Origin of the sequence: Algoriphagus aurantiacus, from assembly GCF_035156405.1 — a bacterium.
GTDB classification, from domain to species: domain Bacteria; phylum Bacteroidota; class Bacteroidia; order Cytophagales; family Cyclobacteriaceae; genus Algoriphagus; species Algoriphagus aurantiacus.
Map to the genome: position 1 here is coordinate 115,344 of NZ_JAXRUT010000001.1, position 115,343 is coordinate 230,686.

Below are 115,343 nucleotides of genomic sequence, written 5' to 3' on the forward strand. Positions count from 1 at the left end.
CGAAAACCGAAGATTTTAATTTAATGGAAGTGTGCCTTCACGACTGTGATTGCCCATGTGAGCAGGATATCTACTCATTCAGGATTTCTGTCGTATTGCCGCATTGGCCTAAGCATTTTGACAATATGGCTTTTCGCCAATACTTCGAAAAGAAAATCCGGGAAGAAGCACCAGCACATATACAGTTAAAGGTCTGCTGGGTCAGTAATGAAAAACTTCGGGAATTTGAATCCAGCTATAAATCCTGGACTGAAGAACTCGCAAAATTCACAAGCGATGGAAATAATCCCATTGCGTATCAGGAGGCCAATGATAGAATACTGGCACTATTGGCAAAACTCAATTCTGTGTATCCAAAGGCCACACTTCACGATTGCGAAGAAAGTGATGCCGACAACAACCCTGTCATGCTGGGTAAAACAATTTTAGGAACTCAAAAATTATAATCATGCAGCCTTTACAATCATACCCCGTTTTTGAAGCTGATCAGGTATTGTCCAACGGACACTTGAACAACTTGTTGAACTACCTAGAACAACAGGAAAGGCTGACGCGCATCAAGCTCCTAGGTAGAGGCATAGTATGTGGCTTGGAAATCAGTACCTCCAATACTGCCATCAGCATCAGTAAAGGCTGTGGACTAACTTCTCAAGGATATCTCGTGCATCTCTGCGAAACTAATTTCACTCATTATACTGAATACGTTCCTCCAGTTCTTCCCAATGACCTATATTTTTTGACTCAGTGCAGCACTGAAAACAGGGAAAACATCCCCTACTATGGAGAAAAAGGCATTTTTGAATTGATCCCAGATAATGATAAAGAAACGGAAAATAAAAAATCGCTGAGTACGCTCAACTTAGCCGATTATGCAGTGGTTTTGTTTCTGGAGACAGAGCAAATAGATCTCAAAAACTGTGATACTCAAGACTGTAATGACAAAGGGAGCAGAATGGATTTTGCTCTGAAAACCTTACTTGTCAATAAGAAGCTAATGTCATGGGAGAAATGGATTTCTTTCAATTCCATCTTTCTCAAAAGGTATAATGTCCCTGTAGGAGATCTTAAAACCAGTGAAGATATTCTTCAAGGTTTTTTGACTATCACCGATGATCAAACCCTGAAAAGTCTTTCTGAAAATTTGATCCGCAGCTGGGATAGATATGCAGGACTTCTTGGACTACCTGAAGAGAACCCACTCAAAGAATTAAACCTGATTGATTTCAAAAAGAAACTATCCGGCAATACGGGACAAAGAATCTATTTGCAGTATTTCTATGATTTTATAGACGATCTGGTCAAAGCCTACCTCGAATTCAGATCCGAAGTCAGAAATGTTTTTGGAGAATGCTGTCCAAATGAAATGGATTTCCCACTACATCTCATCTTGGGAATGGCCTCTGAAAATACGTCGTTGGGAAAAAGAAACATCCATCGTCACTATTTTGAGCCATCACCTATTCAAGAGGGTCAGGCAAAAAATAAAGAGGAAGCCGCTTCCCTTTTAGAACGGCTAGTAGCGATGGTCAATGGATTTAGTGGTGAAAGATTGTCCGAATCTGAGCCGATCATCATCACGCCAAATACTTTAGGGGCTGGGCATATCAGCCACCGGGCCATCCCTTATTATTATGACTGGAAAGCTGTCAACCCACTATGGTATTTCTGCAAAAGCTACAACGGCAATGAGCGATATAATTTGGGTTACCAAGCTTCGCAACAAATCGATGCTCCGGAACCAGTAAAAAACCCGCTACTCTATGATATCGAAAGGTATAACGCCTTTAGAATTGAAGGGCATGTCGGAAAAAACTACCGGACTGCCCTGACAGAAATTATACGCAAAAAGCAGGAATTCAACCTACCCTTTGAAGTTTTAGCGCTCAATGCTATAGACTTTTCAGCCATTTTGAATGGTAAAGGTATCCAATGCCATGTAGAAGATCTTGCCTCTGATTACCGGGTGATGATTACCGGAATCGTATGTCAACTACAGCAGATTATAGCTTACGTGGGAAACCTCAGGCCAAAAAGAACAATTGAAGCCAACACGAATCTGAGGACGGAGGCTATAAAAAAAGACTTTTACATATCCAAAAATATAGTGGATATGCAAAAAATAATAAAATCGGATCTTTCAATAAATAAGCCGATCAGTATTTCAAATGCAGATATCATCAATAAGCTCGCACTTCGGGATGTCGAGGAAGGAGAAAAACTGGCTGACTTTGTTGCCAAAGACGTTAGCTCATTCATAGTGAGTGATAAAGCATTTTTCGACTACATCATCAAGCAACCAGATCTCTTATTGATCTTTTTGCAACAATTGGCAGAAATAGTAAAATACTTGCTTTCCTTCGATCTAGGCCAATTTGATGAAGAAGCTTACAATAAACTATGGACACCATATTCCAAAACTGTAGCAAGCCTAATCAAGGAGGCAGCTAGCTCAGAAAACGAAGAAATCAAACACTACTTTTCAGAAGGCAACACTCAACTACTCTTCAAATGTGCCAATGAAAAACTGTTTGCACTGAAAGACGAATATCTAAAAAGAGTTGAACAGTATGCTGCAGCGGTCAATTTCAATGAATATTTCAAAAAGCATCCTGGCATGGAGCACAAAGCCGGAGTTCCAAAAGGCGGTACTTTTATTTTGGTGTACAATGGCGAAACGCAAAGGCTACTGACCTTACCAGATTTAACTCTGGCGGCTTTAAACACTGAATTCATCGCTAGGGATACTTTTACAAATTTGACCTCAAGAGCCACTGAAACCAGAGTAGCAGATACGAAAACCTCGGCCGCTGAAGCAATAATCAGTAAGCCAGAAAGTCTGACCAGGCTAAGTGCTTCCAAAAGAACAGAGTTTGAATTTGCCTCTGATCTCATCAAAAATCTGAATCTAGGTGAGGCTGCTAAAAGTGTTTTGGACGAGCTCAATATCAGGGATAAGGCAATTCGGGAGACCGCAACTCCGATAACCAAAGGCACGGTGATCGCAGATTTCTATCTTCCTTACCTCTGCTGCAGCGATTGTCCACCTATTGCTTATGTCATTCCTGAAGTCGAGGAACCAGAAAACAGAGGTCCGATAGCAAATGCTGGTGAGGATCAAACTATTACTCTTAGGCCTGATCAGCCAATTTCTATCACTTTAGATGGATCAGCTTCCAAAGATGAAGACGGAACAATCAAAACCTTTGCATGGAGTCAGCTGAGCGGTACTCCAGTTACTTTGAAAACACCAAACAAGCCAAAGGCAACAGCTGAACTCAAAGCTGACGGGGTTTATGTTTTTACTTTGAAAGTCACTGATGATAAAGGAGCCGTTGGCGAAGACACTGTATCCATCAATGTTGTTTCAGAACCAGAAAATCGAGGTCCTCAGGCCGATGCAGGAAGGGATCAATCTCTTACCCTTGTACCTGGTCAGCCAATTTCTGCCACTTTGGATGGATCAGCCTCCAAAGATGAAGATGGAACTATCAAAACCTTTGCATGGAGCCAGGTAAGTGGCTCAACAGCCACACTCAAAACACCGGAAAAAGTCAAGACTGCTGTAGAGTTAAAAGAAGCTGGGGAGTATGTCTTTGCGTTGAAAGTGACCGATGATAAAGGTGCTTCCAGTCAAGATGAGTTGACTATCAACGTAGTAGCCGCTCAGAGCAATCCTCCAATTGCAGAGGCAGGTGATGACATTTCTCTCACAATCGCCAATCCTAACAGTCCAGGTAGGACTACTTTAGATGGAACAAAATCTGTGAATCCGGATAACGGTGAGTTGACTTTTAACTGGACTTTGGCAAGCGGTCCTACCAATCCAAGTTTCCAGACACCAAACCAAGCAAAAACCAATGTCACTGGCCTTTTGGAAGGGGATTATAAATTCCGCTTGGAGGTTAAGAATAGCTCAGGTAAAAGCTCCAGTGATTCTGTTTTAGTCAAGGTTACCAGTGCCCCGATAGTTGAAGAGCCTAGAACAAAAACTTGTGGTTCTTTGGCAGATATTCTCGAAGCATTTGCAGCTTTCGACAAAACAGAACCGACCACCAATTTCAAAAAATTCCTAGAAACTTTAGGTTCATATGGTGAAATGAAAGAATTCTTCACCAGCATGAAAACTATCTCCAGTTCAAATACTACAAAACAAATAGACTTCTTCGCCTCCGCATTTGGTCGAGCCGGTCTGGTTTCAAAATTGAGGGATTGGCTGGTAAGCATCCAAAATATCATGCTGGAAATAAAGGAATTCAGAGGATTTGGACTCCAACTTTATCAAATCCTAACCCTGCTAATAAACTATATTGTCTGCATTCAAAAAGAAGATTACGATGCCGCTAAAATACCGATGGAAAAGGTATTCGATGTTATAGAGGAACATGCCAAAAATTGGGCAGAATTGAGGGAAGGTGGAGAATTTGGCAGAGTTGAAGTAGCCTTAATAGCTAAAATAGAAGCGGGCTTCACAGCAGCTTCCACCCAGACCACAGCGAATGGGGAAGCCACTGCAAAACCAAAATATCTGAGAAGAATTAAAATTATCGAAGGAATTCTATAAAGGAAAACAATGAGTCTGACCCAAAACCATAAAGTCCATACAGCTTCCTTTCAGGTAAATTTTGAGGGGATTGAGGAAGGATTAGGCTTGCAGGATAACCTGGCTCTTATTTTCTACGAAAAAGTGATCCCCGCATTAGAAAAAGAATTTGACGAATTTGCTGACCCAAGTAGCACTTTGGTAATCAACGAATTGGAATTAGACTGCGGGCTCCTAACGAGTGAAAACTGGGAAGAAGAGCTACTTCAAAAAGTCATCCAGCAAGTTCGGAAAGAACTGGTCTCATCCCAAACGGAAAAACCAACAGTACTCACTCGAAAAGAAAAAGCAACAGAGGTGTTTTTCTATTTTTTAGAAAAAGGTTTTTTCCCATGGAACAGTCCTTTTTCCACTCCAATTGAATTGGAAAGAGAAGTAATCTTGGACAATGCTTTTTGGGGTAAACTTTCCGCTTCATTCCAAAAAACTGTAATAAACAGAGATAGATTTAACAGGTCTTTTACCCAAAAATTCATAATCCGAATCTTCGAAAAACTAGCCGAAAAATCCAATCCCCTATTATTGGAAGTGGTCAATCATTTTCTGAAGCAAAGCAAGGAAAAGAACCTAAAAGAATTGCTGGATCGGGTTTTGTCTTCATCACTTTATCAAAAAGAAATATCAGCTAGAGAGCTTCTTAAAACACTTATTTTCAGTTCTAACGAAGAGAATTATCTACTTATCGCAAACTTCTTGGGGTATAAATTAAAGAAGGATATTGGATTTCGAGAGGAATTCTTGGCCATGCTCTCGGATATCCAAAAACCTGAACTTTTACCAAGGACCAGGCAGCTATTGCAAACTATTCAAAACGACCATCCCGATATTATGGAAGAGCTAGGGGTTTCATCCACGGAATTTAGATCCGTATCACCTATTAGTGATTCTCGAAAAAGTACGGATAAGGGTATAATCCTGAAAAGTAAAGAAATGGAATATCCGCTTAATAGCGATAGTTCTAATTCTTCAGAGCCGAAGATGGATAAATCAAATCCAGAAAAACCTGTAATTGATGAAGATATATATGTAGAAAATGCGGGTCTTATCCTTCTACATCCATTTTTAGGAGGATTATTCAGCAATCTTCAGTTGACGGAAAATGGGAAATTTGTTGCAAACCGAGAGATTTACCTGGCAGCCAAAGTGCTCCAATTTTTGGTTTATGGCGAAAACGAACTGACAGAAAACTACTTCGTACTCAATAAAATTTTATGTGGATTGGGAGTGTCTCAGGTGTTGAACTTGGACAGTAGGCTCAATTCCGAAATTAAAGATGAATGTATAGAGCTCCTACAGGAGGTCATCGGACATTGGGCAATTTTGAAAAATACCAGTGTAGATGGTTTAAGAGAGACATTCTTAAAAAGATCCGGCAAATTAAGCCAGGTGGAAAAGGGTTGGAAGCTCACCGTAGAACGCAAAACAGTAGATGTGCTTTTGGACAAACTACCATGGGGGCTAGGAATTATCAAGCTGCCTTGGATGAATGAAATGTTGTATGTGGATTGGAATTGACTCAAGAAAATGGCGTTGAAAGAACCTCAAGAAAATATTGATCGGAAAAAAATTCTCCCTCAAAGAAGGGCTTTTTTCCAAAAAAAACTAGCTATCAACAGTCCAGGAGATAAGTATGAGCAGGAAGCAGATAGGGTTGCAACCGAAGTTGTCAATTCCGAAAAATTTTTTAAGCCTCAAATATCCCCGATCCTTAATAGAAGTGCACAAAAAGATAAGCTAGAAGTTCCAAAATCACTGGAAAATAATCTTCAACAAAATACACAGACAGGAAGTGTATTACCCCAAGGTATAAGAGCAAGTATGGAATCAGAGTTTGGAGTGGATTTCAGTGGTGTGAAAATCCATCATGATTCCGAAGCTGAGCAAGCAAGCAAAATTCTAAACGCCAACGCCTTTACCTATGGAAACCATATTTACTTTAATCCCAAAAAATTCAATCCCAACTCCAAAGCAGGAAAAGAATTAGTAGCACACGAGCTTACACATGTGGTGCAGCAGGGTGCAGCACCAAAGATGGAAATTCAGCGTGATGATGACGAAACTGTAAGTCCGGGCCCGGAAGAAGAAACCGAATTTGAGTTCGATTATGACTTATTACCTCCTTCAATTCAATTTTCTTTGGGCCAATGGATGTTGGAAGCAAATACCAGTCAGGTTGCCCTTCAGTTTACCCAAGGATTGATGAGAACAAGATTTGGTTACAATTATGGTGGAAATTTAACCTTAGGTACAGGTTCTCCTTCCGGAAGTACAGAACTAGGATTTAACCCTCACTCCCCGGCGATGTCGTTTGGTCTAACTCAAGACAGGTTCAGGTTTGGGGCAAATGCAGACTTTACAACTGGAGGGTTTGGATTCAATTTAGGTTATGGTTCAAGGTTATTACCTATGCCGTTTGATTTGGCTGGACCTGTCAATGCAGGTTGGGCTGGGGCTAGCGGTATTTTGGGAGATATTGGCAATATGCAAGACCCAATAAGTTTCTATCAAAACCATGGAGACAATATTGATGAAATCATGGGAGCAGTAAAAGCCCTACAGCCTCTTGCAAATGAAGAAAATCAGGGTTTTGGTGTTGGATTACGCTTTACTTATAACCCACAAACTGGAGCATTGTTTCATGCAGGAGCTCAATGGATGTTTTAAGAAATAATGGGGAAAGAAATTCTTCATATTGTATCCTATCTTCAAGCAATCACTTCTCAAAGATTGGAGTCATACTTTGGAGAAAAAGGTATCTCTTCTTTTCCGGATTTTGAATTATCTGGGAGTTCTCCATTATCAAACTTTCTTAATCATTACAATCTAAGTAAGTCGGAAATTGTCCTTCTCATCTCTGCATTGACTCCCCACATTCTTCCGGGATTTTTTGACAAAATAATTCAAAAATTTCTCCCCAATGGAGGGGATTTTCCAGAATTCGGAGGAGTCAAACTTGACCACCACCGGGGAATGATCCCAACAGGAGAAACAGTCCTATTCCTATTGGCTGGAATGGATATACAGGAGCGCCTGAGCTATTTCTCCCTCTTTGACCAAAGCAACCCGCTGATAAAACACCACATTATTTCCCTGAACCCAGTCAAAACCGGCGAACCTAGGCTAGGTGGAACGCTGGTGATGGATTCCGAATATGTGGAGGTGTTCACATCAGGTAAAATCAGCCTCCCAACTCTCAGCATCAATTTCCCTGCTGAGCATCTTCAGACCGAAATGACCTGGGAGGATCTAGTACTACCCGAGCAAGTCTGGAATCAGATCAATGAGCTGCAGATTTGGCTTAAACACAAGGAATCTCTACTTACTGAATTTGATTTGGGAAGGAAAATCAAACCTGGATATAGAGCATTGTTTTATGGCCCACCAGGAACGGGAAAAACTGTGACTGCTACGCTTTTGGGAAAATATACGGGCAGGGAAGTTTTTAGAATAGATTTATCAATGATCGTTTCCAAATACATCGGCGAGACAGAAAAAAATCTTTCGGCACTTTTTGACAAAGCAGAAAACAAAGACTGGATCCTGTTTTTTGATGAAGCAGATGCAATTTTTGGAAAGCGGACTGGAGTCAGGGATGCCCATGACAAATACGCCAATCAGGAAGTCTCTTATCTACTACAAAGAATTGAAAGCTACAATGGTCTAGTGATCCTGGCTTCCAATTTCCGCAACAATATCGATAGTGCCTTTGTCAGAAGGTTCAATTCCATGGTGTACTTCCCTTCTCCGAGAGCTGAGGACAGGCTTTTGATATGGGAGAAATCTTTGCCAAAGCAATTTACACTGGCAAAAGATGTTGCGATGAAAGAACTCGCCGAAACTTATGATCTGACAGGTTCTCATATCATCAATATCATACAGTATATCTCTTTGGCCTCAATGGAAACCCAAGATTTCGTCCTTAAAAAGGAACTTCTCATTAAAGGAATAAAGAGAGAAATGGAAAAAGAAGGGAAATGACCTTATAAATTTTTAAATCTATGAAAGATTCACAAGAACAAAGAAAGTCGAGTTCTTCACCTAGAGGAAAAACCAAAGGTTCATTCTTTGCACCTCCATTCATTCAATCTAAACTTACTGTCAATAAGCCAGGTGATAAATATGAACTAGAAGCGGATGCTGTAGCTGACCGAGTGGTGAGTAACCTTTCTTCGCAATCCTCAGTTTTTACCCAAAACCGCCTTTCTAATGAAAATCCTGCTATTGGGGCTTCCAAATCTTCATACCAAACCAACATCTCCCACATCCAAACTAAATGTGCTGAATGTGAAGCTGAAGAAAATAATGAACTTGAGGAAAAAATTCAGAAAAAGCCATCGGCTGAGTTTACACTACAAGCTAAAGAAGGACCATCTTCCCAACCAGAAGTATCAAATACTATTTCAAATGAGTTAAGAAACTCTTCAAACCAAGGCAATCCAATCCCCAAAAAGGTCAAAACCGAAATGGAAGATGGATTTGGTAAGGATTTCAGTCAAGTCAGAATACATACGGATCATTCCGCCCAAAGTATGAGTAAGAACCTGGGAGCTCAAGCTTTTACTTATGGCTCAAATATTTATTTCAATACCGGGAAATTCGAAACCCAGAGTCAAAATGGCAAAAAATTATTAGCCCATGAATTAACCCATGTGGTTCAGCAAAGAGAAATTAGCAATCTCAATATTCAAAGAGCCATTGGAGATGGGCATGATTTAAGCTCCCCTAGATTTGCTAGAGACACAGAACTCGAAGAAGTGTTTGATGGAAATAAAGTCCTTGATAGAGGAGAAAGAGGAGGACATGTGAATAAAATCCAGCACGCTATACAAGATAAAGGCCATTTTCTTCTCCATTTTGGGATTGATGGAGAATACGAAGGGGAAACCGAACGAGGGGTTACTGCCTATCAGCTTGACAAAAGCATAACCACCGATCCAAGAGGAAAAGTTGGGACAGATACCATGGCTGCTTTAGATTCCGATTTCCCAGCTGTTGCTGATAATTCAAGTACCTTAACCCAAAACCCTGCTGACATTGCATGTATTCAAGAAATCCTTTGTCCGTGGAATGAAGCTATTATCAATGACCTTAGAACTGGATCCAGAGTAGTGATTTTTGTGGATAATTTGTTTTGGGCAGATGAAATTTTCCAAGGTGGGTCTTGGCAACCTCATCCAATGCCAGGGGCTGGAGAGACTTCCGGTAATACGATCAGACTGAACATTTCCGATGATTGTGAAGCTGTGGCTCAGACACTTTATCATGAATATCAGCACGCACGTTCTCCAAGAAGATTACGTTCTCAAACTTGGGCAGATGAAGAAAATTATGCCTACTCTTTAGAAACTAACTGGAGCATTTCAAGAGGCCTCAGTCCCGACCCTAGTTTGGTAACAACAGATCCTGTATCAGGAGATACAGTTTTAGACCAAACAGGAGTGGATGCACAGGTAGCTACTTATCCCGGTATGGCGACCAATGAAGAAGTCATTGAAAAAGTGGGCTCAACGAGAGTAAGAGTAAGGAGAGATAATGGTACTGTCTATGTAAGGAATGCTGCAAATGGTGATACAGTCCCTGGACCAAGACAAATTGTAAACCCAAGGACTATTAGGCCTGCAGATTGGCCAACTTGTCCATAAATGATAAAAGATGAAAGTTGAGTTTAATGGAATACCAGTAAGCAAAGTGTATTATTTGGGGCAAACACCTCAAATTACGAACGGGTGTTTCGAAGTCATAAATAATAGCAAAAAACCTTTCTCTTTCATTGTGATGGAGGCCGTTATCACTGATGGAAAAAAAGAACTGCCAATAAACGAATTTCACTTATATAAGCTCCCTGATTACGTTGAAATAGATCAAAAATCAATACATGTGGGAGAGGATGAAGGTTTTAAATTCGATTTGAGTTTTCCATTCATTTCAGTCAATGGATTTAATAAAGAGGATATCAAAGTTTGTGTAAGTATTAAAGTAAATGATGAAATCCTAAGGGCTAACTCTCTTTTGATTTTTGATCTGAGGGCGCCTAAATGATATTTAAAGCTATAGAGTTATTTGATTCAACACTTATGCGGAGAAATGAGCTCATAAATTTTTATGTCTATGAAAGAGTCGAAAGAACAAAGTAAGTCCAGTTCCTCACTTAAAGAAAAAATGAAATTTTCTTTTTTTTCACCTACTCAAGTTCAAGCCAAACTTAAGGTCAATACACCAGGTGACCCTTATGAGCAAGAAGCTGATGCTATTGCCAACCAAGTAGTTTCTCCACAAGGATCAATTGATTCCATTTCGCGAAAAGAGAATTTATCCGGGATACAGACAACGCAAAATAATCCTTTGCAAGGACAAAAAAATAGAACTCCTTCACCAGTAAATAATTCTATTAGAACTACTGGAAAACCTATAGAAAATGAAGTAAGAGAATCTATGGAAACCTCTTTTGGCCAAGACTTCAGTAATGTCAGAATTCACAGGGATGGTCCCGCCAATAAAAGTGCTGATGAGATCAATGCCAAAGCATACACTTTTCAAAATGACATTGTATTTGGAAAGGGTCAATACCAGCCCCAATCTTTTGAAGGGAAAAAGCTTCTTGCCCATGAATTAACTCATGTAGCGCAGGGAACAAAACAAATTCAAAGGGATCCAGATGAAGACGCAGAAAAAGTAGAGCAAGATAAAATCGCAAAGCTAAAGTCCTCGATAAAAGCTGCTTTTTCCCTTAAATCAGTAGAGGATGGTTCTTCTAATTGGACTTCTGAAGAATTGCGGATAACTAAAGAAGGACTCGAAATGATTCCAAAAGCTGATATCTCCGCCCTTAAAGACGTAGTCCTGAAGCGAGTTAATAGTTTGGGTGGTGAAACAGCAGGTCAATTTGGCTCAGAACAATCGGTAGACGACACCACAGTTACCAATGAGTACGAACTTGAAATAGCAGATTTGAATTTCAGTAGTGGATCTACAGAGGCTGAGCAGAAAAGATTAGTCCAACACGAAGTTGGTCATGCCATAGCAAGCCTACCTAGCAGAAAGGCCAATTTAGCAGCAAACGTGGCTTTAGCAAAACTCAATGAAAAGGTGAACCAACAAAATGACAGCGCTGATCCATTCAATACCGCTAATGATGAATTCAATGACGCAGTCACAGATTACAATAGCAAGGCAGACGAGTATAATAATGAATCCGATGCTTCACTCAAAAAACAATTGAAGTCTGATTTGGATGCGTTGAAAAAAATAGTAGAGCAAAAGAGAAAGGTGAGGACAAAAAAGGAAACGGAGTTTAATTCTGCTGAAGGTGCTGCAAAAAAGGCCAAAACAGGATGGGAGAAAAAAGATAAAGAAGCCAAAAAACATAATATTGACCAATCTGACCTAGATACGATCAAAAAGAACTCAGATTCTGCCAAGACGGATCACGATACAGCTTTGGCTAGTTCCAAAGGAAAAATAACGACAGAGATGACCGATCTCGACGAAGCTAAGCAATACGCTACTTCAGTAGAGTCTCTGAGTACTGAAATCGATTCATTTTACACAGAAACCAAGGATCAGGACAAATCCGAAAGTGAAGTAGAGACTTTGATTGTTGAGATCAATAAACTCATCGAGACGAGAGGCCAAGCATTTGAAGCACTTTCCAAAAAAGATGGAAGCCATCCCTTATTGACAATTTTACCTTCTTTTGAAAAGTATCAGGACACATTTTTTCATATGGCAAAGGCCAATGCTTTAGCACATGAAAGATCCGCACGAGTCCAGAAATTTGTAGAGTTTGTAGAAGCAAACAATATCCAACCAATTTCTGATTATGCCAGAAAAAATTGGCCTCATAAACCAGAAGAGTTTTATGCAGAAGCCTATTCTTTTTGGGTATCAAATAAATTAAATACCATTTCCCCCGAACTCCAAAAATGGTTTGATGGCAAGAAATACAAGTAACTCACGCTTTCAACAATAAATTTTACCATAATGGAAACTGTACAGGAAAGAAAAAAGCTCAATACCTTGTCCAATCGAAAGAGGACAAGTTCTTTTTTTGCTCCTGTGCCGGTACAAGCAAAATTGAAAGTCAATGCACCAGGAGATCAATATGAACAAGAGGCGGATACGGTCGCTGACCAAGTCATAAACAGACTTGCTGAGAATTCTTCACATCCCGAGCCAGCCAAAATTCCTTCGTCTAGCCCAAATGAGGCCAACGCCCAATCTGCAAGCGGTGCTTCAAATCAAATAAATATAAGTAAGTCTTCAGCTTCAACTTTCCCGCCCGTTCAAGCCAAATGCAGTAACTGTGAAGCGGAGGAAAAGGAAAATCTTAAAGAAGAGGAAATCCAAAGGATGCCTGAATCGAAGATTTCCCTTCAGGCAAATGTAGGAGAAGACGAGGAAGAATCAACTCTTATGGCCAAGCACGGGGCTACCTCACAACCGACCGTTTCGGATGAAACTGCCAGCCAGCTCTATTCTTCCAAAGGGAGCGGCGACCCTCTGCCTAAAAACACCAAGTCAGAAATGGAGAAAGGCTTTGGAGTTGATTTTTCGAATGTAAGAATCCATACTAACCCTGGCGCTGAAACCATGAGCAAAAATCTGGGTGCTCAAGCATTCACCCATGGTTCAGACATTTACTTCAATTCGGGGAAATTCGACACTCAAAGTCACGGAGGCAAAAAGCTATTGGCGCATGAGCTGACGCATGTGGTGCAACAAAATGGTGGGGCCAGTCATGGGCCAAAAAAATCCCCAATTCCTTTTGATACCATACAAAGAGATGGTTCATCGGAATTGCAACCTTGCACTGAAATAGGATCATGCTTAGGTCGAATTGCTATGATCGCAGATTCACAGAGACGCAATCCACAACCTGCAACTAGTGTTGCAGATGATTTAATGGCCCAATTACGCGGCCCTCTACTCTCAGATCCAGATGCTCTTAGTGAAATGACACTTGAGGTAAGCGAAAGCTTTTCAGCCAATGTATTTGGATTATTTTTAAATCGTTTAGAAACTGATGCCAGAGCTAGAGGAGAAATGTCTCCTCTAGAACGGATGCGTGCACAAGAAGAGCATCAACGCACGATTCCACAAATGCAAGACTTAACAGCACCACGTAGAGGTCCCTATGGAACTCGCGGTCCCGGGGTTGCTCTTCCGGTTATTGCTGGAGTTTTACACCCTTTGTACAATATGTATAGAAGCGCCAAAGGTTTTATACGAGGTGTGATTGGTGGTTTTAGGCAAACCGCCACGCCTAGGGACTATCAACGTCTAGTAGAAAAACTTGCAGGGAGCGTCATAATTACCTCTGTGTTTCCAGTTGTTTTTCTAGCGGGTGCAATTGTTGGGATAGTACAGGATATAGTTGGAGCTATTGTTGGAATCTATAGAGCAGTCGTGAACTTTGATGAAATTGTAGCTTCAGCCAAGCAAATAATAACAGTTATGTTTTCCGACCAAGGAGAACAAGTTGGTGAAGAGCTTGGGATTCAAACGGGAATAGGCTATGTAAGCCAACTCCGCTCTCTCTTATCCCAAAATGTTTTCTCTTTTACTTATAATTTAGGTCGAATTATTGGGCCTACGATTATCTATACTATTATTTCCCTCTTAGGATTACCAGTATTGCTTGGTGCAGGCGGTTTATCATTACGTGTTATTCGTTCAATTCGTGCAATTTTAGGTAGAGTACCAGGCGCAAGAAGATTACAGGCTTTATTACGTCTTCGCAGGATACAGCGAAGAGGGCTTGCACCTGGAGCTGGAGGTCTTGTTATTCAAGGCGGCAGAGTTAGGTTGACTATAGCAAAATTACTCGAGTGGGAAGGTCTTGGTGGACACATGCTTCAACGTCATGGCCCATTTCATACTCGCCAAACATTACTACGTCGAGTTCTAAATGAAACAAGTTTGGATGGTCCGCCCGCACCTCGGGATCTGCCGGGTGGCGCGAGAACAACGGATTTTCGAGTATGGCAAGGTAATAGTCAGCCACACGCTTCAGTCTGGAGAAGTCAGCAGGAAATGCTTGACGCAGTTGGGGAAGTTATTAGTGATAATATTGGTGATATAGAGCGAGTTACTGCAGGTGGAAGTGAATTAATATTGTCCCGAATACCACTAAATAGACACGTAGGAAACGGTTGGGTTACTGCAATACGAGGAAGCGGTGAACGAGGAATATACTGGGCCGACAATTTACAGCATGCAACTGTGGTAATTCGACCCGTAGCTGGAGGAGGTTGGCGGGTACATACTGCTTATCCAGAGCTCTAAGCAACCTAAGGAGTCGGTGCAGAATGCCTTTAAATTTAGCCCGAAGCATTAATTTATTCTTACAAAGCTGAATTTCGACTAGACTTTTTTTAATGAAATCTGAACCCACCCCCATCCTTATTGCATATTTCCAAATAAATACCCACTTTAATTAGATGGTTTATCAGCATACCGTTGGAAATTTCAATTATACCTTTCCAGACCTCAAGACTGTTTTGGCAAAAGCATCTCCAGAAAAGTCGGGGGATGAAATGGCGGGATTGGCTGCCCGAAATGAACAGGAACGAATTGCCGCTAAACTGGTTTTGGCTGATATCCCCTTAAAGCAATTTCTAAATGAGGAAATAATTCCGTCCGAAACAGATTCCATTTCACGTCTGATTCAAGAAACTCACAATGCTAAATCATTTCAATCCATTTCTCATCTGACTGTCGGAGGATTTCGCGATTGGCTATTAGCATATGAAACTGACGGATTCAAAATAGCTCAAATTTCCACAGGATTGACTCCGGAAATGGTGGCCGCTGTCAGCAAAATCATGGCTAATCAGGATTTGATTCTGGTAGCTTCAAAGATTCGAGTGATTACTAAGTTTCGTAATACTCTTGGCTTGAAAGGCCACTTTTCTACCCGTTTGCAACCCAATAATGCAACCGACGATGCCAAGGGCATCATGGCAAGTACGATAGATGGGCTTTTGTACGGTGTTGGAGACGCCGTCATCGGAATAAATCCCGCCTCAGATTCAGCAGAGACCACCTTGAGATTGTTGGAAATGCTAGACAAGCTTCGACAACAATATGAAATCCCAACTCAAACTTGCATCCTTTCGCATGTGACAACCACGATTGACCTGATCAATAGAAATGCACCAGTTGATTTGATCTTCCAATCTATTGGAGGAACGGAAAAGACAAATTCCAGCTTTGGATTCAATCTGAGCATTTTAGACGAAGCTTACCAGGCTGGTTTAGAGTTAAATCGAGGAACAGTTGGATACAATTTCATGTACTTTGAAACTGGTCAGGGAAGTGCTCACTCCGCCAATGGGCATCATGGCATAGATCAGCAAACATGCGAAGTACGTGCCTATGCTGTCGCCAGGAAATATAAACCACTCTTGATCAACACTGTTGTTGGCTTTATTGGCCCAGAATATCTTTACGATGGCAAGCAGGTAATCCGAGCAGGTTTGGAAGATCATTTTTGTGGCAAACTCATGGGTCTGCCTATGGGCTGCGACATCTGCTACACCAACCATATCAATGCTGATCAAGATGATATGGACAATCTCCTTATTTTACTTGGGGTAGCTGGTTGTAATTTCATCATGGGAGTGCCAGGTGCGGACGACGTGATGCTGAATTATCAGAGCACTTCTTTTCACGATCAGTTGTATATCCGCCAAGTGCTTGGACTCAAAAGAGCGTCTGAGTTTGACGAGTGGCTGGTAAAAATGAACTTATCAGACAAAAGCGGGAAACTACTTGACATCAATCCCGGAAGTAAACTTTTGGAAATATGAGCGGTTCTTCCAATTCCTGGGAAAAGTTAAGGGAATTCACCGATGCCAGAATCGCATTGGGAAGAGCTGGTGGTAGCCTTAAGACAGCTGAACTATTACGTTTTCGAAAAGATCATGCACTGGCAAAAGATGCTGTTTGGACAACGTTGGACTTCCCTTTATTGCAGCATGGGTTAGAGAAATTAAACCTCCCTTACCTTATACTGAGTAGTGAAGCCCAAGACCGGGAAACCTACATCAAACGTCCAGATCTAGGGAGAAAACTCAGTCAGGAATCCATTGATACAATTACGAACTCCAATTCCCCGACCGCAGATATTTCCATCCTTATTGCAGATGGTCTTTCCTCTAATGCCATTTCGCTTCACGCAATCAACTTTCTAAAAGAATTTTTACCCTTGATAACCCAATTTTCACTGGCTCCTATTTGTCTGGTCAGTCAGGCTAGAGTTGCAATCAGTGACGAGGTCGGCGAGTTATTTTCCAGCAAACTAGCAATTATCCTGATCGGAGAAAGGCCCGGTCTAAGCTCTCCCTATAGCATGGGGATTTATTTGACATACAACCCAAAAGCAGGAAATACAGACGAAAAAAGAAACTGTATTTCCAATATTCGAGCCGGTGGATTACCCTATGCCTATGCAGCGGGAAAACTCGCTTTTTTGACCTCAGAAGCTCTTCGATTAAAACTATCCGGTGTTGATCTCAAGGACACCTATGACACACAACTATTAACCAATGACATTGGAAAACAGTGAATTGAAACGAACGCTTGGGCCTTTTATGCTTTGGGGCTTGGGTGTAGGCTATGTGATTTCGGGGATGTATTTCGGTTGGAACCTAGGCCTTGCGGAGGGCGGTACGCTTGGACTAGCAGTGGCTACCTTTTTTATTATCATCATGTATGTCACATTCACCTTCAGCTATACTGAGATGGCTTGTGCTATACCCAAAGCCGGAGGAGCATTTGATTATGCCAGATTGGGATTAGGGAAAAACTGGGGATTCCTGGCAGGAATGGCTCAAAGCATTGAATTTATATTTGCTCCACCCGCGATTGCCGCTGCAATAGGAGCCTATTTCAATGTCTTTTTCCCTGAAATCAGTGTCACCACCATTGCCATAGCAGCTTATCTCATTTTCACAACGATCAATATCAGCGGTGTCAAATTCGCCGCGTATTTTGAATTGGTCATTACGATCATCGCAGTACTTGAGTTACTGCTTTTCTCAGGAGTGAGCTTTACAGCATTTGAGTTTGAAAACTTAACTACCAATGCCCTGCCGAATGGCTGGGGCGGGGCTTTCGCAGCGATTCCCTTTGCGATCTGGTTCTTCTTGGCAATAGAAGGCGTGGCAAATGTAGCCGAAGAAGCCAAGAACCCCCAACGGAATATTCTGATTGGATTTGGCTCGGCTATCTTGACTTTAGTGATTTTATGTATTTTGACGTTTACTTCGGCAGTCGGAGTGGACGGTTGGGAAGCCATCGTTTATCCTCCCGGAAGTACTGAGCCATCAGATTCTCCCTTGCCGCTTGCGCTGGCCAAGATCGTCGGGGAAAGCAATATCCTTTATCATCTATTGATTACGGTTGGTTTGTTTGGATTGGTAGCTTCCTTTCATGGAATCATCTTGGCTGCCGGAAGATCCACTTTAGAACTTGGCAGAGAGCGCTACGTCAGTCCTTTTGTGGGGAAAGTAAACGCTAAAACAAAGACTCCAATCAATGCCTTAATAGTGAATATGGGAATTGGGATTTTGGCATTGCTGACTGGCAAAACCGGGGAAATCATTACCATTGCATGCTTTGGAGCATTGACTTTATACATCGTATCCATGATTGCCTTTTTTGCTTTAAGGAAAAATCATGCAGATTTAGAGAGGCCTTTTCGAGTGCCTCTTTTCCCCTATTTCCCAGCTATTGCCTTGGTGATCGCAGTAGTTGCTATGGTAGCCATGAGCATTTACAATTTGAGTTTGATGGCCATTTTCTGGGCTATAATGGCTTTTGGGTATGTGAGTTTTAGATGGTATCAGAGGGAGGGGTAAATACTTTTAATTCCACACTCATACATTTTCCCACAATATTAAACTCGTTAAAATAATAACTATATATTGGCAGCAAAAACCATTTGATGCCAATATATAGATTCGTACATTTAAAGAATTAAATTCATATCCATCGCACAAAATAAACTACATATTGAAAGCATAAAGGATCAATTTCGATCAAATCGGACACTTTCGAGTTCTGACTTGATGGAGTTCTATCGGACTCTTGAGCCAGATGTGAAAAAGACTGCTGTTAATTGGAGGATTTACACTCTTGTACAAAAAGGTATCTTAAATAGAGTTGGACGAGGAAGGTTTTCCCTGAGTAAAGGTGAGGTATATACCCCTGCACTATCAAGCAAACTTAACTCCGTTTATAAAAAGATAAAGGTAGACTTCCCTTTTTTGTCAGTATGTATTTGGAGTACTTCAGTGCTAAATGAATTCATGCTTCACCAACCAGGGAGATATTACCACCTGATAGAAGTTGATAGGGATGCCTTGGAAAGCATCTTTTTTTACTTAAAGGAAAGAAGCTATTCTGTTTTTTTGGAGCCTTCCGAGCAACTAATTAGGCACTATATGATTGATGAAAAGGAGCCTTGGATAGTTAAGTCTCTGGTTTCTGAAGCCCCTATTCAGGAGGTTAATGGAATTCCTACAGTTACAATAGAGAAGTTGTTGGTTGATATATTCTGCGATCCCGTGATATTTAATGCTCAACAAGGGTCTGAAATGAACCAGATATTTAATGAAGCATTTGAAAAATATACAATTAATGAGAGTAAAATGCTACGCTATGCAAGCAGAAGAAGAAGAAGAGAGGAGCTAGATAATTATTTAAATGAAATATCTATATATCGGCACCATATTTAATTTGCTGCCGTTAATTTGAAATGATACGTAGTGACTCTTTACATATTGATTGGATTACAAAAGTGTCCTCCTCAAATAGACAGGCTGACAAAATACTTGTGGAGAAGGTTATTAGAGCAATGCTTTTGGAGGGATTGGTGAAGCAGAATTTAGATTTTATTTTTAAGGGAGGTACTGCTTTAATGCTACTTCTGGATTCTTCCAAAAGGCTTTCCATTGATATTGACATTATAATTGAACATGAACCTGAAGATCTGAAAGAGACTTTTGAAACATTGCTCCAAGAACAAGGTTTTACAAGATTTGAACTTCAGGAACGTAAAACTTCATTTAATATCCATAAAGCTCACTATAAGTTTTTTTATCAACCCATCCACAAAACCCAAGCCGGTGAGGAAAGTATATTGCTAGATATTTTATTCGAAAAAGTGGAGTACTCTAAAATTATTGAGGTTCCTATTAACTCTAAGTTTCTACTTTCAGATGGAGAACCTATTCGAGTAAAAGTACCTTCTATCGAAGATATTCTGGGTGATAAATTAACAGCCTATGCACCCAATTCTACTGGCATTCCTTACTACAAAGGTGAGATTAGCATGAGTATGGAAATCATGAAGCAGCTTTATGATATTGGAAACCTGGTGGACATTGCGGAAGGTGGAGGTCTTATAAAAAAGACTTTTGAAAAATTCGCTTTAACTGAACTTGAATATAGAAATCAACCAAAACTAACAGTTAATGATGTGCTGGAAGATATCTACCAAACTTCACTTTGCCTAGTGAGTAGGGGCGCAGATGGAAAAGGTGATTTTGATCATCTTCAAACTGGCATTCAGCGAGTTTCCAGATTTATTTTCTCAGAGTCATTTCATATTGATAAAGCAATCATTTTTGCATCAAAGGCAGCATACATTTCTACTCTGATGAAATACAATCACACCAAAATTGAAAAATATGGAAATCCAGCTATCATGAAAGATTGGGCTATTGGAGAGCCGTCTTGGCCAAGATTGAATCGATTGAAAAAGTCTAATCCAGAGGCTTTCTTCTATTGGTACAAAATATTTGAATTAACTACAGTAAAAAATTAATGGGAAGATCGACCGTACATTACTCAGATAACAAAACAAATAATGCACTCAAAAAGCTGCATAACAAGCTACGTCCTGTAGGAACGCCAGTTCAGCGGGTAGAATATATTATTGAATTATTACTTCTCAGAATATTTGAGACCAAGATCAATCAAGATGGTGAGTTCAAACCGCTAGGACAACTACTCAGTGAATCCACTTAAATTAAATCATCTTCCTAATCATCCACTTAAGTAAAACCACGTTTACTTCACCATTTTTAACAGGTAAAATTCCACTCTTTTTCAAACGCTGGCGTTACATTTAACTATGATAAAATCTAAGCTTAAACTATTGGCAGGGCTAAGTATTGGCCTGATGGTAATGGGATGTAACTCCTCTTACTTAATCACAGCTCCTCCAATAACTTATACTAGTTACAGTCCCAAAATAGCTGAATTGACAGATCAAGAGGGCAAACACTGGGGACATTTAGATTTGCAAAAAGATACCATTCCGGGAATGAGTGTGGACCGCGCATATGCCGAACTCCTGAAAAAGAGAAAAGGCAAGCAGGTAATCGTTGCAGTTATTGATTCCGGGATTGACCTAAATCACGAAGACATCAAAGACGTGCTTTGGACCAATCGGGGCGAGAAGCCTGGAGACGGGATAGATAACGATGGCAATGGGTATGTGGATGATATACACGGCTATAACTTCTTGGGAGAATCCTACAATGAGCAATTGGAAATGGCTCGGATCGTACGATTAAAATTTGGAGACGAAGCCTATCAAGAAGCTGCCAAGTCGCAACTAGACAAAGAGCTCAATAAAGCCAAATCATCTCTACCTCAACTTAAGCAGATAGAGCAGTTAATTATGATGGCTGATCAAAACATGCAAAATGCCTTGGGCAAAGAATTCTATTCTCTTGCAGACTTGAAAGGCTATCAACCTAAAAATGCGCATGAAGAAAGATCAGTAGATATGTTAGCGCAGGCAATTAGCTATGGACAAGAGATTCCACTCGCCATAAAGGATCTACAGGAAGGAATCAAGTATTATGGTGATCAGCTCAATTACAATTTGAACGTGGACTTTAATGGACGTACTCCGGTAGGCGATGATCCTTATGATATTGCCGATTCTAACTATGGAAATGGAAATCCAGCAACCAGGGATCCGGAAGAAAGCCATGGTTCACATGTAGCAGGTATCATTGCCGCTACTAGAAACAATAAAAAAGGGGTAGATGGGGTAGCTAAAAATGTCAAAATCATGTCCATTCGGGCTGTGCCAAATGGTGATGAATATGATAAGGATATTGCCCTTGCCATCCGATATGCAGCAGACAATGGAGCTAAAGTGATCAATGCCAGTTTTGGAAAGGAATTTTCTCCTAATTCAGAATGGGTACATGAGGCATTGAAATATGCCGCTTCCAAGGATGTTCTGTTTGTTCATGCTGCAGGGAATGAGTCATTAGATCTTGACAATCCTGAGAATACTAATTTCCCTAACGACCATTCCATTGAATACTCACAGGAAGTGGCCAATAACTACCTTACAGTGGGAGCATTGACATCTGATTATGGATCAGATATGATCGCTGTTTTCTCCAATTATGGAAAAGAGAATGTGGACATCTTTGCCCCTGGGGATAAGATATATTCCACTATGCCTCAAGATTCATATGAATTTCAGGGAGGTACTTCCATGGCAGCTCCGGCAGTCACAGGTTTAGCCGCTATGATAAGATCTTATTTCCCAAGCCTGAGTGCCGCCCAAGTGAAGAAAATCATTATGGAGTCAGGAATCTCATCTACCCTGAAAGTCCAGGTAGGTGGGCCTGAAGGGGAAGTAAAATCCTTTTCGGAAATCTCCAAATCCGGCAAAATCGCCAACTTGTATAATGCCCTGATCTTGGCAAGTGAGGTTGCTAATGGAAATGTAAGCTTGTAAAAGCCTCATTTTGAAATATAAAGTTTCTATAAAAAAGCCCAAACCTGAATTTTCAGGTTTGGGCTTTTTGCATCGGACACCGGACACCCGGTATCCTACAATACTTAGCTACAAGCAATCTTATTCACACGATTCTGATGTCTTCCGCCCTCGAATTCGGTGGTCAGAAAGATCTCAGCCAGCTTTTCTGCCAATTCATAAGTGATAAATCGAGCTGGTAGTGCAATGACGTTCGCGTTGTTATGCTGGCGGCAAAGTGAAGCAAGCTCTTCGTTCCAACAAAGGGCGGCACGGATACCTTGGTGCTTATTAGCGGTAATAGCTACACCATTTCCACTTCCGCAGATCACAATTCCCAATTCATACTCGCTATTTTCAATAGCTGAACTCAACGGGTGAACATAATCAGGGTAATCCACAGAAGCATCCGTAAAGGGACCAAAGTCCTTTACTTCATAGCCTTCAGATTCTAGTTTGCTGATCATTTTAGCTTTGTATTCAAAGCCTGCATGATCTCCGCCTATTGCTATTTTCTTTGCCATATTTTTATAAAAGCCTGAAGACAGTAGACCTCAGTCTCCCATCTTGTCTTACGATTCTTATTCTAAACTCTCTTTTCTTAGTTCTAGTTTGTTGATACTTGGTACCAGCTACTTGATACTTACAATCAATCTCTATTTCCCATTGCATCATTGGCTTCTTCTCTCGCCCGCTTGATTGCTCTCTTTCTCTCCAATCTCTTTGCAATCTGGATTCCAGCCTCATACAAGACTAGGATCGGCATTGCAATCAAAATTTGGCTGATTACATCGGGAGGAGTAATGACAGCGGACAAAACCAAGATTACCACAATGGCATGTCTTCTATAGGACTTAAGCATGCTCGAAGTCACCAAGCCTGACATGGCCAAGAAATATACCACCACTGGAAGCTGAAACATGATCGCCGAGGCCAACACCAGCATGGTCAATGTGGATATATAGGAAGTAATATCAAATTCATTGAGAATCGAAGGATCCAGCTGGTAATTTGATAGGAAGTTGATCGAAAGTGGAGATAGGATAAAGTAGCCAAATGCAGCTCCCATGAAGAATAACAAGCTCACAAAGAAAACGGCTCCTCGTGCTGCATTTTTCTCCTGGTCATACAACCCCGGACTGATAAATCTCCACACTTCCCAGAATACAAAAGGAAATGAAGCAATAAATCCCACCACAAAACTTGATGTCATGTGCATGGTAAACTGCCCTGTCATTTGCCTACTTTGGATAGTAAATGGTAGTTCGTCTATACAAAGTGCCGGCAGTCCTGCATAATCACTAAGCTGACACAGCCACCTGTACGTAACAAAATCAACCTTGGAGGGACCAAGGATTACTACACCGAAAACAAAGCTTTTGGCCAAAAAGGCCGCAACTGATAAAATCAGAATAGCTGCTACAGAGCGAAGCAAGTGCCAACGCAGAGCTTCTAAATGGTCCAAAAAGGACATTCCTCCTTCTTCTTCCTCTTCTTCTTCTTGGTATTGATCTAACGCCACGGGTGGTATCTAAAGTCTAGTATAATGGAAACTGAGTCATCCAAGCATTCACTTCGCTTCGGATGTTGGCCAATTCAGCCTCATTTTCATGATTTGTCAAGGCTCTGTCTATCAGATTGACAATTTTGATCATATCATCTTCCTTCAAACCTCTGGTGGTAACAGCCGCTGTACCTATTCTCATACCTGAAGTAACAAAAGGAGATTTGGTATCAAATGGCACCATGTTTTTATTGATGGTAATATCTACCTTTCCAAGAGTCTGTTCTGCAATTTTGCCAGTAAGGTCTTTATTTCTAAGATCGATAAGCATCATGTGATTGTCCGTTCCTCCTGAGATGATTTGATATCCAAGACTTACGAACTGATCCGCCATTACGGATGCGTTCTTTTTCACTTGAAGTACATAATGCATGTATTCATCTGATAAACATTCCTGAAAAGCAATGGCTTTTGCAGCAATAATATGTTCCAAAGGTCCACCTTGAGTGCCGGGGAATACGCCCATATCAAGTAGAGAGGACATTTTTTTGATTTCTCCTTTAGGAGTAGTCAATCCCCAAGGATTATCAAAATCCTCACGCATCATGATCAAACCACCTCTAGGCCCTCTAAGGGTCTTGTGGGTAGTAGTAGTAACAATATGACAATGATCCAGTGGATCATTCAAAAGTCCTTTAGCGATAAGCCCAGACGGGTGAGAGATGTCTGCTAACAGAATAGCTCCAACTTCATCAGCAATTTCTCTTAATCTAGCATAATCCCAATCTCTGGAGTAAGCTGAAGCACCACAGATAATCAATTTTGGAGAAACTTCAAGTGCTTTTTCTTGTAGCTTATCATAATCGATCCTTCCTGTCTCTTCCTCTACTCCGTAGAAATGTGGGTCATAAAGTTTACCCGAGAAATTCACAGGAGAACCGTGGGTCAAGTGACCGCCATGAGAAAGATCAAATCCTAAAATCGGGTCGCCAGCTTTCAAGCATGCCAATAACACTGCTGCATTGGCCTGTGCGCCTGAATGAGGCTGAACATTGGCCCAAGTAGCGCCGAAAAGCTCTTTTGCTCTGTCGATTGCTAATTGCTCGATCTTATCCACTACTTCACAACCACCATAGTAGCGCTTGCCTGGAAGACCTTCCGCATATTTGTTGGTCAGCACGCTTCCTGCCGCCTCCATCACTTGTTTGCTAGTGAAGTTTTCGGAAGCAATCAGTTCGATGCCTCTCTTTTGTCTGTCCTCTTCTTCGTTGATTAGGTCGAAAACAAGCGAATCTCTTTTCATAATCAGGGGTTTGAAAGCCAAATTTTATGGATCGGTAGCCAAATGGCATACCTGCAAATGTGCCCAAAAATAGTCCGAAAGTCCCGATTATCCAATCCAAAATTGGGATTGGGATTCTCAATCCTACGGATTTGCTATTTTTGACGGATGATTGATTTCAAATTCCACCCTAAAAGCTATTTTACCAATGAAACTACATCTGTTTTATTAGTAAAACTGAATTATCCAGAAAGTCAATGGGGAGAGCAAATCAGCATTTATGCACACTGGTTGGAAGGGAAAATCCAGTTTGAAGCGGTGGACTTCTATGGAAATGACTACATGCTCTATCCTTCATCGAGCTATGAAGTCTTAAGCATGGAAGATATGGTGTATCTAATAGAAGGTATGCAGGTAAATACAGATTTGATGGAAGGTAATATGGAATTAATTTTGGACGGGATTCCAGAAGTTGAAAGTGACTTCTACCCGGAGCTAAGTAAATATTTCGAGGAGAAGAGAAAAAATTTCGGATTGGATTAGAAGTCCAGCAAGGCTTGCTTTTGCTCAGAAACTTGATGAGTGCGAAACCAATACTCGTACGTTTCGAAATCTAGGCAATCGCTGAATTCATTTCCTTGAAACATAACTTTCTTCAAACAGCTAATGGGTAGCCAGGACTTCAAGTTTGTGGATTGCTCTTTAGACAGCTGTGAAAGTTGAATCCATTTACCCCCGTTGATAAAAATTGGTATAAGTTTAGTCATAGACTTACGGTTATTTGTCTCAAAAATATACTGATAATCAACAACGTACAATTATATACAATTAATTCTATGTTAATAAAAACTACATTTTACAGAAAAGCAGCATGACCGGAGCTTTCATTGCATTTTTATGCCTACTGCTGGGCCTTTTTTTACAAAAACAATCCAATCTCCCGTTGGAAACAATAACTAAGTGGGTCAATGCTTATCTATTAAACATTGTTCTGCCTGCCTTGGCACTTCTATACATCCCACAAATAGCCCCTGGATGGGAATTGCTCTTACCCATATCCTCGGCCTGGTTCACCTTCCTTTTATCTTGGCTGATTTTTGGGATGCTCGGTAAAATTTTAAAGTGGGATAGACAGACCACTGGTTGTTTGGTAATCGTGGCAGGATTAGCGAATACTTCGTTTTTGGGATTTCCAGTGGTAGAAGGATTATATGGCAAAGAAGGTTTGCCAATAGCACTCTTGATAGATCAAGGGGGCTCATTTTTACTGGTTTCATCCCTTGCGATTTTGGTGGGATCAATCTATTCCCATAAAGAAGGAAATTTGAGAGAAATCCCCCTCAAAATACTTCGCTTTCCACCTTTCGGATTTTTGTTGGTGACTATTGCCATGAGTATTCTGGGATGGAAAACCCCCGAGTTTCTTATTCCAATAGTTTCCTTGATTGGGAAAACAATGGCTCCGGTTGCCATTTTCGCTATCGGCCTGAAGTTCTCAATAGATTTCGACTCCCTTAACTCCAAGTTTTATTGGCTTGGCATGGGTTATCGGCTTTTGCTTGCACCTCTGATGGTCTGGTTGATTTATAGAAATTTCCTGCCGGAAAACAGCCTTGAATTCAAAGTCACCGTACTCGAAAGTGGGATGGCTCCCATGATCACCGGATCAATAGTCGCCATTCAATATGACCTTAAGCCAAAACTCGCAACGCTACTTGCCGGATTGGGAATCCCGATTTCTATCTTAAGTATATTGGTTTGGTATTATTTCTTAGGCTAATTAAGCCCACGCTTCTTTCAAAACCGTGAGGATTTCCTCATGAATTCTTTTATTAGAAGCTAATATTTGTCTTCCAAATATAAAATCTCTTCCATCTGAGAAATCTGTGACTTTGCCACCTGCCTCTTCTACAATCAACGTACCGGCAGCGACGTCATAGGAATTCAGATTATATTCGAAAAATCCCTCAACGCGCCCAGTGGCAACATAGCATAAGTCAACAGCCGCACTTCCAAATCGACGGGCACCATGCGAAGATTTCATTAACGATTTTAACGCAGCCAGATATTTATCAATCAAATCGAAACTGTTATAGGGGAATCCTGTGGCTATCAGCGATTCAGAAAGCGCCATAGCCGCACTTACTTTGATGGGTGTGTCATTACAAAATGCTCCTCCACCCTTCATGGCATAGAAACATTCATGATGATTCACCTCGTAAACCACTCCCAAAATCACTTCCTCGCGCTCCATTAAAGCGATACTCACAGAAAAAATCGGCACACCATGAACAAAATTAGTCGTGCCATCCAGTGGATCGATCACCCAATTAAATACTTCAGCTTGGGTAGAATTAGTGCCTTCCTCAGTGATAAAACCAGCCTCTGGCAAGATTTGAGAAAGTTTATTCACAATTATCCTTTCAGCTTCCTTATCCACATAGGATACCAGATCATTAAATCCTTTGTGCTCTACACGAGCCAGATTGAAATGCTGTCTTTCCCTGCGGATAAAAGCTCCAGCTTCCTTGGCTATTTCTTGAGTTTTTTCTAAAAGCAGTGTAAGTTTTTCAGTTGAGATCATAAAAGTTGTTTGCATAAAATTCAGGCTTTGGGATTTTTACCTGCCACTGTAAGGACGATTTCGCCTTTTAAGGTATTGGTCTGATAATATTCTATTAACTCCGCTAGGGTGCCTCTTACGTTCTCCTCATGGAGCTTGGTGAGTTCTCTGGATACACACGCTTGTCTGTCCGCTCCAAAAGATTCAGAAAGCTGTCCAAGAGTTTTGAGCAGACGATGTGGAGACTCATAAAAAATAATAGTCCTTACCTCTTCGATAAGCCCGTCTATTCTTGTCTTCCTTCCTTTTTTGTGTGGCAAAAATCCTTCGAAAACGAATCTATCATTTGGCAACCCACTATTTACTAAAGCAGGAACAAAGGCCGTAGCCCCAGGAAGGCATTGCACGTCTAATCCTGCTGCAAGTACTTCCCTTACCAAGAGAAAACCTGGATCTGAAATAGCAGGGGTGCCAGCATCGCTGATTAAGGCAAATACTTCTCCCTTATTCATGCGCTCGACTAGTTTTTCTACCGTCTTGTGCTCATTGAAAATATGGTAGCTCTGAAGCGGCCGGGAGATTTCCAGATGTTTTAGCAGTTGGCCACTGGTACGCGTATCTTCAGCCAGTATGACATCGGCACTTTTCAGTACCTCAATAGCTCGAAGCGTAATATCCTTGAGATTACCAATAGGAGTGGGGACCAGAAATAGGTTTGGGGAATTTTCACTCATGCAAACAACTCATCAATAGCTTTGGCCAGGGCATGATCTTTTTTGGTCACGGTATTCCCGGAATCATGGGTAGTCAATTCGATTTCCACCATATTATATACATTACTCCAATTAGGATGATGTTGCATGCCCTCAGCCAAAAATGCCACACGGGTCATAAAAGCAAAAGCTTCCTGAAAATCCTTGAACTTGAATGTTTTCTTGAGTTTGTTATCTTCTTCTTTCCACATAAGTCAATGAGTTTAAAGTGAGATTAACCCTTCTATTTCGGCAGCCTGCTCATAGATTTTGATAATCTGATCTGGGTCTTTCATCATTGCCTGAATAGTAACGCTAACGTATTTTCCTCCAGAACTCTCTTTTGTACCAATTTCATGTTTTGGAAGTAGAGCAGCTACCTCGCTTTCCTTTCCATTCGGAACTATAAACTTAAACATATAAAGCTGGGGAAACTCACCACTGGCTTCTAATTTTTCTTTGAAGTTCTCTTTATCAAATTCCTTTTTGTCCATAACAGGTTGTGATTGGCAAATTATGTTTCGAATATAAACAGAGAACCCATGCTGTATGGCATGGGTTCCGAATCTAGTTTCTATTAAAAGAATTTATATCGATAGTCCTTTACGCCTGCCAGGTCTTGCAGAGCCATCATGACCGAATACGTCGTTCGCTGTGAAGCATTTTGAGTCAATTGACCTTGGTAAGCAGAATAGTCACCAATTTCTGCTGCTGGAGTCAATGCATTCAATTTACCCACGATCACACCTACATCTTCGCGAATAGGCTGAGTGATCTCGCCTTGCTGCACTCCGAATATAGTGCCGATAGCACGTGGAGCGAATCCAACACCGGGAATCACATTTGCACTTAGCTTCAAATCAGGAATTTCATTCAGAGAAGCTTCGTTTGGATAGACAGCTTTCATATCTTCAAGAGAAGTCTTACCAGCAAGCTTAGATTTGATCACCTCTGCTTTTTTCTCATTTCTCACCTGAGCTTCCACTTGCTCCTTCACATCAACCAACTTCAAATCACCTTCGTCTCTCTTGCTGACGAGAGTAGCTACCACGTAAGCATTGTCAAGTTCAAAAACTGTAGAAACTTCTCCTGTGGAAGTACCATCATCAAATGCCCAGCGAATTACTTCTCTAGCATTTTGAAGATTATTGATATTTCTAGCGTTAGCATCTACATTGTTTGCTTGTAGAATTCTATAATTGTCGGTTGTTGCGTTTTCAGTAAACTCATTTCTATTTCCAGCGTTTGCTGCAAAAGAATCAGCATTTCTGAAAGCTTCATTTCTAGTCACATCACTTGCTACTAATTCCAATTCTAATGTTGCCACTTTGGTATAAGTGGTTTTAGGCATTTCAGTCACGTTTATGATATGGAAGCCATATTCTGTTTCTACCAAATTTGCTAGCAAGCCAGTAGATTTTGCAGCATAAGCAGCTTCTGCGAATTCAGTAACAAAATCTTCCTTAGCAAACCAACCCAAATCTCCACCAGTCTGAGCAGTACCGTCTTGACCATATTGTCTAGCGGCTACCTCAAAGTTTCCATCAGCCTTCACCTCAGCAAGAACTGTTTCTGCCTGCTCTTTTACAGCAGCTTTTGCAGCTTCATCCATTCCTTCAGTGCTGAAAAGTATATGTGATGCTCTTAATCTAGGTGTTCCCTCATATTGATCAGTAATCTTATATGACACATAGGTAGAGTTGGGAGTGATGAATGGGCCATAAGTTTCTCCAGCTTGAATGTCTGACACATTATTCGCCAAATTAGCAGGAAGTGCATCGCCTGGTCTTACTGTCAAATAAGGAGTTGGGCCTTCAGAATTTCTCAATACAAAAAGGGAATCGTTCTCAGCAGTTTTTAGCTCATTGGTCAATTCATTGATCTGAGAAATAACTTCCGCGGAATCTGTTCCGCTTGGCTGGATGCTAAAGCTTACATATTCCAGGCTAGCAGCATTGCCAGACTTGAATTTACTTTTGTTCTTATCCAAATACGCTTGCATTTCACTTTCCGTAACCTCTACATCAGCGTCAGCTACTGCATAGAAAGGAACGAATAGAATAGAAGCATCTGCGATTGTATTCGCTGCTTTGTATTCTTCCTTAGCCTCAGCTTGGGTAGCAAACTCAGAGGTCGCTAGCATATTATCATATTTGATTCTCAGTCTAGAGTTTGCAAAAAGCTGCTCTTGCTGATTCCAATATGCCTGCTGTGCAGGATCTGCTGTTTCTAGTGATTGTAGGAAAGTAACCAACTGACTTTTGTCAAACTGGCCAGTCTCTGGATTTACCAATTGCTGACGTAATTCTGGAACAATGTTTTTGCCCTGAACCATATCAACCAATTCCGCATCGGAAATAGTTAAACCCAATTTCTCATATTCTTCTTTGAACACACGCTCCACTATCATGGATTGCCAAGCTTGCTCTCTGATCGAATACATTTCTACTTCAGAAGGGACTCTACCTGTTCGTTGCTGATTCGATAATTTGAATTCTTCAACTCGGGCGATATATTCTTCGTAAGTGATATCTTCACCTGCGATCTCGCCTACGATATTTTGATTGGAATTTAGGAGTGTGGAATTTGGACTTAATAAATCTCCTCCCAGGAGGAATAAAATCAATCCGCCGGCAATTACACCGATCATAAGACCTGTCCTTTGTCTAATTTGTTTAATTAACGCCATTATTGTTACTACGCTTTTTTAGAGTGTCGCAAAATAATAGCATTACTAACGAAATTCAAAATATATTCTGAATCAAACGCTTAACTAGAAAATTCCAGAGGTGTTTATTTTCAGGCGAACAGTCTCAATTCTATGCTCTTGCTTGGTGACCACAGTAAAATTATACGCTTCATAAGTAACCGATTCTCCCTTCTTTGGAAGATTCTCAGTAAGGGAAAGAATCAGTCCGGATAGGGTCTCAAAGTCCCCTATCGGCAATTCCCAACCATATTTATCATTGAGGTAGTCAATTTCATGACGCGCACTCAGCAAATATTCCTGCTCAGAAATTTGCTGCTCGATCAAATGATCACTATCGTATTCATCCTCGATTTCCCCAAAAATCTCTTCAATAATATCTTCCATAGAAACTATTCCGGAAGTCCCTCCAAACTCATCTACTACCAAAGCCAGGCTTTTTCGCTCCTGAATAAATTGGATCAGTAACTCATTAGCCAGAGCTGATTCTGGAGCAATAAGAATCGGAGTAAGAATTTCTTCTATGGTTTTGGGCTTCTTAAATAGCTCTAATTGGTGGCAATAGCCGATGACATCATCGATAGATTCCCGATAGACAATCACCTTAGAATGCCCACTTTCTTCAAATACCTTCTTTAGTTCTTCGATGGGGTCATCTACCTCTACAGATATGATGTCTGTTCGAGGCACCATGCATTCTCGCACCCGCACAGTTTTAAACTCCACCGCATTGTCAAAAATTTTTGTGTCTATTTCCACATGTCCATCTTCTTTTCCTTTATGCATATGATTTTGGACAAAGCTATTGAGGTCAGTTACCGTGAAAACTGGCTTATCTTCACTGTATTCCAAACGGAGAACCTTGGTGATGAAAAATCTCGAAAGCCCTACCACTGCCCATACTACCGGGTAAAAAAATATGTAAATGATGTAAAACGGTAGCGTAAAGAAATTCAACATGCTGTTTGGATTCAGCATAAATAGACTTTTCGGCAAAAATTCAGCTGTGATCAAAACCACAATAGTGGAAATTAAGGTCTGTGAAACCAAAATAATCGCGTCATTATTAAGTCCAAGCCACATTTTCAGAGGATCTTCCATTAGGTATGCCATGAATATCCCGTAGAGCACCAGCGATATAGTGTTGCCCAAAAGTGTAGTACCTATAAATTGTCCAGGCCGCTGCACAAAAACACTAAGAATTCTACCTGTAAGATCGCCTTGCTTATTTTGAAGCTCTATCTGAAGCTTATTGGCTGAGATAAATGCAATCTCCATCCCTGAAAAAAACGCTGAAAAAACCAGCGTGATGATCACATAAATCAAATCATAACTTAATTCCATGCTTAGCGTTTTTTGCCGGGTTTATTCTTTCTCTTAGGGGTCGGTGGTTCTTGGGGTTTTTGCATTTTTCGGTACTGAAACCAAAATAGCAAGGCTACCGCAAACATAAAAATGGCGTACGATGCTTCCACTCCTTGAGTGACAGTCTGATGAATGCCAACAATCATGAGAGCAAGTGATAGCGATAATAATAATGCGTCAACTAATTTCATTCTGAATAATATGGGAATAACGGGAATGCATAACGTTCAATATTATTTATCAAAACCTTCTTTAAATAGATTCATCTAATCTTCAGATATTTCAATCTGACCATCCCGAGGGTCTTTAAGGGAATAGTTAGTGAAAGTTTCATCTGCTTCGAAGCCTGATCCATAAGAAAAGGCGCCTCCATTTTGTATCCTTACAAATTTCTCAGTATATATTATTTTCTTAATCTGATCCCAAAAGAGCTCTTCAGATTGAAGTTTTTGATCCTTGATCAGATTATGAACTTGCACATCACCTTCTCCCTTGAAAGTACTTTCCGCTTTTAAAAAATAGCCTCGATCTGCTCTGATTGTTGTGCTCAATTGGCCATCTTTCTCAAAAATCTGAATCTCTATTCCATCAGGAAACTCCAGATTGCCGTTTGCAAACTCCAATTGCTTAGGAGCTTTAATCTCTGACCGAACTATGGCTGAGTCACTTTGTATTAAATGTATGTTGAGAGTTGATTTCATTGGTCCTTTATAAACCTCAATGGCCGATGCATCCACATCCTCCCTGCAGGAGCTTGTCAGCGCAATGATGCAAATCAATACAAACGAAAATAAACTAGTCTTCACAGCTCAAAGATACTTGAAAATTGCTTTACGCATATAAATGAAAAAAGGCAGCCCGAAGACTGCCTTTTTGTATCAGTAGTATGATTAATCTCTAGTTGCCAAAGTGACCGTCTCACCTATCCAGCAGCCAGTGCTTAGTGACTGACCTACTTGCATTCCTTCAGTAAAGACTTCTTCTTTAGAAGGGAACTGAGCTCTTGCCTGTGCCATTCCGTTGGAATCACCAGCTCGCTGATAGGCATTGTATGCCGCTATATAAATAGCTCTATCCTTTATGACACTTACTCCGCCTTTGCAATCATTAAACGAATTCATATACATACCCGCAATCATTGAGTAAATATCTGAAGTTCTGGAAGTGTCCAAATTAGCAACTTCCTTAGCGGCAGCTCTAGCAGCAGATTTCTTACCTTGCTTTGCATAAATCTTAGCAAGTTCCATCTGTGCATCTGCTTTCTGAGTATCATTCTCGGCAAGTGTTAAAGCTTGATTCCACATTTCCTCAGCTTTAGGAGCATTATCTTCCTGCATATATCTCATAGCAATCACCTGAGAAGTAGAGAACGATGGATCTTTAGCATGCTTCATTTCTAGTGCTTGCAAGAATGCCTTCGACGAGAAACATTTGTATTGAACTGAATACTTGAAGATTTGATCAGCTAGTGCTTCATTAGTAGGGTCAGCAGTCAATTTAGGACCCATGGTATTTTCGATGAAATCACAATCGATTAACTCCATAGCAACCAACAATTGCTCAAGTGTACCTTTTTGGCTAGAAACATCTGTTCCATCAGCAGCAGCCTCGTCAAGCATTTTATTGATTTTGTCATGAATAGCCAATATTTCCTCTCCAGTATAAGCTTGGTGATGAGCATAATTTCTATAGACTAGATCGAAATAAGCCGCTGTTAATTGATAATTTATTTTGCCATTAAGCTCCATAGCTTTTTCAAAATCAGCAATTGGACCTTTCAGCATATCTTTGTCCCCTTTATAATATTGGTAGCCGTAATAAGCTTTATTTTCTATCCACTCTTTCTCATTATTATAGATCTCGCCTCTTTTATTGTAAAGCGTGATAACTGAATCTTGATAAACTCTCTTTTGAGCTTCGTCAGCAGTAGCTTTGGCAGCTTCATCATATATTTTGACTCCATTCTGATAAATAGACTCATTGAGCTCAGGCACATTGACAAGCAACCAGTGCAGTGGATGAGTAGCTTCAATATCCTGATCAGAATTCATGAAGTCAGTGTAAGCTGCGTTTAGTTCTCTAGCTTTAGCTTCTAGAGCTGGATCAGAGGGGAAGTTCCATCCTTCTTGAGCTTGGACCATCCCACCGATAAGCAGGGCTGCTAGTCCTAGGATTGTAGATTTAATTTTCATTTTCATAATGGTTTAATTCGGCACAATTTAATCTTCATGTCTAAATCCAGGTATTGAAAATTGGACTTAACCATTTTGATCGTTTGGTTTGGTTAATTATTAATCAAAAACTCTTTTGTAGAACCAACTGTTATCATTCAATGACAAACCTAAGGTAAAGTTCACATAATTCTCTCGAATCAGGCCCTTATCAGTGGTTCCCCTCTGTCCTACCTTCACTGCGAAATTCAGTAGCGAAAGTTGGTTTACAGGAAGTGAAGCTCCAAAGTTAATGCCAAGGTCATTAATATTAGTCTCGTTCAAATAATATGGCGTCTGTTGGTATTCAAATCCTACACGATAAGTACCTCTCTTTAGGGCATTATCTACATCAAGATAATCAGGTGTAACCTGAAATCCCAATCCTACTTTGATAGCTTCCTTTAATTGCACAGGATCATCTAGCAAAGATCTATATTTTTTAAAGTCTTGATATTGGCCTTCCAGTCCAATCACATATTTATTGTTTTTCTCATAAGAAACCCCGAATCCGTACCGATTAGGGATATAAATGCTTCCCGGTTCATCATTGGCAATCAAGTCTCCATCTGAATCCGGATCGCTAGCTTGGCCAATTGATGCGAGCTTGGCAAAAGCTTTTCCACTAACATCTCCTAAATGCTGATAAATGGCACCTAAATGCAACCTGCTCTTTGTATTCAAAGGTAGGAAGTAATATGCACCTGCTTTTAGGCCCACATCACTTACTGTTAATCTTTCATAATATTCTGAAGTACTCCCTACTTGGCCTCCTTCATCATCAAAAAGTGCCAATTGATTAGTTCGTATTGTTGACCCAAATAAGTAAGAACCTTGTACACCCAGACTCAAATTTTTGGCTACTACCATCCCATAGCTTAAATAAGCTTCTGAAATACCGCCATCCCCTTCGATAGAATTCAATGCCTGCACATCTGCATTGCTAACGGGGCTTTGAATAAGCAATCTATAATTCACACTGGTGATTTGATTCAATCCTAATCCGACAGTCGCCTTGTTTACTTTCACAGGAAGTGAAAATGCAATGTAGGATAATCCACCACCATCAACATCTGAAGTCTCAGTGCCGTTATTAGCAGCTATCTTTTTATAATTCAGCGCGGCCTCAAAGTTAAAAATCGTGTTTTTAGTAGAAAGTGCCGGATTAACGAAATTGGGATTCCAGGCAGTACCATAACTGATGCCAAGTCCTCCCATAGCTTGATTATTGGTAAGACCGGAATAATTAAATTCACCGATACCGAGCGCACTATAAGTAGAAGCACTGGACTGAGCCTGAGCTTCTGTAAATAAGAAAAGGGTGCATAGTACACCCAGCAATTGCAATTTGATTTTACTCAACATTGTGGTTTAGAATAGAATTCAATCCATAAAGGACCAAATTTGGGACTACAAATATGAGGTCTTTTGCCAATGAATCAAAAGATTGGGCATCTCCGCCACTAACAAAGACCTCGATTTCTGGAAATTTTTTGGTGTATGCCTCTATTTGCCCTAGCAATTCGAGCTCAACTCCGTGCCAAATACCGATCTGCATACAAGTGATCGTGTTGTTTCCAATCAGGTCAGTGGGTTTCACTTTCAGATCAACCAGTGGCAATCTTGCTGTTTGATCATGCATCGCTTTAGCGCGCATCCCAAGCCCAGGGCTAATCGCTCCACCTAAATAGGAGTTTCCTTCATCGATAAGATCAAAAGTAATACAAGTTCCCAAGTCTATCGCGAGAATTGGGCCTTTTCCTCGCATAGCCCAGGCGCCGATCGCTCCTGCAATCCGATCTAAACCCAAGCTTGCTGGTGTTCCGTAAGCATTGGTAATAGGTACCTTAGTCTCTGGGCTGAGATAAGTAAACTGGAATGGCAAAACATCTTGTAGCTCGGGTTCGCTCCATTTCACAGAACTCACCAAACAATGATCAAATGATACTGAATTCCAATAGTTTAATGCTTCCTCAAGACCTTCAAATGCTTCTTCCTTAAGTAGCTTTTCTCCTTCAAAGAGAGCTGTTTTAATTCTAGTATTACCAATATCTATTATCAGGTTTGTCATCCAGTTTAATTAATATTCCGCAAAATAGCCATTCAAAAAAAGTAGTGCCTTTTATCCGTGTTAAATTATCTTTGGCTTAGTCACCACTTAACATACTTTAACCCATGAGTCCAACGAACTACACCATGATCGGATTGATGTCTGGAACCTCAGGAGACGGCCTAGACATTGCCTATTGCAACTATGAGCTTCATAATCAGTGGTCTTACGAGATTTTAGATGCAGTTACCATTCCTTTTCCGAAAGAACTGGGAACCCAACTTATGAACAGCCATAGGCTTTCTGCCTTGGAACTAGCCCTCCTAGATGTAGAATTTGGTAAGTGGATGGGGGAAAAGGTCAGAGAATACTGTAGCGAAAAGCAGATCAAACCAATGGCTGTTTGCTCTCACGGACATACAGTTTTTCACCAGCCATCTCGTGGGCTTAGCCTTCAGATAGGAAATGGCTGGGCACTGCATCAAGCTTCCGGACAAAAAGTAATCAATGATTTCAGAATGCAGGATGTGCAGCTTGGAGGCCAAGGCGCACCTTTGGTGCCCATAGGTGATCGCTTACTTTTTCCTACTATCGATTTTTGTATCAACTTAGGCGGTATTGCAAATATTAGCATGGAATCAGCGGGTAAGCGAATTGCTTTTGACACCTGCCCTTTTAACCTGTTGCTGAATGCCCAAGCGAATGTACTGGGTGCTGAATACGATAGAGATGGGGCTTGGGCAAAAGAGGGCCTTCTAAACGAAACGTTATTGAGAGCACTGAATGAGTTGCCTTATTATAGCAAATCAGATGCAAAGTCTTTGGGAAGAGAGGATTTGGAAAATGACTTTATTCCTTTGATAAGTTCGAGTGGTCTTGCCGAAAAAGACATTCTAAGAACGCTAGTGGAACATTATGCATTTCAGATCGCCAAAATCATAAAGCAGTACCAACTCACTGAAAAGCCTTCCATCTTGATCACGGGAGGCGGCACATACAACTTTTTCTTTGTTGAGCAGTTGGATAGGCAGCTTGACAACAAATGGATCCATACTTTCGCTACTCCCGAACTGATAGAATTTAAAGAAGCATTGGTTTTTGGATTTTTGGGGGTATTGCGTCTCCGCAATGAGAGCAACTGCTTAGCTTCTGTCACTGGAGCAAGTAAGGACTCATCCGGTGGAGTAATTTATGGCTGACCACCCATCAGACTTCATGCTGTGGGAGAGGTTTATTTTTCTATTTTTGCCTAGCTATAAACCCAAGTTACATGCAGGAATTACTTAAAAAGTTTGAAAATAAACAACCCGAAATCACTTTTGAATGGAGCGACAGCGAATCTGAAGCAGAAGGCTGGGTAGTGATAAATTCCCTTAGAGGTGGAGCCGCAGGCGGTGGTACCCGTATGAGAAAAGGACTGGACAAGCGTGAAGTGGAATCTCTTGCCAAAACCATGGAAGTAAAGTTCACCGTTTCCGGTCCGGCGATTGGCGGAGCGAAGTCAGGTATCAACTTCGATCCAAATGATCCCCGTAAAGATGAAGTCCTTCGGCGCTGGTACAAAGCAGTGATCCCTTTATTGAAAAGTTATTACGGCACTGGCGGAGACTTAAATGTGGACGAAATCCATGAAGTAATTCCGATCACAGAATCCTATGGTCTATGGCATCCACAGGAAGGTGTAGTAAATGGTCACTATCATGCTGCTGAGCCTGAAAAAATCAGAAAAATCGGCCAACTCAGACAAGGCGTTTCCAAAGTTCTAGAAGATCCACTTTTCACTCCTAATGGCCCTAAAAAATATACCGTAGCCGACATGATTACTGGTTTTGGAGTAGCAGAAGCTATAAGGCATTATTATCAAATCTGGGGTGGAAACATCAAGGGTAAACGTGCAGTGATTCAAGGTTGGGGAAATGTAGGAGCTGCTGCTGCCTGTTTTCTTGCTGTAGAAGGAGTGAAAATAGTTGGTATCATCGACCGAGAAGGTGGAGTGATTAATGAGGAAGGTTACTCACTTGATGAGATTCGTGAGCTTTTCCTTAATAGAAATGGAAATAAACTCGTAGCCGAAAATCAACTTTCATTTGAAGAGATTAATCAAAAAATATGGGATTTAGAGAGTGAAATTTTCATCCCTGCAGCTTCCTCTAGACTGATCACTCAGGATCAAGCAGAGCGAATGGTCAATTCTGGCTTAGAAGTTATTTCTTGTGGTGCCAATGTACCCTTCGCTGACCCAGAGATTTTCTTTGGATCAATTGGCGTTTGGACTGATCAGCGGGTTTCTGTTATTCCTGATTTTATCGCAAACTGTGGTATGGCCCGAGTATTCGCTTATTTAATGAGTGATAACGTTGAAGTTACTGATATGGCGATATTCACAGATGTCAGCAGGACAATTGAAAAGGCGCTAAAAAATGTTCATTCTGCCAATCCACAAAAAATTAAACTAGCAGAAAGCTCCTTTAGCATAGCGCTAGCACAACTCGTGTAAAAGTATACTTGGTCTTTGATCAGACGGAGTTAATTTTTGATTAAATCCAATAAGATGGTAAGTTTTGATTGCGCTGTATCAGGCAAAAGCTGTAGTTTAGCAGAAGCCACTGTTGGATACCAACAATCAATAATTTGCTTAAATTAACCGAAAAGAACCCCCAGTATACCTATTTAGCCTAATGAAGAATTTTGTCTTTAGTTTCTCTATTCTTTTCGGAATATTATTCTTTGGTGGATTAGACACGCAATATGCTACTGCCCAAAACTCTGAAAGTGAGCAGCTATACCTAGCTCAAGTAGATCATGGAAATCCCGACCAAGTTGCCCCTCATGAGGATTTGGTGGAAGAAGCCATAGATGAGGAGCATCATACTGCCCCTCTTTGGCTGGTCATCCCATTTGTAGCCTTATTGCTCATGATTGCAACCGGCCCCCTATTTTATGAGCATTTTTGGCACAAAAACTATCCGAAAATCGCCATCGGATTCGCATTGCTGGTCGTTTTCTATTATTTATTTATTCTTGGAAATGTCCATGCGCCAGTCCATGCAATGGCAGAATACATCCAGTTTATAGCACTTCTGGCATCCTTATACATTGCTTCCGGAGGCATACTTATAGAGATAGATAAGAAAGCAACCCCATTCGCAAACGTTACCTTATTAATTATCGGTGCACTGATTTCTAATCTGATCGGTACGACAGGAGCTTCCATGCTTTTGATTCGTCCATTTATCCGATTGAACAAAGGAAACATTCAGGCCTACCACATCATATTCTTCATATTTATGGTGAGTAATATTGGTGGCTCTTTGACACCAATAGGGGATCCTCCACTATTCTTAGGTTTCTTGAAAGGCATTCCTTTCTTCTGGACTTTGGAACATAACTGGCCGGCGTGGGTATTTGCATTAATTGCCCTAGCTGTTATTTTTTACTTTGTTGACAAAAAATTTGGAAGAGCAAATGATGACAGCGAATTGGAAGAAACTACTTATTCCAATAAGCTTTCCTTAATTGGAATCAAGAATTTTGGCTGGTTATTTATTATCATTTGCTCAGTATTTCTCGATCCAAATGTAATAGAAGGAGTGCCAGCCATCGTTTATGACGGCCAGAAATTCTCCTATATCCGAGAGATCATTATGCTGACTGTAGCTTTCTTGTCTTACAGATTCGCAGATCAGAAAGCCATCAAAGGTAATGAGTTCAACTTCGAGCCTATTCGAGAAGTTGCATTTATATTCATTGGAATATTTGGGACTATGATGCCGGCCTTAGAGCTCGTAGGTGCATTTGCTAAATCACCCGATGGCGCTGCGATGATCACGCACAACACGCTCTATTGGGGTACAGGCATCCTTTCAGGATTTTTGGACAATGCACCAACCTACCTGAACTTCCTTGCAGCCGCTATGGCTTCCAAAGGTGCTTCCATCAATAACATTGAAGAAGTTCGTCAGTTTGCAGCTGACGGATATCATGACTCCGCATTTGAATTGATGGCCATCGCCATTGCATCGGTATTCTTCGGCGCGATGACTTATATTGGAAATGGGCCAAACTTCATGGTGAAGTCTATAGCTGAGCAAAATGGCATCAAAATGCCATCCTTCTTTGGCTATATGATCCGATTCTCCTTACCAATCCTGTTACCTCTTTTATTCTTAGTGTGGCTTGTATTCTTTGCTTTCGTATAAGAGCATACCTTGTTTCCAAATAATCCCTAGACTTGGATATATTCCCTTTTCATTCATAAACTCCTCTCCATGCAAGGATTAGAAACGGTGGTTTAAAATTTTTTTTAGTTTATCTATGCAATAACCCTAACTCTAAAGCAAAACTAGTAACTTAGATTCATCTGAAAATGAATGAATTACTTGAGTTATGAAAGCTGGTACAAACTTTACCCTGATTCTTTTACTTTTCCTATTGATTTCCTGTAGCAGTGAGGAAGACTACCTACCAAAAGGAAGTCAGCTGCTCTTAAACCCCAATTTATCCCTGTATCCAGATAACGTTTTGCCTTGGGCTCCGATGACCCCCAATACAATTCAGTATGGAGTAAGTCGGGAAGTTTTCCTGACTGGAAATCGATCCATTTTTATCGAAAATAAAGAAAGATCCACTGCCAATTCTGCCACTTGGACTCAAACATACACAGGGCCTATGCCATCACCGGGAAGCACAGTGGAGCTAATGGCTTTTGTGAAAGGAGAAGATGTCGTAGACTTGACTGCAGGAGGTAGAGTTTACATTATGATGAAGGTCTTTTCTAATGAAACTAGCGAAAATAGAAGTGTTGCCGCCACAAATGAACAGCTTTTTCAAGGTGATTTTGATTGGTTCAAGTTGAAGGCCACTTTAGAAAATTTTCCGAAAGATGCAGAAAGCATCCAGGTCAGTTTGTTTGTACCCGACTTGACTTTGGGGAAAGTTTATTTTGATGACATTAATCTTTTTGCCAGGTGAATTCCTTGATTCAGCAGGTAGACTAATTTTCCATATGTAATTTTATTAGACATAAAGTTTCCAAAATACTGAAGTGGACTGTAGACAGTAGACTACTATATTTTCACTTCTTTATACCGAAAACAATCTACCAAATGGTCATTGAATAGCCCGGTTGCCTGCATGTGTGCGTAAACAGTGGTGCTTCCAAGGAATTTGAATCCACGTTTCTTTAGATCTTTGGCAAGCAAATCAGATTCTTTGGTGGTGGCCTGAGCTTCGCTCATGGATGATAAGCAATTTTGAATTGGCTTACCTCCTACAAATCCCCAGATGTATTTTGAAAAAGAGCCAAATTCTTTCTGAACCTCTATAAAGCATTTTGCATTATTGATTGCTGCTCGGATTTTCAACACATTTCTGATGATGCCAGGCTCATGAAGCAACTCCTGAACATAACTTTCGGGGAATTCTGCGACTACTTTATAATCAAAGTCTGCAAAAGCTTTGCGATAGCCGGCTCTCTTTTTCAAAATTGTAGCCCAACTCAATCCTGCTTGGGCAGACTCTAAAATTAAAAATTCAAAGTGCACGCGATCATCCCATACTGGTACTCCCCACTCAGTATCATGATAGGTTACATATTCTTCAAAACCAAGACACCAAGGACAGCGAGGTTTTTGATCAGAAACTTGGAAAGCATTTTTCATCGGTTTATAACTTGTTTTTTAAGCGTTCATATGGAATCTCGCATGATAATAATCATACCCCTGTGTTACTCCTGAGTCATGCTCGATTTCATAAAAGTCGAATTAATGAATAAAATTAATCAAGAATTGGGATAAGGATGTAGAGTGCATTACTTTCTCGATCGAATTAAAATATTAATATGATTGCCACCTCCACCCTTGAAATCAGTGCCAAAGCTTATCGACAAAATATACGCTATATACGCTCAGAAATTGGCCCAAAGCCTTTAATATCTGCTGTAGTGAAAGGTAATGCATACGGTCATGGTATCTCGCAAATGGTCGAAATAGCTGAAAAAGCAGGAATCCGACATTTCAGCACCTTCAGTTCAGATGAAGCTTGGGAAGTTTGGGGGAAAGCAAAAAAAGGATCTGAAATCATGATCTTGGGCATGCTCCATTTAGAAGAGCTCCAAGAGCTTATCCGAAAAGGAATCAGTTTTTACGTTTTTGATTTTGAAAGACTGGGAAAAGCTATTTCGATTTCAAAGGAAATCGGAATTCCTGCAAAAGTCCATATTGAGGTGGAAACCGGTTTTCATCGAACAGGATTTGATTGGAATCAGCGAGAAAAGCTGGCTGAAATGCTCCAGGAGAATTATAATTTCATATCTATTGAGGGACTTTGCACGCATTATGCCGGAGCCGAATCAGTAAGTAATTACGTCAGAGTAAAAAATCAAATTGCCCGATATCAGGAGTTCAAGGACTTTTTCAAAACTCAAGACATTGCATTCAAAACCTATCACACTGCCTGCTCTGCAGCTACCCTTATTTTCCCAGAAACTATCATGGACATGGTGAGAATAGGTATAGCTGGCTATGGTTTTTGGCCTACCAAGGAGACTTTTTTTGCGAAGCTAAATTCACTCCCTAAAGGAAATAAAAACCCTCTCAAAAGACTGATAACCTGGAAGAGCACTATTATGAGTTTGAAAGGAGTAAAAACCGGAGAGTTTGTAGGGTATGGCAATAGCTATATGGCTTTGGAAAATACTCGTCTGGCAATCGTGCCTGTGGGTTATGGAGATGGTTACAGCCGACTATTGAGTAACCAAGGAGTGGTGTTAATTAAAGGCTGCTATTGCCATGTGGTGGGTACTGTCACGATGAATACCATCGCTGTGAATGTAAGCAAGATCAAAGATTTAAAAGTAGGTGATGAAGTAATTCTAATCGGAAAACAAGGAGGAAAAGAAATCACTGTAGCATCATTTTCCGAATCCACACAGCAGGTGAATTACGAAATGCTTACCCGGTTACCAAAAGACATTCCTAGAAAGATTATTCCTTAATAGAAAATCACTGTTTTGTTTTTGATCGGCATCACCTTGCGATCTACATGATATTTGATGGCTTTGGACAGCACTACCTTTTCAACATCTTGACCGATTTGTACTAATTCGGATACAGTATTGTGATGCCTCACTCGTGCTACTTCCTGCTCGATGATAGGACCAGCATCCAATTCTTCGGTAACGTAATGAGCCGTTGCACCAATGATTTTCACACCACGCTCGAATGCTGCATGATAGGGTTTAGCCCCTACAAATGCCGGCAAAAATGAATGATGAATATTGATAATCCGATTGGGAAAATGCTGAATAAATTCCGCAGATAAGATCTGCATATATCTTCCCAGCACCACAAAATCAATTTGATTAGCCTTCATCAATTCTAGCTGATTGGCCTCGGCAGCGGCTTTGGTCTCAGCAGTGACTGGTATATAGTGATAGGGAATTCCAAATGCCTCCACCACCTGCTTCAAGTCTGGATGATTAGACACGACCAATGGAATATCCACCTCCAGCTGCCCGGCGTAATGTCTTCCCAAAATATCAAATAAACAATGAGAAAGCTTGCTGACGAAAATCGCCATTCTAGGCTTCGGAAAATTAAAATGAAGCTTAAATTCCATTTGAAATCGCTCTCCAACTTCTGATTTGAAGCGAGACTCGATCTCATCTTTAGCTAAAGAAAAAGAATCCAATTCCCAAGCCGCTCGCATGAAAAACATCCCCATTTCCTCATCCACATGCTGATCCACTTCTAATATATTCCCTTCATAGGCATAGAGAAATCTGGAAACTTCTGCTACAATACCTTTCTGGTCGAGACACTGAATGATTAAGATGGCTTTTTTCATTTTTTAATAAAAGTGGCTTATATGGCAAACGATTACTGTTAAATGCGATTTAATGCATTTTTACAGTGTGTTAGGTGCTTTTTCAATTTTTTCTTGATTCCCTTTTGACTTCCATTGCCAATTCCCATAGTTGAGTTCTAAGTATGGAAAAATTTTCATTGTTGCGAGTAATTTTCGTTAAGTATGTGTCATTAAATGAACCCATACCACCATATGCTCTAAGAATCTTCGAAACGGAGCTTTCTATATCTTCGCTTAATAAGTTTTTTGCCTCAAGAAACCATTCTGCCCAGTTTTTCTGATTGTCTTCATTCAACAAGGTTATTAGTTTATCTAATATTCTTTCTATCTCGCTTATTTCTGTCACTTTCTTTCAGTTAATTGCACTTAACGCTTTTATTTACGCTACTTCGGTCATCCGTCTTCGAGCTTCTGACCGGGTCAGCAAAGAAATTTTGGCTACTGGCAAGATTGAGGATAATCAGATTAACATTTATGAATTCCAAATCTCCCAAGCTGCTTCAGCTTGTAGGATCAACATTTCATGTCCATTTTTTGCTTTTCCACCCTTGTCCAAGCAGGCTTTCATCAGGGCCGTTTCTGAAGGATTATATACTAAATCATATACCAAATGAGTTGATGTCAGCTGCTCCAGAGGAATAGCTGGAATCCCTTCCACCTTCGGAAAAGTGCCTAACGGCGTAGTATTGACAATCAATTGATGAGTCCTCATTATTTCAGGCTCGGCAGCCAGGTCTTCATAGGTGATTTGATCCTCATCTTGAGATCGGGAAACAGATATAAATTCAATAGCTAAATCCTTCAATGCCTGTTTGACAGCTTTCGATGCTCCTCCTGTTCCTAAAACCAAAGCTTTTGGTTTTACAGAACCAAGCCAGGGAGAAAGTGAATTTTTAAACCCTATATAATCTGTATTGTATCCAGTGAGCATTCCATCTTGAATGTGAATACAATTTACAGCTCCGATTTCCTCGCAGGCTTCATCCAAGTCATCCATCAATGCTATCACATCTTCCTTGTGTGGTATAGTGACATTGATTCCTTCGATCTCAGGATCTTCACTTAGAATTCCCTCCAAGTCCCGAGCATTCGGAATGTCATACAGCTCATAAGAACAGCCTACAATTCCTTCTTTTTCAAATTTCTCTGTGAAATATTTCTTCGAGAAAGAATGCGTAAGTGGATGTCCTATCAATCCAAATTTTCTCATGATTTCTTTAAATATGCTGCCAGCCTATCTATCCCAACGACCAAAATAATCCCAAAAGCAAAAGCGGCAATTGCTACCATCAGTTTTGGTTCGAAGCCTGTCTGCTCCAGATACTCTCCGGGGAAGATATTATCGGTCAAAAAAGGCTTTTCCTCACCACTGGATGAAGTTCGATATGCAGTGACAATTTTCCACGGCCAAAGTTTATTGATGGAACCAAGCATAAAGCCAGAAAGCAGCCCAATAGTAATGGAATAATATCGCTTCAGCAACCAGGATATCACCCGGCTAAAAGATAAAAGCCCGACAATACATCCCAGCGCAAAGACAGCCAATGTAGCAAAATCCCGCTCCGTAACGGACTGTAAAATAGCCTCGTATTTACCCAAAATAAGTAGAATAAAACTTCCGCTGATCCCAGGCAGTATCATGGCACAAATAGCTATAGCACCAGCTACGAAAGTAAACCAAAGTGCATCGGGACTGGATGTAGGCGGCAAATCTGTAATAATATAAGCGGCAATTGTACCGATGATCAACGCAATCACTACTCCCAGGCTCCATTTTTTGATATCCTTCAAAATAAGAAAAGCACTTACTAGGATCAATCCACAGAAAAAAGACCAGAGTGGAATTGGATGCTCCACCATCAAAAAGGTAATGAGCTTCGAAAGAGAGAAAATACTGGTGAGAATCCCCAGTAGCAAACTCAGTAAAAAGCTACCATTGACCGCCCGGAAGAATGCTTTGAATTCAAATTTCAGCAATAATCCCAGACTGTCACCCGTAAAGGAATTGATACTACGGAGCAATTCCTCGTATATGCCGGTGATCAGGGCAATAGAGCCGCCTGAGACACCTGGAACAATGTCTGCTGCTCCCATCGCCATTCCCTTCAGGTAGGTGAGTATGTGTTTTCTGATAAAATCCATGATCAAAAATAAAGGCTGATCGGAGTATTCCAATCAGCCTGTAATTAGTTGAGTTATATTACAATTTGATTTCTCCCAGAAAGTGATCGAAAGTATCTCCCCTAAGTCCTAGTCTAATAGTTTCCAAAGGAATGATTTCAGAGGGGCTGATATTTCCAAGGTTCACATTTGCGCCAATCAGTTTGATAAACCAAACCTGTTGAGATTTGATAGGAGCTTCCCAGATGATCCGCTCTTCAGGGATCTGGGTAAGAATTTCTTCCACTAGTCCTTGCCTTACCTCTCCCGAATCTCTGAAAAGGCCTACGTTTCCTCCTTCTCTAGCTTCTCCGATTACTTTCCAAGCCCCAGCATCCAATTCTGTCTGCATCTGCTCAATCCACTTATATGGAGGAATAATCTTCGCAGCATCCTTAGACCCAACTTCAGAAAGTACAGTTACTTGCTTTGCCAGGGTTGCGATAAATTCGCACTTCTTGTCATGATTAAGGGATATAGATCCATCTGATACCTCAGCAAAAGTAAGATCATATTTGTCCAAAACTTTTCTGTAATCGTCAAATTGGCCTCTAACTATAAAAGCTTCAAAAAGAGTACCTCCTAGGTAAACAGGAATTCCTGCTTCCTTATAGATGGCAAGTTTTTCATTTAGGTTTTTGGTCACATAAGATGTCGCCCAGCCAAGTTTTACTATATCTACAAAATCGGAACAACTTTCTACAAAATCTTCTGTGGCACGTAGGCTTAGGCCTTTGTCCATGGCCATGGTAAATCCTTTGGTTCGTGGCTTTTCAGTCCGAACAGGGATATTATTCAGCTCATAATTCATTAGCGAGGTTTTAATGTTAAGACTCGAGATTTTCCTCTCGATATTGGGCAATAATCTTGTATAACGCCTTCTGTTGTTTAAGCTCCGGCATCAAATCATACATGATGGTATGCTTTTCGAAGTCCAAAGTTAACCCATTTTCCAAAAATGAAAACGCCTCTTTGTAATTGCCCATTTTGATTAAGTACACTACCAAGCGATAATATAGTTCTGCCTCCTCTGGCATTTCCTCAATTCCTTCACGAGTCACATCAATTGCCTCTTCAAAGCGATTTTGCTCAAAATATATAAGTGCCAGATTTACATAGGTTTCCAAAACACCCGGCTCCAAATTGATTGCTTCTTCATAGGCTTCCGAACTAGCTTGCATGTTTCCCAAATTAAATTCAGCATCTGCCAGACCTACCCAATAATTAGAATTTTCTTTTGTAAGATTTAAGGCTTTTTTGAAATAATGTATGGCTTCAAAGAATTTCTCCTTCTTCAGCATGCACATTCCTAGACCAAACCAAGCGTCGTCGTATTCCTCATCAAACTTGGCTGACTTCTTAAAATATTTGAAAGCCTCGTCAATTTTTTCGAGCTTTTCATAGGCAGCACCCATGTAGCAACAATTCTCAGCATTTGCCCCTTCACAATTGATTGTGTTTTGATAAGCTTCTAATGCAAGTTCATACTGCTGAGTATTCATCAGCGCATTACCGAGATTGAAATAAGCTGAAGCAAAAGCGTCATCGATCAAGATGGCATAGTCATATGCTTTGATCGCATCTTCAAATCTGCCCAGACGATTATAGACGACTCCCAAGTTGTACCAAGCGCCAGCACTATAAGGATCCTGGTCGATGAATTCCTGATAAAAGTCCAGAATCTCATCAAAGGAGCCCTCTTCCTCAGTAATCATCGCCAGCTGGAAAAGCGCATCTTCGTGATTAATGCGGTTTTTTACTGCTTCTTTGAAATAGTAACTTGCTTTTTCATTGTTGTTTTGCACACGATAAAGATTTCCTAAGGAATAAAATATCTCGGCTTTATCTTCAGCTAAAGGCAGGAAATTCTCCAATAGTTCTATTCCTTCCTTGGGCGTCCCACCCAGAATATAGGCATTAGCCAAAGCAAGAATTATTTCTTCGTTGTTGGGAGAAATATTATTTATATTTTCCAAGATATCCAGACCTTCTTCCAATTCATCATTGAAAATCAAGCATTGGGCCTTCAAGAGCTTGATTTCCACAGAAAAAGGAAATCTTTCCAACGAAAATTCAGCTGCGCGTAGAGCTTTGAGAAACTTCTGTTGATCAAAGTAAAATCGGATAATATCTTCCAATTCCTCCTCTTCGAAATAAAGGTCCAGATTGGATTGTAGGGAATTTTCAAATCGCTCTACCAGCTTCTTGTCATTTTCCCAATCGTGATCGTGATCTCCGGTCATTAGGATACGTTATAGTTTATTTAAGTTACCAATTAAATTGGTCTCTCAAAATCTCGATTTGTTAAATTTTATTTTACGCTTTTAGAGAAATGTTGTTGTTTACCGTTCAAGCTTTGGGAAGAAACGATTGGGATCAAATATAAGTTTACTTTGACCAGATAAATGTGTCTTCCAAGCTATGGTAGTTGCTTTGAAGCAACTTGTTCACTTTAGCATTATCGAAAAATACTTTTTGCTGTGAAATCATAGCTGTTTTCTTATTCAATGGGCTTTTGCTAAGACCTATTTTTCTGAAAATTGTATTGAAAAACACAACGGTTCTCAACATTAATGTGCTTACTGACTTCGATGGAGCTTTTCTCCCAAGAACAGCAGCCATTTTCTCAAAGAATTCCTTGTAAGAAATCCGTTCTTTATTTAAGATAAATCGCTCGCCCCAAACTTCTTTTTCTACCAATTCTTTGACTTGCTTAGCCGCATCACGCACATCGATATAGTTAAGATCGCCCGTTGGATAATAGGAATTCTCTTCCAGTACATAGTGGTATATGTCTGTTGAACTACGATCATCACTAATTTTACCCAATAGAATTGAGGGATTTACAACGATCAAATCTATTCCTTCTTGTTCACCCCTCCAAGCCTCCAGCTCAGCTAGATATTTAGAAATTCCATAGTCGGTATTCAATGGAGATTCTACCCATTTGAAATTCTCGTTGAGTTGCATCAGTTCAGGACTTCTTCCTATCGCAGCTACGGAGCTGACATGCACAAGTTTTTTCACCCCAGTATTTAGCATGGCATTAACAAGGTTCGTCGTTCCACCCACATTTATACGATGCAAACTCTCCTCGTCATTAGTATCAAAAGAGACTTTCCCCGCAGCATGCAACACCAAATCCATGCCATCGAGTGCTTCTTCAAGAGAGTCTATATCTGAAAGTTCTCCTTCATGCCAACTAATCTGGAAATCAATTCCCTCCAGCAGCCTAAGAGAGGAGTTTGGCCTTCGGAAACCATGAATCTCACCAAGCACAGCAAATTCTTTTGCCAAATAGCTCCCAAATAATCCTGTAATACCTGTAATGAGAATTTTCATTGACTTATCTGCAAATCAAAGAGAGGAATTGAGCAGGTCGAGTTGCTTGATTTTACTATATAATTTAGATTTTGGCAACGTCTCCATCATGTCTAAATAGCGTGGATTGTGACAGTCAGTTCCAAAAAACCGAACCTGTCCTGTCTCTACCAGCATTTCACCGAAATCTTTCACCTGCTTGGAGTAAAAACCTGTGAGCGAAAGTAAGTTTACCTGAAAGAGGATTTTTCTGTCTGCTAAATCCTGAAGCAGCCCTTTGTCAGTAATTAGGTATTGATAGCGCTCTGGGTGGGCTAGAATAGGTTTGTAACCTGCCATTTCCAGCTGAAAAATAATTTCCAGAAGCATTTGAGGCTTATTGATAAAGCCAGTTTCCACTAGAATATAATTATCGCCAAAAGTGAGAATCTCATCTCCATTTTGGATTTTCTCAAGGAAAATCTCATCTATGTAATATTCCGCAGCAGCCTCAATTTCGATGGAAATACCTTCATTTTTTACCGCTCTTTGTAAATCCTCAAGCGCCATACTAATGATTTCAGGCGTGTTGCGATAGTACTCCGACATAATATGTGGAGTAGTAATTATTTTACGCAAGCCGTAGCCAGAAAGTCGCTTGATCAAATGAAGGGATTCCTCCATGGTTTTGGATCCGTCATCGATTCCCGGTATCAAATGCGAATGCATGTCCACCTCCAACCAACTTAGGTCAAAGTCTTCCACTACTTCCGGATTTCTCTTAAATAAATCTAAAAAACCCATTACAATCCTCCTTCACTAATTTTGAATTCTTCTAACGTGGGCCAATCTGCATCTTTATCAGAAGTGATCGGGCCTGCTATTTGCCAATCAATACCCAACGCAGGATCATTCCAAAGAATTCCGCCTTCGCTCTCTTTGTTATAATAATTGGAACACTTATACGCAAAAATAGAATCCTCCAGCACAGAAAATCCATGTGCAAATCCCGCAGGTACGTACATTAAATTATTCCGGCTTTCGTCGAGGATAGTAGCGTATTTTTCCCCGAAAGTGGGTGAGCCTTTTCTCAAATCCACAATCACATCAAGAACTTTCCCCTGAACCACTCGCACCAATTTCGCCTGAGCGAATTCTCCACGCTGGAAATGCAATCCACGTACAGTTCCTTTCTGAGAAAAGCTCTGATTGTCCTGAACCCATCCATGATTCACCCCTTCGGATTTTAGCCAATCTGCTCGATAAGATTCAAAGAAATAACCTCTTTGATCTTCGAAAACTCTCGGGAAAATCTCTAGCACACCCGCTAAAGATGCTTTTATTATTTGAGCCATTTAGGTATATATTGGTTCCAGAATTAAAGGGCAAAATAACTACCAGTCAGAAGACTATCCTAATCAATTCTAAGGAAATATGTTGAACTTTGTGTCATCTCTTCCCTTAATTCCAAAAAACATAGCTACGAATCGTGATTTCTAAAGAATTAGGAAACTAATTCCCAGCCTTTCGCATTCTTTTAGCTATATCAATTAACTTATGAGTAAACATTCCAGAAAACTTCAAAAACTTCACGAAACGGCTCCGAAGGAGGAAACGGCTATTTTAGTAAGTGTAGTCCGACAATATCAAACCGAGCAACAGACTGAAGAATATTTGGATGAATTGGCATTTTTGACGGAGACTTTAGGGGCAAAGACAGTATATCGCTTTACCCAGAAAATGGAAAAGCCAGATATTAAGACCTTCGTAGGTACTGGTAAGCTTGAAGAGATCGACGCATATATCAAGCATTTTGAGGTGAATATGGTCATTTTCGACGATGATCTCTCTCCTTCTCAGATGAGAAATCTTGAGAATGAACTGAAGGTAACCATCTATGATAGATCTTTGCTAATCCTAGACATTTTCCTGAAAAGAGCACAAACAGCCCAAGCTAAAACACAGGTTGAACTTGCCCGCTTCCAATATTTACTACCGCGTTTGACCAATCTTTGGACTCACTTGGAACGTCAAAGAGGTGGCACGACCACTCGTGGGGGAGCAGGTGAAAAGGAAATTGAAACTGATAAACGAGATATCCGAAATCGAATCACCCTTCTCAAAGAGAAACTTCGTGAGATAGAAAAGCAAGGTGAAACCCAACGTAAAGGCAGAAAAGGAATAGTTCGTGTGGCAGTAGTTGGTTATACCAACGTGGGTAAAAGCACCCTGATGAACCTGATCACCAAGACCAATATTCTGGCAGAAAATAAGCTTTTCGCCACGGTAGATTCCACCGTCCGAAAAGTAGTACTTGAAAATGTACCATTCTTGCTTTCCGATACAGTTGGGTTCATCAGAAAACTCCCTACCCACCTAATCGCAGCTTTTAAATCAACCTTGGATGAAATTCGTGAGGCTGATTTACTTGTGCATGTGGTGGATATTTCACACCCTCATTTCGAGGATCACATTGCTGTCGTTACGCAGACATTGAGTGAGATCAAAGCAGGAGATAAGCCAATTTTACTTGTCTTTAACAAGATTGATCTAGTGGAAACCATGCCTAGCGAGGAGGAAAGTATGAAAATGACAGAATTAGAATTGGAAGAAGCTAACTTTCTAGATTTCGATGCTTTGGAAGAGGCTTACGAAAAGAAAACGGGAATTTCACCGGTATTTATGGCTGCAGCAAGTGGGCAGAATGTGGATGGTTTTCGCCAAGCTTTGATAGCAGAAGTAAAAAAACAACATCGTAAAATATATCCAAATTACCTGGAGGATGAGACTTTCACACTAGAAGGATAATTCCTTTCATTGGCTGTCAATTTTTTTGATGGCCAATCTTTTTGTTAAACGAAGCATCTTTTTCATGTTTTAATTTTTTTTTGTCTATCCTAGCTTAAGTTTTTAAGCTTAATCCTCTTCTAATAGCAGTAAATGAATTCGGAATTTTCACAGTATGATATTTTTTTTGAAGTAACGGCAGACTTAATCTGTATCGCAGGATTTGATGGATATTTCAAAAAAGTAAATCCTGCAGTCAAGCAGGTTTTAGGCTATACTTATGAAGAGTTGTATTCAAATCCAATTAGCCATTTCATTTATAAAGAAGATAAAGAAACGACAGCAAGTGTAAGAAAAGCATTGATAAAATCCGTTCCTCTGGTTGATTTTGAAAACAGGTATGTTACCAAATCTGGAGAAATAGTATGGCTTTCTTGGACTTCCCAGCCAATTGAACAAGCAAAAATAGTGTTTGCAATAGCAAAGAATATCACTCAAAAAAAAGAAATTGAAGCAGACAGAAATGTACTTTTAGCTAACCTAACCAAAATAAACAAAGACCTTCGACACATTGGTCACATGACCTCGCATGACCTCAGGTCCCCTGTAAATAATCTATTGTCTATTTATGAATTAATCGACCGATCAAAAATCACCGATCAAGAGACCTTGGAGCTCATGGAGGTTTTTAAATTATGCTGTGAAGATTTACGGGAAAAACTTAACGTCTATTCCAGAGAACTTCGGGATAAACAATCTCTATACATTCCGTTTCAAGAAATTGAGCTAAAAAAAGTGACTAAAAAAGTGACTAAGTCTATCGGATCTCTTATCAAAAATGCGGACGCTACCATAATAGATGATTTTGCAGAACTACCTATTGTCACCTCTAACGCCACTTATCTAGAAAGTATTTTTCTTAATCTAATCACCAATTCCATAAAGTATAAGAAGCCTGGGGTACCTCCTGTCATAACTATTTCCACCAAATGTTTAAAAGGAAAATTTCAACTTATCTTTTCTGATAATGGGCTAGGGTTTAATATGGACAAAGTCGGAGATAAAATTTTTGGATTCAAGCAAACCTTTCATAAACATGAAGATAGTAGAGGGATCGGTCTTTATCTGGTTTACAATCATGTGCAAAGCATAGAGGGAACTATAGAAGTTGAGAGCAAGCTTGGAGAGGGGACTACATTTCGAATTACCCTCAATTCATAAACATGTACCTTCTATTGCAAGTCTGCAAGAAACCCAAGACATCACAGGACAGCTCGTCGAATTATAATATATTGTTTGGTGTAATTAAGTAAAACCCACAACTTAGCACCAATGAACAAATCGGTATTTCTTATTTTTATTGCCACCCTTACCCTTTTTTCCTGCTCGCAGAAAAATGAATTTGGAAGTAATATCAGCACTGAAAAAGAACAAATTCAGACAGGAAAAGTGCTTTTTGAGAACAATTGTAGCACCTGTCACAGTTTTGATCAAAACGGAATCGGACCCAATTTAAGTGGCATTACCCATTCTGTAGAGTCTTCATGGATTAAGAAATTTATTAAAGACGCATCGTCTATAATTGAAGCAAAAGATCCAAGGGCTATAAAACTTTTTGAAAAGTATAGATCTTACATGCCTCCATTTCCAGGATTGGAAGAAAAGGAATTGGATGCTTTGTTAGCCTATCTACACACCTACGAACATCTACCGGACACATTACCGCAGTTAGGACTAAAAGATCCTATTCCTGACACTGTTCCCGACTCCGGAATTCGAATTGAACTGGAATTATTCAGCCAGTTACCAGCTTCTGATACAGCTCATCCTCTGGCAAAAATGACCAAAATGCAAGCTGCTCCAGGATCAAAGCGTCTTTTTGTAAATGATCAGCGGGTAGGGCTATATGAGCTCGTAGATAAGAAGCCAAACTTATATCTACCCATTAATAAATTGAAACCTGCTTTAGTTAGTAGCCCAGGTTGGGCTACAGGTATGGCCAGCTTTACTTTTCACCCGGAATTCAGTGACAACGGGTTATTTTATACTGCTCATACAGAACCAGGCGGCACTCAGCAATCTGACTATGGTTATTCAGATAGTATTAGGGTATTTATGCAGTGGATAGTCACTGAGTGGAAAGCTGAAGATCCATCTGCCCCTACTTTTAATGGATCTTCCAGAGAATTAGTTAGAATAGATATTCCATCCCAGGCTCATGGAATGCAAGAGCTAACTTTTAATCCCAATGCCATTCCTGGAGATGAGGATTATGGTTTGCTATTTATAGGTTTTGGAGATGGTGGATTGACGGAGCAAAGATTTGCTTATGTATCAGACAATAAAGCTACTCGGGTTTACAGCAGTATTCTGCGCATCGATCCTTTAGGAAATGATAGTCCTAATGGCAACTATGGAATACCACCTACGAACCCATATGCTGGGGTGCCTGGCAAAGCAGGTGAAGTTTATGCTTATGGTTTTCGCAATCCCAACCGGATTTTTTGGGATAATGATGGAAACATGTTTGCTACTGATATCGGGCAACATAGCATAGAAGAACTTAATAAGATAGAGAAGGGTAAGTTCTACGGATGGCCGATCAGAGAAGGACGATTTATCATCAATCCTTATGGCAAGTTCAATGAAATCTTTGCGTTGCAGGAAAATGATGAAAACTTTGGGGTGACTTATCCAATCATTCAGCTAGATCATGATGAGCTTGCGGCAATATTTGCAGGCTATATAATGCCTTATGGTCCACTTAAAGAGAAATTTGTCTTTGGGGATATACTTTCAGGCAGACTGTTTTTCGCGGACTTAGATGATTTAGAAAATTCTGGAGTAAAGAGTTGGGGAGTGATTTTTGAAGGCAAGGAAATAAGCCTGCTTGAGCTTTGCGGAGGACAAAGAGTCGATCTTAAATTTGGCCAAGATGCGGATGGAAATGTCTATATAATGAGCAAAACAGAAGGGAAAATATATAAGATCATAGATTAGATATTGTTGAAAGAATCGCTTTCTTTCAAAAAATGAGGTGAATGCAAATCTTCGCATTCACCTCATTTTATTAATTCCCAGAGATATTCATCGTTCCTACATAATAGTTTTCATCCACACTGATTTTTGCATCTTTCTCCGAAAGATCTACCGGTTGCCATTGCTGGGTTGGGGTTAAATTCATTTCCTTTCCATTCGCGTAGATTTTTACTGGCATTTTGAAACCATCGACGACATTTTCCCATCGATAAATCAACTCTCCTTCTATGAGATTATAACTGAAAATCGGAATACGAATATCTCTCAGGTATTGATCAAAAACCGACTTCAAATCGATTCCCGCTTTCTGGCTAATATAATTTTCGACTTGTCGTGTGGAAACAGTTTTATGATAAAACTCAGAGTTCAATCCCCTCAAAATTGATCTCCATTTCTCGTCGTCATTTACAATCTGACGAATGGTGTGAAGCATATTTGCGCCTTTGTAGTACATATCGCCAGAACCTTCAGCGTTCACATTATAAGTGCCAATGATTGGACTGTCATTGTTGATCGCCATTCTGGTTCCCAGTACATATTCTTTGCTGGCTTCCTTTCCATAGAAATAATCTAGAAAAAGATTCTCTGAATAGGCTGTGAAACTCTCGTGAATCCACATATCTGCAACATCACGGTAGGTGATATTATTGGCAAACCACTCATGACCCGACTCGTGGATGATGATAAAATCAAATTTCAATCCCCAACCCGTGCCGCTCAGATCACGGCCCAAATATCCATTTTCATATTCATTACCATAAGTCACTGAGCTCTGGTGCTCCATGCCCAAGTAAGGTGCTTCGACCAGTTTGTAGCTATCCTCATAGAATGGATATGGGCCAAACCAATGCTCAAAGGCTTCCATCATTCTCTTTGCATCTTTAAATTGCTTTTTGGCTTTATTCAAATTCTCCCGAAGCACATAATAATCCATATCCAATTCTCCCTTCTCTCCAGCGTATTTTTCACCGAAGTAAACATAATCACCTACGTTAATATTGATCCCGTAATTGTTGATCGGATTTTTCACTTCCCAATGATAGGTTTTGGTCTTGGCAACTTTATCATGATCTGTTCCGATCAATCGTCCATTGGAGACATCCATTAGGTTTTCAGGGACAGTAACGCTGATCAATACGCCTTGATCAGGCTCATCATAGCCATGATCCTTATTTGGCCACCAGATACTCGCGCCGATTCCCTGATTGGAATTTGCAATGAAAGGCAAGCCATTACTATCCTTTTTCCAAGTCAATCCACCATCCCAAGGTGGACGAATCGCTTCAACTGGTGTACCAGAAAAAGTCAAAACCACTTCTTTTTCTTCTCCCACATTTTGCGCTGCTTTTAATGTGATAAAATGTGCATTCCCATCGTGTGCTATATCCAGTTCATCTCCATTCTGCTCAGCTTTCGTCAGCTGCATTGGCGCTTGTAAATCGATTTGCATACGTTTCAGCGGCTCCAATACTTTGTATCGGACGGTGTTTTTACCCGAAAGCGACTTGGTTCCAGGATCTACTTTTACTTCCAAATGATAATACTGCAAGTCCCACCAAGCCCGCTCGGGAGTAATTGTTCCACGAAGAGTGTCCTGTCTTGTGAATTTCTCTCCATGAGGAAACATTTGGGCTTGGGCACTAAGACAAAAGATTAGACAAAAACTTAAAAGAAGAATTCTCATAGGGAATTTGGAATTTGATGTTACAAGATACTGGGAAGGATTAATTGAAAAGCCATAATTTTCCACGAAAGGACTTAATTTTAGTCAAAAGAATAACTTCAACTCATGAAAAAACCAGATGAATCGACGCTGATCAATTATAATAACCGTTCTTTCCGCGCCGTTCAGAACACCGAAAATGGAGAAACTTCTGTAGAGACTATTTTTCGCTATCAACAGGATACGAAAATTCTGACTGCGGAATATGAAGGCGGAAAAATCCTAAAAGGGCATCTAATCGGTTTGGTGGACGAGTCCGGAAACATCAACATGCGCTATCATCAAGTGAATAACAAAGGGGAATTGATGACGGGAATTTGCCTATCTAAGCCTGAAATCTTGGAAAACGGGAAAATTCGCCTCCATGAAACTTGGGAATGGACTTCGGGTGATCGTTCAAAAGGAGAGTCTGTTATTGAGGAGATTTGATTCATAAGTAGGAAGACCGATAACCGAAGACGAATTGTTAACCAGCGTTCTCTGCAAAATCCTCCGTGTTCACAGCGGTCATAGCTTAGGGAAAAAACGCCCAACGGAATCTTAATCCGCCAGGCAACTTATTCTTAGCTCACTGGCTCAGTCACCGCTTCGCGCAGTTTCTTCGCAGCAGCCACCATTTCGATCAGCGCTTTTCTGGTTTCTTCCCAGTGGCGGGTTTTCAAGCCACAATCCGGGTTTACCCATAGATTTGCTGCCGGGATTACCGCTTTTGCTTTCTCCATTAATGCAATCATTTCGGCTTTAGACGGCACCCTTGGTGAGTGAATATCATATACTCCCGGGCCGATTTCATTTGGATAGTTAAACTCTGCAAAAGCATCCAACAACTCCATCTGGGATCTGGAGCATTCTATTGTAATCACATCCGCATCCATGTCAGCAATGTTCTGAATGATGTCATTGAACTCTGAATAGCACATGTGTGTGTGTATCTGCGTTTCGTCTTTCACACCGCTGGCGGAAATCCTAAATGCACGAACCGCCCATTCCAAATATGTCTGCCAGTCAGCTTTGCGAAGTGGAAGCCCTTCTCTGATGGCAGGCTCATCGATCTGGATTACACCTATTCCAGCCTTCTCTAAATCCACTACTTCGTCACGGATAGCCAAAGCAATCTGTGTACATGTTTGAGACCTAGGCTGATCATTACGCACAAAGCTCCATTGCAAAATCGTCACCGGCCCTGTGAGCATTCCTTTTACAGGCTTGTCGGTAAGTGACTGCGCAAAAGCTGACCAACGCACCGTCATCGGCTCAGGTCTGTACACGTCTCCATAAATAATCGGTGGCTTCACGCATCTACTGCCATAGCTCTGCACCCAGCCAAACTTGGTAAAAGCAAACCCAGCCAATTGCTCGCCAAAATACTCGACCATATCATTACGCTCAAACTCCCCGTGAACGAGCACGTCCATGCCTATCTCCTCCTGCCAGATGATTGACTCCTTGGTCTCTTCTTCAAGCAATTTTTCGTAGGCTTCTTTGGTCAAGTCGCCATTCTTAAATCTCGCTCTCCAAGACCGTACTTCTTTAGTCTGCGGAAAAGAGCCAATCGTAGTAGTGGGAAAAAGTGGGAGATTTAATGCTGCTTTTTGCTTGGCTTGGCGAATAGAAAACCCACTTTTGCGCTGATCATCAGCTTCAGAGATCAAATTCACCCGATCTTTCACTTCTGTATTGTGGATCAGAGTTGAGGATTTTCTGCTGGCGATTGCTACCACATTTAGTGAAAAACTCTCCAAAACCTCTAAATCTTTATCGTTTTCTACCAACTTTTTCAAGGTCACTACCTCTGCGATTTTCTGCTTTGCAAAAGCCAACCATTGCTTTACTTCATCCGGAAGAGTTGTTTCATTTGTCTCCAAATCCAAATCACATGGAGAATGGATCAACGAACAAGAAGGCGCTATCCAAACACGGCCTGCACCGATTCTGTGAACAACTTTATCGATCAGCGAAAAGGATTTTTGAAAGTCATTCTTCCATATATTTCTACCGTCTACTACTCCCAAAGACAAGTTGACATTGGCTTTCAATTTCCCCGAATCCAAAATATCATCCAGTTGTGACGGGCAACGTACCAAATCCAAGTGTAGGGTATGAACAGGAAGTGAAAGTGCTATTTCGAGATTTTCTCCGAAGCAGTCGAAATAATTGGCAAGGATAATTTTGAGAGAAGGATAAGCTTTTTTTATCTCCTCATAGACATAAGAAAATGCTTTTTTCTCCTTTTCTGTAAGATCCATTGCCAAAAATGGCTCGTCAAACTGCACATATTCTACATGAAGTGCATCAAGCTTTTTCAATATTTCCAAGTAAACAGGAAGCAGGTTTTTGATCAGATCAATCCGCTCAAAACCTTCCTCTTTTTCTTTACCCAAAAGCAGATAAGAAACCGGTCCTATCAGAATAGGCTTGGTCAAAATTCCAAGTTGTTTTGCCTCGGAAAATTCCTTGATGACTTTGGTGGAGAAGAGTTTAAACTCCTGATTTTTGGTAAACTCAGGAACAATGTAATGGTAATTGGTATCAAACCATTTGGTCATTTCCATGGCAGTGATGTCCAAACCATTTTGCTGATAACCACGAGCCATCGCAAAATACAAGTCCAGTTCATTTCCACCTTTTTGCAAAATCACCTCATGATAGCGCTCCGGAATGGCGCCGACCATGAGGGACATATCCAAGACTTGGTCATAGAAGGAAAAATCATTGGAAGGAATCAAATCAATTCCTGAATTCTTTTGAAGAATCCAATTGTCCTTGCGGATACTTTCTCCTGCAGAGAGCAGGTCAGAAAGCGCGATTTTGCCTGACCAATACTGTTCACAGGCTTTTTTGAGTTCTCGGTGGCTACCAATTCGCGGATAGCCAAGATTATGCGTTTGCATCTCTTTTAACTGTTAATGATGAATAATTAGTTAAAAGCTCTTTGGCTAGATTTCACCATGCAGGAGAATTGGGCAATCGGAAAAGTGAAATACGCGCATAGCAGGTTAAGTCTGAGCCGCATGACACAGAAAACAGTACTATAAGAAAACGTATCAAACTTGACTAAAAGGCCTCATTTCGCGGAAGCATCGTCAAAACGGAATAGGCAGGTCTCCTGACTCGTAGCGACTTTCATCGTCCTTCCCGTCTCCTTTGTGTTGGCTACAGTGGACATGCGAGGATGATCGTCTTTGGTGTGCTACTTACAGTTGCGCGACAGTTCGTGATTTTCACACGATTCCCTATTAATCTACAGCTAAGTAAAACCCCTTCCGGTTGATTAAGAAATAAAGTTAAGAACTATTTCAGTGGTGAAAGTAGTGAATTTTATTGAATGAAATTTTTGTTTGATGATTCTCCAACAATATGGCTAGCACATTATAGGTAGTCAGATGATCGGTGATAGATGCCTGAGGTGATCTTATCCCAGAAACTAAGTTTCATCTGATGTTCTGAAAAAGTCTTGATACTTGATACCAAATACTAGCTACTAGCTACTCACTAAAATCACATCCTAATTCTCCATTCCTTTGGATAATAGTTATTCACACGGTTGCCGAGGTTTTTGATCCAACCGAGTGGTAAATTTTTGTAAGTTATCAACACCCAGCCGATCGGCAGATCACCAACTTCGAAGTCATTTTTTCTAAGAAATTCAATTGCTTCTCTTTCCGAAAGTTCATGTGTCGGAAAATTGTTTTTAGGTAAAACTGAGACGGCCCATTCATGAGTTGGAATCCAGTCATTTTTCTGCTTTTTACCCAGCTCCACGCCAAAATATTTCAAACTCAAATGCTGCGAAACCTTCTGAAAATGCAAGTTCCAGTCTTTTGAAATCCTGAAATAAGAATCATTCAGCGTATAGTATTTCCCACTGCCATCAAATCCTAATTCTTCATCCAGATCGGAGGATTCTCTATTCCAGACTTCCTTCAAGTAAGGGTGCTTGAAGTCTTTCACCCGCTTCGGCTCTTGGATGTATGCTTCTGATGATCTCTTCAAAGCCGTGATAAAAAACCCTTCTCCTTCCACCAAATGAGGAAAAAAGCGATATCCATAATAAGTTTTCCCTTCAGCTTCTACCTCAGTTTCCTTGATATTCCAACTCGCATCTAGCGGAATTCGAACAGGCTCGTAGGAAAACTCTTCAGTTAAAAACCTGATCATATCCTCATTTTCCTGTTCATTGAAAGTACAAGTGCTGTACACCAAAAAACCATCTGCTTTCACCAATGCACCAGCCTTATCCATAATACGCTTCTGCCGGGCGGAGCAAAGTTGTACATTGTCAATAGACCATTCTTCCCTTGCCTGAGGATCCTTACGAAACATCCCTTCTCCAGAACATGGAGCGTCCACCAAAACCAGATCAAAAAATCCTTCCAACGGTTCAAAATGCTCTGGATCGTTGTTGGTCACCACGGTGTTCCCAAGTCCCCATTTGATGATGTTTTCCTTTAGAATCTGGGCTCTCGGCTGTATAACTTCATTGGCAACCAGCATGCCTTCATCTCCCAAATATCCAGAGAGCAAGGTAGATTTTCCACCAGGGGCAGCCGCCAAATCAAGGTAAACTCCCTTTGGTATTTCAAGAGTATTCAGGATATGCTCTATAAAAATAGATGAGGCTTCCTGCACATAGTATGCACCTGCATGAATGGCAGGATCAAGAGTGAAAGAAGGTCGTTCATCCAAGAAAAATCCGCTTTTTGACCATAGAATTGGAGATTTCGGCCAGGATATAGAAAAAGTTTTCGCTGAATTTAACCTTATGGAAGTGCGGGAAGGGTTGTTGATTGCTTTTTTAAATTGCTCAAATTCGGCTATACCGAGTAATTCGAGCATCTGAGACTCGAAGTCGGTAGGAAGATTGGTTTCTGGCATAAAGCAAAGATAGTGATCAGCTTGCAGTGATCAGTCCCAGTAATAGATTAAACCAACCGGATTAATTGGGATTTGATCTAATCTGATTTATTCAAAGTTCTGGCTACTGAGACTGTACACTGAATACTAATGCTTATCTTATTCAGAAAATTTGACATTATGGAACTACTTGCTGATATTCTGATTGGTACGATTGCCGCTCTCCATCTTTATTTTCTCTACTTCGAAATGTTTGCTTGGGAAACTATCGGCAGAAAAACTTTCAAACAACTACCCGCTGAATTATTTCCTAAAACCAAAGGTTTGGCTGCCAATCAAGGCTTATACAATGGGTTCTTGGTTGCTGGATTGATCTGGTCACTACTGATTGAAGATCAACATTGGTCCACGTATGTTGCTATTTTCTTTTTGGGCTGTGTGCTTGTCGCCGGCATTTTCGGAGCCTTGACGGCAAGTAAAAAAATCTTCTGGATTCAGGGATTACCGGCGCTAATAGCGTTGATTTTGGTGCATTTGAAGTGATTTACCGCAGAGGAACGGAGAACGCAAGAGAGCTAAGAGATTTTTCCAAAACATCTTAATTTCATAACTCTTTATTTATAAAAGTTTTATAATTTTTTATCATGATCGAAAATGAAATTTCTTCCAAAATTATAGGTGCTGCAATTGAGGTTCATAAACAACTTGGTCCTGGTTTATTGGAAAGCAGCTACGAAAAATGCTTAGCTTTTGAATTGTCTCAGATCGGCTTAACTATTCAAACTCAAGTTCCTGTTCCTGTTTTGTATAAAGGAATTAAGCTCGATGTATGCTATAGACTGAACATTCTAGTTGAGGAAAAAGTTATTATAGAAGTCAAGACCGTATCTGAATTGGCAGCTATTCACAAAGCTCAATTGCTGACATATTTAAAGCTCATGGAAATTAAACTTGGATTACTGATCAACTTCAATTCCATCAAATTGATCGATGGAGTAAAAAGAGTTGCCAATAAATTGTAAAAAGATCCAGTTTCACTAACACAAAAGGCGCAAAGTTATGGTAATTAAATTCTGCGCCCTCTGCGCCTCTGCGGTGATCAACCCTACAAATCATCCTCCTCGAAACCATCTTCATCACTCGGCCTCATATCAAACATGGAGCTAAACAAATCCTTAAACTGTAAACCTGTATCCAGTACTTTTTTGCTGAGTTGGGAGAATTCTGCCAACCCATGAAGCGCAAATTCCATAAAAAACTCCTTCTCATTTTCAGGGAGATTTTTCACCAGTTGCGTCACCACGTCTTCCAATCCCGGAACGGAATGCAGTGCAGATTTATAGTCTTTGTCTCCCTGAGAAGCTAGAATATCCAGCTCATTTCCCTCACCAAACCAAGCCAAAGGCAACACATAGGGGTTTCCCTGCTTTTCTTTTTTCTTCTGTTCGGGCGACGGGAAATAGTTTACAAACTGCGTACGAATGGCTTTACCGATCAGATTGTAAGCTACCAGACCTGCACCTTCCTGCTCTCCTTCGTAGACCAACTCCACTTTTCCGGTGATTGCAGGGATTACTCCGATCAGATCAGCGATACGGACTATGGTATCGCTTTCACCATTCATATACATTCGACGCTCAGCCGCTGAGATCAAATTCTCATATGCCGAAATCGTCAATCTAGCAGAAACCCCACTTTTCTCATCTACATATTCGGATCCCCTGGCTTCGATTGCAATTTGCTCAATCAAGTCCTTCATCAATTCCGGCACATAAATATTGTCTACTGGTCTTCCTTTCAGCTTGGCTTCCTGAGCAGTAATTTTTCTGCCGATCCCAATGGATTTAGGATAGTGTGTTATGATCTGGCTTTCAATTCGATCTTTAAGCGGGGTAACTATACTACCGCGGTTAGTATAATCTTCGGGGTTTGCAGTAAAGACAAACTGAATATCCAGTGGCAATCTCAATTTGAATCCCCGTATCTGAATGTCTCCTTCTTGCAAAATATTGAATAGCGCAACTTGAATTCTAGCCTGTAAATCAGGTAATTCATTGATCACAAAAATGGAGCGATGCGACCTTGGCACCAATCCATAATGAATTACCCGCTCATCATTATAACTCAGCTTCATCGTAGCCGCCTTGATCGGATCCACATCCCCGATCAAATCGGCCACTGATACATCCGGCGTAGCTAACTTCTCAGTGTAGCGATCATCCCTGTGCCACCAAATGATTGGTGTATGATCACCTTTTTCTTCAATCAAATCCTTCGCAAAAGAGGTCAAAGGCTGCAAGGGATCATCATTCAATTCCGAACCAAATACTACCGGAACATATTCATCAAGAAGATGAGTCATCATTCTGGCAATCCGCGTTTTTGCCTGACCTCTGAGGCCCAGCAAATTGATATTGTGTCTGGAAAGAATCGCCCGCTCAATGTCTGGAATCACCGTGTCCTCGTATCCCCAAATTCCTTCAAATACATTTTCTTTTCGCTTGATCTTTAAAATCAAGTTGTCACGAAGTTCTTCTTTGATGGATTTTGGCTGGTAGCCGGCAGCTTTGAGTTGACCTAGGGTTTTTATCTGCGTGAGTTCTTTTGGTGTCAGTTTTTGGTAGTCCATATTGCTTAAAAGCGTTTCGTTCTATTTCGTCTATAATCTTCAAAAATCAGGTCGCCAAGCCCCTTCAGGCTACTGTAATAGGCATTCCCGTTATTTACTTTGGTGAATTCCTTCACAAACTCCTTCAGATACGGATCCGAAGCAATCATAAATGTAGTCACCGGGATTTTCAATTTTCGGCATTGCGCAGCAAGTTTCAGCGTCTCGCTGAGGATTTTACTATCAATCCCAAAAGCGTTTTTGTAATATTTGATCCCCACTTTCAGACAAGTTGGTTTACCATCAGTAATCATGAAAATCTGCTTGTTTGGGTTCTTTCTTCTTCGAAGTAAATCCATCGCCAATTCTAATCCGGCAACTGTATTGGTATGATATGGCCCAACTTGCAAGTACGGCAAATCCTTAATCTCAATCTGCCAAGCATCATTTCCAAAGACAATGATATCCAGCGTATCCTTTGGATAGCGGGTTTTGATAAGCTCTGCCAAAGCCATTGCTACTTTCTTAGCAGGAGTAATTCTATCCTCTCCATAGAGAATCATGGAATGGGAAATGTCGATCATCAAAACGGTGGAAGTTTGGGATCGAAATTCATTTTCCACCACTTCCAAATCATCTTCGGTGAGCAGATAATCTCCCGAAAATCCATGGTTGGCCTGCGCATTCCGCAGGGAATCCGTCAATGCTATCTGATCCATATTATCCCCAAATTCATAGGCTCTACGGTCAGTCCCGCGCTCTTCGCCTTGACCGGAATGCGTGGTTTTATGCTGTCCTGACTTCCCCCGCTTGAGTTTGCCGAAAATCTCTTCCAAAGCTGATTTTCGAATAGTTTGTTCAGCTTTTCCAGTAATCTTGAATTCACCTTTTTTATTTTCCTCGGTCAGATAACCTTTGGTTTTCAAATCCTCTATAAAGTCCCCTATTCCATAATTGGGATTGGTCATATTATAGCGATTGTCCAGGTTGGTCAGCCAACTCAGAGCTTCCGCCACATCCCCACCAGTCATGGTGACGAGCTGCAAAAATATATTCAGCAGATTCTCAAACGTATTCTTTTCAGGATCCTGAGTGGGTACGAACTGAGTAAATCGAAATCCTTTCATTGTTAGATTTTAGTAGCAAGATTCAAGACACAAGACTGGCTTTATATCTACCAATTGCTCTCATACTTAATCAAAATTAAGTCGGAAACTATTGAAACTCAATGAATGCCTAATTGATAAACCTCCGACAAAGCTCATAACACACAGATGGGTATGGGAGTTTAATAAACAGAACAAAAAGCCAAAAAAGATAACGCAAATGACTAGCACACCTTGACAGTCAATCAATGGCAGCATTTAATTTTTAAAACAGTCTAAAAAATTACTTAGGGAAACTCTTTCGGAAGTCTGTTAAAAAATTTTAAATTTTGAGCAAAATATATTAAATCGCTGAGAATGTGGATAACTTTGTGGAAAAACCCTTGGTTAATGTTAATAAAATATATTTATTTGATTTAAATCTCTGAATTTATGATGTACGCACACAACCAGGAAAGCAATAAAGTTAGCTCAATCATACTTTTCCTTAATTTTATTCTGGACGGAGACAACAAATACAAAGAATATTTGGACTCAATAATTACAGAAGCAGTTGATTTAGTTAAAGGGGATAAAACGATTTTTGATATTAGTAAAGATAATTTTTTAGTAATTACTAGGCTGAAAGAGTATGGAGAAGAATCAATTAAGTCGATAAATAAAGCAAATATAGAAAACTCGGACTATCAGAAAATCAAAAAGCTTTTGGAGAAATCCTCTCACGAATTGGCATGATTCGTTTTATGAATAGTAAACTTTTACAGCTTAATTTTAGCCAGTTGGAGTCAGCTTGGAAAAAAACTAAAAACAATCATTATTCTGACTCAAAGAAAAATAGATATCAAAACAAATTAAACGAACTTTTTAATAAACTAGATTCAGAAGATTTTTCCACATTAACAGCTGGCGAGGCTTATGAAAGAAGCTTAGTTATTGACTTTTTCTTCTATAGCATTACTTTTCTTAACGGCAGCACTTTAACTCAGATACCTTTCGAAATTATCAAATGTCTAGAAGTGGCTCTAAAGGACTGGGTAGATAAAAATGAAGATTTCATTATTGTAACTTCTCTAGTGAAGGGAATAAGTGACTTTAGTTTTGATTTTACACTTACATTTAGGGATGAGTTTTATGAGATAATCGAAAGGAATTTTGATATAAAATTTCAGTCTAAATTAATCCAAATCAACTTGCCAGAATCTTTGACTGGCGATTATTTGGCAAATGTCGTTTTGTATCATGAATTGGGTCACTTTATTGATAGGAGATATAGAATTTCAGAATTGTTAACAAAAATCATTATCTACAAAGAAAAAGAAGGTTTACTGGAGCCGGATTTTTTAAAGATTCTTAAAAAATTTCTTCCTGTTTTGGAGGATAATAAAAGTAGCGATTGTGCTCAGATATTATACAATCATTTTTCCGAGTATTTCTGCGATTTGTTTGCTTCTCAATATGTAGAGGGGACTTTAGGCCCCTATTTAAATTATTTAACTAAGGAAAGTAAAGATTGGCATTACAGTCATCCATCAACGGTTAGCAGAGTGGAATTAGTCAACGATTTTTTAAATAAAGACAAAAATGTTTTCCTTGATTTCATTTTGGAAGTTGTATCAAAGGCTTCAAAAAATGAATTAAAAATAAGATTCAAGAAATTTTCAACAAATGATTTTGAAAATTTAATCCCAGTTGAAATAGATTCTTCCAGTGAATTACACTATCTATTTGTTTATGGATGGAATTTATGGCTTTCCGACTGGTCAGTATTTGAGAAAATTAATAATATGGACTATTCTCTTACTTCAACTCAAGTTTATGAAATTATTAATAACCTGATTGAGAAGTCTATAGGAAATTATATTATTAAGGCCAATTGGGAAAAGCATAAATAAATATGTACCTACAATCTGAGGAAATTCGCGGCTTAATTGATAAAAATGAGCTAATAATTAGACCATTACTTGATGTTGACGCTCAACTTGGGGAACTGACTTTTGATTTCAGACTAGGATATGATTTTTTAGTATCAATACAAGGCAGAGAAGCATTTATTGATACATCCTTGAATAATGGTGAGAACTCCAGAATTTTTAAAAATTTTTTCCACAAAACCAGACGAAGGCCAGGTGAAACAATTTTACTTCATCCCAACCAAACAGTTCTTGCAACTAGTCTAGAATACATTAAACTTCCCAAGGATATTTGCTTGATTTTAAACACTAGGAGTTCCTATTCAAGGCTAGGATTAAATCTTTCCACCTTAGTTCAACCTGGTTATTGTGGAAGTTTGTCTTTTGAATTTACAAATACTAACAAAGTTCCTATAAACCTTACTATTGGCTCAAGAATAGTTCAAGGTAGGTTTGCCAAATTAAATTCAGAAAGTAACTACTTCAAAAATAAAAGAAAATACCTATGTCAAGTACGACCAATATTGTCTGCTATAACTGAAGATAATGATCTCCAAATATTAAACTCATATTGGAAAGATCTAAATCACCAAATTTAACGACAAGATCTACTTTTAATAAAAAAACGAAATTATCATCTGCTTTTAGAAACCTACCAACCTACTTTAATCAGACAGGGTAAAATTATATCTATTGTATCTTTACCCCATGACTCCCTCCGAGAAAAACGCTATCCTTATCAAATCCACCGCCAAGCGGCTGGGGTTTGACTTTTGTGGAATAGCAAAAGCTGGTTTTCTGGAGGAGGAAGCGCCCAGACTGGAAGACTGGCTTAACCGTAATTACCACGGTCAAATGGGCTATCTGGCGAATCACTTTGACAAACGCCTCGATCCTACTAAACTTGTGGAAGGCGCCAAAACCGTGGTATCTCTTGTTTACAATTACTATCCTGAGGAAAAGCTGCCGGAAAGAAAATCGGATATAAAGCTTGCTAAATACGCCTACGGGGAGGATTATCATTTTGTGATCCGCGACAAACTCAATCAATTTCTCGAAATCCTCAGAGACGAAATCGGTGAAATCGATGGTCGTGGATTTGTGGATTCCGCCCCGGTGATGGAGCGTCAGTGGGCACAGAAAGCGGGTTTGGGTTGGCTGGGGAAGAACAGCCTGCTACTTAATAGGGAAATGGGCAGTTTCTTTTTTCTCGCAGAACTCATCATCGATCTAGAAGTAGCTCCGGATAGTCCACTCACCAAAGATTACTGTGGTACCTGCACAGCCTGCATCGATGCCTGCCCCACAGATGCCATTATAGATAATGGCGTGATTGACGGTTCCCGCTGTGTTTCTTACCTGACCATTGAACTGAAAGATGCCATCCCTGACGAATTTAAAGGCAAAATGGAAAACTGGGCTTTTGGCTGTGATATCTGCCAGGATGTATGTCCCTGGAACCGCTTTTCCAAACCTCACCAAGAAACACAATTCACACCGAACGAGGAACTTAAGTATTTGTCAAAATCCGACTGGAAGGAAATTACGGAGGAAACTTTCCGTAAGGTTTTCAAGAAATCTGCAGTAAAACGCACTAAACTTGCTGGACTAAAAAGAAATGTCGACTTTCTTACCTCTAAATAACCTCATCTGAGATCTATATGAGCCCACAAACTCCAAGTCTTAAATCTGTACAGAAACTTTTCAAATCCAAAAAGAAGAAAAAAACTAAGACACATAAAATTGGTCTGCCTCCTGGCGCTTTGGTTTTTACAGGTGACAAAAAGCTTGAGAAAGTTTTAATTAACCTGATCACCTATGATGAAGTTGATTTCTACGAAGAATCTATTGAACTAGATCAGTTAGAAGAGCACCTGAAACTGAAAAAAAATGTACTCTGGATAGATGTCATAGGATTGCATGATGTAGAGTTATTTGAGCAAATTGGTTTGCTTTTCGGTATCCACAAACTCACCTTGGAGGATATTCTGAGTGTAGATCAGCGTCCTAAAATGGAAGCTTTTGATGACTACCTTTTTGCGGCGATGAAGATGATCCAATGCCCCACTCCTGAGTCACCTATAGATGAAGAGCAGATCAGCTTTGTGTTAAAAGATGGAATTCTTTTGACTTTTCAAGAAAAGAAAGGAGATGTATTTGATTTCGTAAGAAGTCGCCTAACAGATCCAAAGCGAGCCATACGTCAGCGAAAAGCAGACTATTTACTCTATGCACTTCTCGACGCCGTAATTGACAATTATTTTATCGTGATGGAAAATATCGGCGAAAGAATTGAGAATCTCGAATCTCAGGCAATGATGGCTCCAGGTAATGAAACGCTCAGTGCACTTTACCTTCTAAGACGGGAAATGATGGATCTACGCAGAACTGTATATCCGCTTCGTGAAGTAATTGGTTCATTTGATAAATATGCTGACGATAAGATCAGTGCTGAGACCAGACCTTTCATCCGCGATCTCTACGAAAACACCATTCAGGTCATTGAGACTATGGAAGTATTCCGCGATATGTCATCTGGTGTACTGGATCTTTACATGAACAGCCTTTCCAATCGCATGAATAACATCATGAAGGTGTTGACTATTATCTCCACCATCTTTATTCCTTTGAGCTTTGTTGCAGGAGTTTATGGGATGAACTTTGACAATATGCCTGAACTTCATTATAAATATGGCTATTTCTATGTAGTAGGAGGTATGGGGATTGCAGTTCTAGGTATGTTATATTATTTCCATAGGAAACAGTGGTTGTGAATCTACTGAAGCTTAAGAATAACTTCTTTTCTTCCGTTCTTTAATAGCATCAGGTCTCCTTCAGTATCATAAAACCGGACTTGATCTAGCAATTCCAAAAATCTAGTTTCAAAAGTCTGGTTTTGACAGGTCATACGGGTAGCTCCCACGTCGGAGAATCTCAAGGATTTTCTATTATCCAACAAGAAATCCCCATAGATCCTATTACATCCACCACTGCCATTGATTAGCCCATTTTCTGAGTTGAATATTAAATGGGCATCATTTGGTGATCCGGACGTTTGAACCGGGGTACTCATCATCTCTACTACTGTCAAGTGTCTGCCATACCAATTTTTTCCGGGGAAGGAACTGGAACTGCAAGACGCCAGAATAAAAATGAAAAGAATGTACAATGGTTTTCTCATAGTTGGTTAGTTTAAGTTGAGCTGATCTTTCAAGAGTCAAAACCAGCCTAAATCAACAACTATAAGACAAAAATCCTGCTAGAAAGCTTAATCAAACGCTTTCAGACTGATATCCAGACTCTTCACGGAATGGGTAAGTGCACCCATGGAAATAAAATCAACCCCGCATTCTGCTACTGACACTAGGGTTTCTTCCGTAATTCCTCCAGAGGCTTCAGTTTTATAGTTGTCCCCCACCATCTCTACAGCTCTTCGCATGGTGGCATAATCCATATTGTCGAGCATAATAAAATCTATCCCACCAACTTCTATTACTTCAGCTACCTCGTCCAGTGTTCTTGTTTCCACCTCGATTTTGAGATGAAGGTCATGTGCTGCCAAATAAACTTTAGTACGCTCAATTGCCTGACGTATGCCGCCGGCAAAATCCACGTGATTATCCTTCAGCATCACCATATCATACAGTGCAAAGCGGTGATTGACTCCGCCTCCGATATGAACAGCCCACTTTTCCATCAATCGGAAATTTGGTGTTGTCTTCCTTGTATCCATCAGCCGAGCCTTGGTATGAAGAATCTTCTCAGTCAGTCGATGCGTCAACGTAGCAATACCGCTCATTCGCTGCATACAATTTAGCACCAGTCTTTCTGAAGAGAGAATGGATGCAGATAAACCTTTTACTATCAGCCCAATATCTCCATACTTCACTTCATCACCATCTTTCACGAGTAATTCTACTTCAAGATCTGGGTCAAAAGTCTTAAAAATCTTCTCTGCCAATTCTACTCCCGCTATGATTCCATCGTCTTTGATAAGCAGTTTTGCCTGACCGGTTTTTCCTTCTGGAATCGAGGAAAGAGAAGAATAATCGCCAGGACCGATATCTTCTGCAAAAGCTGCTGCAATAAAGGTGGAGATGGCTTCTTCGTTGAGATAGGATGGTTTCATGCCCAAAAATAGACATTAGGAACTCCCGCAAAGGCGCTAAGGCCCAATTTTATTTTAGCAACTGATGGTTTTAGTGTCAATTTTCTGACTTGCGGTTGGAAAAGTTTCAAAGTTCAAAATCAATAAGAAACAGCGCGTACTTTGTGCTTTCTTTGTGTTCCTAGTAGAAAAAAACTATCAGGAAAATGCTTTAGCCTTTGACAAATTCAAGACTGTAAATTTTGAAATCTTGGGCTTGCTGAAAAACTTTGATAAACACTTTAAATAATCCCTGACTTGTCTGATAATCACCTATATAAGAACTCAAGCTTGGGTTATTTTCACTACGAAAAACCAAGCTGAATCCCATAGAAGGGTTTTTCTTAAAAAAATCTTTTAGGACAAGTTCTGCCTGATTTTTAGAATAATCTCCCTGCAATCCGTTAACATTTAAGGAAATGCTGGAATCGAAAAATTTGGCTAAGTCGCTGCTTGAACCACTATCAATGGCAGAAATAACTGTTTCAATGGAATTCAAGGTCTCAATTTCCCTTTTAGGAGTTTGAATAAACAAGAATATTGAAACGATTAAACTTAATACTGAGGTCATTGCCCATGCTAGGCAAATACTAAGCCAAAAAAAGAATCATGTTCTGCATTTTTAAGTTTACCAAGTGCATGCTCTCGAAGGTTTGTCTAATCGGGATTTCGGGACTACTTTGCCTTGAAATATAATATATTTGCGGTATGGATAAGAAAGTACTTTTAATGATTTTGGATGGCTGGGGAATAGCCACCAATCCTTCTGTTTCTGCTATTGACAAGGCAAAAACCCCTTTTGTCGACAGCCTTTACACCAAATATCCACATGCTACGCTGGAAGCTTCTGGTCTTGCAGTAGGTTTGCCAGTTGGGCAGATGGGCAATTCCGAAGTCGGCCACATGAACATTGGCGCCGGTCGAGTAGTCTATCAGGATTTGGTAAAAATCAATCTTGCCGTTGAAAATAAAGAGCTGGATTCTCATCCGGTTTTAGTAAAAGCATTCGCGAAAGCTAAAGCTGCTAAAAAGAAAGTCCACTTTATGGGTTTACTTTCGGATGGTGGAGTTCATGCGCATATCACGCATCTAAAAGGTCTTTGTGATGCAGCAAAATTCAATGGAATGCAGGATGTATTTATCCATGCTTTCACCGATGGAAGGGATACAGATCCAAAAGGAGGGATTGGCTATTTAGAAGATCTTAAAGCGCATTTGACTCATTCCGTAGGTCAGGTTGCCTCGGTTGTCGGAAGATATTATGCAATGGATAGAGACAATCGCTGGGAGCGCGTGAAGCTAGCTTACGATGCTTTAGTGAAAGGCGAAGGAGAAAAGTCCAAAGACATCATAGCTGCTATGCGCAAATCCTATGAAAATGGCGTAACTGATGAATTTATACGCCCAATCATCCGTATTGGAGCTGATAATAAACCTTTGGCAACAATACAGGAGGGTGACTTGGTGATATGCTTCAATTTCAGAACTGACCGAGGCAGAGAAATCTCCCAAGCATTAACACAACGCGATTACGAAGATTTCAACATGAAGAAGTTGAATGTAGATTACATCACCTTTACTAATTATGATGCTACATTTAAGGAAGTTGAAGTTCTGTTCGAGAAAGACAATCTAAACAATACTCTCGGGGAAGTACTGGAAAGAGCGAATAAAAAGCAGATTCGAATAGCTGAGACTGAGAAATATCCACACGTTACGTTCTTCTTTTCCGGAGGAAGAGAGGAAGAATTTATGGGAGAGAGCAGATTGCTTTGTCCTTCTCCAAAGGTGGCTACTTATGATCTCAAACCTGAGATGAGTGCATTTGAGATTGCCTCCAAAATCAATGGAGAACTAAAAAAGAAAAGTGCTGATTTCATTTGCCTAAACTTTGCAAATGCAGACATGGTCGGTCATACTGGTGATTTCGATGCCGCAGTGAAGGCTTGCGAAGCTGTAGATGCTTGTGCTGAAAGCGTGGTCACTACTGCTTTGGCAAATGATTATACCATCATCGTCATCGCCGATCATGGTAATAGCGACATGATGATCAACGAAGACGGCACCCCAAATACAGCCCATACTACCAATCTCGTACCGTGCATAATGGTAGATAAAAATAACAAGCTTACTATCAAAGACGGGAAATTAGGTGATTTGGCTCCAACTATTCTTAAGCTGATGGGCGTAGAGAAGCCAGATGATATGACCGGAAATATTCTATTAACTTAATGAAGCATCACAAAAGTCTTTCCTTAGGGATTTTCTTTCTAGTTGTTTTCGGGCTGATTTCTTGTGTAAATGAATCAACAAAGGCACTTGAAAAAGAGCCTTATTTTGACCTTGAAGGATTTATCAAGGAGAAAATTCAAGAAATCGATAGCATGGAAGTAATCAAAGTATCCGAAATTCAAGGAGAAGAAAAACAGACCAATGTAGTCTATTCTACTAAGGACTGGGAGGAGGAATTTGGTATATTCAAAGAAGCTGATATCAATAAATCTTCTTTGCTTACATCCTATGAGACTAAGTCTTCCAATGATTCGCTGACCCATGAGCTATACCCTAAGTCTGAAGCAAAAGTGAAATTCATTAAAGTCACTTATGATAATGAGGAAGTAAGTAGCGTTGCTATCAAAATAGCAGATGATAACCTGTTCTACTCTTCTACAACCTTGGCGAATATATATATCGACAATGCTACTAAGTTGATTGATCATTATTCCATCGAGACCACTCAGAAGATATGGTTTCTGGACTCAAATAATATGAAAATCAAAGGAACGATAGTGCCAAAACGCTAAGGGCTTTTCACATTAAAAATAAAGGCAAGGACAGGAGAAGATCTTCAGTCCTTGTCTTTTTTTGTTGGTTACTTGTCAAACATCGGAGGCCGTTTCGCTTGCCAGTCACTAGTTGATTGAATTAAATTTCCCAGCATTATCAATTTCTCCTCTTCAAAAAGATTTGCTAATAAGGTGATCGAAGTCGGTCCGCCTTGCTCGTTGAATCCATTTGGAAGACAAAGGGCTGGATGGCCAGTCAGATTGGTAATCTGTAGCTGGGCACCTCCATAACTCGGCGTAATTATGACATCATAATCCTTCATAATTTCATGCATTTCCTGGATCAGTATAGTTCTTTGTCTGGCTGCCTGCACATATTCCACAGCAGGTATAAACCTCGCTGAGCGAAAAGCATTTGGCCAGGCATTTTTATGCTGTGCGACGAGTTGATCATCCCAACCTAATCTTGTAAGTTCATCAAATGCTGCGGCTGCTTCTACAGATAGCATGATTTGAATAGCTCTGGGATTTACTGAGGTTTTCAACTCCACTGGATGAAGCTCAAAGCCCTGATTTCTCAGTAAGTCAAGCACATCTTTATTATTTTGCATGCTGGGATTATCGCCTTCGAAAAATTCATTGAAGTAGCCTACTTTTATTTTTTTGACATCATTTTTGGAGGAGAAATTAAAGGCTGATTTGATGGTACTGGCATCCATGGTGTCTTCTCCATTTATTACCGACAAAATGATTCCATCGTCCAAAGCGGATCTGGATATTGGCCCGATTTTATCCATGGACCAACTCAGAGCCATTGCTCCATTCTTACTTACCCGACCAAAAGTTGGTCTAAGGCCTGTCACGCCATTTCTAGTGGAAGGAGATACGATTGAACCCAACGTTTCTGTTCCAATAGCGAAAGGAACTAACCCAGCACTTACAGCTGATGCGGAACCTGCTGAGGAACCACTTGATCCCTGCTCTAGATTCCAGGGGTTTTTGGTCACTCCTCCATACCAAACATCTCCCATAGCCAAAGCCCCAAGTGTGAATTTTCCAACCAAAACGCCTCCGGCATCATTCAACTTATTCACCACGGTCGCAGTCATATCGATCTCTTGATCCTTGTATGGCATCGCTCCCCAAGTAGTTTTGGTGCCCTGCACCGCCAAAAGATCCTTGATACCATATGGAATGCCGTGAAGAGGGCCTCGGTATTTTCCGGCAGCCAACTCAGCATCCATTACTTTTGCTTTTTCCAAAGCAGAATCCTCAAGCAAAGTAATCAGGCATTGCAGCGTATCAGAATAAGTCTTTATGCGATCCAGGTAGATTACAGTCAATCGCTCACTGGATAGTTTCTTTGATTTAATCAAAACTGCAAGCTTGTTTACTGGCATGTAGGCAATATCAGAGTCCTTTTCAGGGAGTGAAATTTCTGTAGCCAAACCCCAGTCTAGCTCTTTCTGATTTTGATCAGGGTGAAATCCTGTTGGAAGTGGATTGAAAACCAATGCTGGCGCCACAGAGTTATCCAGCTTTATTTCCCGCAGTGACTCGTATTTACTTCGCTGATTTTCTAAGGAGCCTATCATGCTATCTGTTTCTGCTGGCGTAAAAGACAAGCCAAAAATGTCAGAAGCTCCCTCGATGGAAATAGGTGTGATTTCTCCTGTATTTCTGCCAAGTGTAAAACCAAGTAATATGCATCCCGCTGAAGCGATAAGTATAAAAGCAAAGTAAGAAACTGTGTTTTTTGATTCCATTGAATAGTTTTGTTATAATGTAACCTCAGAATGCTGAATGCAATTTCAACTACCCAATATAATCAACCAATGAATCAAAGTCCTTCCTTTCCTGTATTCCCGATGTATTTTCGTGGAATTCTCCTTCTAGCTGGGATGTACACAATTGCCTGGTCTGCTATTTTCAGGCTAATGGGAGGATCTATTCTAGACTGGCTCGCTGACGGAAATATGATCGATGCTACCTTACCAGTGACCTATTATGGAGGATTTGGAATTTTGGTTGGCTTGCTGATTTTTTTTAGCGCATTTTATCCCGTTAGTTGGGTTTACCTTATTATTGCAGGCATTACTGGAAAAATAATTCTAGCTATCTGGTTTGCCTTGGGCTTCATACCCGATTTAGGATGGAACAAACGAATCGCTTTTCAGTTGATTTTTAATGAGATACTATGGCTAATACCTTTGATCGTTATTTTTCTCAGAGGCATACAAGTAAAAAACTATCTTGCCGAAAACCCTGAATGATTTATTCGCCAATCCAGAACTAGCCTTAAAGTGGAATTATATAAAAAAAGGCTGACAATTCACTGTCAGCCTTTTTGGGTTACTCAGGTTAATTTTACTTAGGTCAGCAAAATCAAAAGCAGTAGAATAATAATAATTGCCCCTACTGAGATATAAACTCCACCACCAGCTCGCTTGGCTTCCTCTTTCATATCTTTCAACTCCATACGCACGTCCTTTTTTTCTTCTCTGCTCATGTTGCTAAAGTCCATGGCTTTGATTTCATCTACTCTAACCTGAATCTCTGCTAATCGCTCTTTTTGAGCTTCCGTCAATTCAGTTTTTTCTTTTTTAGAGTTTTCGTCATTTGCTGGCGCGGCTACCAGCATATGCGTAGAGAAAACCAATGCGAGAATTGCGAATAATTTTTTCATAAGTTGTTTGTTTGTGTTCAGGTGATCTAAATCCCCAAATTTACCGCCAAACTCTGTCAGAGGGACAGGATATAGCCAGATTTTAGGCTTCCACCAGAGGAAAATTTGTAACTTAGGCGGCTATAATACGATTGGTGTTTTACCAAAAAAATTGTCCTGAAATGTCCCAAAAACAGCCCTGTAAGCTTTTTTTACTTGATGCCATGGCGCTCATCTATCGAGCGCACTTTGCCTTCAGCAAAAACCCTAGAATAAACTCCAAAGGACTGAATACCGGCGTAATGCTAGGCTTCACGAATACGTTGCTCGAAATTGTCGATAAGGAAAAACCTACTCACATTGGGGTAGCCTTCGATACTCATGCCCCAACATTTCGACATGTTCAGTATGAGCAATACAAAGCTAATCGGCAGGAGCAGCCCGAAGATATCGCTACTGCTATTCCCTGGGTAAAAGAAATAGTGAAGGCCTTCAATATTCCTATTTTGGAATTGGATGGATATGAGGCTGATGATATAATCGGAACCTTGGCAAAACAGGCTGAAAAGCAGAATTTCACTGTCTATATGATGACTCCCGACAAGGATTATGGTCAGTTGGTAGATGATCATATTTTCCTGTACAAGCCTTCTTTTATGGGAAATGGCGTGGATGTCATGGGGCCAAAGGAAATTTGTGCCAAATGGGATATCGAGCGAGTAGATCAGGTACGGGATATTCTTGGGCTTATGGGTGATGCAGTGGATAACATTCCAGGAATCCCCGGCATTGGACAAAAAACAGCCGTGAAACTCCTTAAAATCTACGGAACAGTAGAAGAATTGGTAAAAAATACAGCTGATCTCAAGGGCAAGCAAAGAGAAAATGTGGAAAACTTTGCTACACAAGGAATTCTCTCAAAGGAACTGGCAACTATCAAGTGTGATGTTCCGATTACCTATATAAAAGAGGATTTAAAATACGAGGGAATTAATGAGGAGAAAGTCCGTACAATCTTTACAGAACTTGAATTTCGCACATTGGCATCCCGCGTATTCAAGGGCACTGATAAGATCGCAGCAGTCCAGAAAAATGACCAACTAGGCCTTTTTGGCGAAGCTCCCGCTCCTACGGCTTCCGTTTCAGTAGAAATAGAATTCGAAGAGGAATCAGTAAATGTAGCTGAGCAGAAGGCACCGGATACCATTCATAGTAATATCCAGAATTACCATAAAATTAAAGGCAAGGCTGAAATCCTTGAATTAGTCGAATTTTTAGAAATTCAGAAAGAGCTTTGCTTTGATACCGAGACAACATCTGTCAATCCAATGGAAGCAGAGCTCGTCGGGATTTCCTTTGCCTATGTCACTGGCGAAGCTTATTATTTGCCATGTCCCGAGGATAGAAATGATACTTTGGCTATCCTGGAATTGCTCAAACCGGTCTTTGAAAATGAAGCTATTCTGAAAATCGGTCAGAACATCAAGTACGATATTCTGGTCTTGAAGAATTACGGCATCGATGTCAAAGGAGTACTTTATGACACCATGCTTGCGCATTACCTGATCGATGCAGACGGTAAGCATTCTATGGATTGGCTGGCCAAGCAATACCTGAATTATGAGCCTGTTTCTATTACAGAATTAATTGGAAAAAAAGGCAAGAATCAAGGCAATATGCGGGATGTGGATGAAGATGACGTCACTGCTTACGCTTCAGAAGATGCAGATATTACCCTGCGTCTCAAAGCTCAGTTTGATCCTTTGCTGAAAGAAAATAACTTGATTAAACTTTTTGATGAGGTAGAAAATCCGCTTATCAATGTGCTCGCGGACATGGAATTTGAAGGTGTTCGTATTGATATGGGAAGTCTGGCAGAAATGTCAATTTTGCTAGAAAAAGAAAGTAAGGAAATCGAAAATAAGGTCTATGAAATGGCCGGAGTTCGCTTCAATCTAGCTTCCCCAAAGCAACTCGGTGAAGTACTTTTTGATAAATTGCAACTGGATCCAAAAGCCAAAAAGACCAAAACAGGGCAATATGCTACCGGTGAAGAAGTCTTAAGTAAACTTGCCCATGAGCATGAAATCATCCAGAATATTTTGGACTTCCGACAGATGGTGAAGTTGAAATCTACCTATGTGGATGCTTTGCCGACGATGATTAATTCCAAAACGGGAAGAGTCCATACGACTTACAATCAATTTGTTGCAGCAACCGGACGTCTTTCTTCTATTAATCCCAACCTGCAAAACATTCCAATAAGAACCGACCGAGGGCGAGAGATTCGAAAGGCATTTGTGCCGAGAGATGAAGATCATATTTTGCTGGCCGCGGATTACTCGCAGATTGAGCTTCGGATTATGGCCTCATTCTCTGGCGATGAATCCATGATAGAAGCTTTCCGGACAGGTCGCGATATTCACGCTACTACAGCAGCCAAGATTTTTCAGGTTCCACTGGAAGAAGTGACTTCAGATATGCGTAGAAAAGCCAAAACAGCCAATTTTGGGATTATTTATGGTATTTCCGCATTTGGGCTTTCTCAGCGTTTATCCATTCCACGGGGAGAAGCCAAGGAGATAATCGATTCATATTTCAAGGAATTCCCGGCTGTAAAAGAGTACATGGATGGAGCCATAGAAAAAGCTAAAACCCATGAATACGTCGAAACTATCCTAGGTCGCCGTAGATATCTCCGGGATATCAATAGTCGGAATGCTACCATGCGTGGCTTCGCTGAGCGAAATGCAATCAACGCACCGATTCAAGGTTCTGCTGCCGATCTGATCAAAGTAGCGATGATTAATGTGCATAAGTGGATGAAAAAAGAAAATCTTAAGTCCAAAATGATCCTTCAGGTTCATGATGAATTGGTTTTTGATGCGCACATAGATGAAGTGGAAATTCTAAAAGCTAATGTTCCCGACTTGATGTCAAATGCCATCAAAATGGCTGTTCCGGTAGAAGTGGAAGTTGGAATTGGTACAGATTGGTTGCAAGCCCACTAGTTAGTATCAAGATGTTAGACATAAGTATCTAGACCTTAGACATTAATTATTCTTAGAGGGACTAGAATCAAGATCCTAGAATCAAGAAAATGGGTTTTAGTGGTAGGATGATTGTTTCTAGTGCTTAGGGATTCCATACTCATTATTAACAAATCATTCAAATAAATACCAGGGTTGAAGGTTCTCTGAATCTCGTAAATCGTACTTCATAATTCGTAAATCCAAAAATGGCCAAAATAAAAACCACGTTCTTCTGTCAAAACTGCGGTGCACAAAGTCCAAAATGGCTGGGAAAGTGCTCTGCCTGCGGGGAATGGAATACTTATGTGGAAGAGGTAGTTCAGAAGGAAGAATCCGGCAAGGGAACGTGGAAGACACCAACTTCTGGCAATAAAAAAGCGAGTGTTCCTAAGAAAATCCAAGAAGTCAATTACGAGGAGTCACCAAGATATGTAACGGGAGATAATGAACTCGATAGAGTTTTGGGAGGTGGGATCGTCCCAGGCTCACTTGTACTGATCGGTGGAGAACCTGGAATAGGCAAGTCCACCCTGATGCTTCAGATTGCTTTAATTTTAACAGGAAAGAAAATTCTTTATGTCTCTGGAGAGGAAAGTGAAGCTCAAATAAAAATGCGCGCTGACCGGATGACAGCAAAGAATCCTGATTGCTATGTACTATCTGAGACAAACACTCAGCAGATTTTTCAGCAGATTGAAGCGCTGAAGCCTGATCTACTGATCATAGATTCCATCCAGACACTGACTTCCCAATATGTAGAATCTGCCGCAGGATCTGTTTCGCAGGTGCGGGAGTGCACCGCCGAACTTATGAAATTTGCCAAAGAAACCGGAACACCGGTTTTCTTGATAGGACATATCACCAAAGACGGATCCATAGCCGGACCAAAAGTATTAGAGCATATGGTGGATACAGTTTTACAGTTTGAAGGTGACAGGCATATGAGTTATAGAATCCTAAGAACTTCCAAAAACCGCTTTGGATCCACTCACGAACTTGGAATCTATGAGATGCGGGTGGAAGGTCTTCGTCCAGTCGCAAATCCATCAGAAATTTTATTAACTCAAAGAGAAGAAGTACTTAACGGAGTTGCTATCGGAGCGATGATGGAAGGAAATCGACCACTTCTAATCGAAATCCAATCCCTAGTAAGTCCGGCAACCTACGGTACACCACAGCGAAGCAGCACAGGACACGATGCCAAGCGATTGAATATGCTTTTGGCAGTCTTGGAAAAGCGAGGTGGAATGAGACTTGGTCAGCAAGATGTATTTTTAAATGTGGCAGGTGGACTACGGGTGGATGATCCAGCACTGGATCTTGCAGTTTGTGCTTCTTTGATTTCCAGCTATGAAGATACTCCTGTTTCAGAACAGATTTGCTTTGCGGCGGAGGTTGGCTTGGGCGGAGAAATACGTGCTGTACATCGGATTGAAAACCGCATTGCTGAAGCTGAGAAATTAGGCTTCAAAAAAATAATCGTATCCAAATACGCTGTAAAAGGACTAGACCTTGATAAGTATAAAATCGAAGTGATGCCAGTTAGTAAGTTGGAGGAGGTTTATCAGAAGATTTTTTAGAGGAGCTTTTTAGTGAATCAAGTGGTAAACTATAGCACATCTAGCGCAAGTCTCATGACTTGTGCTGCCTAAATTGCAGTCTGAAGACTGCATTTCTGTAAGTCCAAGTCTGAAGACTTGAACGACTTATCTAAATGGTCTGTGCGGGCACAGACCATGGTGAGCAATTCCTACTTTATCGTCAGCTTCTTAAACTCCCGAGTCAAATTCGTCAAAGACTCTTCCACACCCATTCTTTCGAGCGAAGAAGCACCAACGAATCCATGCACATTTGCCTTTTCCAAAATTATCCGAACGTCTTCCGGAGTGTTAATTGGACCGCCATGCGCTAGAAAGAATAAATCAGGATTTACCGCTTTGGCTGCAGCTACGATTTCATTTGTACGATCAATGGCTTCATCCATGCTACAACTGGCTCCAGTGACACCGATAGATCCACCCACTGTCGTTCCTACATGTGAGATAATTGCATCCGCTCCTGCCTCAGCCATTTGTCTAGCTTCTTCGGGTGTTGCCACATAGACAATGGAGAATAAATCCATTTTATCAGCGATTCTCACCATTTCCACTTCTTTGTCAAAGCCCATCCCTGTCTCTTCCAAAACCTGTCTGAAATGCCCATCAACTATGGAATGTGTCGGGAAATTGTTGATTCCGGAGAATCCCATTTCCTTCACTTTCAGCAAATGATGCCATATCCGTCTGCGCGGATCAGAACCGTGTACTCCGCAGATAACAGGTATTTCCTCCACCACAGGGAGCACTTCGAACTCTCCGATTTCCATCGCTACCGCATTGGCATCACCATACGCCATTAGTCCCGCTGTAGAGCCATGTCCAGACATTCTGAATCTTCCTGAGTTGTAAATGATCAATAGATCAGCTCCTCCTTTTTCTATGAATTTAGCAGAGATGCCTGTCCCAGCACCCGCAGCAATGATCGCTTTCTTTTGGGTTAATGTATTTTTAAGTCGATCTCTTACTTCTTGTCTTGTGTATGGATTTCCCTTCCCAGTCCATGGATTTGGCATAATTTCTACTATTAAATGAATTTGCTTATTTAACCGCGGAGATCGCAAAGAATACCGCGGAGAGCACAGTTTTTCAAAATTTATTTTCAAGTTGTCCCGCTTCTCCAGAAGCTGAACTTTTTCTTATTGGTTTTTGGCTTGATCCCATATTTTATCAAAACCAAAGCCTCGGTCTGTATCTCTACAGACCGAAATTAAAACGTCAACCGATCATCTCTAGCAATTTCTCTACGGCTACCTTGGCAAAAGCCTGATCGTTGATATGTAAAGGCAAGTTGATAAAAGGAATTTCCGATTTCAAGTTTTCCTGAATGGATTTTGAAAGTGCCTCGTTTGATTCATGATTATAAAATACATTTCCTTCTGAATCAATTTGCGAAAGGCCTTTTTCAGGGAAAAGAACAACGGTGAGTCCATCAGACTGATTTAGCTTACTTACCAAAATTCTTCCCAGCTCTTCATTTTCTTGCTTATTTGTTCTCATCAAGGTCACGGTAGGAACCCAACTATACAATTGCCGATTTTTATATCTCTCCGGCACAGAATCTTTGGTTCCAAAGTTTACCATATCCATGCAGCCGGGAACAACGACTTGGGGTATTCTCATCTTTGCGGCAGCTTCCAATCTATTCGGCCCTGCACTGCAAATTCCAACGCAAAGTTCATCTGCCAATTCGGTCGTTGTAATATCCAAAATACCCACAAAACATCCTTCCAATGTCAAACTTTCCATCGCTTTGCCACCTACCCCATTTGCATGGAACGTCATTACTTCAAAACCTTTCGCCTCTAGCAGTTGTGTACAATAATCCACGCAGGTACTGGTATTTCCAAACATACTGATTGCAATCCGCTTCCTATTGGATGTTCCTGGTGGAATTTGAACGCTGCTCATGGCAACCAGCGCAGCGGCGGCTTGCTGAATAATGGGTTTGATAATGCTATTCAGTGCGGCTACATCTACGACTGATGGCATCAATAGAATATCCTTAACTCCGATCAGGTCAGAGAGATCTTTACTTGCCAGTGTAGAGATGCAGATTTTAGGTAAGCCTAAAGGCAAAAATTGCATGGATTTTAGGGTTACGTAAGTTCCGCTGCCTCCGCCCATCCCGATTACCGCATCAACATTCTTTTGCTCATGTAATTTGGCTAAAACTTTTGCTGCACCGAGACCCATAATTTCCATCGCATAGCCACGGTCATTTTTCCCTCGGAGCGAAGCCAAGTTTTCACCGGCTGCTTCACAGATTTCCTCTGATTCAATAGTTACAGGGAAAAGCTCTGTTGTGCCCAAAACTCCCACATTCACCGCCAATACTTCAGCTCCTTGCGCCAGAAGACAGTCTCGCAGGAAAGCGAAAATTTCGCCTTTCGTGTCGAAACAGCCAAGCATTAGGATTTGTGGTTTTTGGGTCATATTTTAAATAGTTCCTCGGTCTGTGTCCTCACAGACCGAAACATTAGTGGTCTGTGGAGACACAGACCACGGCAGCTCGTATATAAATGGTCAATGGGGACACAGGTCATGGTCCAAACTTAGTTCAACTCAAGAAATTTAAAGCTCCCTTTCTTCACTTCCAAAACATCGGCTTCATTTCCGTTTGATTTAAATTCCAGTTCGATCAGCGCAGTTTTTCTCGGTTCGACCTCCTCGTCAGAGTTGTGTGTATGAAGTACATAACGCAATTTCCCTTTGGCATCCACAAAGAAATCCCCGTGACCGGAACCGTTGATTCCCGCATCAGCTTTGTCGAAAATCGGGTTAGTAGGGCTTTTAGTCCATGGACCCATCGGGCTTTCACTCACAGCGTATCCCACAGCATAGTCAGGATTTCGGAAATCATTGGCTGAATAGATAAAGTAATACAACCCTTCGTGTTTGATAATAGCAGGTCCTTCAGACACCGTCCAGTCCACATTCTGAGTGTTTTCCCAAGTTTCTTCTGCATGGAAACAATAGGTCAAGGTCTCTTCTTTAATGCCTAAGAAATCATCTTTCAGTTCCGCTACAAACAATCTATTTCCTTCTGTGAGTCGAACATGATACAAGTACTTTTTCCCATCCGGATCTATAAAAACGTAGGGGTCAATCTGCTTGACTGGAGCCTCCAAATCTTTGATTTCGGTCTGGGTAAATGGTCCCAATGGACTATCGGAAGTTGCGATAGCAATATGTTCATTGGCAGTGTAAGCCATGTAGAATTTGCCTTCAAACTCAAAAACCTGTGGTGCCCAGAAACCTTTGTCACCATAGGATTCCCCCTTTTTGAGCGCATAACCATCATTTTTATCTGACTTTTTCCAGGATTTTAGATTCTTGGAAATATAAACCTCAAAGCCTTGATTGCTGTCTTTTCCATTTGTGCCATACAAATAGTAGATATTATCATGAAAGAAAATCGTTGGATCGGCAAGGAGGATTGGTTCTTTTTCAGGAGCTGAAAAGAAGCTTAGGCTAAGCCAAAATGTTGTGATAAGGATGTGGGTTAAGTTCATCTTTTAGTAGATAATGATGTATTTATAAGCTTAACTTGTTTCGTTAATTACCGAACTGTTTCTTATAAAAAGCCAATCCATTGCTTGCTAATTCGTCAGCGCTATTTGCCAAAGGTCTCCAAATGCAGGTGGCTTTTGCCATTTCCTTGGATACGGCACCGAAGGTCTCGATTACTATCGCCCCTTTGTAGCCGATTTCCTCCAAGGCTTCCTTGATCTCGTCCCAAGCAAGATTTCCAGTTCCCGGAGTGCCCCGATCACTTTCATTTCCCTGTACATGGCAAAGCAAATCCTTGCCGACTTTTCGAATCGACGCAGCAATATTTTTCTCCTCAATATTATTGTGAAAAGTGTCTAGCTGGATTTTTAGAAATGGAGAATCAACGGCTTTTATAATCTCCAACGCCTGATCCACGGTATTGACCATATCACTTTCAAAGCGGTTGAGTGGCTCCAATCCTAAGATAATCCCATGTTCCTCTGCTGTTTTGCAGGCTTTTTTCAGGTTATCCACACACCAGTCAAATTCCTGTTTCTTTTGATCAGCAGAAACTGAGCGAAGTTTTCCTACAGCGGAATACAACGGCCCTCCAAATAATGGACTTCCCATTTTGGCAGCGATTTTAATGGAATCCTCAATGTATTGCAACCCATTTGCACGGATAGCTGGATCCTCACTGGAGATATCACGATCTGCTCCAAATGCACCGCTGATACTGACTTTCAATCCCAATTCGTCAGTGAGCTTTTTCAAAGCGTCCCAATCCACCAGATCTTTATCCTCCACTGGCACTTCGATGATATCAAAACCCATCTCCTTCACCTTGTGTACAAGATCAAAAGAATGGGTATCGAAAGGCGATACCCATAAAAATGTACTTACTCCAAATTTCATTTTTGATCAATCAAATGTTGGAACCTGAATTCTCTCTCCGCCTTTCATGGCTGACTCATGCGCACAAATTCCCGCACAGGTATAGTTAGCAGCGACGGCCGCATCCACAGCGGAATCACGACCTACTACGATGGCCGCAACGAATTCCTGCACCAAATGTGGATGTGAACCTCCATGTCCAGCACCTTGTAAAAATGACACATGGTTAGGATCATCGATAGTCTGTCTTTTGGTGAAATGCTTGATGGGCTCGATCAGCAATTCGTCCGTGTCTGGCACATCGATTCTTCGCGCATTTTCTCCACCATCAAAAATCACATGACTTTCATCTTCCAATTGCTCCCACTCAAAGGACATTTTGGTACCATACACGTCATAAGACTCACGATACTGGCGCACCACATCAAAAAGTGAACGTGTTGCTTCTGCAATTACATCTGAGTTTTTCAGTGTAAAAGTGGCTGTTTCCATTGCAAATGGTGAGCCGTATCGGCTAGCCAAATCTTCACTCAATCTACCGGATCCGTGACAAACCACCGTTTCAGCTTTAGTATTATTGATTCTTAAAAGTGGAGAAATCGCGTGTGTCCCGTTCAACATTGGCGGGAAACCTTTCCAATACTCATCCCAGCCTGGCATGCTCATGTCCTGAATGTGAGATCCTCTCACCATCTGGATTCTGCCCAGTTGTCCTGTCTCTGCCAAATTCAAACCATACAAAAATTCACGGGTATAAAGAGCCGTTTCCATCATCATGTAGACTTTTCCCGATTTCCTCTTCGCATCTACAATTGCTGCGCAATCTTCCTTCGTCATCGCCATAGGAATAGTGCAAGCCGTATGCTTATTCGCATTAAGCGAAGCCAAAGTCATTCTTGCATGATCTGGTACAGGCGTTACAATATGAATAGCATCTACATCATCACGCTTTGGCACATCTTCCCAATTGGTAAAGCAAAGATTCCTGTCCAAGTTGAATTTGCTGGCCAACTCATCGATAGTCTTCGGATTTCTGGTACAGATACCAACTGCCTTGATGTTTGGATGTGCTTGATAGATTGGAATAAACTCCTTGCCGAAACCCAGTCCGACTATAACTACGGTGATTTGTTTTTGACTCATTTGTGTATGCTTTAGGTTTTGATTTTACTGTTGAAAAAGATCGTTTAAATCCGTTGAGAGTTCTTTTTCTACTCGATTTTGGTGATTCCGGTCTGTGGAGATACTCCACGGCGCACAGGCACAGACCGGGGTTTCATATCTGTTGAGAAGTCTATTTAGCTGCCCACTTTACAGCATTGCGGATAAGGGTTTGGTATGCTTCCAACTCGTGGGAAGCTGCATCATGACCCAGTGCGATGCCCACGATTTTGGCTTTTGGATGCTTCACGATGAAAACAGATGGGAAAGGCTCTTTTCCCTCCGTACTGGCTTGTGCAAGAACTTCAATTCCTGGGCCTTCAGAATCTATTTTCTGATAGTACAATTCATCCTTCAGAGAGAAATGAGAAGGAACTCCCTTGGTTACGGCGTGCTTGACATTGGTCAGATTTACATCGAACTCTCCATAGCGGTCATGTCCCCTGGAGCCCCCGCTTACAAGATCCCTATTATACTCTGGCCAGTCATTCCAGCTATACCACATTCCCGCATGAGCGATTATAATCCCTTTTCCGGAATTTGCGAAAGCAAAGATTGCCTCCCTAGTAGCAGGATCAGGGATTGCTTTATTATTGGCGAGAAAAAGTACATCAATATCAGGTAGATAATCATTGATAATATCTGTGTCATCGGTATAAATAACTTCAGCCAATCCTTGTTTTTCCAGAGTAGCCGCATCCACTTCTTTGTACCATTTATCAAAATCATGTGAAGCGTCACCACCCACCAATAAGACTTTGATCGGCTTTTTTTTCGGACTTGGTTTTTCATTAGTTTCTGCTACCAGATTGTATGTCATTCCTAAAGTCAGCAATAGACTAAAACAGAAATGTAAAAGTCTTTTAAGGTTAATTTTTTGGGTTGTTTTCATAATTAAAAGGTTTGAGTATTATTAAAACTAATTTACATCTCAATATCAGTTCAACTCTCCACTTTCATAATACCATTCATCATTCGCCAGTGACCTGGGAAAGTGCAGACAAATGGATAATTGCCAGGCTCGGTGGGAGCCGTGAAAGTCAAGGTGTACAATTCCTGAGGCCCGATCATCTTTGTAGAAAAAAGAACCTCAGGGATTTCTGGGATATAGAATTTTTCTGAAGCCTTGGGATCACGTAGCATCGCATCAGCGGCCGCACCAACTTTGTCCAGAGTTCCTGGCTTTGCAATCAACAGGTTGTGCTGCATGCCATCAAGATTGTCGATCTCTAAGATGATTTTGTCCCCGGCTTTCACTTTGAATGAATCCAAATCAAACTTCATCATTTCCGGTACAATCTCAATCAAAATTGTCGTTACCCGTTCGTCCTCATTCCGCTCTATTCGGATGTTGTTTCCTTGTTGGTTTAGGTTTTCATTCCTTGGTTGTGCTTCGCAAAGAGCAATAGCTTTAGGAGCTATTGCCTCTTTGGGAGTATCAAACCGGCTTCCCAGAATTAGCATTGCTGCTAATGGAAATAAAGTTACTTTGATCATGGTATGCTTATTTTAACTCTATTACTACGTTTCTCAGGTTGCCTTCAAAGCTAAATTCGTCTTTGTAAGAACCTACATTTTTATCTCCGCCAAAATCACGGCCAGATCTTACACTTGGCGCAAGTTTACCTGTGAATGCACCAGTTGCTTTCGCAGTTGCTACAGATTTGCCATCAATCAGGATTTCCATTTTTCCGTCTTGAGCAAGAGAAACCTGCACTTCATAATTTTCTGGTAGTGCTTCGCTACTTACGGCTTCGAAAGTTTTTCCATTTTGCTTTACTACCCAGTGCAGTTTGTCTTCTTCTAAATAGAAAGTATAGCCGTTGTTGGAATCTCCATGTGCCGTGATCACACCAAATGGTTCTTCATCTCCTCTTTGGGATATCTCTGTGGATATGGAAATAGCTTTGTCTTTGACATCTGGAGAATACTGAAGCGTGCTCCTTCTTCCCAGTTCATATTTTTCATTGGCAACAGCGGTCACTAGTCTATTGGTCAAATCAGTTTTGTCCGTACCAATAGCATCGGTAAAGAATTCTCCTTGCTCGGCAGCTGCCGCAAAAATCGCCTTCTGCAACCAGTCATCTTTTGCATTTTGCTCTTGCAAACTTGCCTGATAGAGCATTTCGCCAGCTTCACCATTTCCAGGCACTTCGGCTAGTTTTAGGATGGCATGCATTCTAACATTCAGATCTTTGTCCTGCGTAAGTCCAGCAGACTTGATCGCTTGGGTTGTTGCTTCATCATTTGGCAAAACGGCTATAGCTGCTTTTCTTACGCCTGCAGCAGGTTGAGACAAAGCCTCAGTTGCTACATTGATAGCTTCCGTATTATTTCCTACGAAAGCTCCCAAGCCATGCAGTGTCCATAAGGCATGCACAGCAGGACTATTCAGCCCGATTTCGTCTACCGATTTATCATTGATGATTTTATAGAGATAGGTAAATACTTTCTGATTTCCAGATTCAACCAGCAATCGCTGAGCGGTCATTCTCCAAAACATATTGTCATTTTTCAAAGCAGCGATCAATCCTTTCGAATCATCCTTTGACAGTTTCATGGGTTTGTCGTTGCTTCCGTCTTTGTAAACGACACGGTAGATTCTTCCATGATTCGTATCTCGAAGTTTACTTTGAAAAGCATTACCCTGCCCATGAGGCTGATCTTCAAATGGCAAAACCATTCTCGAAGGTGCCTGACGCTCCACAAAGACGTTGTGCTGAATAATGAAATTGTACCAATCCGCTACCCATACGGCGCCATCAGGCCCAACTTCTGCCTGAACAGGCCCGAACCACTCGTCCGAACTTGCGAGCAAATTCCAACCGTCTTTCTCTGTAAATCCAGCTCCATTCGGTTCGATGACCGCATTATGCGTCAGACGAATAGTGGGCTCACTCACAAAGGCAATTCTGTTCCAATATTCCTTCGGAAAATCTCTTGCAGTGTATAATTTAAAACCGGCGGCTGAAGTAAATCCACCTACTACATCCACCTGTCTTAGGTTTGGAGTCATCGCATGCGCATCGTAGTGTCCGTCAATTTTCTGGATTGGCTGAATCTCAAATTCTGGAGAGACTTCACCTTCTGCTGCTTTGGGGAAAGCACGTTGCAAATATTTAGCAGGAATGGAATAATATCCTGCATGAGTATTATTTGCAGTGGACATGAAGACATTATTATCTTCGGAGAATCCCAAACCCCAGGTATTATTGCTGGAACTGGCTAAGTATTCGAAGTCTTTTCCGTCAGGATCAAATCGGTATATCCCCTGCGGAAAACTCATTTGCTCGCCATTGATGGTTCCGTTAAATCCGGAATAACCGGTCACTCCCCAGATTTTATTATCAAAACCATATTGAAGGTTTGAAGGCCCTGCGTGAGTATCATTTTTGCCCCAGCCGGTTATGATGACTTCTTTAACATCTGCCACATCGTCGCCATCAGTATCCTTCATAAAGACAAAATCTGGAGCCATGGATACGATAATTCCTCCATTTGCGAATACCATGCTGGTAGGAATATTCAATCCGTCTGCGAAAACAGTGAATTTATCAGCTTTACCATCACCGTCGGTATCTTCACAGATTTTGATGCGGTCATTGGCTTGGCCGTCAGTCTCTTTAAACGTATTCGGATAATCCACTGACTCCACGATCCACAATCTCCCTCTCTCATCCCATGCCATGGCGATAGGATTCTGAATGTCCGGTTCTGAAGCAAAAAGTTCTATGGAAAAATCAACAGGTTTCTGAATCAGTTTTTTGGACTCCTCGGGGGTCAAAGCTTCTTGCATCTTTGGCACTTCATATCTTTTGGTGAAATCAGAGATTGTCTCCTCATAGATCGATACATCAGGAATATTCAACGCAGTGACATTGGCTTTGATATCATCTCCCATTGCCCAGAAAATACCATTTTTCACTAAAGCCAAGAAACCCGCATTTTTCCATGTTCTCTCGTCGTGACCATAGGCGGTATAGAATACACGGCCTTTGCCCACATTTCTCACCCAAGTGTATGGCTCTTTATGCTCACCATCTACTCGCTCTGTGAGTACCGTCATATCATGATTAACCCGCTGATGCACGTAGGTTTCGTCCCAAGTGGTGAATGCTTTCAGGCCTTGCATGATTTCATGATCTGGCGCAACGATCTCAGCAGTGAACTCCCCCTCTCCATGGGAGGCAAACTGCCCTCCGATAGTCTCAATATACCAATCGGAATTTTTGAAGCAACCTGTAGCAGAATGTAAAGGAATGAGCCCTTTACCACTTTCCACAAAGCTTTTCAAAGCTGCTTCCTGCTCTTTGGAAAGAACATCGTGATTGGCATAGATCACCAAGCCGTCATATTTAGCTAGATTATCCTTATTCAGATCTTCCACTGTCTCTGTATAAGTAATGTTGATACCACTTTCGAAGAGGGCTGTGGCGAGCCATGGTGCATACAATCGGGAATTATGATGCTCGCTGGCATGTCCAAAGAAAAGTACCTCTGCCCGTCTCGGCTCTTGCAAGCCCGCAAAATCGGAAGCTAGGGAGAGGGAATTGTGACTAAGAAAAATAGTCGCAATCAGCAAGAAGAGAACATTGATGTTTTTATTTAATCGCATGATTAATTCGGTTTATCAGGGTTTATCAGTAATACGTCGAATCAAAATACAAACTTTGATTCAAGTTAGGTTGTAAAACTAGCTATTGACATACTTTTCAATTAGTCCCAAATCTTCAAAAAATAGCAAATTCCCTTCTTTTTGAAAGCTTGGATTTTGATAATGCGCTGATTTACACTTGTGAGGTTTTTATGGATGAATTTTAACCGAAGTGTGTGGTCTATGCGACATTGAGTTTAGGAATCCAATACATCCGCCTTCTTGCCAAAATCTTTTGGAAGCTCTCCAAAATGTTTATGGTAGCATTTGGTAAAATAGGATGGACTGTTGAAGCCGACCATTTCGCTGATTTCGGCAATGCTATGGAGTCCATCACCAAGTAATTCTGCAGATTTTTTTAAGCGGACCAGGCGGATATAGCCATTAGGAGTGAGTTCGGAGATTCCTTTGATTTTGCGTAGCAAGCTTGACTGACTCATGTGCAGTTGATCGGCAAGTTCAGAGACGCCAAAGAGTTCATTTTCAATATTTGCTAAAATTGCTTCATTGATTTTGTTCAAAAATTCCTCATCCGCTTTGGTATAGGCGATGGTGTCTGAATTTACAAGAGGGAGGCTGGCGAACGCCTTTTTGATTTGATCTCTATGCTGAAGCAGGTTTTTGATTTGTAGATACAGAAATTCCAAAGAAAAAGGTTTCTCTAAGTAGACATCAGCCCCCATTTCAAGTCCGGTGATTTTTGCATTGATGTTATTTTTGGCAGTAAGAAGTACCACTGGAATATGACTGGTTTCCAGGTCTGACTTGATATGTTCGCAGAGTTTATAGCCATCCATCTCTGGCATCATTACGTCTGAGATCACTAGATCGATTGGTTCTTTTTTCAATACTTCTAAAGCCAAAAGACCATTTTCCGCTTTGTGAATAACATATTTTCCTTTTAGTTTTTCACCCAGAAACTGGAGCAATTCCTTATTGTCCTCAACCAATAAAATAGCCGGAAGACTACTTTTTTTCTTTGGTTTCACAGACCCTGTAGCCGATTCCTCCCGTTCTTCACTGATTTCTAATTCAATCAGAGGGGGATGTTCTTCATGGAATTGAATTGCTTCTTTTTGTTTGATTGGGAGCTCTAGGACGAATTTGTTCAACGCAGGGTCATTTGCCAATGAAAGCGATCCATGGTGCATTTCCGCGAGAGATTGTGCCAGTGGCAACCCCAGTCCCGTGCCTTGCTTAGCTTTTGATGCATTGGTATCCTCGATTTGAAAGAAGGGCTCAAAGATTTTCTTCGCCATTTCCCTAGGAATAAGATCTCCGTCATTGGAAATTTCGATTTGGAACACGGAAGGACTGGCAGGATTATAGTCCATCCGGATATGAATCATGCTCTCAGCGTTTTTCAGTGCATTGATTAGAAGATTGCTGAGAATCTTAATAACTGCCTCTTTATCCACATCCGCAAAAAGTGTAGCCGTGGATTTTTCTAATGTAAAATTTAACCCAGACTGACCTGCGGTAACTTTGAACCTCATATAAAGCTCATCCAGAATTCCACAGATTTCAGTTTTGAGAAAGCTCAATTTAAATCCCCGCTGCTCGGTCTTGCGGAAGTCAAGCAGCTGATTGCTGAGATCAATGAGTCGATTAGTGTTTTTCTCAATGATCAGTAAGTCATTTTTCACTTCTGCATCGCAATTGCGATCCTTACTTAGAATATCTTCTAAAGGCCCTTTGATCAAGGTCAGAGGCGTCCTGATTTCGTGTGTGATATTAGTGAAAAACTCGATTTTAGCTTCATATAACTCCTTTTCCTTCTCAGCTTCAAGAAGTTTGATCTGTACTTGGTGGCGGTTGTTTACCCGGTTTTTATATAGGGTAATCAACCAGTAAACTATCAAAATCGTCAGAATTACGTAGAACGCATAAGCCGTCGGGGTTTCGTAGAATGGTGGGAGAATTTCGATTTGTAGCTCTGCTTCCTGATAGGTATCGGAATCTTGGTTTTGTGGTGACCTAATTTGAAGCGAGTAATTACCTGGAGGCAAATAAGAGTAAGAAATCGTATGAGAATCGGCCATCTGTGTCCAGTCATCTTCCAAACCTTTCATTCGGTAAGTGAAATTCCAATTTTGAGAATTGGTGTACCCTAAGGATGCTACTTCAAAAGTCAGTGAATTTTGATGCGACATCAATGATATTTTGTCTGTATTAATGATGGATTTTTTAAGAATTCCATCGACCGAATCGATTGGGATTTCTTGGTTGAACAACTCTATCCCTGTGAAAATAAGTTTGGGCTTGAAATTACTAGCCTCTATTTTTTCAGGATGAAAGGAAATAAATCCTCCCTGCGATCCAAAGTACATAGTGCCATCCTCAGCTTTGTAACCTGAGCGGTAATTAAATGGACTCGGGATTAGACCGCTTTTCTCATCATATAGCCGCATTACTTTAGTTTCTGGGTCAAACTGGATTAGTCCTTTATTACTGCTGAGCCAAAGTGATCCAAAGTTGTCCTCCAGAATCTTGAAATACGTGTTGGCTGGAAACCCCTTATCGATAGTATAGGATGTGAAGATTTGATCGGCTTCATTAAATTTGGCAAATCCCCCACCAGTAGTAGCCACCCAAATCGTAAGTGCTGAATCCTCATAGACATCGATTACCGTCTGATGAGGTATGTTGTCAGGTTTGGATGGATCTGGCATGAATTGCCTTGTTTCTTCTGTCTCGGGATTATAACGCATCAAACCGTCATTGTAAGTGCCAGCCCAGATTATCCCAGAATGGTCCTCGAGAAGATCATAGACAAAGTAATTACCAAACTGATCTATTTTTCTAAACTTATCCTTTTCCTTCTCATATAGAAATAGTCCAGAGGGAGTTCCCACCCACATTCTACCCTTGCTGTCGCTTAGAATAGAGAAAGGATCATCATTGGTCAGTCCTGACCCTTTGGTATTAGAAGTGATTTTTTTGATTTTCCCAGTTTTGGTATTGAGAATATTGACACCTGTATTGAATGTTCCGATCCAAAGCTTATCCCCTTGTTTAGCCAGACCGTGGACATTTCTATAGGGTAATTCATGGTCTAAGTCGCCTGTCGGCAGCTGCTCAAATTTTCCAGTCTTTGGATCAAAAAGATTCAGACCAGCATCTTCGGTTCCGATCCATATTCTGCCATCACCATTTCCTACCATCTCCCGGACACGCTTTCCACTTATGGTATTGGCATTCGTAATGGGATAGTATTTCTCAAATTTTATTGACTGGTTAGGCAGGTAATTTATCCCACCAAAATAGCTGCCAACCCAGATACCCCCTTCACTATCCTTCCAAAGTGAATAGATGGCATTATTGGCAAGTGAGTATGGATCATCCGCATTTTCTTTGAGATTTTGATAGGTATTGGTGACGAAATCATAAATGAACAGTCCTGATTCGGTACCTATTCCTAGTTCATTTTGGCTGAATTGAAACATCGCACGGACATAAATTGGATTGCCATTTTCGTCCATTGTGAGTAGATCCGAAATCCTGCCACTGCTTTTTTCAAGTTTTTTCACTCCGGCATTTTTGGTACCGATCAGCATAAAATCCCCCCAGTCATGCAAACCCAAAACTTGATCCTGAGAAAGCTTGCCTTCCTCGTCCATATAAAAAGAAAAAGTATCACTGTCTTCAAGGTACCGTCCCACTCCTTTGTCAATCACTCCGATCCAAACCACATTTTGATCATCAACTTCTACTGATGAAATATGACCTGATGGTATACTGCCCTTTTTAGAAGAATCATGTGCTAGTAGTACCAATTCTTTTTTCTGATAATCAAATCTAAAGAGCCCATGGTTATTACCTGCAATCCAGATGTTACCAGACTTATCCTCAGCTATGGAAGAAATAATGTCTGTAGGAAATTTTCCATCTGCGGTTTTATATGGAAAAGGTGTGAATGTTTCCAGAGCTTTATCATATAGGTAAATCCCTTCGTCTGTTCCCAACCACAAAATTCCGTCACGGTCTTCATGGATCGCATGCACATAGTCATTGCCCAGGATAGTTGCCGGATCACCTTTGGAGTCTGAATTATAGTTTTTCCATCGTTGCCCATCGAATCTATTGAGACCGTATTTGGTGCCAAACCACATGAATCCCTGACTGTCCTGAAAAATGGAAAAAACAGAATTGTGTGAAAGTCCTGAATTGATGTCATAATGCCGGAAATAGTAGCGCTTATCTTGCGCTAGTCCAAGGCTTATAATCGATAGGAAGAGACTGAGGCTTAAGAAACCTGCCACTACACTTTTTGACAAGGTCATAGGATTTGGGTTATATACTTGAAATTATTAAAATCCACTCAGCTGGCTCATTTTCCTGTTAATATTTACAGACTCTGATGCATAATTGGAGAATTCTTTTCATTTGCTGACTGAAAAGTTACAAACCATCCGAAATCGATTCCGCTCTCCGAAATCGATTGCAAAGCATTTTTTCTAAGATTGTACCTATTCAGAATAATTTAGAAGCAAGCATCTGCTATGAGCCTATACCATAAAATTTATTGTTACATTTTATATACAATTCAAAATTATATTTCTACAAATGAGATTTAAACAGTTATTAATAAAATGAATAGCGGTAATTCTTTCATTTTTTGAAGCATTTTTAATATAAGCTCGCTGGGGTAAAATTTACATTTATACAATCGGTAGAAATGCTATTCATCAAGTGAATTTGCTAAACACCGGAGACTAATATTTTACATTAAACCCACAATTAATCTATGATAGAAAGTATAACTCCGACCTAGCCAAATCCTTTGGCAGTACACCTAGTCATCCTTGGCTAGCGCAGTATTTATCCCCTTTCTCTAGTTCTTGAAAACTGCCTTTTTCTAAGGCAGCAGGGAAAATATTGCCAAAACCGAAGACCTATTTATTACATAATTTCTAACCCAAAATGAAATCATATGAAAAGACTTCTTCTCATGAAATCTAGCCTGATGCTCCTCATAGGAATGCTAGCGATACTACCGCTAATGGGGCAGACAGGCACCACCATCCACGGAACCGTCCTGGAGGAATCCTCCGGAGAGCCATTACCTGGAGTTAGTATCCTGGAGCAAGGGACTACCAATGGTACCGTCACCGATCTTGACGGTAAATTTGCGATCACACTTAAAAGTGATAATGCTACACTAAGACTCTCTTTTATTGGCTACAAAACCCAAGAAATACTGATAGACAATCAAACCAACCTTGACATTTCTTTAGTCAGTGATCTTGGTAGCCTCGATGAGGTGATTGTAGTAGGCTATGGTGAGCAGCAGAAAGAAACTATCACCGGTGCCATTGCCAATGTGACGAGCCGGGATATAGACAAAGTGCCTTCAGCTACAGTTTCAGGGGCTTTGGCGGGTAAAATGGCCGGTCTTTCTTTCCGACAGCCTGATGGACGCCCGGGAGCAGGAGCATGGCTTCAGATCAGAAATATGGGAACGCCACTTTTCGTAATCGACGGAATTCAGAAGGATGAAGGACAATTTAACAACCTGGCTCCCGGAGATATAGAAAGTATCACAATTCTGAAAGATGCATCGGCGGCAGTGTATGGATCCCGCGCAGCAAACGGCGTAGTAGTGGTAAAAACCAAGCAAGGCCAACGTGGCGAAACACCAACAATTAATATCAACGGATATTATGGGGTGCAAAACTGGTCAAGATTTCCAGATGGGGTAGATGCCTATGAATGGATGTTGGGTAAGGCTGATGCAGATATCAACCAATTTGGAAATACAAACATTACTGCGGAGGAACTGGAAAAGTGGAATCAGGGCACTGAGTACGGCTACAGGTCATTCAACTGGAGAGATTTTATAATCCAGGGAAACGCGCCTCAAAGTAATTTCAATGCGTCGGTTTCTGGTGGATCTGAACGTACCAACTACTATTTATCGGTAACAAGATTTGATCAGAAATCAGTATTCTCTGACGAATTTGAATTCAATAGAACAAACATTCAATCCAACATCAATACAAATGTTACTGACAAGTTAAAAGTAGGTATGCAGATCAATGGTAGGATTGAAAATAGGGAAAACCCTGGTGTTCCTGGAGGTGATGACTATTGGCAGCCTAGGTTTGCGCTCTTTAGAAATAGACCTACTGAACGTCCGTACGCTAATGACAATCCAGACTACCCTGCCAACATCAACAACATCGAGACCAACTGGGCGCTGTTGAACTATGATCGTACAGGCTTCTATGAAAATAAATGGCAGGTGCTACAGACAAACTTTACCGCTGAATATGAGATCGTTCCAGATCTGGTGGTGAAGGGAATGTACTCCTACTATTTGGCAGACAATATGTTCAACACATTCGAATACACCTATGATGTATATGGGTATAATCCTGAGACAGATGAATATTTCAGATCTGGTGGAAATGACAACCCATACCGTGACCGAGGACAAACTAAGATCATGGAAAACGTATGGCAGTTGTCTTTAAATTATAAGAAAACCTTTGGAGAAAATCATAATGTAGCCGCGTTCTTCCTAAATGAAAGAATCGACCGTACCCGTCTATTTAACTTCCTGCACTCTGTGCCCACAAACAACTTCTTGGATATCATCCGGTTTGCCGATACGGATACTTATAATGACGAACGCCAAGAGGAAGCTAGAATCGGCTATGTAGGTCGTGTGAATTATGATTACGCTGGCAAATACCTGCTGGAAATCGCAGGTAGAGCAGATGCTTCTTGGAAGTTTTCCCCGGCAAACCGCTGGGGATATTTCCCATCAGTGTCTGCTGGTTGGAGAATTTCAGAAGAGGGATTTATGGATAATTTCTCATCGAGTGTAAACATGGATGAACTGAAAATTAGAGCATCTTATGGACAACTTGGAGATGATAATATTGGCATCGGTCCTTTTGACTACCTCACAGGATATAGATATGGTGCATCTACGGTAATAGTAGATGGAGAAAATATCCAAGGATCTGCCAATACCGGTCAACCTATCGACAACCTTTCATGGTATATAGCGACTATCGCTGATATAGGATTGGATTTCTCTTTTGGCAGTGGGAAGATCACGGGAGCTATAGACTATTTCCAAAGAAAAAGAACAGGGCTGAGAGGGGTAAGAAATGATATCTTCCTACCGCTGGAACTAGGATATGGGCTGACAGATGAGAATCTAAATTCCGATTCTAATTCCGGAGCAGAGATCGCAGTAAACTGGAATGGAAAAGCAGGGGATCTGGTATTTAGAATTGGAGCAAACGCTTCTTATTCACGAAGTAAATTCCTGGAATCCTATAACCCAACTTTCAGCTCCTCTTGGGATCACTACAGAAACTCCCGTGAAGATAGATACAACGGCATCTTCTGGGGCTATGAAGTAATCGGCCAGTTTGAGTCATTCGAAGCTATTAATGATTATCCTGTCAACATTGACGATCAAGGCAATAAAACCTTACTTCCTGGAGATTTTATTTATAAAGATGTGAACCAAGACGGCAAAATCGATGGATTCGATCAGCGCCCAATCGGCTACCAGTCAGGAGCACTTCCAAGTATGAACTTTGGCTTAAACTTCAATTTTCAGTATAAAGGATTTGATCTGACTGCCGACTTCTCAGGTGGTGGAATGTACTCTTACAACCAAAACTGGGAAATGAGATGGCCATATCAAAATGGTGGAAACTTATTGGCTTCCATGTATGATGATCGCTACCACAGAGAGGATATTCTGGATATCAACAGCGAATGGATTCCCGGGAAAAACCCTCCACTTCGGTTCAATACCGGAGGACATAGCAACTATAACAAAAACTCCACTTGGTGGCTCACCAATGTAAAGTATTTGAGAATGAGAACGCTCGAGTTAGGTTATACCCTTCCAGAGAAAATACTGAACAGATGGAATATGCAAAGAGCCCGTGTCTTTGTGAGTAGCTATAACCTGTTTGCACTGGATAATGTACACCAGTTCGGAATTGATCCTGAAGTAGCAGATGAAAATGGCCTGCAATATCCACAGAACAAGGTGGTGAATGTAGGATTCAACGTGTCATTCTAATAAACCCGAACGAACAATGAAAAATTTGAGATATATATACCTAGTTATTTTCCTTGCATTTGCAGGATGTAACAATGACGAGTTTTTGGATAGAGAACCCACTGATATTCTTGGAGAAGATCAGGTTTGGGCAAATGACGACCTGGTATTTTCTGTGTTGGCTGATTTGTACAATCGGCTTCCAGATTATCAAGGCCTGGAAAATTGGTGGGAATACGCCAATTTCGATGAGACTTTTGCTAGCAATGCAGGCGATTATTGGAGACATCAAAACCAAGAATACGGCTATGGTGACTGGGGAATGTGGAATTACGGCTATATCCGTGACCTGAACCTTTTCATTCAGAAATGCGAAGAAGCCACTGAGATTTCTGCTGAGTCAAAAGCCAGATTCCTTGCTGAAGCCAAGTTTATCCGTGCGATGGTTTACTTTGAGCATGTGAAGCGAATGGGAGGTGTACCGTTGATTTTGGAGCCTCTAGAATATGACTACAGCGGTGATCCAACCTACTTACAGTACCCTAGAGCCAAGGAGCATGAGATTTATGATTTCGTGATTGCTGAAATGGAGGAAGTGAAAGATGATCTTCCAAATGGCGGAACCAAATCTAGAGCGACAAAAGGCGCGGCGCTGTCATTAATTTCAAGAGCAGCTTTATACGCAGGATCAATCGCCAACTATGGTCAATTGACTCCTGAGGTTTCTCTACCAGGAGGAGAAGTGGGAATTCCTGCTGGAATGGCTGATGGGTATTATACCACTGCCTTGAATGCATCTGAGGAAGTAATGGGATTAGGCACATATGAATTGTATAATCAGGATCCGGACAAGTCAGAAAACTACACTAATATTTTCCTAAACAAAACCTCTAATAATGAGGTGATTATGGCAAAAGACTTTCTAGTGCAGGGAAGAACTCATGGCTTCACGATAGAAACTATCCCCCGTTCTCTGCGTGAAGAAAACACCTCTGGCGGTAAGATGAATCCGTCGCTTAACTTGATCCAGTCATATGAGTTGCTGGACAATACCTTTGCAGAACTACCAACAAAAGATGCTTCAGGTAATCCAATCTACTACGATGATCCTATGGATATTTTCGAAGGAAGAGACCCAAGATTAATGGGAACGGTGGTAGTGCCAGGCTCTACTTTTAGAGGGCAGGAAGTGGATATTTGGGCTGGATATAAGTTAGAAGACGGATCTGTGATTACTTCAGGGCAGCTAGGCGGACAGGCACAACTTCCAGGAAGTGATGCTTCGGTACAGGTAGTTGGTTTTGATGGACCTATCGACCAGCTGGAATGGTCAGCCCAGAACGGTTTTTATCTAAGAAAATATGTGGATACGTCTGTAGGTTCCGGCCAAAGAGGTACAGGTTCGGCAGTTTGGTTGGTGAGATTCAGATATGCTGAGATTTTATTGAATGCTGCTGAAGCTGCCTTTGAACTTGGTCAGCTAGAGAAAGCTGCTGATTATATGAATCAAGTGAGAAGAAGAGCCGGTTTTCCGGTCGATCTGACTTCTAGTGAAATTGATTTTGACAGAATCGTACATGAGCGTAAAGTCGAGTTGGCATTTGAGAATCATATTCTTTGGGACAAAAAAAGGTGGAGACTGGCACACAGGATTTGGAATGGTGTGACCACAGATCTGACGAATAATCCCAGTGATGCATTGGCTGTAAGCACGAGAGTATTCGGCCTGAAGCCTTACAAATACTATGAGCCTGGTTCTCCAAATGACGGCAAGTGGATCTTCGAAGAATTCGTTCCTGCACCAGTGTTCAATGCCCACAGATTCCGATTGGGTAACTATTATTCATTTATTGGTGACAATGTGCGGAACAACAATCCGAAGATTGTCAGAAATCCAAATCAATAAATCCCTCTAAACTCAAAATCACATGAAATTAAATTTCAAAAACATACTGGGAATGATGGGGATAGCAGCTTCCCTTGTATCCTGCAAATTTGACAATTACGACGAGCCCAACTTCCAATTAGATGGCAGAATAACTTATCAGGGTGAGCCAATAGGCGTTAGCTACAATGATGTCTACATCGAGCTTTGGGAATCAGGCTGGCAGCGTCTGGGAAATATTGGTGTAGCGGTGGATCAGGATGGATCTTATTCTTCTCTTCTTTTCAAGGGAGATTACAAAATGATCATTCCCAATAATCAGGGACCATTTATGAAAATCACCAATGACCAAACAGGCAATGACACTATTCCTGTCAACCTCACTGGAAGTCAGACGATGGACATAGAGGTGATGCCGTATTATATGGTTCGTAATGTTACGATCAGTGGCGGAAGTGAAATGGTTTCGGCCACCTTTGACTTGGATCAGATTATCACCGGAGACGATGCCAGAGATATTCAGGAAGTTTCACTTTATGTAAGCAAGACATCATTTGTGGATAATCGTACCAGCATCGCTACTACTAATAGAGGTGGAGGCGATCTGGAGGATTTTTCTGCAATTGCTTTGGAAGTCGCAGTACCTGAAAGAGTACCTACACAGAACTATGCATACGCTAGAGTTGGAGTAAGAATTCAAGGCGTTGAGGATATGATTTTCTCAGAAATAGTAAAAGTAAATCTATAAGCCTCTTATGGATATGCCGGGGGTGCCCAGCCAGTGAGATGGGTTCTGGGCGACCCGGCTTTTTTTATTATGTTTAAAAAAAGCTATAACATGTATCTTCTACTCTGTATTATCCTAGTATTCGGGTCTTGCACCGAATCATCTGAGAGCCAAACTATCACTCCAGATATTCCAATAATTACCGACACGCTTACCTATACAAATCCAGTATTTGAGCCTGTATTAGCTGATCCTACGGTGGTGAAAGTCGGTGATGAATTCTATGCCTATGGCACTGAAGACAATTGGGGAGAAGAAGGAGGCTACCATTTGGTACCGGTTATCAAGTCAAAAAATCTGGTGAATTGGGAAGTAGTGGGAAACTCCATGTCAGATAAGCCAGATTGGAAAGATAAAGGAGGGATCTGGGCACCGGATGTCACGCAGGTTGGAGATCAGTTTTATATGTATTATTCCTTTTCTACTTGGGGTGACCCCAATCCTGGGGTAGGACTGGCCATTTCCGACCAGCCCGAAGGACCATTTGTAGATCAGGGTAAAGTATTTGATTCTGAAGAAATCGGGGTTACAAATTCCATAGATCCTTTTTATATAGAAGAAAACGGAAAGAAATTTCTGATATGGGGAAGCTTTCATGGTTTGTTTTTAACTGAATTGACCGAGGATGGTAAAAAGCCAACTGGAGAGAAAATCCAAGTTGCCGGCAGCCATCTGGAAGCTGCTTATGTCTATCAAAAAGAAGGGTATTATTACCTGTTTGGCTCTGCAGGAACCTGCTGCGAAGGGGCAAATAGCACATATAAAGTTCTAGTGGGAAGATCGGAGAATTTGGAAGGGCCTTATGTGGATAAAAATGACAACAATCTTCTTAACACAGATGCCGGAACTTCAGTCGTGAGCGGTAACCAAGGGAATATTGGCTACGCCGGACCAGGTCACAACGCTGAGATAGTCCTTGATGATGCAGGTCAAGAATGGTTTCTTTATCATGGGATGGACAAGCAAAAGCCAAAACTTGGGAATGGGACAAATCGGCGCGTATTGCTCTTGGATAAGATCATCTGGACAGATGGATGGCCAAGTATTGCTGGCAATAAGCCAAGCATTAGTTCACAGGCATCCCCCGTTTTAAAATAGTTTTATACAAGAATCTGAAAAAGAGGAGGGTAAATAGATAGGATAAGGGTTGGAGGCATTGTGAAGTATTGTCGTAAAAATCAAGGTCATTATAGATTTTCATTATTACCTTGGTATCTAAACTCAATTATTTCACTAACAATAACCCAAACCTATTATGAAAAAGTCATACACTAGAAACACTACTAAAATCAAACCTAGTTTGAAACAAGGCGTAGCGATATCAGGGAAATTTACTATCCCAAAACCTATTGTAAATGTTAAAAAACCGCTTTAAAGTAACAATAGCAATAATTAGTGCTGGGTTGGTTTCTTATAATACAGGGAGTGATTCAAGTAATCAGGTAACTTTCCTTGACCGAATACCCACAGAAAACACAAATGAATTCTACATCAGCAATCGGGCACCATTAGCGGCAAGTGCACTGATTAAGCTTCCCGTATGTGAGGTGAAACCTGAGGGATTTTTAAAAGAATATCTGATTCGCCAGAAAAACGGCTTGACCGGGAATTTCGGTGATATCTCCGCTTGGATTCAAAAAGAGAACAATTGTTTTCGAAGGATGTCAATGGCGAATGGGGCTGGGAAGAAGTACCCTATGATGATTCGGGATGCAGAAGAACTACGGATTGATAACGGGATCAGGATCGCTGGCACAATATAAATCATGCCCAAGATTTTCGTGAGCCTGAAACCTCCCAAAAACCTCCGATCAGCCCGGGGTGGACGTGATTCTGGCGCCCATGGCGCTGCGAGGTTACGGGGCGCCTCAATTAGAAAATAACCCAAAAATGAATGAATAAACTACTCTGTCTACCCAGAATAATTGCAATCCTTCTCCTATTTCTTAACTTTTCCAACCTAGGTTTAGCTCAAAACAGAACATTTGACAATCCAGTTTTGGCGGGGGATCGCCCCGATCCTACCGTGGTAAAAATCGGAAAGTACTATTACGCTTCCGCCACTTCCAATGAATGGGCACCGCTTTTCCCTATTTTTAAGTCTACCGATATGGTGAATTGGGAATTGGTGAATTATATTTTTCCTGAAGGCGCTCCTGACTGGGCAAAGAACAACTTCTGGGCCCCCGAACTATCCTACGACGAGGAGCAGAAGAAAATCTACGCTTACTACACGGCAAGAGATAAAGACAGCAATCGCCTAAGTGTGGCTGTGGCAAGTGCGGATTCACCTGAAAGCAAATTTACCGATCATGGACCTCTGGTGGCTCAGGAATATGGTTCCATTGATGCATTTGAGGCTCGTGATGAAAACGGAAAAATCTATGTCCTCTGGAAAGAAGATGGAAATAGCAAAGGCCAAAAAACGCCGATTTGGGCACAGGAAGTGAATGAATCTCGGACTGAACTGATCGGTGAGAAGCATGAGCTTTTCCGAAATGATCAGCCTTGGGAGGGCGGACTGGTGGAAGGAGTGGCTATTTTCCAGAAGAACGGCTATTTCTATGCGACGTATTCGGCGCGAGGTTGCTGTGAGATCAGCTGTGATTATGTCACCGGAGTAGCCCGAAGCAAGTCGCTTTTGGGGCCTTGGGAAAAGTACGATATGAACCCGGTGTTGAAGGACAATGAAAACTGGAAGTGCGCAGGACACGGCACTGTAGTTGAAAAAGACGGAGAATTCTGGATGCTCTACCATGCATACAATACCGAAGGAAGTGTGTACGTTGGACGTCAGGGCGTCTTGGAAAAAATCGAATGGACTGATGATAACTGGCTTATTTTGGCAAACAATGCCGGCTATGATCGTAGTAAAGCTTCTTTAGAATTCACAGACAATTTCAAAAAGCGATTGGATCCTATCTGGCAATGGAGAGTGACACAGGACATCCAATACGAAACAGGCAAAAATGGTCTCAAGCTTCAGGCTTCGGAAGAGAATGAAACCTTGGGAACGCTACTGGTACAAGGCACCAAATCGCTGGATTACCAATATGAAGCAACGATTATTCCTGATGAAAGTGCAGGCGCCGGACTGGCAGTAATTGGAGGAGCAAATAATGGTTTTGGCGCTCCACCTGCGGGAATGGGGATTTCCGTGAAAGGTGATCAGCTAGTCCTTTGGGAGACCATCAATCAAAAGACAAGGGAAATTGCCAGCGAAACAATTCCTTCCGGTAAAGAAGTGAAATTGATTCTGACCATGAATGATGGTTATAAGATGACCACTTCAGCTATTGTGGATGGCAAAACTATTCAAGTCGGCGAAGAGCAAGATGTGAAGCATTTAGTGCCTTGGGGAATGGGCTTTAGGCTTGGATTGGTGGCCAAAGGAGCTACGGATGCTTATGCCCATTTCAAGGAAGTGAAGATTTCGTACTAGTAGCTAGTATTTAGTAGCTGGTATCAAGTATGTTTTTACCGGACTTATAGAGATCAAAAACGGGCTTATTGCATTGGTGCTTATAGTTATTTTAACTCTCAGTGAAGCAGTGAATACCGATTTCAGAAAAAAACTTGATGCTAGGCTATCGAGAAGAATCAGACAGTTTTAAAAGACTCTTCCAATTCAGGAAACAGGGTCCCGAATTAAGCTGGTTACATTACAAACTAAACATCTAAACAATAAATCTATTCATATGAAGAAAACACTGATTTTTGGCGCATGCCTTCTTTTTGCGCAGCAGATCGCCACAGCCCAAACTGGCAATTATAAACCTGTAGAAGGTAAAATCATGACGGAGTGGGCAACTCAGGTAACTCCTGAAAATGTCCATCAGGAATATCCAAGACCTCAGATGACCCGTGAAAATTGGGTGAATCTGAACGGGCTTTGGGATTATGCCATCAAACCAAAAGGTCAGGCAATTCCAACAAACTTTGACGGAGAAATTCTGGTGCCTTTTGCTGTGGAATCTGCACTTTCGGGTGTTGGTAAAACTATTGGCAAAGACAATGAGTTGTGGTACAAAACGACGTTTTCTACTCCAAAGAAATCAAGCAAAGACAAAGTACTGCTGCATTTCGGCGCCTCCGACTGGGAAACCGAAGTTTTTGTCAACGGTAAAAGTGTAGGAAAACATCAGGGAGGATATGATCCTTTTGAATTTGATATTACAGATCATTTAAAATCCGGAAAGTCTCAGACTCTGCAGGTGCGGGTATGGGATCCCAGCGACGATGGACCACAGCCTCGGGGCAAGCAGATCAAAAATCCACATGCGATTTGGTACACTCCCGTGACTGGCATTTGGCAGACGGTGTGGTTGGAAACTGTGCCCGCTGCATACATCTCTGAGCTAAGAAATGCTTCTAATATCAATAACAATCAGATTTTAGTGACTCCGGAAGTAGCGGGAGCTGAAGATGGACAAGAAGTAAAAGTATCTGCTTGGAAAGACGGGACTATGCTTGCAGAGCAAACAGTGAAGCCTTCCGAAACGGCGAAACTCACAATTAAAGATGCTCAACTTTGGGAACCTGGAAATCCGGTTCTTTATGATTTGAAAGTAGAATTGATCGATGGCAAAAAAGTTTTGGATGCTGTCGGAAGTTATGCGGCTTTGAGAGAAATCAGCATGGCTGCAGATGAAAATGGAATTCAGCGAATGATGCTGAATGGTAAATTTTTGTTCCAATACGGTCCTCTAGATCAAGGTTGGTGGCCCGATGGTCTATATACTGCGCCAAGTCATGAAGCGATGATCTTTGATATCCAAAAGACTCAAGGCATGGGCTTCAATATGATCAGAAAACATGTGAAAGTAGAGCCTGCCACTTGGTATCATGCATGTGACAAGATGGGAATGCTCGTATGGCAGGATATGCCGAGTGGAGATATGGGCAATGGCTGGGAAATGAAATTGGCCGTACTCGGAGAGCAAACAGATAAAGACAGAACTCCGGAATCCGAAGCGATTTTCAGAGAAGAATGGAAAGAGATCATGGATGATTTCTATAATTTTCCATCCATTGTAGTTTGGGTGCCTTTCAACGAAGCCTGGGGTCAGTTTAAAACCAAAGAAATCGCCGATTGGACCAAGACCCATGATCCTACAAGATTGGTGAACAGCGCAAGCGGAGGGAACTTCGAAATGGAAGGAACCAAAATCGCGGGTGATATTATCGACTTGCATAATTATCCCGATGCAAAAATGCCTGATCCGAAGATTTACGGAAAAGACAATATTCTAGTGCTTGGGGAATTTGGCGGACTGGGACTTCCTTTGGATGGCCATGTATGGCAGCAGAAGGATAACTGGGGCTATCAAAGTTTCAAAAATCAAGAAGAACTTTACAATCGCTATTCGCAATTGATAACAAGACTTGGTGAGTTGGTGGAAGCGGGCCTTTCTGCGGCAGTCTATACCCAGACCACAGATGTGGAAGTAGAGACCAATGGACTGATGACCTATGATAGAAAAGTCATCAAGTTTGATGTATCAAAAATGCAAAGTATCCACACACCTTTATATAAAAAGTGAGCGCAATGAATAATCATTTCAACAAAATCCTTGGTGCTGCTGCACTGGGGGTTTTACTTTACAGCTGCGAAAGCAAACCCAAAGAAGAAACTAAAGTAGAAGAACCTGTACAAGAGCAGATTTTTGGAACAACCTATCAAGACAAAAAAGTGGAAACATACGAGATCAAAAATGCCAGCGGCATGAAAATGAAAGTCACCAATTTCGGTGCAAGAGTTACTAATCTTTGGGTTCCAGATAAAGACGGCAATCTAGTGGATGTAGTACTGGGATTTGAGACCTTAGACGGATATCTGGAAAGCAGCGAGAAATACTTCGGTGCAGCGATTGGTCGCTATGGCAACCGGATAGCCGATGGAAAATTTACCTTGGATGGGCAGGAATACACGTTGCCTCAGAACAACAATGGACAGACACTGCATGGCGGTCCGGGAGGGCTCGATTATGTGATCTGGAATGTGGAAAAGTCTGGAGAAAATGGTTTGATCTTCACCTATACCTCGCCGGATGGAGAAGAAGGTTTTCCAGGAGAATTAAAAGTGAAAATGATTTACACGCTTACAGATGACAACGAATTCAAGGTCACTTATGAAGCCGAAACTGACAAAGCCACACCGGTAAACTTGACTCACCACTCCTTTTTCAACCTAAATGGTGCAGGAAACGGCACTGTCCTGGACCATACGCTGCAATTGAATGCCAGCGAATACACGCCTGTAAATGACGTGCTTATTCCTACGGGAGAGGTAATTTCAGTAAAGGAAACTCCCTTTGACTTTACAGAACCAACTACAATTGGAGCGAGAATCAACGAGGAAAATGAGCAATTGAAATTCGGTGGAGGATATGACCACAACTGGGTGCTGGACAAATCCGGAGCGGATTTGACTCAAGCGGCAGTTATTTCTTCTCCGCAAACAGGGATTGAAATGGAAGTGTGGACAACTGAGCCGGCGATCCAGTTTTACAGTGGCAATTTTCTTGACGGAACCATCACCGCCAAAGGTGATAAAGTCTATGAACAGAGATCCGCATTCTGCCTGGAAACCCAGCATTATCCGGATTCCCCCAATCAGCCGAATTTCCCTTCTACAATTCTGAAACCCGGAGAGAAATACGAGCAGACTTGCATTTATAAGTTTGGGACGAACTAAAAGTAGAAAGCCATCTTGAGAAATCAGGATGGCTTTTTTACTTAGTCTTTAATAGATATTCTAATTGGCTGCCGAATATAAACTCAACAATTTTTTGAAGTGTAGAGAGATGAGCTTCTTTTCAAATGTGGAATTGTAAAACTTAGAAGTTCAGACTTTTTCTGCCAGCCTTTTGGGTCATACCTCTTTTTATACGGGAAGGGAAATTGGAAAATCGTAAATATTGGACGACCCTTTGACCTTCAAAATCTTGCGCTTTATGAGCTCTCAGATGACCTGGCAAAACAGGTTAACTTGAGAGATCTGAACCTGAGAAACTCAAAGAAATGATGGAATAATGGCAAAAGATTATACAGGAAGTAAAAGTCAGAATCGATGTCCCAAACCGGGAGATGGGTTTTAGTAGCAAATCAAGGGATAAAAGCTTTTCAATGCTGAATTAAGGGCCCTTTGTTATACTTTTTCGAACACTAATCGGTAATGATCCATGATCTCTTTTTCAAAACAGACCCTGTTTGGACTTATTTTGAAAACTGCAATTAAGTGCCTGAAATCTTTATCAGTGAAATATTTTGGAAGGAGTGAGAGGTAAAGCCAATATTTTTTGAGATGGAATTTTCTGAATTTTTTCCGCCATTGAGTAATGGTTTCAATATAATCCAGTCTTCCACTGCTTTTAGAAATTAATCTGAATCCGGGCTCGGCACAATTGACAACCATTTCGGGGCCGTATGGAAGCCAGGAACCGGGAAATTGCTTTACCATAAGGGCCATGATATAGGCGGTAGATCCTTTTTCAGCATTCACGTCCAGTTCTTCAAAATCGACCATGTTCTTACTGAATGTCATTGTCTGCATATAAACCCTTCCCCCAACTGGCAACAAATCATAGAGGATCTTAAAAAAATCACGGTATACTTCCTCCTGTTTTCCCGCTTGCCAATCTTCCACAGAACAGAAATGTTCAAATCCCCCAATGCATGTGATGGCATCGAAAACTCCAAAGTCCTCTGGCTTTATGTAACGGCAATCTTTCACCAATACATTATAACCATTCTTTTGACATGCAGCTGCCTGCCCTTGTGAGAGTGTCAAACCTATACTTATTGCACCTCTTTCATCTGTTATATAACGTATGAAGGGTGCCCAACCACAGGCCATGTCAAGCACTTTGCTGCCTTTTTTTATTTTTAAACTGTCGGCTATAAATTTATGTTTTGCTTTTTGAGCCTCTTCAAGGGTCATCGAAAAATCCCCATCGTATTTTGCTCCACTGTAATCTCCGGTCTCTCCCATGCTAAGACGGAAGATTTCATCGATTGTGGTATACGTATAATCTAAATCTCTTTGGTTAGCCATAGTATATTTTTAAAATTGTTACCAAATAGTATATAATAACTAAAAATGATGATCTATAACCAAGTACTCCAGTTCCTACATAATTGGTGCTAGGTACTATTTAAAAGTATTTTATTTAAGTCTGATATCCAATTCCTTAAAAACACTTTTTATTTGATCAAACTGATGACATTTCTACTGGTTTGTTTTATAAAGATACTCCTTCCTTTACCACATACTCATAGAATGTCTTTGACAATCCTGCCAATTGCTCCGTGGCTTTATCATAGTCCTCCAACTTATTAGACAACAAAACCAAAATATATGCTCTTCCATCCGGTAGATAAACTATCCCTGCGTCATGGTGCAAGCCAACTATGGCGCCTGTTTTATGAGCCACAGATACATCTTCGGGAAGATAAAATGGGATAATTGTATTGAATTGTTGGTCCTTAAGGATTTTGATCATCCGCTCACAATCCTCCTCCGTCCCTGCCGTTTGCTCCGCAATAGCTTTCATGATCAGCATCAGATCCTTTGCAGTAGTCATATTGCTCATGCCAAGTTCATATGCTTTGGTGTCCTCGACTCCTCTCAAAACTTCGATTTTGTCCGCGCCTAGACTTCGCATGGTAGAAGTGGTATTTTTTGCACCCACCAATTCTATCAACACATTGGTAGCCAAATTACTACTGACAGTTACCATACTGTACATCAAATCTTTAATAGCGACCTGAGTACCAATCTTGCTATAAATCACGCTGTCACTATCCATATCAACTTGCATACTGTAAAGACTACTGTCCACTATGCTCTTGAATTCATTTTTGAGCAAGATAGAATCATCAAGATTTAACGTTCCCTGTTCTTGCTGTTTGAAGAGTTCGATCATAACCGGCACCTTCATCGTGCTCGCAGCATGAAATACCTCGTCTGCCTTGATCAGTAAACTATCATTTGGATCAGAAAGGTTATAGAAAGCAATGGCCACATTTCCCCGGATAGAATCTAGTTGAGATAAAAGGGCGCTACGTAAATCTTGTTTTCTAGCAGATTTCTGTTGACAGGAGAAGGAAAGAATTAAAAGTAGTAGGCAGATAATTCTGGCTAGGTATATAGACATATTGGTCATAAATAATTATGTGGAATTTCTTGGGCAACAAGACTTGCTCTAAATTATCAATTTCTTTGGGACTTTATTTTTATGAGTATGCGTTTTCCTAAAATTTTGGCGATTGAAGACAAGCCTGAATTGGCAGAACTGATCTTACTGATTTTAAGTATTTGGTCAGCGATTATTTACATCAATATGCTGGACGAAATCCACGTCAGTATTGATTATGGGCCGGATAATTATTTGATTCTCCTTCAGTCGAGAAAAAATTCAATTCATTGGGGAAAGAATTCATGCAGTTCGTCATAAGTCAATGCGCTGGAATTACTGATTATCTATATACTGGTGGGGTAGAAATAGCTGTAGAAGATAATGGAGGAGGAATTCCCAAAGCCATCAAGGACAAGATTTTCCAGCCCTTCTTTACTACCAAACCGACAGGTAGCGGTACTGGCCTTGGGTTATCTCTCAGCTACGATATCATCAAGGCTCACGGTGGTGATCTCCGGGTGAAAAGCATAGAAGGAGAAGGCACAGAAATGATTATCTTTTTACCGATCAAATAGGAATACCCATGATAATCACCGAAGCAATTAAAGCAGAGTTAGCCAAATGGCTCGACACCTACTGGACAACTTATATGAAAGGTGACTTTGATATCTGGTCGACTTTTATAGCAGAGGATTACTATAATATTGGTGGGACCAAGGAAGAGATCTGGCATACTAAACAGGAGATTTTAGATTACAGTCACGCTATCCATGATCAGATGGTTGGTCAGGCCGAGTTTCGCAATCGGCAGATCGAAGCTCTTCCCTATGGTGACTATGTGATGGTCAATGAATTCACAGATCTCTATGTCAAAATAGAAGGAGAATGGACTTACTACGGCCCTTTTCGAATGTCATCCCTGCTGGAGAAGACCGATACCGGCTGGATTGCCTTGCATCAACATGGCTCCTACCCTGACATGAAAGCTATGGAAGGCGAGGCTTTTGCCTCAGATGCACTCAAAGCAGAAAACAAGCGTCTTCAAGAAGCAGTGGATCAGCGAACTTCCGAACTTCTTGTGAAAAATCGGGAATTGGAAATTGAGACATCACTGGAAAAAGTGCGTGCTGTAGCCATGGGAATGAAAAAACCCGAGGATATGCTGGATGTCTGTCGCATCATTTCCGATCAATTGCAACAGTTTGGAGTGGATAAAATCCGAAATGTTCAGCTTGCGATAATAGACGAAAATATCGGTCAATACCTGTGCTATCAGTATTTCACTCCTTATGACAAAATAGCAGTAGAAATAACAGAATACCTCAAAAGCCCGGTAGAGCATGGAATGGTTAAGCAGATGCTTGCTTCTCGGGACGGCTATTTTATCGGTAATCTAAGCGGTCAAGAACTTGAAGAGTTTCGCTCACATCGAATAGAAGCAAACCATTTTTCCGATCCTTTTTTGGATAAAGCCATCCAATTAGATTATTGCTTTTTGTCCATCGGCGAAGGGGGACTAGGACTGACGGTGTACCAACCAATGGCCGACGATGTTTTGACATTGTTCAAGCGTTTTCATCAGGTTTTTTCACTGGCTTACCAACGATTTCGGGATATCCAAAAAGCCGAAGAGCAGGTACGTGAAGCGCAGATTGAAGCTTCGCTGGAAAGAGTAAGAGCTCAGACTATGGCCATGCACAGCAGCGAGGACGTGGGGAAATGTGTTGTCAAGATGTTCAGTGAACTCACAGCCTTAGGGGTGGATGAAGGTACCCGGTTTGGTATCGGTATCCTGAACCATAACAATGAAAACAATCAGCTTTGGACGGCCCGCAAAGATGGTGATGAAGTCAACATGCATATCGGCAACATCAATATGGCCTCCCATCCTTTGCTCAAAAGTGCCCGGAAGGCTTGGCTAGCGCAAGTACCATTTCATCGCTATGTATTGGAAGGTGAAGATTTGATGAATTACTATCAAATGCTCAATAATGCGCCAGGCTATAAAATTCAGATACCGCTAGAAAAATTACCCAAAAGAGAGATCCAACACTGTTTCATATTCGAGTATGGTTTTTTTTATGCATTCAGTCCCCGTGAATTTCAACCCGAATTAATTCACATTACAAAGCGGTTTAGTTCGCTGTTTGAACAAACCTACAGACGGTATCTGGATTTGGTAAGAGCAGAAGCCCAAGCCCGTGAGGCAGAAATCGAGTTGGCTCTCGAACGGGTAAGGGCAAGGACCATGGCCATGCAACACTCAGACGAGCTGACTGAAGCTTCAGAAGTTTTGTATCAACAGGTCTTTGCCTTAGGGATTGAAATCTGGGGCTGTGCTTTTCATATTTATGCAGATGATCCTGAGGGTGACTATGAATGGTTTAGCAGCAGTGAAGGGTCTTTGCCATTTTACAAAACTCCCAGAGAAAATTTCTTCTTGAAGTTTTACGAAAAAGGCAAAGCCGGAGAAACGTTCCATGTGGAAGAATTCTTAGGCGAGGATTGCAAAGTCCATTATGATTACCTTATGACTATTCCGGTCATGGGTGATGCACTTCGTGAAATTGTGGCTTCAGGTGCCTCTTTGCCCGAGTCGCAGTATGACCATATTGCTTTTTTCAAGCATGGATTCCTATTGTTCATTACCTATAAGCAGGTTCCCGAATCACATGCCATTTTCCAACGCTTTTCAAAAGTATTCGAACAAACCTACACGCGTTTCCTCGACCTCCAAAAAGCGGAAGCCCAGGCAAAAAAAGCAAAAATAGAAGCAGCATTGGAAAGAGTTCGGTCCAGAACCATGGCCATGCATCATACCGAAGAACTCAAAGAGGTTATTCAGGTCGTATTCGAGCAATTGGTAGGATTGAAAATCCATGTCGAA

94 protein-coding genes, 1 pseudogene and 1 riboswitch (2 of these 96 cut by a window edge) are annotated in these 115,343 nt (G+C 40.9%); of the genes and pseudogenes, 50 read left to right on the plus strand and 45 right to left on the minus strand.

What is annotated here, in order from left to right; translation table 11 throughout:
- The 16 genes from SYJ56_RS00470 to SYJ56_RS00545 all read left to right on the plus strand — a co-directional run.
- Positions 1-446, plus strand: partial view of a hypothetical protein gene (locus SYJ56_RS00470; RefSeq protein ID WP_323831425.1) — the final stretch only. The gene continues 2,536 nt to the left of window position 1, outside the view; only the last 446 of its 2,982 coding nucleotides appear in the window; the start codon falls outside the window, past its left edge; the stop codon is at positions 444-446.
- A gap of 2 nt (positions 447-448) precedes the next feature.
- Entirely contained in the window at positions 449-4,561 is a 4,113-nt protein-coding gene (locus SYJ56_RS00475) for a PKD domain-containing protein (RefSeq protein WP_323831427.1), read from the plus strand.
- A 9-nt stretch (positions 4,562-4,570) separates the two neighbouring features.
- Positions 4,571-6,115, plus strand: coding sequence for a contractile injection system tape measure protein (locus tag SYJ56_RS00480; RefSeq protein ID WP_323831429.1), 1,545 nt, complete (start codon positions 4,571-4,573; stop codon positions 6,113-6,115).
- A 9-nt stretch (positions 6,116-6,124) separates the two neighbouring features.
- Positions 6,125-7,264 (plus strand): eCIS core domain-containing protein, encoded by a 1,140-nt coding sequence (locus tag SYJ56_RS00485; RefSeq protein WP_323831431.1) that lies wholly within the window; start codon positions 6,125-6,127, stop codon positions 7,262-7,264.
- A gap of 6 nt (positions 7,265-7,270) precedes the next feature.
- The gene (locus SYJ56_RS00490) at positions 7,271-8,578 is read left to right on the plus strand and encodes an ATP-binding protein (RefSeq protein ID WP_323831432.1); all 1,308 of its coding nucleotides are present in this window, start codon (positions 7,271-7,273) and stop codon (positions 8,576-8,578) included.
- Positions 8,579-8,598: 20 nt separating this feature from the next.
- Positions 8,599-10,242: an eCIS core domain-containing protein gene (locus SYJ56_RS00495; RefSeq protein WP_323831433.1), complete on the plus strand. Its 1,644-nt coding sequence runs from the start codon at positions 8,599-8,601 to the stop codon at positions 10,240-10,242.
- A 10-nt stretch (positions 10,243-10,252) separates the two neighbouring features.
- Positions 10,253-10,639, plus strand: a complete 387-nt coding sequence (locus SYJ56_RS00500) for a hypothetical protein (protein WP_323831434.1) — start codon at positions 10,253-10,255, stop codon at positions 10,637-10,639.
- A 69-nt stretch (positions 10,640-10,708) separates the two neighbouring features.
- Complete coding sequence (locus SYJ56_RS00505) at positions 10,709-12,550, plus strand: eCIS core domain-containing protein (RefSeq protein ID WP_323831435.1); 1,842 nt, start codon at positions 10,709-10,711, stop codon at positions 12,548-12,550.
- A 30-nt stretch (positions 12,551-12,580) separates the two neighbouring features.
- Positions 12,581-14,884 carry an eCIS core domain-containing protein gene (locus SYJ56_RS00510; protein ID WP_323831436.1) on the plus strand — a complete coding sequence of 768 codons (2,304 nt, stop codon included), beginning with the start codon at positions 12,581-12,583 and terminating at the stop codon, positions 14,882-14,884.
- Between the two features lie 155 nt (positions 14,885-15,039).
- On the plus strand, positions 15,040-16,410 hold the full coding sequence (locus tag SYJ56_RS00515) for an ethanolamine ammonia-lyase subunit EutB (RefSeq protein WP_323831437.1): 1,371 nt from the start codon (positions 15,040-15,042) through the stop codon (positions 16,408-16,410).
- Positions 16,407-17,168 (plus strand): ethanolamine ammonia-lyase subunit EutC, encoded by a 762-nt coding sequence (gene eutC, locus SYJ56_RS00520; protein ID WP_323831438.1) that lies wholly within the window; start codon positions 16,407-16,409, stop codon positions 17,166-17,168. The genes SYJ56_RS00515 and eutC overlap by 4 nt, the downstream gene beginning before the upstream one ends.
- Entirely contained in the window at positions 17,149-18,462 is a 1,314-nt protein-coding gene (gene eat / locus SYJ56_RS00525; protein ID WP_323831439.1) for an ethanolamine permease, read from the plus strand. The genes eutC and eat overlap by 20 nt, the downstream gene beginning before the upstream one ends.
- A 240-nt stretch (positions 18,463-18,702) precedes the next feature.
- Positions 18,703-19,341, plus strand: a complete 639-nt coding sequence (locus SYJ56_RS00530; RefSeq protein WP_323831440.1) for a DUF6577 family protein — start codon at positions 18,703-18,705, stop codon at positions 19,339-19,341.
- 20 nt (positions 19,342-19,361) lie between these two features.
- Positions 19,362-20,432: a nucleotidyl transferase AbiEii/AbiGii toxin family protein gene (locus SYJ56_RS00535; RefSeq protein WP_323831441.1), complete on the plus strand. Its 1,071-nt coding sequence runs from the start codon at positions 19,362-19,364 to the stop codon at positions 20,430-20,432.
- Positions 20,432-20,635: a hypothetical protein gene (locus SYJ56_RS00540; RefSeq protein ID WP_323831442.1), complete on the plus strand. Its 204-nt coding sequence runs from the start codon at positions 20,432-20,434 to the stop codon at positions 20,633-20,635. The genes SYJ56_RS00535 and SYJ56_RS00540 overlap by 1 nt, the downstream gene beginning before the upstream one ends.
- Before the next feature lie 106 nt (positions 20,636-20,741).
- The gene (locus SYJ56_RS00545) at positions 20,742-22,376 is read left to right on the plus strand and encodes a S8 family serine peptidase (RefSeq protein ID WP_323831443.1); all 1,635 of its coding nucleotides are present in this window, start codon (positions 20,742-20,744) and stop codon (positions 22,374-22,376) included.
- Between the two features lie 104 nt (positions 22,377-22,480).
- Here the strand turns inward: SYJ56_RS00545 and rpiB are convergent, their stop codons facing one another.
- The 3 genes from rpiB to SYJ56_RS00560 form a co-directional block, all read right to left on the minus strand.
- On the minus strand, positions 22,481-22,918 hold the full coding sequence (gene rpiB, locus SYJ56_RS00550; protein WP_323831444.1) for a ribose 5-phosphate isomerase B: 438 nt from the start codon (positions 22,916-22,918) through the stop codon (positions 22,481-22,483).
- Between the two features lie 125 nt (positions 22,919-23,043).
- Complete coding sequence (gene tatC, locus SYJ56_RS00555; RefSeq protein WP_323831445.1) at positions 23,044-23,916, minus strand: twin-arginine translocase subunit TatC; 873 nt, start codon at positions 23,914-23,916, stop codon at positions 23,044-23,046.
- A 16-nt stretch (positions 23,917-23,932) separates the two neighbouring features.
- The gene (locus tag SYJ56_RS00560; protein ID WP_323831446.1) at positions 23,933-25,201 is read right to left on the minus strand and encodes a serine hydroxymethyltransferase; all 1,269 of its coding nucleotides are present in this window, start codon (positions 25,199-25,201) and stop codon (positions 23,933-23,935) included.
- Between the two features lie 147 nt (positions 25,202-25,348).
- Here SYJ56_RS00560 and SYJ56_RS00565 point away from each other — a divergent pair, with 147 nt between their 5' ends.
- Positions 25,349-25,723, plus strand: coding sequence for a UDP-glucuronosyltransferase (locus SYJ56_RS00565; RefSeq protein ID WP_323831447.1), 375 nt, complete (start codon positions 25,349-25,351; stop codon positions 25,721-25,723).
- On the opposite strand, the gene SYJ56_RS00570 is transcribed toward SYJ56_RS00565, so the two are convergent.
- Positions 25,720-25,947: a hypothetical protein gene (locus SYJ56_RS00570; protein WP_323831448.1), complete on the minus strand. Its 228-nt coding sequence runs from the start codon at positions 25,945-25,947 to the stop codon at positions 25,720-25,722. The two genes, SYJ56_RS00565 and SYJ56_RS00570, sit on opposite strands and share 4 nt — an antisense overlap.
- A 104-nt stretch (positions 25,948-26,051) precedes the next feature.
- On the opposite strand from SYJ56_RS00570, the gene SYJ56_RS00575 reads away from it, so the two are divergent.
- Positions 26,052-26,960, plus strand: coding sequence for an AEC family transporter (locus SYJ56_RS00575; protein ID WP_323831449.1), 909 nt, complete (start codon positions 26,052-26,054; stop codon positions 26,958-26,960).
- On the opposite strand, the gene SYJ56_RS00580 is transcribed toward SYJ56_RS00575, so the two are convergent.
- The 10 genes from SYJ56_RS00580 to SYJ56_RS00625 all read right to left on the minus strand — a co-directional run bounded on the left by SYJ56_RS00580 (position 26,961) and on the right by SYJ56_RS00625 (position 36,848).
- Positions 26,961-27,779 carry an inositol monophosphatase family protein gene (locus SYJ56_RS00580; RefSeq protein ID WP_323831450.1) on the minus strand — a complete coding sequence of 273 codons (819 nt, stop codon included), beginning with the start codon at positions 27,777-27,779 and terminating at the stop codon, positions 26,961-26,963.
- A gap of 5 nt (positions 27,780-27,784) precedes the next feature.
- Positions 27,785-28,477 carry a 16S rRNA (cytidine(1402)-2'-O)-methyltransferase gene (gene rsmI / locus SYJ56_RS00585; RefSeq protein ID WP_323831451.1) on the minus strand — a complete coding sequence of 231 codons (693 nt, stop codon included), beginning with the start codon at positions 28,475-28,477 and terminating at the stop codon, positions 27,785-27,787.
- On the minus strand, positions 28,474-28,707 hold the full coding sequence (locus SYJ56_RS00590; protein ID WP_323831452.1) for a 4a-hydroxytetrahydrobiopterin dehydratase: 234 nt from the start codon (positions 28,705-28,707) through the stop codon (positions 28,474-28,476). The genes rsmI and SYJ56_RS00590 overlap by 4 nt, the downstream gene beginning before the upstream one ends.
- A 12-nt stretch (positions 28,708-28,719) precedes the next feature.
- On the minus strand, positions 28,720-28,989 hold the full coding sequence (locus tag SYJ56_RS00595; RefSeq protein WP_323831453.1) for a DUF493 family protein: 270 nt from the start codon (positions 28,987-28,989) through the stop codon (positions 28,720-28,722).
- Between the two features lie 83 nt (positions 28,990-29,072).
- Positions 29,073-31,184 (minus strand): SurA N-terminal domain-containing protein, encoded by a 2,112-nt coding sequence (locus SYJ56_RS00600; protein ID WP_323831454.1) that lies wholly within the window; start codon positions 31,182-31,184, stop codon positions 29,073-29,075.
- Positions 31,185-31,268: 84 nt separating this feature from the next.
- Positions 31,269-32,546: a hemolysin family protein gene (locus SYJ56_RS00605; RefSeq protein ID WP_323831455.1), complete on the minus strand. Its 1,278-nt coding sequence runs from the start codon at positions 32,544-32,546 to the stop codon at positions 31,269-31,271.
- A gap of 287 nt (positions 32,547-32,833) precedes the next feature.
- The gene (gene lptC, locus SYJ56_RS00610) at positions 32,834-33,373 is read right to left on the minus strand and encodes an LPS export ABC transporter periplasmic protein LptC (protein ID WP_323831456.1); all 540 of its coding nucleotides are present in this window, start codon (positions 33,371-33,373) and stop codon (positions 32,834-32,836) included.
- Between the two features lie 84 nt (positions 33,374-33,457).
- Positions 33,458-34,759: a hypothetical protein gene (locus SYJ56_RS00615; RefSeq protein ID WP_323831457.1), complete on the minus strand. Its 1,302-nt coding sequence runs from the start codon at positions 34,757-34,759 to the stop codon at positions 33,458-33,460.
- Positions 34,760-34,858: 99 nt separating this feature from the next.
- Positions 34,859-36,142, minus strand: a complete 1,284-nt coding sequence (locus SYJ56_RS00620; protein WP_323831458.1) for a hypothetical protein — start codon at positions 36,140-36,142, stop codon at positions 34,859-34,861.
- Positions 36,132-36,848, minus strand: a complete 717-nt coding sequence (locus SYJ56_RS00625) for a type III pantothenate kinase (protein ID WP_323831459.1) — start codon at positions 36,846-36,848, stop codon at positions 36,132-36,134. Before SYJ56_RS00625 ends, SYJ56_RS00620 begins: the two co-directional genes overlap by 11 nt.
- A gap of 104 nt (positions 36,849-36,952) precedes the next feature.
- Here SYJ56_RS00625 and SYJ56_RS00630 point away from each other — a divergent pair, with 104 nt between their 5' ends.
- The 4 genes from SYJ56_RS00630 (at position 36,953) to SYJ56_RS00645 (ending at position 41,798) form a co-directional block, all read left to right on the plus strand.
- Positions 36,953-38,026, plus strand: coding sequence for an anhydro-N-acetylmuramic acid kinase (locus SYJ56_RS00630; RefSeq protein ID WP_323831461.1), 1,074 nt, complete (start codon positions 36,953-36,955; stop codon positions 38,024-38,026).
- Between the two features lie 71 nt (positions 38,027-38,097).
- Positions 38,098-39,324 (plus strand): Glu/Leu/Phe/Val dehydrogenase dimerization domain-containing protein, encoded by a 1,227-nt coding sequence (locus SYJ56_RS00635; RefSeq protein ID WP_323831463.1) that lies wholly within the window; start codon positions 38,098-38,100, stop codon positions 39,322-39,324.
- Positions 39,325-39,505: 181 nt separating this feature from the next.
- Positions 39,506-41,026 carry a sodium:proton antiporter gene (locus SYJ56_RS00640; protein ID WP_323831465.1) on the plus strand — a complete coding sequence of 507 codons (1,521 nt, stop codon included), beginning with the start codon at positions 39,506-39,508 and terminating at the stop codon, positions 41,024-41,026.
- A gap of 187 nt (positions 41,027-41,213) precedes the next feature.
- On the plus strand, positions 41,214-41,798 hold the full coding sequence (locus SYJ56_RS00645; protein ID WP_323831467.1) for a hypothetical protein: 585 nt from the start codon (positions 41,214-41,216) through the stop codon (positions 41,796-41,798).
- Between the two features lie 95 nt (positions 41,799-41,893).
- Here SYJ56_RS00645 and SYJ56_RS00650 read toward each other — a convergent pair whose 3' ends face one another.
- Positions 41,894-42,487, minus strand: a complete 594-nt coding sequence (locus SYJ56_RS00650) for a DNA-3-methyladenine glycosylase I (protein WP_323831469.1) — start codon at positions 42,485-42,487, stop codon at positions 41,894-41,896.
- A gap of 179 nt (positions 42,488-42,666) precedes the next feature.
- Between SYJ56_RS00650 and alr the strand changes: the two genes are divergently transcribed.
- Positions 42,667-43,821, plus strand: a complete 1,155-nt coding sequence (alr, locus tag SYJ56_RS00655; protein WP_323831471.1) for an alanine racemase — start codon at positions 42,667-42,669, stop codon at positions 43,819-43,821.
- Here alr and purU read toward each other — a convergent pair.
- The 9 genes from purU to rfbC form a co-directional block, all read right to left on the minus strand.
- Positions 43,818-44,672: a formyltetrahydrofolate deformylase gene (purU, locus tag SYJ56_RS00660; protein ID WP_323831473.1), complete on the minus strand. Its 855-nt coding sequence runs from the start codon at positions 44,670-44,672 to the stop codon at positions 43,818-43,820. The two genes, alr and purU, sit on opposite strands and share 4 nt — an antisense overlap.
- An 82-nt stretch (positions 44,673-44,754) precedes the next feature.
- Entirely contained in the window at positions 44,755-45,039 is a 285-nt protein-coding gene (locus SYJ56_RS00665; RefSeq protein WP_323831475.1) for a DUF6966 domain-containing protein, read from the minus strand.
- 126 nt (positions 45,040-45,165) lie between these two features.
- Positions 45,166-45,903, minus strand: a complete 738-nt coding sequence (locus SYJ56_RS00670; protein ID WP_323831477.1) for a shikimate dehydrogenase family protein — start codon at positions 45,901-45,903, stop codon at positions 45,166-45,168.
- A complete protein-coding gene (locus SYJ56_RS00675; protein WP_323831479.1) occupies positions 45,900-46,835 on the minus strand; it encodes a DUF368 domain-containing protein in 936 nt (311 codons plus the stop codon). Before SYJ56_RS00675 ends, SYJ56_RS00670 begins: the two co-directional genes overlap by 4 nt.
- 58 nt (positions 46,836-46,893) lie before the next feature.
- The gene (locus SYJ56_RS00680; protein WP_323831481.1) at positions 46,894-47,664 is read right to left on the minus strand and encodes a phosphosulfolactate synthase; all 771 of its coding nucleotides are present in this window, start codon (positions 47,662-47,664) and stop codon (positions 46,894-46,896) included.
- A gap of 16 nt (positions 47,665-47,680) precedes the next feature.
- Entirely contained in the window at positions 47,681-49,096 is a 1,416-nt protein-coding gene (locus SYJ56_RS00685) for a tetratricopeptide repeat protein (RefSeq protein ID WP_323831483.1), read from the minus strand.
- 145 nt (positions 49,097-49,241) lie between these two features.
- Positions 49,242-50,195 (minus strand): NAD-dependent epimerase/dehydratase family protein, encoded by a 954-nt coding sequence (locus SYJ56_RS00690; RefSeq protein WP_323831485.1) that lies wholly within the window; start codon positions 50,193-50,195, stop codon positions 49,242-49,244.
- A gap of 15 nt (positions 50,196-50,210) precedes the next feature.
- Positions 50,211-50,957: a tyrosine-protein phosphatase gene (locus SYJ56_RS00695; RefSeq protein WP_323831487.1), complete on the minus strand. Its 747-nt coding sequence runs from the start codon at positions 50,955-50,957 to the stop codon at positions 50,211-50,213.
- Entirely contained in the window at positions 50,957-51,508 is a 552-nt protein-coding gene (rfbC, locus tag SYJ56_RS00700; RefSeq protein WP_323831489.1) for a dTDP-4-dehydrorhamnose 3,5-epimerase, read from the minus strand. The genes SYJ56_RS00695 and rfbC overlap by 1 nt, the downstream gene beginning before the upstream one ends.
- Positions 51,509-51,710: 202 nt before the next feature.
- Here rfbC and hflX point away from each other — a divergent pair, with 202 nt between their 5' ends.
- From hflX to SYJ56_RS00715, 3 genes are all read left to right on the plus strand, one after another.
- Positions 51,711-52,961, plus strand: a complete 1,251-nt coding sequence (hflX, locus tag SYJ56_RS00705; protein WP_323831491.1) for a GTPase HflX — start codon at positions 51,711-51,713, stop codon at positions 52,959-52,961.
- Positions 52,962-53,093: 132 nt separating this feature from the next.
- Positions 53,094-54,161, plus strand: a complete 1,068-nt coding sequence (locus SYJ56_RS00710; RefSeq protein ID WP_323831493.1) for a PAS domain-containing sensor histidine kinase — start codon at positions 53,094-53,096, stop codon at positions 54,159-54,161.
- 111 nt (positions 54,162-54,272) lie between these two features.
- Positions 54,273-55,940 (plus strand): PQQ-dependent sugar dehydrogenase, encoded by a 1,668-nt coding sequence (locus tag SYJ56_RS00715; protein WP_323831495.1) that lies wholly within the window; start codon positions 54,273-54,275, stop codon positions 55,938-55,940.
- 70 nt (positions 55,941-56,010) lie between these two features.
- Here the strand turns inward: SYJ56_RS00715 and SYJ56_RS00720 are convergent, their stop codons facing one another.
- Positions 56,011-57,663 (minus strand): M1 family metallopeptidase, encoded by a 1,653-nt coding sequence (locus tag SYJ56_RS00720; protein ID WP_323831497.1) that lies wholly within the window; start codon positions 57,661-57,663, stop codon positions 56,011-56,013.
- 105 nt (positions 57,664-57,768) lie between these two features.
- On the opposite strand from SYJ56_RS00720, the gene SYJ56_RS00725 reads away from it, so the two are divergent.
- Positions 57,769-58,131: an avidin-fold protein gene (locus tag SYJ56_RS00725; RefSeq protein ID WP_323831498.1), complete on the plus strand. Its 363-nt coding sequence runs from the start codon at positions 57,769-57,771 to the stop codon at positions 58,129-58,131.
- 134 nt (positions 58,132-58,265) lie between these two features.
- Here SYJ56_RS00725 and metE read toward each other — a convergent pair whose 3' ends face one another.
- Positions 58,266-60,593 carry a 5-methyltetrahydropteroyltriglutamate--homocysteine S-methyltransferase gene (metE, locus tag SYJ56_RS00730; protein WP_323831500.1) on the minus strand — a complete coding sequence of 776 codons (2,328 nt, stop codon included), beginning with the start codon at positions 60,591-60,593 and terminating at the stop codon, positions 58,266-58,268.
- 188 nt (positions 60,594-60,781) lie between these two features.
- Positions 60,782-60,979: riboswitch (cobalamin riboswitch) on the minus strand.
- Positions 60,980-61,200: 221 nt separating this feature from the next.
- Positions 61,201-62,577 carry a methyltransferase RsmF C-terminal domain-like protein gene (locus SYJ56_RS00735; protein WP_323831502.1) on the minus strand — a complete coding sequence of 459 codons (1,377 nt, stop codon included), beginning with the start codon at positions 62,575-62,577 and terminating at the stop codon, positions 61,201-61,203.
- 159 nt (positions 62,578-62,736) lie between these two features.
- On the opposite strand from SYJ56_RS00735, the gene SYJ56_RS00740 reads away from it, so the two are divergent.
- Together SYJ56_RS00740 and SYJ56_RS00745 are read left to right on the plus strand one after the other, a co-directional pair.
- The gene (locus SYJ56_RS00740) at positions 62,737-63,099 is read left to right on the plus strand and encodes a DUF1304 domain-containing protein (protein WP_323831503.1); all 363 of its coding nucleotides are present in this window, start codon (positions 62,737-62,739) and stop codon (positions 63,097-63,099) included.
- A 101-nt stretch (positions 63,100-63,200) separates the two neighbouring features.
- Positions 63,201-63,578 carry a GxxExxY protein gene (locus tag SYJ56_RS00745; protein ID WP_323831504.1) on the plus strand — a complete coding sequence of 126 codons (378 nt, stop codon included), beginning with the start codon at positions 63,201-63,203 and terminating at the stop codon, positions 63,576-63,578.
- 83 nt (positions 63,579-63,661) lie between these two features.
- On the opposite strand, the gene SYJ56_RS00750 is transcribed toward SYJ56_RS00745, so the two are convergent.
- Both SYJ56_RS00750 and SYJ56_RS00755 read right to left on the minus strand, forming a co-directional pair.
- On the minus strand, positions 63,662-65,185 hold the full coding sequence (locus SYJ56_RS00750; protein ID WP_323831505.1) for a P-loop NTPase family protein: 1,524 nt from the start codon (positions 65,183-65,185) through the stop codon (positions 63,662-63,664).
- A 5-nt stretch (positions 65,186-65,190) separates the two neighbouring features.
- Positions 65,191-66,291, minus strand: a complete 1,101-nt coding sequence (locus SYJ56_RS00755) for a vWA domain-containing protein (protein ID WP_323831506.1) — start codon at positions 66,289-66,291, stop codon at positions 65,191-65,193.
- 411 nt (positions 66,292-66,702) lie between these two features.
- Between SYJ56_RS00755 and SYJ56_RS00760 the strand changes: the two genes are divergently transcribed.
- From SYJ56_RS00760 to corA, 5 genes are all read left to right on the plus strand, one after another.
- Entirely contained in the window at positions 66,703-67,005 is a 303-nt protein-coding gene (locus tag SYJ56_RS00760) for a hypothetical protein (RefSeq protein WP_323831507.1), read from the plus strand.
- Positions 67,006-67,013: 8 nt separating this feature from the next.
- A complete protein-coding gene (locus SYJ56_RS00765) occupies positions 67,014-68,162 on the plus strand; it encodes a hypothetical protein (RefSeq protein WP_323831508.1) in 1,149 nt (382 codons plus the stop codon).
- A 2-nt stretch (positions 68,163-68,164) separates the two neighbouring features.
- Positions 68,165-68,779, plus strand: a complete 615-nt coding sequence (gene dcd, locus SYJ56_RS00770; protein WP_323831509.1) for a dCTP deaminase — start codon at positions 68,165-68,167, stop codon at positions 68,777-68,779.
- A 109-nt stretch (positions 68,780-68,888) separates the two neighbouring features.
- Positions 68,889-69,824, plus strand: a complete 936-nt coding sequence (gene queG / locus SYJ56_RS00775) for a tRNA epoxyqueuosine(34) reductase QueG (RefSeq protein ID WP_323831510.1) — start codon at positions 68,889-68,891, stop codon at positions 69,822-69,824.
- A 17-nt stretch (positions 69,825-69,841) separates the two neighbouring features.
- Positions 69,842-70,954, plus strand: coding sequence for a magnesium/cobalt transporter CorA (gene corA / locus SYJ56_RS00780; RefSeq protein ID WP_323831511.1), 1,113 nt, complete (start codon positions 69,842-69,844; stop codon positions 70,952-70,954).
- A 2-nt stretch (positions 70,955-70,956) separates the two neighbouring features.
- Here the strand turns inward: corA and SYJ56_RS00785 are convergent, their stop codons facing one another.
- The 3 genes from SYJ56_RS00785 to SYJ56_RS00795 all read right to left on the minus strand — a co-directional run bounded on the left by SYJ56_RS00785 (position 70,957) and on the right by SYJ56_RS00795 (position 72,898).
- Positions 70,957-71,361 carry an META domain-containing protein gene (locus SYJ56_RS00785; RefSeq protein WP_323831512.1) on the minus strand — a complete coding sequence of 135 codons (405 nt, stop codon included), beginning with the start codon at positions 71,359-71,361 and terminating at the stop codon, positions 70,957-70,959.
- An 87-nt stretch (positions 71,362-71,448) separates the two neighbouring features.
- On the minus strand, positions 71,449-72,309 hold the full coding sequence (gene nadC / locus SYJ56_RS00790) for a carboxylating nicotinate-nucleotide diphosphorylase (protein WP_323831513.1): 861 nt from the start codon (positions 72,307-72,309) through the stop codon (positions 71,449-71,451).
- A gap of 190 nt (positions 72,310-72,499) precedes the next feature.
- On the minus strand, positions 72,500-72,898 hold the full coding sequence (locus SYJ56_RS00795; RefSeq protein WP_323831514.1) for a DUF4783 domain-containing protein: 399 nt from the start codon (positions 72,896-72,898) through the stop codon (positions 72,500-72,502).
- A 137-nt stretch (positions 72,899-73,035) separates the two neighbouring features.
- Here SYJ56_RS00795 and gpmI point away from each other — a divergent pair, with 137 nt between their 5' ends.
- Both gpmI and SYJ56_RS00805 read left to right on the plus strand, forming a co-directional pair.
- The gene (gene gpmI / locus SYJ56_RS00800) at positions 73,036-74,559 is read left to right on the plus strand and encodes a 2,3-bisphosphoglycerate-independent phosphoglycerate mutase (protein WP_323831516.1); all 1,524 of its coding nucleotides are present in this window, start codon (positions 73,036-73,038) and stop codon (positions 74,557-74,559) included.
- Entirely contained in the window at positions 74,559-75,131 is a 573-nt protein-coding gene (locus tag SYJ56_RS00805; RefSeq protein WP_323831517.1) for a hypothetical protein, read from the plus strand. The genes gpmI and SYJ56_RS00805 overlap by 1 nt, the downstream gene beginning before the upstream one ends.
- A 68-nt stretch (positions 75,132-75,199) precedes the next feature.
- Here SYJ56_RS00805 and SYJ56_RS00810 read toward each other — a convergent pair whose 3' ends face one another.
- A complete protein-coding gene (locus tag SYJ56_RS00810; RefSeq protein WP_323831518.1) occupies positions 75,200-76,879 on the minus strand; it encodes an amidase in 1,680 nt (559 codons plus the stop codon).
- A gap of 69 nt (positions 76,880-76,948) precedes the next feature.
- Between SYJ56_RS00810 and SYJ56_RS00815 the strand changes: the two genes are divergently transcribed.
- Positions 76,949-77,386: a hypothetical protein gene (locus tag SYJ56_RS00815; protein WP_323831519.1), complete on the plus strand. Its 438-nt coding sequence runs from the start codon at positions 76,949-76,951 to the stop codon at positions 77,384-77,386.
- 98 nt (positions 77,387-77,484) lie between these two features.
- Here SYJ56_RS00815 and SYJ56_RS00820 read toward each other — a convergent pair whose 3' ends face one another.
- Positions 77,485-77,799: a hypothetical protein gene (locus SYJ56_RS00820; protein ID WP_323831520.1), complete on the minus strand. Its 315-nt coding sequence runs from the start codon at positions 77,797-77,799 to the stop codon at positions 77,485-77,487.
- A 161-nt stretch (positions 77,800-77,960) separates the two neighbouring features.
- Between SYJ56_RS00820 and polA the strand changes: the two genes are divergently transcribed.
- Together polA and radA are read left to right on the plus strand one after the other, a co-directional pair.
- Positions 77,961-80,789 (plus strand): DNA polymerase I, encoded by a 2,829-nt coding sequence (gene polA / locus SYJ56_RS00825; protein WP_323831521.1) that lies wholly within the window; start codon positions 77,961-77,963, stop codon positions 80,787-80,789.
- A 227-nt stretch (positions 80,790-81,016) separates the two neighbouring features.
- Entirely contained in the window at positions 81,017-82,390 is a 1,374-nt protein-coding gene (gene radA / locus SYJ56_RS00830; RefSeq protein ID WP_323831522.1) for a DNA repair protein RadA, read from the plus strand.
- 170 nt (positions 82,391-82,560) lie between these two features.
- Here the strand turns inward: radA and SYJ56_RS00835 are convergent, their stop codons facing one another.
- From SYJ56_RS00835 to SYJ56_RS00875, 9 genes are all read right to left on the minus strand, one after another.
- Complete coding sequence (locus tag SYJ56_RS00835; protein ID WP_323831524.1) at positions 82,561-83,421, minus strand: phosphoenolpyruvate hydrolase family protein; 861 nt, start codon at positions 83,419-83,421, stop codon at positions 82,561-82,563.
- Positions 83,422-83,623: 202 nt separating this feature from the next.
- Positions 83,624-84,841 carry a Tm-1-like ATP-binding domain-containing protein gene (locus SYJ56_RS00840; RefSeq protein WP_323831525.1) on the minus strand — a complete coding sequence of 406 codons (1,218 nt, stop codon included), beginning with the start codon at positions 84,839-84,841 and terminating at the stop codon, positions 83,624-83,626.
- A 119-nt stretch (positions 84,842-84,960) separates the two neighbouring features.
- Complete coding sequence (locus tag SYJ56_RS00845) at positions 84,961-85,920, minus strand: glycoside hydrolase family 43 protein (protein ID WP_323831526.1); 960 nt, start codon at positions 85,918-85,920, stop codon at positions 84,961-84,963.
- A 43-nt stretch (positions 85,921-85,963) separates the two neighbouring features.
- Positions 85,964-86,815, minus strand: coding sequence for a sugar phosphate isomerase/epimerase family protein (locus SYJ56_RS00850; protein WP_323831528.1), 852 nt, complete (start codon positions 86,813-86,815; stop codon positions 85,964-85,966).
- Positions 86,816-86,821: 6 nt separating this feature from the next.
- The gene (locus SYJ56_RS00855; protein WP_323831530.1) at positions 86,822-87,937 is read right to left on the minus strand and encodes a Gfo/Idh/MocA family protein; all 1,116 of its coding nucleotides are present in this window, start codon (positions 87,935-87,937) and stop codon (positions 86,822-86,824) included.
- Positions 87,938-88,088: 151 nt separating this feature from the next.
- The gene (locus SYJ56_RS00860; RefSeq protein ID WP_323831532.1) at positions 88,089-88,847 is read right to left on the minus strand and encodes a ThuA domain-containing protein; all 759 of its coding nucleotides are present in this window, start codon (positions 88,845-88,847) and stop codon (positions 88,089-88,091) included.
- Between the two features lie 50 nt (positions 88,848-88,897).
- Positions 88,898-89,452 carry a plastocyanin/azurin family copper-binding protein gene (locus SYJ56_RS00865; protein ID WP_323831534.1) on the minus strand — a complete coding sequence of 185 codons (555 nt, stop codon included), beginning with the start codon at positions 89,450-89,452 and terminating at the stop codon, positions 88,898-88,900.
- 7 nt (positions 89,453-89,459) lie between these two features.
- A complete protein-coding gene (locus SYJ56_RS00870; protein ID WP_416377777.1) occupies positions 89,460-92,534 on the minus strand; it encodes a PVC-type heme-binding CxxCH protein in 3,075 nt (1,024 codons plus the stop codon).
- A 272-nt stretch (positions 92,535-92,806) separates the two neighbouring features.
- Positions 92,807-96,892 carry a two-component regulator propeller domain-containing protein gene (locus tag SYJ56_RS00875; protein ID WP_323831537.1) on the minus strand — a complete coding sequence of 1,362 codons (4,086 nt, stop codon included), beginning with the start codon at positions 96,890-96,892 and terminating at the stop codon, positions 92,807-92,809.
- A gap of 650 nt (positions 96,893-97,542) precedes the next feature.
- Between SYJ56_RS00875 and SYJ56_RS00880 the strand changes: the two genes are divergently transcribed.
- From SYJ56_RS00880 to SYJ56_RS00915, 8 genes are all read left to right on the plus strand, one after another.
- Positions 97,543-100,665, plus strand: coding sequence for a SusC/RagA family TonB-linked outer membrane protein (locus SYJ56_RS00880; RefSeq protein WP_323831539.1), 3,123 nt, complete (start codon positions 97,543-97,545; stop codon positions 100,663-100,665).
- Positions 100,666-100,681: 16 nt separating this feature from the next.
- The gene (locus SYJ56_RS00885) at positions 100,682-102,550 is read left to right on the plus strand and encodes a RagB/SusD family nutrient uptake outer membrane protein (RefSeq protein WP_323831541.1); all 1,869 of its coding nucleotides are present in this window, start codon (positions 100,682-100,684) and stop codon (positions 102,548-102,550) included.
- Between the two features lie 22 nt (positions 102,551-102,572).
- Positions 102,573-103,277 (plus strand): DUF3823 domain-containing protein, encoded by a 705-nt coding sequence (locus tag SYJ56_RS00890; RefSeq protein ID WP_323831543.1) that lies wholly within the window; start codon positions 102,573-102,575, stop codon positions 103,275-103,277.
- A 90-nt stretch (positions 103,278-103,367) separates the two neighbouring features.
- A complete protein-coding gene (locus SYJ56_RS00895) occupies positions 103,368-104,414 on the plus strand; it encodes a family 43 glycosylhydrolase (protein ID WP_323831544.1) in 1,047 nt (348 codons plus the stop codon).
- A 257-nt stretch (positions 104,415-104,671) separates the two neighbouring features.
- Entirely contained in the window at positions 104,672-105,079 is a 408-nt protein-coding gene (locus tag SYJ56_RS00900) for a hypothetical protein (RefSeq protein WP_323831545.1), read from the plus strand.
- 131 nt (positions 105,080-105,210) lie between these two features.
- Positions 105,211-106,758 carry a glycoside hydrolase family 43 protein gene (locus SYJ56_RS00905; RefSeq protein ID WP_323831546.1) on the plus strand — a complete coding sequence of 516 codons (1,548 nt, stop codon included), beginning with the start codon at positions 105,211-105,213 and terminating at the stop codon, positions 106,756-106,758.
- A gap of 256 nt (positions 106,759-107,014) precedes the next feature.
- Positions 107,015-108,859 carry a glycoside hydrolase family 2 protein gene (locus SYJ56_RS00910; protein WP_323831547.1) on the plus strand — a complete coding sequence of 615 codons (1,845 nt, stop codon included), beginning with the start codon at positions 107,015-107,017 and terminating at the stop codon, positions 108,857-108,859.
- A gap of 5 nt (positions 108,860-108,864) precedes the next feature.
- Positions 108,865-110,013: an aldose epimerase family protein gene (locus SYJ56_RS00915; RefSeq protein ID WP_323831548.1), complete on the plus strand. Its 1,149-nt coding sequence runs from the start codon at positions 108,865-108,867 to the stop codon at positions 110,011-110,013.
- A 453-nt stretch (positions 110,014-110,466) separates the two neighbouring features.
- Here the strand turns inward: SYJ56_RS00915 and SYJ56_RS00920 are convergent, their stop codons facing one another.
- Both SYJ56_RS00920 and SYJ56_RS00925 read right to left on the minus strand, forming a co-directional pair.
- Positions 110,467-111,372: a class I SAM-dependent methyltransferase gene (locus SYJ56_RS00920; RefSeq protein WP_323831549.1), complete on the minus strand. Its 906-nt coding sequence runs from the start codon at positions 111,370-111,372 to the stop codon at positions 110,467-110,469.
- 187 nt (positions 111,373-111,559) lie between these two features.
- Complete coding sequence (locus tag SYJ56_RS00925; RefSeq protein WP_323831550.1) at positions 111,560-112,474, minus strand: serine hydrolase; 915 nt, start codon at positions 112,472-112,474, stop codon at positions 111,560-111,562.
- Positions 112,475-112,561: 87 nt separating this feature from the next.
- Here SYJ56_RS00925 and SYJ56_RS00930 point away from each other — a divergent pair, with 87 nt between their 5' ends.
- From SYJ56_RS00930 to SYJ56_RS00940, 3 genes and pseudogenes are all read left to right on the plus strand, one after another.
- Positions 112,562-112,774, plus strand: a complete 213-nt coding sequence (locus tag SYJ56_RS00930; protein WP_323831552.1) for a hypothetical protein — start codon at positions 112,562-112,564, stop codon at positions 112,772-112,774.
- 35 nt (positions 112,775-112,809) lie between these two features.
- Positions 112,810-113,031: pseudogene (locus SYJ56_RS00935) on the plus strand (sensor histidine kinase); the annotation flags it as partial.
- Positions 113,032-113,039: 8 nt separating this feature from the next.
- On the plus strand, positions 113,040-115,343 hold the 5' portion of the coding sequence (locus SYJ56_RS00940) for an ATP-binding protein (protein WP_323831556.1). Its footprint extends 3,513 nt past the window's final position; only the first 2,304 of its 5,817 coding nucleotides appear in the window; it begins with the start codon at positions 113,040-113,042; its stop codon lies off the right edge, out of view.

Excerpts from the sequence above, each read along its gene's own strand:
- SYJ56_RS00475 (WP_323831427.1), top strand. The coding sequence starts at position 449 with ATGCAGCCTTTACAATCATACCCCGTTTTTGAAGCTGATCAGGTATTG.
- SYJ56_RS00480 (WP_323831429.1), top strand. The coding sequence starts at position 4,571 with ATGAGTCTGACCCAAAACCATAAAGTCCATACAGCTTCCTTTCAGGTA.
- SYJ56_RS00485 (WP_323831431.1), top strand. The coding sequence starts at position 6,125 with ATGGCGTTGAAAGAACCTCAAGAAAATATTGATCGGAAAAAAATTCTC.
- SYJ56_RS00490 (WP_323831432.1), top strand. The coding sequence starts at position 7,271 with ATGGGGAAAGAAATTCTTCATATTGTATCCTATCTTCAAGCAATCACT.
- SYJ56_RS00495 (WP_323831433.1), top strand. The coding sequence starts at position 8,599 with ATGAAAGATTCACAAGAACAAAGAAAGTCGAGTTCTTCACCTAGAGGA.
- SYJ56_RS00500 (WP_323831434.1), top strand. The coding sequence starts at position 10,253 with ATGAAAGTTGAGTTTAATGGAATACCAGTAAGCAAAGTGTATTATTTG.
- SYJ56_RS00505 (WP_323831435.1), top strand. The coding sequence starts at position 10,709 with ATGAAAGAGTCGAAAGAACAAAGTAAGTCCAGTTCCTCACTTAAAGAA.
- SYJ56_RS00510 (WP_323831436.1), top strand. The coding sequence starts at position 12,581 with ATGGAAACTGTACAGGAAAGAAAAAAGCTCAATACCTTGTCCAATCGA.
- SYJ56_RS00515 (WP_323831437.1), top strand. The coding sequence starts at position 15,040 with ATGGTTTATCAGCATACCGTTGGAAATTTCAATTATACCTTTCCAGAC.
- eutC (WP_323831438.1), top strand. The coding sequence starts at position 16,407 with ATGAGCGGTTCTTCCAATTCCTGGGAAAAGTTAAGGGAATTCACCGAT.
- eat (WP_323831439.1), top strand. The coding sequence starts at position 17,149 with ATGACATTGGAAAACAGTGAATTGAAACGAACGCTTGGGCCTTTTATG.
- SYJ56_RS00535 (WP_323831441.1), top strand. The coding sequence starts at position 19,362 with ATGATACGTAGTGACTCTTTACATATTGATTGGATTACAAAAGTGTCC.
- SYJ56_RS00540 (WP_323831442.1), top strand. The coding sequence starts at position 20,432 with ATGGGAAGATCGACCGTACATTACTCAGATAACAAAACAAATAATGCA.
- SYJ56_RS00545 (WP_323831443.1), top strand. The coding sequence starts at position 20,742 with ATGATAAAATCTAAGCTTAAACTATTGGCAGGGCTAAGTATTGGCCTG.
- rpiB (WP_323831444.1), bottom strand. The coding sequence starts at position 22,918 with ATGGCAAAGAAAATAGCAATAGGCGGAGATCATGCAGGCTTTGAATAC.
- SYJ56_RS00560 (WP_323831446.1), bottom strand. The coding sequence starts at position 25,201 with ATGAAAAGAGATTCGCTTGTTTTCGACCTAATCAACGAAGAAGAGGAC.
- SYJ56_RS00565 (WP_323831447.1), top strand. The coding sequence starts at position 25,349 with ATGATTGATTTCAAATTCCACCCTAAAAGCTATTTTACCAATGAAACT.
- SYJ56_RS00570 (WP_323831448.1), bottom strand. The coding sequence starts at position 25,947 with ATGACTAAACTTATACCAATTTTTATCAACGGGGGTAAATGGATTCAA.
- SYJ56_RS00575 (WP_323831449.1), top strand. The coding sequence starts at position 26,052 with ATGACCGGAGCTTTCATTGCATTTTTATGCCTACTGCTGGGCCTTTTT.
- SYJ56_RS00580 (WP_323831450.1), bottom strand. The coding sequence starts at position 27,779 with ATGCAAACAACTTTTATGATCTCAACTGAAAAACTTACACTGCTTTTA.
- rsmI (WP_323831451.1), bottom strand. The coding sequence starts at position 28,477 with ATGAGTGAAAATTCCCCAAACCTATTTCTGGTCCCCACTCCTATTGGT.
- SYJ56_RS00590 (WP_323831452.1), bottom strand. The coding sequence starts at position 28,707 with ATGTGGAAAGAAGAAGATAACAAACTCAAGAAAACATTCAAGTTCAAG.
- SYJ56_RS00595 (WP_323831453.1), bottom strand. The coding sequence starts at position 28,989 with ATGGACAAAAAGGAATTTGATAAAGAGAACTTCAAAGAAAAATTAGAA.
- SYJ56_RS00600 (WP_323831454.1), bottom strand. The coding sequence starts at position 31,184 with ATGGCGTTAATTAAACAAATTAGACAAAGGACAGGTCTTATGATCGGT.
- SYJ56_RS00605 (WP_323831455.1), bottom strand. The coding sequence starts at position 32,546 with ATGGAATTAAGTTATGATTTGATTTATGTGATCATCACGCTGGTTTTT.
- SYJ56_RS00615 (WP_323831457.1), bottom strand. The coding sequence starts at position 34,759 with ATGAAAATTAAATCTACAATCCTAGGACTAGCAGCCCTGCTTATCGGT.
- SYJ56_RS00620 (WP_323831458.1), bottom strand. The coding sequence starts at position 36,142 with ATGTTGAGTAAAATCAAATTGCAATTGCTGGGTGTACTATGCACCCTT.
- SYJ56_RS00625 (WP_323831459.1), bottom strand. The coding sequence starts at position 36,848 with ATGACAAACCTGATAATAGATATTGGTAATACTAGAATTAAAACAGCT.
- SYJ56_RS00630 (WP_323831461.1), top strand. The coding sequence starts at position 36,953 with ATGAGTCCAACGAACTACACCATGATCGGATTGATGTCTGGAACCTCA.
- SYJ56_RS00635 (WP_323831463.1), top strand. The coding sequence starts at position 38,098 with ATGCAGGAATTACTTAAAAAGTTTGAAAATAAACAACCCGAAATCACT.
- SYJ56_RS00640 (WP_323831465.1), top strand. The coding sequence starts at position 39,506 with ATGAAGAATTTTGTCTTTAGTTTCTCTATTCTTTTCGGAATATTATTC.
- SYJ56_RS00645 (WP_323831467.1), top strand. The coding sequence starts at position 41,214 with ATGAAAGCTGGTACAAACTTTACCCTGATTCTTTTACTTTTCCTATTG.
- SYJ56_RS00650 (WP_323831469.1), bottom strand. The coding sequence starts at position 42,487 with ATGAAAAATGCTTTCCAAGTTTCTGATCAAAAACCTCGCTGTCCTTGG.
- alr (WP_323831471.1), top strand. The coding sequence starts at position 42,667 with ATGATTGCCACCTCCACCCTTGAAATCAGTGCCAAAGCTTATCGACAA.
- purU (WP_323831473.1), bottom strand. The coding sequence starts at position 44,672 with ATGAAAAAAGCCATCTTAATCATTCAGTGTCTCGACCAGAAAGGTATT.
- SYJ56_RS00670 (WP_323831477.1), bottom strand. The coding sequence starts at position 45,903 with ATGAGAAAATTTGGATTGATAGGACATCCACTTACGCATTCTTTCTCG.
- SYJ56_RS00675 (WP_323831479.1), bottom strand. The coding sequence starts at position 46,835 with ATGGATTTTATCAGAAAACACATACTCACCTACCTGAAGGGAATGGCG.
- SYJ56_RS00680 (WP_323831481.1), bottom strand. The coding sequence starts at position 47,664 with ATGAATTATGAGCTGAATAATATCCCTGTTCGGACTGAAAAGCCACGA.
- SYJ56_RS00685 (WP_323831483.1), bottom strand. The coding sequence starts at position 49,096 with ATGACCGGAGATCACGATCACGATTGGGAAAATGACAAGAAGCTGGTA.
- SYJ56_RS00690 (WP_323831485.1), bottom strand. The coding sequence starts at position 50,195 with ATGAAAATTCTCATTACAGGTATTACAGGATTATTTGGGAGCTATTTG.
- SYJ56_RS00695 (WP_323831487.1), bottom strand. The coding sequence starts at position 50,957 with ATGGGTTTTTTAGATTTATTTAAGAGAAATCCGGAAGTAGTGGAAGAC.
- rfbC (WP_323831489.1), bottom strand. The coding sequence starts at position 51,508 with ATGGCTCAAATAATAAAAGCATCTTTAGCGGGTGTGCTAGAGATTTTC.
- hflX (WP_323831491.1), top strand. The coding sequence starts at position 51,711 with ATGAGTAAACATTCCAGAAAACTTCAAAAACTTCACGAAACGGCTCCG.
- SYJ56_RS00710 (WP_323831493.1), top strand. The coding sequence starts at position 53,094 with ATGAATTCGGAATTTTCACAGTATGATATTTTTTTTGAAGTAACGGCA.
- SYJ56_RS00715 (WP_323831495.1), top strand. The coding sequence starts at position 54,273 with ATGAACAAATCGGTATTTCTTATTTTTATTGCCACCCTTACCCTTTTT.
- SYJ56_RS00720 (WP_323831497.1), bottom strand. The coding sequence starts at position 57,663 with ATGAGAATTCTTCTTTTAAGTTTTTGTCTAATCTTTTGTCTTAGTGCC.
- SYJ56_RS00725 (WP_323831498.1), top strand. The coding sequence starts at position 57,769 with ATGAAAAAACCAGATGAATCGACGCTGATCAATTATAATAACCGTTCT.
- metE (WP_323831500.1), bottom strand. The coding sequence starts at position 60,593 with ATGCAAACGCATAATCTTGGCTATCCGCGAATTGGTAGCCACCGAGAA.
- SYJ56_RS00735 (WP_323831502.1), bottom strand. The coding sequence starts at position 62,577 with ATGCCAGAAACCAATCTTCCTACCGACTTCGAGTCTCAGATGCTCGAA.
- SYJ56_RS00740 (WP_323831503.1), top strand. The coding sequence starts at position 62,737 with ATGGAACTACTTGCTGATATTCTGATTGGTACGATTGCCGCTCTCCAT.
- SYJ56_RS00745 (WP_323831504.1), top strand. The coding sequence starts at position 63,201 with ATGATCGAAAATGAAATTTCTTCCAAAATTATAGGTGCTGCAATTGAG.
- SYJ56_RS00750 (WP_323831505.1), bottom strand. The coding sequence starts at position 65,185 with ATGGACTACCAAAAACTGACACCAAAAGAACTCACGCAGATAAAAACC.
- SYJ56_RS00755 (WP_323831506.1), bottom strand. The coding sequence starts at position 66,291 with ATGAAAGGATTTCGATTTACTCAGTTCGTACCCACTCAGGATCCTGAA.
- SYJ56_RS00760 (WP_323831507.1), top strand. The coding sequence starts at position 66,703 with ATGATGTACGCACACAACCAGGAAAGCAATAAAGTTAGCTCAATCATA.
- SYJ56_RS00765 (WP_323831508.1), top strand. The coding sequence starts at position 67,014 with ATGAATAGTAAACTTTTACAGCTTAATTTTAGCCAGTTGGAGTCAGCT.
- dcd (WP_323831509.1), top strand. The coding sequence starts at position 68,165 with ATGTACCTACAATCTGAGGAAATTCGCGGCTTAATTGATAAAAATGAG.
- queG (WP_323831510.1), top strand. The coding sequence starts at position 68,889 with ATGACTCCCTCCGAGAAAAACGCTATCCTTATCAAATCCACCGCCAAG.
- corA (WP_323831511.1), top strand. The coding sequence starts at position 69,842 with ATGAGCCCACAAACTCCAAGTCTTAAATCTGTACAGAAACTTTTCAAA.
- SYJ56_RS00785 (WP_323831512.1), bottom strand. The coding sequence starts at position 71,361 with ATGAGAAAACCATTGTACATTCTTTTCATTTTTATTCTGGCGTCTTGC.
- nadC (WP_323831513.1), bottom strand. The coding sequence starts at position 72,309 with ATGAAACCATCCTATCTCAACGAAGAAGCCATCTCCACCTTTATTGCA.
- SYJ56_RS00795 (WP_323831514.1), bottom strand. The coding sequence starts at position 72,898 with ATGACCTCAGTATTAAGTTTAATCGTTTCAATATTCTTGTTTATTCAA.
- gpmI (WP_323831516.1), top strand. The coding sequence starts at position 73,036 with ATGGATAAGAAAGTACTTTTAATGATTTTGGATGGCTGGGGAATAGCC.
- SYJ56_RS00805 (WP_323831517.1), top strand. The coding sequence starts at position 74,559 with ATGAAGCATCACAAAAGTCTTTCCTTAGGGATTTTCTTTCTAGTTGTT.
- SYJ56_RS00810 (WP_323831518.1), bottom strand. The coding sequence starts at position 76,879 with ATGGAATCAAAAAACACAGTTTCTTACTTTGCTTTTATACTTATCGCT.
- SYJ56_RS00815 (WP_323831519.1), top strand. The coding sequence starts at position 76,949 with ATGAATCAAAGTCCTTCCTTTCCTGTATTCCCGATGTATTTTCGTGGA.
- SYJ56_RS00820 (WP_323831520.1), bottom strand. The coding sequence starts at position 77,799 with ATGAAAAAATTATTCGCAATTCTCGCATTGGTTTTCTCTACGCATATG.
- polA (WP_323831521.1), top strand. The coding sequence starts at position 77,961 with ATGTCCCAAAAACAGCCCTGTAAGCTTTTTTTACTTGATGCCATGGCG.
- radA (WP_323831522.1), top strand. The coding sequence starts at position 81,017 with ATGGCCAAAATAAAAACCACGTTCTTCTGTCAAAACTGCGGTGCACAA.
- SYJ56_RS00835 (WP_323831524.1), bottom strand. The coding sequence starts at position 83,421 with ATGCCAAATCCATGGACTGGGAAGGGAAATCCATACACAAGACAAGAA.
- SYJ56_RS00840 (WP_323831525.1), bottom strand. The coding sequence starts at position 84,841 with ATGACCCAAAAACCACAAATCCTAATGCTTGGCTGTTTCGACACGAAA.
- SYJ56_RS00845 (WP_323831526.1), bottom strand. The coding sequence starts at position 85,920 with ATGAACTTAACCCACATCCTTATCACAACATTTTGGCTTAGCCTAAGC.
- SYJ56_RS00850 (WP_323831528.1), bottom strand. The coding sequence starts at position 86,815 with ATGAAATTTGGAGTAAGTACATTTTTATGGGTATCGCCTTTCGATACC.
- SYJ56_RS00855 (WP_323831530.1), bottom strand. The coding sequence starts at position 87,937 with ATGAGTCAAAAACAAATCACCGTAGTTATAGTCGGACTGGGTTTCGGC.
- SYJ56_RS00860 (WP_323831532.1), bottom strand. The coding sequence starts at position 88,847 with ATGAAAACAACCCAAAAAATTAACCTTAAAAGACTTTTACATTTCTGT.
- SYJ56_RS00865 (WP_323831534.1), bottom strand. The coding sequence starts at position 89,452 with ATGATCAAAGTAACTTTATTTCCATTAGCAGCAATGCTAATTCTGGGA.
- SYJ56_RS00875 (WP_323831537.1), bottom strand. The coding sequence starts at position 96,892 with ATGACCTTGTCAAAAAGTGTAGTGGCAGGTTTCTTAAGCCTCAGTCTC.
- SYJ56_RS00880 (WP_323831539.1), top strand. The coding sequence starts at position 97,543 with ATGAAAAGACTTCTTCTCATGAAATCTAGCCTGATGCTCCTCATAGGA.
- SYJ56_RS00885 (WP_323831541.1), top strand. The coding sequence starts at position 100,682 with ATGAAAAATTTGAGATATATATACCTAGTTATTTTCCTTGCATTTGCA.
- SYJ56_RS00890 (WP_323831543.1), top strand. The coding sequence starts at position 102,573 with ATGAAATTAAATTTCAAAAACATACTGGGAATGATGGGGATAGCAGCT.
- SYJ56_RS00895 (WP_323831544.1), top strand. The coding sequence starts at position 103,368 with ATGTATCTTCTACTCTGTATTATCCTAGTATTCGGGTCTTGCACCGAA.
- SYJ56_RS00900 (WP_323831545.1), top strand. The coding sequence starts at position 104,672 with ATGTTAAAAAACCGCTTTAAAGTAACAATAGCAATAATTAGTGCTGGG.
- SYJ56_RS00905 (WP_323831546.1), top strand. The coding sequence starts at position 105,211 with ATGAATAAACTACTCTGTCTACCCAGAATAATTGCAATCCTTCTCCTA.
- SYJ56_RS00910 (WP_323831547.1), top strand. The coding sequence starts at position 107,015 with ATGAAGAAAACACTGATTTTTGGCGCATGCCTTCTTTTTGCGCAGCAG.
- SYJ56_RS00915 (WP_323831548.1), top strand. The coding sequence starts at position 108,865 with ATGAATAATCATTTCAACAAAATCCTTGGTGCTGCTGCACTGGGGGTT.
- SYJ56_RS00920 (WP_323831549.1), bottom strand. The coding sequence starts at position 111,372 with ATGGCTAACCAAAGAGATTTAGATTATACGTATACCACAATCGATGAA.
- SYJ56_RS00925 (WP_323831550.1), bottom strand. The coding sequence starts at position 112,474 with ATGTCTATATACCTAGCCAGAATTATCTGCCTACTACTTTTAATTCTT.
- SYJ56_RS00930 (WP_323831552.1), top strand. The coding sequence starts at position 112,562 with ATGCGTTTTCCTAAAATTTTGGCGATTGAAGACAAGCCTGAATTGGCA.